The sequence below is a fragment of the Halorubrum aidingense JCM 13560 genome (assembly GCF_000336995.1).
GTDB lineage: Archaea > Halobacteriota > Halobacteria > Halobacteriales > Haloferacaceae > Halorubrum > Halorubrum aidingense.
The window spans coordinates 1-110,230 of the sequence record NZ_AOJI01000019.1 but is presented as its reverse complement, the minus strand read 5'-3'; the positions used below and the strand labels follow the sequence as shown (position 1 = coordinate 110,230).

Here is a 110,230-nt window from a genome sequence, read left to right as displayed (position 1 = left end):
CGTCGTGACGGGTCCGGACGACCTGCCCGAGATCGAATCGCTCGTCGCCGACGTCCGGGACCGATTGGCCGACCCGTCCCGCCTCTCTGACGACCGGGTCCTGCTCATGCCGGAGGGCCAGACCCGCGAGCGGCTCGCCGAGACGCGCCGCGTCGTCGCCGATCTCGCGCTCGAACACGGCTATCGGTACACGCCTCGGCTCCACGTCGACCTGTGGAACGACGCGCCCGAGACCTGACCGCTTGCTCTCCCGATAGCCACCGCAACCGCCGTCACAACCATCGCCCCAATACCCACTCATCACACCTATCCATGACCGAAGACACCGACACCGACGCACGACCCGACACCGACGCACGACCCGCCACCGAAACTGACGCCGAGAACGACTCCGAGACCCCCGCCGACACGCGGGCGACCGAGAAGCGGGCCGTCGTCCTCGTCTCCGGCGGGATGGACAGCGCGACGACCGCCTACGAGGCCGCCGCCCGCGGCTACGACCTCTACTTTTTACACACCTCCTACGGGCAGAACACGGAGACGAAAGAGTACGAGTGCGCCCGTGCGCTCGCCGAGCGGGACGACCTCCCCGTCCGCGACTTCCTCCACATCGAGACGGACCACCTGAAACGCGTCGGCGCCTCCTCGCTCACCGACGACGCGATGGACGTGGCCGACGCCGACCTCGACGGCGACGAGATCCCGACCTCGTACGTGCCGTTCCGCAACGCGAACCTGCTGTCGATGGCCGTCTCGTACGCCGAGGCGAACGAGTGCGACGCCGTCTTCGTCGGCGCCCACTCCGAGGACTACTCCGGGTACCCCGACTGCCGCCCCGAGTTCTTCGAGGCGTTCGAGCGCATGGTCGACGCGGGGACGAAACCCGAGACGGCGATCGCGATCGAGGTGCCGTACGTCGAGGACGCGAAGACCGACATCGTCGAGCGCGGGCTCGAACTGTCGGTCCCCTACGAGGAGACGTGGTCGTGCTACCGCGACGACGCGCCCGCCTGCGGCACCTGCGACGCCTGCGCCTTCCGGCTGGAGGCGTTCCGGAACGTCGGCGAGCGCGACCCGATCCCGTACGCGGAGCGCCCGACGTTCTCGTGATCGGCCCGGATAGATTCGCCCGGTGAGGCGCGCGTTTAAGCCGTTCGCCGTCCAATAGACCGATCATGACAGACGAAATCCATCTCTCGCGAGTCGAAGACGAGTTCAAAGGGCGCGACTACCCGACCGACCGCGACGAGCTCGTCGACGCGTGTTCGGGGACGACCGTGCTGTTCGCCGACGGCGACGCCGACCTCGGCGAACTCATCGCCGATATCGAACAGGAGCGCTTCGAGAGCGCGGAGGACGCCTTCGTCGCGCTCCAGAACGTGCTCCCGATCGAGGCGCTCGGCGAGCCGGGGCAGTCCGACGGCGACGCCTGATCGGGGAGTCAGACGGCGACGCCTGACCCGGCGATCCGCGGTTCCGTCGCACCCCGCGTCACCCGTCCGCACGCCACGGAGCGTCTCGCATCGCTTTTTACCGCTGGTCTCGCAGTGAGGGTAATGAGTTACCGGATCGGTCTCGTCGGCAAGCCCTCCGTGGGCAAGTCGACCTTCTTCAACGCCGCGACCATGAACGACGTGCCGGAGGGCGCGTACCCGTTCACCACGATCGACCCGACCGTCGGCGAGGCGTACGTCCGCGTCGACTGCGCCGCCCCCGAGTTCGACGAGACCTGCACGCCGAGCGTCGGCGTCTGCCGCGAGGGAACCCGCTTCGTCCCGATCAAGCTCGTCGACGTCGCCGGGCTGGTCCCGGGCGCCCACGAGGGGCGCGGGCTCGGCAACCAGTTCCTCACCGACCTCAACGAGACCGACGTGTTGATCCACGTCGTCGACTTCTCCGGGAAGACCGACATCGAGGGCGAGGCCACCGAGGGCCACGACCCCCGCGAGGACATCGACTTCTTAGAGGAGGAGCTCGACGAGTGGTACCTCGACGTGCTCGGCAAGGGGTTAGAGAAGTTCGAGACGCGCTACCACGGCGCCGACGCCGCCATCGAGGAGGAGCTCGCCGAGCAGATGTCCGCGTTCGGCATCGACAAGGACCGGATGAAACAGGTGATCCTCGCGGAGGGGCTCGAACTCGACCCCGACACGTGGGACGACGAGGACAGGGCCGACCTCGCCGTGGAGATCCGGAAGCGGACGAAGCCGATGGTCGTCGCCGCCAACAAGATGGACACCCTCGAGGCGCAGGCGAACTGGGAAGAGATCACGACCGATCCGGAGTACGAACACCTCTCGTTCGTCCCCGCGAGCGCTCACGCCGAGAAGGCGCTCAAGAACGCGGACGAGGCGGGCGTCGTTGACTACACGCCGGGCGACGCCGACTTCGAAATCGTCGGCGACGTCTCCGACGAGCAGGAGGCCGGCCTCGATCAGATCGGGGAGTTCGTCGCCGAGTACGACGGGACGGGCGTGCAGGGCGCACTCGAGTCGGCCGTCTTCGACGTGCTCGGCTGTATCGCCGTCTTCCCCGGCTCCGCGAACGGGAGCAAAGACGAGAAGGGCGTCTTCCGCGACTGCTTCCTCCTCCCCGAGGATTCGACCACCGAGGACTTCGCGTTCCACATCCACTCGGACATCGGCGAGGGGCTCCTCCACGGCACCGACTGCCGGAGCGGGCGGCAGGTCGGCACCGACCACGAGCTGTCCCACCGCGACGTGATCGAGCTGATCTCGACGAAGCAGGCGGCGCCTTAGTCGCGGTCGCTGCTCTCGTCGCCCCCGCCGCTGTCGGGCCGGTCCGGCAGATCGTCGACTCCGACTCGCTCGATCAGCTCCGAGGTCGGCCGGCCCGTCTGGTCCCAGCCGCGAACCGCGTAATACCGGTCGAGCAGGTCCTCGAAGGCGTCCGGATCGACGCCGTCTCCGCTGTCAGCCCCGCTGTTAGCTCCGCTGTCACCCCCGCTGTCAGCCCCGCTGTCGCCCCCGCCGGCCCCCGCGATCGCCGGCGGCAGCGCGTCGTCGTCGCGGTCGAACCCCTCGCGGACGTTGTACAGTCGAACGAGGGTCCACACCCGCTCGCCGAGGGGTTCGAGTTCGTCGGTCGTGTGACCGTACCCGCGAGCCGCGAGCCACTCGGCGACGACCGCCGGGTCGAACACGGCGTCGAGGAAGTCGTCGGCGACGAGACACCACAGCGCCGCGCGCCGGTCCTGTTCGCTCGCGACCGCGGCGGCGATCTCGTCCGGGTCGCGACTCTCGGGGGCCAGCGCGTCGACCTCGACCGGCCGGGCGCGCCGGTGACAGCCGCCGCGATCGCTGGTGGCGTACGCGAGCGCCATCGAGGCCGCGCCGCGAGGGTCGTACGAGGAGAGCTCCATCCCCTTCACCGTCGGGATCAGGTCGGCGCCGCCGAACCGCTCTGCGGCCGCCGCGACGCCCTCCGCGAGCGCGTCGCCGAGCGGGGTCGATCTGGCGGCGATCTCCTCGATCAGCGCGCGCGCGGCCACCTCGTCGCCGAACGCGATCTCGCGATCGATCACCCCTTCGTCGCCCGCGCGGACCGCCCACGCGACCGCGTTGCCCGCGGAGATAACGTCCATCCCGAGCCGATCGCAGACGCCGCCGAGCGCCGCGACGGCGTCGAAGTCGTCGATCCCGAGCCCCGCGCCCAAGACGATCGGAGTCGCCCCCCGGGGGACGCTGCCGCCCTCGCCGACGCTCCCTCTCTCGTCGACGGTTTCGGTGTCGTCGCTCGTGTCGTCGCTCGTGTCGTCGCTCGTGTCATCACTCGTGTCGTCGGCGTCGTCCTCGGTATCGTCGCCCGCTTCACCTCCCGGAACGCGGAACCCGCCCGGAACCGGATCGCCGGGGCGCTCGCGGCCGGAGGCGCGTTCGGTCGCCGTCTCGATCCCGATCTCGTCGGCGCCGTCGAACCGGCTCGACTGCCAGCCGCGGGTCGGTAACACGCCGGCCTCGTTCGCGAAGTCGACCGTTTCGAGGGTGTCGCCCGCGGCGAGCCAGCGCCCCGCGTCGCTGTCGGCGAACGCGTCGGCGTCGCGCTCGCGGAGGGCGTCGAGCCCCGCGGCGGGGTCGGGGGGCGGGTCGCGGGCGATGACCGCCTTCAGGCGCTTCGTCCCCATCACCGCGCCCGCGCCGCCCCGCCCGGCGTGGTGGTCGCCGCCGTCGGACGCGATCGTCGCGTACTTGACCGCCCGTTCGCCCGCCGGGCCGATACAGGCGACGGCGGCGTCTGGGAACTCGGCGTCCGTCTCCGCCGCGTCGAGGCCGGCGAGGTCCGCCGCCGGCTCGATCGCCGCCTCGCCGTCCGACAGCGAGAGTGTGACCCGCTCGTCGGCCGCGCCCGTCACGAGGACGCCGAGGTGGGGGCCGAGCGAGGCGGCGAGGCGGGCCGGGAACGTCCCGCCGCCGTACGAGTCGAGGAAGGTGCCGGTGAGCGGCGACTTCGTGATCGCCGCGTATCGCTGCTCACCGGGAGTGTAGCCGGTGAGCGGACCGGTCATAAACGCGAGTACGTTTTCCGGAGATTCCGGATCGATCCTGCGACCCGCCTCGTAGAGGTAGCGAGCGCCGAGCCCCTTTCCGCCGACGTACTTCGCGAGCCACGACGCGGGGACCGGATCGCTCTCGATCCGGCGGGTCGAGAGGTCGACGCGGAGGATCCGGTCCGGAGGGTCCATCACCGGCCGTAGTCCCCCGAGCCGAATGAATCCCCGGGTGGCTCTGGGCCCGTCTCCGGCCGGAACCGGCGGGAAGCGGCTGCCGGGACCGACGCGCTTTCGGCGCCGGGGCGCGATCGTTCTCCCCAGTATGACCATCGCCACCGCGCTCGGCGCGACCGAGGGAACCACTTGTCTCGTCGGCGCCGGCGGGAAGAAGACGACCCTGTACGCGCTCGCCGGGCGGCTCGACCGCGCGGTCCTGACCGCGACGGTTCGGATCCCGATCTTCGACCGCGAGGTCGCATCGGTGCGCGTGACCGAGGACCCCGTCGCGGCGCTCCGCGGGGACGACGCGCCCGCCGGTGATGCGTCCGCCAGCGGTGCGCCCGCGACCGACGCGTTCCCCCTCGGGCTGGTGCCGGGCCGCGACCGCGACGACCGATACCGAGGGTACGATCCCGAGACGGTCGACGCACTCGCGGCCGCCCACGACGGTCCGGTCCTCGTGAAAGCCGACGGGGCGCGGACGCGCCTTTTAAAGGCCCCGAACGACCGAGAGCCGCAGATCCCGTCGGGCGCGGACACCGTGGTTCCGGTGGCGAGCGTCGGCGCGGTCGGGGAGCCGCTGTCCGCGGAGACGGTGCACCGGCCCGAGCGCGTCGCGGCGCTCGTCGACGCCGACCTCGGCGACGAGATCACGCCGGAGCTGATCGGTCGAGTCCTCGCTCACGAGCGCGGCGGTTTAAAAGGTATCCCGCCGGGCGCCACGCCGGTCCCGCTCCTGAACGCGGTCGACGACGACGCCGACGAGGCGGTCGCGAGAGAGATCTCGGCCGTCGTCCACGAACACGCGGACGTACCGCGGGTCGTCCTCGCGCGGATGATCGACGAGACGGTCGTCGACGTCGTGGCGTGAGACGGTCGTCGACGTCGTGGCGTGACCGCGGCCGCGCACCACTTATAAGACCGCTCGTCACCCATCGAAAGCCATGGAACGTACCGTAACGGTGGTGCCGGAGGCGGGCCTGCACGCGAGACCGGCCTCGAAGCTGGTGCAGACGGTGAACCGATTCGACGCGGACGTGTCGATCGGGCGGGCGGACGACGGCGACGAGGGGTTAGTTCGCGCCGACAGCATGCTCTCCGTGAGCGGGCTGAACGTCGGCCACGGCGAGTCGGTCCGCGTCGTCGCCGAGGGGGACGAGGCGGAAGCCGCGCTCGACGCGGTCTGTGACCTGCTCTCGACGGCGGTCGAGCAAAACGAGGCCGACGGCGGTGAGGCGGAGTGAGGACACTCGAGGGGATCGGGAGCACCCCGCTGTCCGGGATCGGGACCGCGCGCTGGCACCGACCGGACGCCGACCTGACGCTGCCTGACTCATCCGACCCGTCCGACTCGTCCGCGGTCGACCCCGATGCGGAGCGGGAACGCTTCGAGCGCGCCCGCGACGAGGCCCGCGAGGCGATTCGGCAGGCGCGCGACCGCGCCGCCGAACGCGTTGGCGAGGAAGAGGCGGCCGTGTTCGAGGCGCACGAGGGGTTCCTCGACGATCCCGGACTCGTCGATGATATCGAGGCATCCATCGCCGACGGCACCCCGGCCGAACGCGCCGTCGACGATCGGTTCGCGGAGGCGATCGCGCAGTTCGAGGCGATGGACGGTCGGATGGCCGAGCGCGCGGACGACCTGCGTGACGTTCGCGACCGCGTGCTGCGCGCCCTCCTAGGCGCCGAGGCCGCCGACCTCGGCGATCTTCCCGACGGGACCGTCCTGCTCGCGGAGCGACTCACGCCGAGCGACACCGCCGAACTCGACCCGGACGCCGTCGCGGGGATCGCGACGGTCACCGGCGGGCGGACCGCCCACGCGGCGATCATCGCGCGCTCGCTGTCGATCCCGGCGGTCGTCGGCGTCGGCGAATCGCTCCGCGAGGTCGCCGAGGGCGCCGAGGTCCTCATCGACGGCGACGGCGGCCGGGTCGTCGTCGACCCCGACGCGGCACAGCGGGCGGCGGTCGGGGGCGCGTCGGCGCCGGTGGTGGACGAGCACGTCTCGACCGCGGACGGGCGGGCGATCGAGGTCGCCGCGAACGTCGGAAGCGAGGCGGAGTTGGCCCCCGCGGCCGACCGCGGCGCGGACGGGATCGGCCTGTTCCGGACGGAGTTCCTCTTTTACGACCGCGAGTCGCCCCCGACCGAAGACGAGCAGTACGAGGCGTTTTCGGCGGCGCTCGAGGCGTTCCCGGCCGACCGCGTCGTCGTCCGAACGCTCGACATCGGCGGGGACAAACCCGTCCCGTATCTCGATCTGCCGACCGAGTCGAACCCGTTCCTCGGGAGCCGCGGGATCCGGCTGTCGCTCGACGAACACGCCGACCTGTTCGAGACGCAGATTCGGGCGCTGTTGCGCGCGGCGGCCCGCGAGGACGGCGACGACCTCGCGGTCATGTTCCCGCTGGTCTCGCGGATCGAGGAGGTGGAAGCGGCGCTCGCGGTCGTCGACTCCGTCGCAAGCGACCTCACCAAAGCGGGGATCGACCACGCGATACCCGAGCTGGGCGCGATGATCGAGACGCCGGCCGCGGTCTTCCTCGCCGACCGACTCGCCGCGCGGCTCGACTTCCTCAGTATCGGCACGAACGACCTGACTCAGTACGTGATGGCCGCCGACCGCGAGAACGACGCCGTCGCCGACTACCACGACCCGCTGCACCCGGCGGTGTTGCGCGCGATCGATCGCACGACGACCGCCGCCGAGGGGACCGACGCGTGGGTCGGAATGTGCGGCGAGATGGCAGGCGACCCGGCGCTCACGGCCCTCCTCGTCGGACTCGGGCTCGACGAACTCAGCATGAGCGCGGTGACCGTGCCGGCGGTCAAAGAACGAGTGGCGGCGATCGACGCCGAAGCGGCGACCGACCTCGCCGCCGAGGCGCTCGCCTGCGAGACGCGAGCCGAGGTGCGCGAACTGCTCGACGCGTAAGCCGTTCTCCGTCGAGCGCTGCGCTCCGGCGAAAGCGCGCTCCCCGCCGCTACAGCTTCTCGATGTCGCGGGCGGCCTCGGCCTGTTCGCGGACCGAGTCGAGCGTCGCCGACGGGTCGGTGGCCGCGACGGCGGCGTTGACGGCGCCTTCGAGCACCGGCGCGTCCGCGATGACCGCCTCGACCTCGCTCAGTTCGATGGCGACGTCGGCGTTCATCACGGCGCTGCCGAGGTCGACGAGGACCACGACCCCGTCGCCGTCGGCGGCGGCGTCGATGGCGTCCTCGATCGCGTCGGGGACGGTGCCGATCCCGCCGCTCCCGTCGCCCCCGACCGCCTCGATGCGGGTGTCGCCGGCCATCTCCGCGGCGATCTCGACGATGCCCTCGGCGGCCCGCTCGCTGTGCGAGACGACGACGAGTCCGACCATCAGTCGTCCTCCGGATCCGATGCGGTCGCCTCCGCGGGTTCTGCTTCCTCGTCTCCTTCCGCGTCGTCCGGTATCGTCGGCGAGGTCGCGTCGACGTCGGGCACCTCGGCGTCGAGCCGGTCGGCGGCCACCGACAGCAGCTCTTCGAGGATGTACAGCGTGCTCGTCGCGCCGGGATCCTGGTGGCCGACCGACCGCCACCCCAAGTAGGAGGCGCGGCCCTTGCGGGCGCGGATGGGGACGGTGAACGCGACGCCGCGGTCGGCGGCGTCGACCGCCTTCGCGAGCGCCTCCAGCGGCGGGAGCTCGTCGGTCTCGATCGACTTTTTGAACGTGTGGACCGCGGGGGTCAGCGCGTCGACCATCGTCTGATCGCCGAGGCGAGCGTCGCCGCGGTCCTCGACTTTCTGTAAGTAGGTCTCGGCGAACGCCACCGCGCTCTCGGCGTCGATCCCGTCGTCGAGCTCGGCGCTCGCGAACACGAGCGACCCGCCGAACAGCGGCCCCGAGGCGCCGCCCACCTTCGACATGAGCGTCTTGCCGACCGTCTTGCCGACCGTCTGCGGGTCGGGGTCGTCGAGGTCGCGCGCCGCCTCGGCCGCGGCGGCCCACCCGCGGGCCATGTTACCGCCGTGGTCGGCGTCGCCGATGGCCGAGTCGAGTTCGGTCAGGTGATCGCGCTCGCGTTCGATCCGCTCGGCGACCGCCTCCACCGCCGCGACGACGGCGGCGCCGTCTCCGTCCGGTTCGTCCCCGCTCATTGCGAGAGCGCGGGGGTGTCGGCCGACGCGCCGAGCAGCTCTTTCAGTTCGTCGTCGACGGCACAGACGGTGATCGACGCGCCAGCCATGTCCAGCGAGGTCATGTAGTCGCCGACCCACGCGTCCCACGTCTCCAGATCGTGCTCGCCGAGCAGTTCCTGGAGCCGGCGGTTGACGACGAACAGCTCCATCTGGGGGGTCCCGCCCATCCCGTTGACGATCGTGAGGACCTCCTGGCCGGGGTCGAGGTCGAGGTCGTCGAGGACGGCCTCGGTCAGCTCTTCGGTCACCGCGTCGGCGCTCATGGTGTCCGTGCGCTCGGTTCCGGGCTCCCCGTGGATCCCGATGCCGAGCTCGATCTCGTCGTCGCCCAGATCGAAGGTGGGCTCGCCCTTCTCGGGGGTGACACACGAGGTGAGCGCCATCCCCATCGTGCCGACGTTGTCGATCACCTTCTCGGCGACGCGTTTGACCTCCGAGAGGTCGCCGCCCGCCGCGGCCTTCGCGCCGGCGGCCTTGTGGACGAGGATCGTCCCGCAGACGCCGCGCCGACCGGAGGTGTACAGCGAGTCCTCGACGGCCACGTCGTCGTCGACGACGACGCTGTCGACCTCGACGCCCTCCATCTCGGCGAGTTCGATGGCGGTCTCGAAGTTCATCACGTCGCCCTCGTAGTTTTTGATGATCGCGAGGACGCCGTCGCCCGCGTCGCAGGCCTCGATGAGCGCCTCGAACTCGTCGGCGGTCGGCGAGGAGAACACGCCGCCGGCGGCCGCCCCGTCGAGCATCCCGTCGCCGATGTAGCCCGCGTGGGTCGGCTCGTGGCCGCTGCCGCCGCCCGTGACGAGGGCTACTTTCCCCTTCACCGGCGCGTCGTCGCGCACCAGTACCTGCGTGTCGGGGAGTCGGCGCAGCCGGTCGGGATACGCCGCGAGCATCCCGTCCAGCATCTCGTCGACGACGTCGTCCGGGTCGTTGATCAGTTTCTTCATAATCGTCGATATTGACACTCCCTGTTCCATTAAAGATAGTGGCCCCGAGAATTCGGTGGTGATCGGGTTCGGTCCGCTGTTCACGGTCGGGATCACGAGGCCGACCGACGGCCGGACACCGCTAGGGAGTGGTCGAGACCGTTCGCCTTCGCACGGCCGCCGATCCGTGACGCACCGTCACGCGGGACCGTGGCGCACGTTCTGCGAATCTCGAAGCGGGCGCCCCAGACGATCCGCACGGACGTGAACACGGGCGTTGGCGCCCGAGCCGAGGGATTCAAGAGACTGCCGGCCCCCTTCTCCGACGATGCGTCAGGACCACCTCATCACCGCGACGCAACTGTCGCGGGACGACATCGAGGCGGTGCTCGACCGGGCCCGGGCGGTTGCCGACGACCCCGCCGCCTACGCGGACCGGCACGCCGGGACGGTGCTCGCGCTCTGCTTTTTCGAGCCGAGCACCCGAACCCGGATGAGCTTCGACAGCGCGGCCAAGCGCCTCGGCATCGACACCATCGACATGGGGGACGTCGACTCCTCGTCGGTGTCGAAAGGGGAGTCGCTCTCCGACACCGTCCGCGTCATCGAGGGGTACGCGGACGCGCTCGTCCTCCGCCATCCGAGCGAGGGCGCCGCGACGCTCGCCGCGGAGAACGTCTCCGTGCCGGTCGTCAACGCCGGCGACGGGGCGGGACAACACCCCTCTCAGACGCTCCTCGATCTTCACACCATCCGCGAGAACCACGGGCTCGACGACCTCACCGTCGGGATCATGGGCGATCTGAAGTACGGTCGCACGGTCCACTCGCTGGCGTCGGCGCTGACGAACTTCGACGTCAACCAGCACTTCATCAGCCCGCCGTCGCTGCGGCTCCCGCGCTCGGTCCGGTTCGACCTTCACGAGACCGGCGCGCAGGTGCGCGAACACGAGGATCTGGACGACGTCATCGAGGACCTGGACGTGCTGTACGTCACCCGGATCCAGAAGGAACGGTTCCCGGACGAGAACGAGTACCACCGCGTCGCCGGCGAGTACCGGATCGACGCCGACACCCTGGAGGCCGCCCCCGATCACCTCTCCGTGATGCACCCGCTTCCCCGCGTCGACGAGATCGCGCCCGACGTGGACAAGACTGACCACGCCCGGTATTTCGAGCAGGCGCACAACGGGATCCCGGTGCGGATGGCGCTGCTCGACACGCTGTTGGAGAACGCGGACCCGGACGCCGACGAAGGGATCGAGGTGGACCGATGAGCGACCACGAACTGCGCGTCTCGAAGATCCGCAACGGCACCGTCATCGACCACGTCGAGGGCGGGCAGGCGCTCAACGTCCTCGCCATCCTCGGTATCGACGGCTCCGAGGGGCTCGGCGTCTCCGTCGGAATGAACGTCCCCTCCGACCGGCTCGGTCGCAAGGACATCGTGAAGGTGGAAGACCGCGAGCTGTCGCAGTCCGAGGTCGACGTGCTCTCGCTCATCGCCCCCGAGGCGTCGATCAACATCATCCGCGAGTTCGAGGTCGTCGAGAAGAGCCGCGTCACCCGCCCGGACAGCGTGACCGGCGTGCTCTCGTGTCCGAACCGCAACTGCATCACGAACACCGAGGAGCCGGTCGAGACCCGGTTCGAAGTCGTCGCCGACGGCGTCCGATGTGACTACTGCTCGACGATTCTCCGGGCCGACATCGCCGATCACATCGACGTGTGAGGCGGTCCCGACCGAGAGCGATCGCCCGAACGCTCCGGTAGGTTTTAGCGCCCGCCGCTCGTTGTGTCATCCATGAGCAAGAAAGCGAAGCTCGTCCTCGTCCTGTCGTTGGTTGCGCTCGCGTACTTCCTGTTCGCCGGCGACAAGGAGCCGGTCGAAGTCGAGTAACGGAACCGCAGCGCGCGCCGTCGCCGTCGCACAGTACCCAACTACACCGTCCACTCGGACTACTCCGTCCACCTGATCACCTCCCGCGGGCGGATGCCCGCCGTTTTTACCCGTCAGTCACGTAGCCGGGGCCATGTACGGGGTCGTCACGCGCAACGCCGACGAGGTCGAGATGGAGCCGTTCGATCTCGGCTGCTACGAGGTCAAAGACGTCACGGGGCGGGCGGCCGCGCCGCTGCCGAACGCCGTGAACATGGTGTCGTGTTTCGGCGATAACGCCGCGGCGAGCGAGAACCCCGACCTCGTCCCCGTCGACGAGCGCGGGGAACTGGCGACCCGCGACCGCGACTACTTCGACTGGGCGTACATCTGCCCGACCCACCCCGAGTACCGCGAGGGCCTCCTCGAGATCATCGCGGACTGCGCCGCGGAGAACGGCGACGTACGCCTCGACGACGTGGGGTTCCCGCGCGAGGGGTTCTGTCACTGCGACCGCTGTGAGCGGCTGTTCGCCGAGAGCGACCGCGACGACTTCGCGGACTGGCGCGCCGACGTGATCACGTCGTTCGTCGCCGACGCGGCCGATCGGATCCCCGGACGCGTGCTGCTCACGCTGTACCCCGATCCGTACCCGGGTCACCTGTACGCGCGGAGCGGCCTCGACCTCGACCGGCTCGCCGACCTCGTCGACGAGTTCGTCGTCCCGCTGTACGACCTGGACTACGGCACGACCTACTGGCTCGAAACGATCGCCCGCGGGTTCCGCTCGCGGCTCGGCGGCGATTACGACGTCCACGGCGCCCCGCCGGAGACGCCGTTCTCGCTGGAGCTGTACGCGGTCGACGTCGGCGTCGACGAGCTGATCCACGCGATCGAAGTGGCGGAGACGTACGCGAAAGACGTGTTCTTCGGCTACGACGCCAACAACGCGGCCGCCGCGCTCCGCCGGAAGGACGCCGACTCGCGCGACGGCGAGGTCCATCGACCCGAGTAGACCGCTTTCGGAGAATCGGCGGGCACATGCCGGTGGCGCGGGTCGAGCCGCCGTCCGCGTAAGCGAGGGGTTATATACCGCCGCGGCTGACGCCTACTCGACCGGCCGCCGGTGTGTGACACGCCGATCGTCTCGCGTTTACGCGGGGCGGTCGCCTTTCAACGTCCACACCGTAGCGGCGGTCGCCCTACAGTTCTGAGCCGACGGCTCGTCGAGTGCGCTCGAAGGTGATAGCGGCCGAACAGCGAATCGCCCGATCAGTGGACTCGCCGATCAGTGGACCGTTCGGTCGTCGCTCGTGTCGATGTCCTCGATCGGGTCGGCGTTGCCGAAGTCGGGGGTCGGACCGTCGCCCGGGGCCGCCCACTCGACCGCGTTGCGGAGCACCTGGCGCACGTCGTCGTCGTAGTAGACGGGATACGTCTCGTGGCCCGGGCGGAAGTAGAACACCTTGCCGTTGCCGCGTCGGTAACAGCAGCCGGAGCGGAACGTCTCGCCGCCGGCGAACCAGGAGTTGAACACGAGCGTGTCGGGCGCCGGAATGTCGAAGCGCTCGCCGTACATCTCCGCTTCGTCGAGTTCGATGTACTCGCCGAGGCCGTCGGCGATCGGGTGGCTCGGCTCGACGACCCAGAGCCGCTCCGTCTCGGCCGCCTCGCGCCACTTGAGCGAGCAACTGGTGCCCATGAGCTTCTTGAAGATCTTCGAGTAGTGGCCCGAGTGGAGCACCAAGAGACCCATCCCGTCGAGGACGCGCTCGTGGACGCGGTCGACGACCTCGTCGCGCACCTCGTCGTGGGCGGCGTGGCCCCACCACGTGAGCACGTCGGTGTCGGCTAAGACCTCCTCTGTGAGCCCGTGGTCCGGTCCCTCGTCGAGCGTCGCGGTCCGTACCTCGTGGCCCGCTTCCTCGAGGATTTCCGCGAGGACCGCGTGGATGCCGTCCGGGTAGAGGTCGGCGACGACGTCGCTCTCGCGCTCGTGGCGATACTCGTTCCAGACCGTGACGCGTACCATACGTCCGCTCGCCCCCGGACCGACTTGTACGATCGTATCTGGATCGGACCCGGGACGCGAGTTCGAACGGCCGCGACGCGGTATATAAACCGGACGCGGTGTGGGCGTCTATTTATAAACAAATGGCGGGGGCGCGCACCTCCTCGCACCCGTTTTAAACGGGTGCGAGGAGCGCGCGAGGGAGTCGGCTCGGCGTTTATAAACGCCGAGCCGACGAGGCTGGGGAGGTTTGAGGTGCGGTGCGGAGACGACCGAAGCGATCGGAAGCCGTCGTTGGTGCGGCGTTGACGCTGTGCACTGCGCCGGCAACGATTTATAAGTAGTACCGACAACGGCTCCTGCGAGAACGCCGACGCCTACCCCGAAAACTCCGACTCGCTCACGCGCACGATCAGGGTCTCGTCGACGTCGCGGAGGTCGTACTCGGGCGTCTCGCCCTGTCTCCGGCGGACGTACAGGGGCTCGACGGGCTCGCCGTCGACGAGCCCGAACACCTTCAGCCGCTGGTCGGTCTCCTCGGGCGGAACCGCGCCGTCGCGCACCTCGCGCGCGAGGTCGCGCGAGAGCCACTCGTCGGGCGACACCGACGGCTCGCGGACTAACGCCTCGTCGACGAAGCGCACGAGGTACCAGTTGAGGTCGTTCAACAGCGACACCGCCGCGCCGAGGCTCACGGTGTCGACGGCGACGCTGTTCGCGAACGGTTCCTCGATGTCGTAGGTCGCGAGCGCGTCCCGCGCCGTCTCGCGTGACAGTAGCTCGTACGTGAGGTTCACGTCCGGATCGCCGAGGAGACACACCCGCGTCACACGTTCTCGGAGTCGCCGGCGCTTCAAATCGGTTGTGGTCGGTCGGGCCGATCGCCACGCGCGCCGTCAGTCGTCGGTCGCGGTCGGTCGCGGTCGGTCGCGGCTCAGAACGTCGAGACGTCGCCGTCGATGACGCTCCGGGTCACGTCGGTGACGTTCGCGAGCTCCTCGTCGACGATCGCGTGGACCTCTGCTTCGATGTCGCCGAGCGCGACGCCCTCCTCGGTCACCAACTGCGCGTCGGCGACGTGCGGCTCGTCGATCGGTCGACCGATCTGCGAGAGCAGCCGGACCTGCAGGTCGCGGATCCCGTCGACCTCGTCGGTGACGGACTCCGCGATCCGAGTCGACAGCAGGTTGTAGATCTTCCCGATGTGGTTGACGGGGTTCTTCCCGGAGGTCGCCTCCATGGACATCGGACGGTTGGGCGTGATGAGCCCGTTCGCGCGGTTTCCGCGCCCGACGGAGCCGTCGTCGCCCTGCTCTGCCGAGGTCCCGGTGACGGTGAGGTATATCGACCCCTCGTCGTAGTCGTCGGCGGTGTTGACGTCGACGTTGACCTCGCGGTCGGTGTGGTCCTCGGCGAGCCCGGTGACGAACTCGCGAACGTCGTCGACCGCCTCGTCGTAGTCGTCGAGATCGTCGATGTGGGCGTCGACCATCGCGGCCGCGACCGTGATGTCGATCCGGTCGCCCTCGCGTTTGCCCATGATCTTCACGTCGGGGCCGAGTTCGGGGTGGTCCGCGTAGTAGGTCGTGTTGAGCGCGTGCTCGGCCTCGTGAACGATCGTCTCGGTCTCCGTTAGCGGCGCGTGGCCGACCCCGAAGGAGGTGTCGTTCGCCATCGGTACCTGCTGAGTCTCCTCGCCGAAGACGTCTTGGAGGTCGCCCGAGCCCTCGCCGAGTTTCACGTCGACGATGACGTCCGTGCCGTACTCGAGCTCCGGGATGGCCTCCGCGAGGTAGTCGCGGGCCGCCGCCAGCGCGGTCGAATCGACCGGCAGCTGCTCGCCCTCGTACTCCTTCGTCGCGCGCCCGACGATGAGCACGTAGATCGGTTCGACGACCTCGCCGCCGCCGTAGGCGGGCGCGGCGCGGCCGGCGACGAGCTGCGTCTCGTCGGTGTTGTAGTGGAGCACTTTCCCGACGCGGTCCAAATAGAGCTGCGAGAGCGCCCGCGAAACCGACTCGGCGATACCGTCGCAGATCGAGTCAGGGTGTCCGATACCCTTTCGCTCGACGATCTCGACCTCCTGGTCCTCGACCGCCTGCCGGTCGAGGCGGCTGACCTGAATGTTCCGGTCCATTGTATTCCGGTACTCCGTCGCCGACGGTATAACTTGCGGAAACCTCCCGACCGTCGCTAATGTTCTATAGTTATTCTTTGGCAGGTGTTGCGCCTATTTCACGGCCGCGTAGGCGTCCGCCATCACGTCGAGCGCCTCGCGGAGTTCCGCCTCGTCGGTCGCGTACGAGATGCGGGCGTGCCCGCGGCCGTGTTCGCCGAACGCCTCTCCCGGAACCACGATCACTCCGCGGTCGAGGCACTCGTCGACGAACCCGTCCGGCACTCGCGGCATCGCGTAGAAGGCGCCCTGCGGCGTCGGGCAGTCGATGCCGATCTCCGCGAAGCCGTCGAGGAGGAGGTCGCGCCGGCGCTCGAAAGAGGCCGTCATCTCGTCGACGACGTCTCGGTCCCCGCGAAGCGCCGCCTCCGCGGCGTACTGCGCCGGCGCCGAGGCGCACGCCTGCGCGTACTGGTGCACGCGCACCATCCGGTCGACGCGCTCGCTGGCGCCGTACACCCAGCCGAGCCGCCAGCCGGTCATCGAGAAGAGCTTGGAGGCGGAGTTGACGACGACGACGTTGTCGGTCTCCGCGAACTCGATCGGCGAGCGGTGCTCGCCCTCGAAGACGGTGTACTCGTACACCTCGTCGGAGATGCAGAGCACGTCGTGCTCGTCGGCGATCCGGGCGAACTCGCGAACGTCCGCCTCGGAGGAGACCGCGCCGGTCGGATTCCCGGGCGAGTTGACGACGAACGCCGCGGTGTCGTCGGTGATCGCCGCCTCGATCGCGGCGGGGTCGATGGTGAGGTCGTCGCGCAGCGGGACCGGCACCGGCTCGCCGCCGGCCAGTTTCGTCAGCGCGTCGTACGAGACGAAGCCGGGATCGGGGATGAGCACCTCTTCGCCCTCGTTCACGTGCGCCTCCATCGCGATGTGCAGCGCCTCGCTCCCGCCCGCGGTGGCGATCACGTCGTCGGGGTCGAGGTCGATCCCCTGATCGACCCGGTGTTTCTCGGCGATCGCCTCCCGCAGCGAGCGGATGCCCTTGTTCTCGGTGTAGGCGTCCACCAGCCCGTCTTCGATCGCGTCGACGGCGGCTCGTCGCGCGTGCTCGGGCGTCGGGAAGTCGGGCTGTCCGAGCCCGAGGTTGATCGCGTCGTCGCCGGCCGCCTCGAACACCTCGCGGATCCCGCTGATAGAGATCCGCTCGACCCTGTCGGAGAAGTTCGGCATATCCGATGGGGCGCGCCGCCGGGAGTTAGTTCTTGTCACGTCGCTCCCGCCGTCACCGCGTCCGCTTTCGCTCCCACACCGGGCGTCGCTCTCCGCCCCCCGGCCCGCGTCTGAGCGTGCCGTCCTCGGTGACCGGGAGCGCGAACCGGCCCCGAAGAACGCTGAGCACCTCTTCCGGGCGCGCCCGGAGCAGCGCGTCGTCGACCGCGCGCAGTCGGAACTGCGGGCGACCCGGTCCCATCGGCACCTTGATCGACTCGATCAGCTCGCGATCGACGAGCGCCCGGCGGTCGGCCGTGAGCTCTTGTCCGGGCGCAATTCCGACGTCGGGACCGGTCTCGCCCCCGTCGATGTCGGTGTCGCCGTCGCTCTCCCCCCCGCGCTCGCTCTCCCCCTCGACCCATCGTCGGAGGTCCCAAAACAGGTGGTCGTGGCGGGCCGCCAGCGCGACGAGAAGCGTCTGGTCGGTGACGGTTCCGGTCCGACCGACCTCGCCGTACGAAAGCGCGTCGAGGACCGCCGCCACGTCGTCGGCGAATCGCTCGTCGAGCACGTCGCTCGCGGCGGCGAGCAGCCGGCTGCGGGCGGGCATGTCGACGGTCGCGGGGCGCGCCCGATCGAACCGGGCCGCCGCCGTCCGGGCCGCGGCGGTGGCGGCGGTCGACCCCGTCTCGGTCACCAGCGCGCGGTTTCCGGTCGGTCCCGCGACCGCATCGACCCGATCGGGCGTCGCGAACAGGATCCGCTGTGCCGTTCGGTCGTCGTCCGCGACGCTCTCGGCGCCCTCGCCGCCGTCCGGGTGGACTCGGAGTTCGAGCGCGTCGGTCGCGACCGCTTCGGCGACGGCCGTGCCGAGCGCGAACGCCCGCCCGAGCACGTCGACGACGCCCGGTCGGCAGGCGATCCGCCACGGCTCCCCCGTCGAGCGCTCGCGCGCGGCGAGGATCGGCGGGAGCAGCGACAGCGGGACGCCGACGGCGACGAGACCGGACCGACCGGCGAGGGCGGACTCGACGGCGTCGGCGAGGGCGGGGTCCACCGCCGCGAGCGCCGCGGCGACCTCGCTGGCCGGCTCGTCGTCGTCTTCGCACTCGCCGGAGTCGCCGCCGTCGCGACGGTCGTCGCTCGCGACGGTGTCGTCATCGCCGACGGGCTGCGGTGCGTCGGCCGATCGCCCCGGCGGTACCATACGCACCGTGGCGACGGGAACGAAAAGAACGTTGCGGCGGTCGCGTCGCGCCGGCGCGGCTCAGGGCGCCCGCGCGAACACCAAGTAGCCGGTGTGGCCGACGCCCGCGGTCGAGGGGCGCGACCCGCGGTCGGAGTAGTCCATCTCTCGCTGGATCGTCTCGAAGGTATCGACACCCTCGAACCCGGCCTCGCGAGCGGCCATGACGGCCTCGCGGGTCCCCTCGACGAACGGCGAATAGACGGCGAGGTAGCCGCCGGAGACGAGGAGCTCGGGCGCGCGTGCGACGATGTCTGGAGCGTCGCCCGTATCGAGGGTAAGCACGTCGAACGGTTCCGCGTCGTCCGCGAGCGCGTCGAGTTCCTCGGAGAGGTCGCCGGTGCGGACCTCGACGCGGTCGGCGACGCCGGCGGTCTCCATGTTTCTGCGCGCGACGTCGGCGAACTCGGGGTCGACCTCGTATGTCGTCACCTCGGCGCCGGCCCGGCCGAGGTACGCGGAGAGGATCCCGGTCCCGGTGCCGGCGTCGAGCACGCGGTCGCCGCCGGAGACGCCGGTGTGGCCCATCACGAGCCCCACGTCGCGGGGCATCATCGGGGCGCCGGTGCGTTCGAGGTGGTTGAACAGATCGGGGCCGCGGAGCTCGCGGACCTCGAAGACGGTGCCGAGGTGCGTCTCGATCTCGTCGCCGCCCGCGACGTCGTCGGGGATCTCGAGCACGCCGAGGTCGGTGCCGAACTCCTCGCCCGGCTCCAAGAGGTACTCCCGGTCCCCGTGAACCAGCAGGTACGCGGCGTCGGTCACTCCAGATCCGCGATGGCGGCCGCGAGGTCGCCGTCGGCGTCCTCAAGGGCCTCGCGAGCCGTCGACTTCGGGACGCCCGCGCGCTCGGCGACGAGCGCCACGTCCTCGTCGGGGATCTCGGCGTCGTCGTCCGCGCCGGCATCGTCGATCGCCGCCTCTGCATCGCCCTCGACTGCCGAGGGGCTCTCGGCGGCGCCGGCGTCGTCGACCTCCGTCGGCGAGCCGACGATCTGGTAGGTCTCCTGGCCCTGCGCGTCCATCTTGGTGACCTGCGCGCCGTCGAAGACGAGGTCGCCGTCGGCCGTCTCGATGACGACTCGCTCGGCGTCGAGCTCCTCGACGTCGATCCCCATCTGTTTCATCATCTGTTTCATCTTCCGCGGGTTCATGCCGCCTCCTCCGAACATATCCGCGAATTCGGTCTGACGGGACAAAAAGGGTGACGACACGGGTCGACCGGAGGACCGGCGGAACATCGGGGCACACGGGACGACGGTATCGGGGATCCAGTCCGGCGAACGGGGGGTCGATCCGGCGAACGGGGCCGCGACGGCGGGGTTCATACCCGCGGCGGCCGAGGCGTCCGTATGTACCTCGCCGATCAGACGTGGCCCGAACTCGGAGCGCGACTGGCGGACGCGTCCGTCGCCGTCGTCCCGCTCGGCTCCACGGAGCAGCACGGCCCGCACCTCCCGCTCGCGACCGATCACCTCATCGCCGAGGCGCTCGCGACCGCGGCCGCCGAGGAGACCGGCGTCGTCCGCACGCCGACGGTCACCGTCGGCGTCAGCCCGCACCACCGGCAGTTCCCGGGGACGATGTGGGTCGACCCGCCGGAGTTCCGCGACTACGTCGAGAGCTTCACGCGGAACCTCGCGTACCACGGGATCGACCGCGTCGTCTACGTGAACGCCCACGGCGGTAACGTCTCGCACCTCCGTGAGGTCGGGCGCCGGCTCCACGAGGACGGGACGAGCTACGCGATCGAGTGGATGTGGGACGAGTCGATCCCGGACCTCGTCGACGACCTGTTCGCGCGCAACGGCCCCCACGCGGGCCCCAAAGAGACCGCGATGATCACGCATATCGCGCCCGATCTCGTCCGGACCGACCGACTGGAGGACGCCCGGGACGGGGGGCTCGTCGACCTCGAAGCGTCCGACGCGACGGTCCACGGCGCCCGCACCTACTACGACGCCATCGACAACTCCGCGAACGGCGCCTTCGGGGACCCGACCGACGTGACTCCCGAAAAGGCCGCGGAGCTGTTCGAGGCGGCGGCGGACCAACTGGTGCAGCTGGTGGAGTGGCTCGACGCCCGCGAGCGCGAGGAACTGCTGCCGAAAGGGCGGGTCGCGTAGGCGGCACCGTCGAAGCCGGGGATCGCGCAGACGAAAAGCGGGTTACGGCACCGCCCTCCTACAGGATCGGCGCGAGCGCCGCGTCAAGCTCCCGACGGCGGCCGTCGAGGATCCCGAACCGCTCGCCGCGGCGGCGTTCGAGCCACCGGAGCAACCGGGCGGCCCAGTCGAGTTTCCGCGCTTTCATCGGGTTCACGTCGGGGTAGTCGAAGTCCCACCCGAGGAAGGTGAGCCGCCCGGCCCCGACGTGGTCCGCGAGGAACGCGGCGCGGTCGCCGTCGGTGAACCCGCCCGGGTTCTGGACCGGCCCCGACGGGGCCGCCTGTGTCGTCGCCAGCGTCCACTCGGCGTCGAACCGGGGGAGCCACTCCCGGACCGCGGGGACGTTGTCGCCGTGGGCGTGCGCCGCGACCGGGACGCCCTCGCGGGTCAGCGCGGCGGCCGTCTCGGGGTTCTTGTCGAGGTCGGTCACCATGCAGTCGACGCCGACCCCGCGGTCGCGGAGGACGTCGGCGGCCGTGGAGGCGGCGACGACGACGTCGGCCTCGCGAGCGACGGCGACCTCGTCGGCGAGCGACGGGGCCGCCCCGGCGATCGCGACCGTCCGCCCGCGCCAGTCATCGAGGCGATCGAGGTCGAACGGGGTCGCGAACTCGACGGCGACGTCGCGCGCGTGCTCGTCGGCGTCCCGCCCGAACCCGAAGTCTGCGAGGATGGCCTCGTAGACGGGTTCGAAGGTCTCGAAGTTCACGCGCCGGTCGCCTCCGGCGACAGGCGGTCGCAGTGCGGCGACGAGGGAGAGGGCAGTGCTGAACGGCGCCGCCGCTGGCGGGACGGAATATGGTATGGGCCGGAGTAGCACAGAGTACCCCTACCCGCGTGCCCCTCCGGCGTCCAGTCGAACGGTTGTCTATACGAGGGCATAAACTTTCTCTTAGATAGAGCCCGCATCGATCGCGTCTAAAGCGGCGTCGAGCGCCGGTGAGACGCCTGTCGCCTCCGATTTCGACGCTTCGATCGCTCGGGGCGTGCCGACGAGAAGTCCCCGTCGGCCCGTCTCGGGGCTCGTCCGCCCGTCGTCGGTCCCGCCGTCGGTGACCGAGGCGGACGTCGCGGTCGCGCCGGGGCTCTCGGCGAGGACGAACGCCGCGTTTCCGGCCGCTCCCGGGCCGGAGCGCGCGCCGGAGTGCGGACCGGGGCTCGTGGTTGCCGCCCGGAGCGCGCCGACGGCCTCGTCGGAGAGCCCGCCGAGTTCGTAGGTGCGGACGACCGCGTCGCCGGCGACGGTTCGGTCGGCTCGGAGCCGGTCGAGGTGGCGCTCGGCCTCCCGCACGGTCGTCACGTCGAGCTCCTCGACGGAGACGTCGCCGGTCGCGCCCGTCCGCGTCCGATCGCGAGCGAACTCGGCGCCGACGAGGGCCGCGTCGCGGGTCTCGGCCACGTCGTGGGTGCGGACCACGTGGGCGCCGCGCTCGACCGCCATCGAGGTGGCCGCGAGCGAGACGGGCAGCGCCTCGGCCGTGCTCCGGCCGGCGAGGGTCTTGAGGAAGCTCTTGCGGTTGATCGAGACGAGGAGGGGGCGGCCGTACCCGCGGAACTCTCGGAGGCGGTGGAACGTCTCGCGGTCGTCGGCGTGGGTCTTCGCCTCCGACCAGCCGCCGAACGCCGGGTCGAGGATCGTCTTATCGGTGAAGCCGTTCAGCGAGAGGGCCTCGTAGATGTCGTCGACGTCTTCGATCGCCCCCGGGCGTTCAAGGTCCGGCGGGGAGGCCATCTTCGAGACGGCGGCGTCGTGTTCGCGGCAGACGCGCGGCATCTCGGGATCGGCGAACCCGCAGATGTCGTTGACCATGTCGAACCCGCGCGAGAGCGCGGCGTCGGCGACCTCGTGATAGCGGGTCTCGATCGACCAGACGGCGTCGCCCGAGGTCGATTCGAGGGTCTCGATCGCGGTGTCGAGCCGGTCCAGCTCCTGGTCGGCCGAGAGCACGTCGAGGTCCTTGTTGGCCGATTCGAGGCCGACGTCGACGATGTCGGCGCCCTCGCCGATTAGCTCCGTGTCCACGTACTCGGCGGCCTCGCCCGGGTCGTCGTACACGCTCGGGTCGTACGGCGACTCCGAAGAGACGTTGAGAACCCCCATGATCCGGGGCGGGTGGTCGTCGCCGATCCCGAGTCCCGCGGCGTCCACATTTCGCATATCATCACCACGGGCGCGAGCGACATAAACGGGCCGAGTGAGTGGTGCCGACGAATGACACGGACGGGGACCGCCGATGGATCGGACGGACGAGAGGCGACCGGCGACGGGTCGTCGATCGGTCCGCGCTCGCGGCGAGACGTGTCAGCGTGAGACATGACGGCAGTCGTCGGGCACGCGTTAAGCCCGTCCGGCACGGACGTGATGGATGAACACGAAAACAGAAGACCGATTGCTCGGACTCACGGTAGCCGCCCTCGCCGCGACGATAGGCGGCGAGCTACTCGGGAGTCAACTCCTTATCACGGTCGGCGTGGCCGGGTTCGCCGTCGCGCTCGTCGCGCTGTTCGCAGTCATGACCGCCGTGCTCGCACTGAGCGTCGCTCGATCGCCGGAGCTGAACGCTCCCGACCCGACGGCTACCGACAGAGTTCGCTAACCGGCGTCAACGCTCGAACGCCAGCACATCTCCGACTGCGACGCTGTTGCGGTCGGTCCATTTATACGGAACTTCCAGCACGTACCGGCCCGATCCGGGGTATCGTTGCTCGCTCCCGTTCTCGTTCGGCCCCGGTTCCGGCGCGTTGTGGATCCGGGTGATCCTCCCCTCCGCGTCGGCGTAGACGATGTCGATCCCGAAGTCCATCTCGCGCATGACGAAGGTGACGTCCTCTCGCTCAGCCGAAAAGACGAACAGCATCCCGGCGTCCTCGGGGAGGGTGCTCGCGTCGCTGAGACCGAGATAGCGCTTGTCACCCGTGTCCGCGATCGCGGCGTTGACTGTCCCGAGGCGGTCGCCGTCGGCCGTTTGAACCTCGACAGTTGTCGTGTCGTAGTCCGCGTAGGACCCCGAGGGCCAGTCGGGTGTAGAGTCGGCGTCGGATCCCGATTCGGAGCCGGACTCCGATCCTGCCTCAGACCCCGAGTCAGACTCCGATCCCGAATCAGTGGCCCCGCCGTCGACGAGCCCCTCGCCCGTACAGCCGGCGAGACCGCCGAGCGAGCCGACACCGACCGCCGCGAGGAGACGACGCCGTCGCATTGCGAGCCGGTACGATCCGCTCGCGTATATGCGTCGCGGCGGCCGCGACGAGGGGCCGATTCCCCGCGAACGGGCCGTTCGTTCCTCGAAGGACGCGTTTTTATCCGCCCCTCGTCTACCGTGACGCATGGCGAAAGTGAGCGTCGGCCTCCGCGGATGGCGGTTCGACGAAGACGAGATATTCACGGACGACGGCGAGTTGAAGCCCCTCGACGAGATCCCCGAGGAGCCCCGCGAGCGACTCGTCAGGCTCGTCGGCCTCGTCGAGGAGCCCTGTGACGTCTGTTACCTCGACCACGGCGAAGCGGAGGTCCACCGGTGTAACCAGGCGCAGATCGTGTACGGCGAGCCCAACGGCGAAGTGCTGTTGTGCCCGGAACACGAACCGGACCTCATCTATTGGTACCGCGAGGCGGGCGGCAGCGAGTACGCCGGCGACGTCGAGTTCGGCGACCGCTTCCACGAGTGGGTCGCCGCCGGCAACGCGGCCCCGGACGGGTACGGCTCCGTCGAGCACGTCGAGGAGGACCCCGAGGGACTCCCCGACCTGCCGGACCAACAGGAGATCCAAGAGCGCGTCGAGGCGAACTTCGAGGGCGACCGGATCGACATCCTCGAACTCGCCGGCGTGAAGGACGGCGACGGCGATGGAGACGGGGGCGAGGGCGACGACAAACTGACCGAGGAGGACCTCGCCGACTCCGGTGTCGATCTGGGTACGGACTACCCGTCAAACCGATGAGCGGCGCAGACCCCGGCACGGAGCCGAATGAGGATAGTGCGGGCGAGCCGTCTGCCCGCCGCAAGCCCGTCGTCGTCGTCGTCGAGCCGGAAACGCCCGGCAACGTCGGCACCATCGCCCGGGCGATGAAGAACTTCGGGCTCACCGACCTCAAGCTGGTGAACCCGCCGGAGCTCCGCGAGGACGGCGAGGCGTACGGCTTCGCCGGTCACGCTCGCGAGGACGTGCTCCCGAACGCCGACGAGGTGACCTTCGAGGAGATCGTCGAGAACTACCACACCGTCGGCACCACCGCGATCACCGGCGAGGACGACCAGAGCCACGAGCGGTTCCCGTTCAAGACGCCCGCGGAGCTTCGGGCGTCGCTGAAGACGGTCGACGCGCCGACGGCCATCGTCTTCGGCCGAGAGGGGCGCGGGCTCAACAACGAGGAGCTCTCGCAGCTAGACGAGGTGTGTTCGATTCCGGCGGACGACGACTACCCCGTGCTCAACCTCGGACAGGCCGCGACGGTACTCCTCTACGAGCTTCGCGAGCTGACCGTCGACGAGACGCAGCTGCCCGACACCGAAGTCGTCCGGGCGGCCGAGCCCGACATCGAGCGTTTCCACGAGTACTTCGGCGACTTCCTCGCGTCGACGGGCCAGCGCGAGCACCACCGCGAGAAGAACGCCCTGCTGATGCGTCGGCTGCTCGGCCGCGCGCACCCGACCGAACGCGAGATCCACTCGCTTTTGGGCACGTTCCGCAAGGCGACCACGAAGCTCGAACACGCCGACCACCTCGCCGCGAAGTACGACGAGCCGGTGTACCCGCGAGAGTGACCCGGATGGACGGGACGCTCTTCGACGACGACCTGTGGGCCGGCGTGCGCGACGTGTCGCCGCTCATGCTCGGCATCGTGCCGTTCGCGCTCGTCGCGGGCATCGCCGCCGTGGACGCGGGCCTCACGCTCGCCGAGGCGGTGGGGATGTCCGTGATCGTGTTCGCGGGCGCCTCCCAACTCGCCGCGCTCGATCTGCTCGGAGCGAACGCGCCGCTCGCGGTCGTGATCGGCACGGCCGCGGTCATCAACCTCCGAATGGTGATGTACTCGGCGTCGATCGCCCCGCACTTCGCTCGATACGCCCGCGAGACGCGGGCGGCGCTCGCGTACTTCCTCACCGATCAGGCGTACGCCCTGTCGGTCGCGGAGTTCGCCGAGAACGAGTCGCGGACGCGCTGGCGCTACTACCTCGGCGCGGCGGCGTCGCTGTGGGCCGTCTGGCAGGTCGGCACGGTCGTCGGCGTCGTGGTCGGTGCGGGCGTCCCCGACGCGTGGGGGCTCACGTTCGCGGTGCCGCTCGTCTTCCTCGCGCTTCTGGTCCCCGCGATGAAGGACCGACCGACCACCGTCGCGGGAGTTGCGGGCGGTGCGATCGCGGTCCTCGCCGCCGGACTCCCGCTTAACCTCGGGCTGCTCGCGGGGGCGATCGTCGGTATCCTCGCGGGGCTCATCGCGGAGGCGATCGACCGATGACCGGCGCGCTCGCCATCGGAGGCTCCGCACGGGTGTGGGCCGCCATCGTCGCTATCGGCCTCGCGACGTACGGGTTCCGGCTCTCCTTCATCCACCTGTTCGGCCGGATCGACGAGGTGCCCGAGTCGGTGAAACGACCGCTGCGGTTCGTCCCGCCCGCCGTGCTCGCGGCGCTCGTGCTCCCCGATCTGGTGACGATACGCCCGTCCGTCGTCGCGACGCTCGCCGACGAGCGGCTCATCGCGGGCGTGGTCGCCGGCGCGGTCGCGTGGCGCACCGAGAACGTGTTCGCGACGATCTCCGTCGGGATGGTCACGCTGTGGCTGTTCCGGTTCGTCGTGTTCGCGTGACGCCCCGAACGAACAGAGCCGAACCGCCGGGAGACGGCGTGGCCGGCTCAGGCGAACCGGTCCGGGCTGCGTGAGACGAGGACGAAGACGGCGACCGCGCAGATCCCGGCGAACGCGAGGGCGCGCTCGGCGGTGACGACCCCGCGGGCCGGCGGCACGGCGTACGAGACCGCGGCGGCGGCGAGCAGTGCGAACCCGATCGCCGACCCGCCGAGCAGGGCGGGCCGCGCGTCGGGATCACCCCAGAACCGGGCCCACGTCGCGACCGCCATCGCCACCCCGGCGAGGACGCCGATCGGGAGCGCGACGATCGCCGAGAAGGCGATCCGAGCGGCCAACAGCCCCGTGAGCACGGCGCTGACGAGGAGAAACGTGGTCAGCGCAGTCCCGACCGTGGCGACGAGGCGTCCGTTCATACGGAGGCCGTCGGCGGGCTGTCACTTAAAAATGGAGCGCGTCGCGTTCGGCACTCGTTATCGATCGCGCTCGGTCGCTCGCTCCGACGAACGCGCGCTCGCGTTCGCCGGCAGCTCTAGGTCGGCCTCGCGTTCGCGGGCGTCAGCGATCCGCTGGGCGGCGTCGGCGAGCGAGTCGAGCGCGGCGAACAGCCGGTACGAGACGTACGGCCCCGCGGAAAGCACGGTGACGACCCAGACGCCGAACAGGATCCGGCCGACGATCAACAGCGAGTAGACGAACGTGAGGAGGCTCACGGCCGCGAGGACGGCACCGATCGGTGTGCGGAGGGCTTCGCCGGGCGAAAGCGGGTCGTGCGCCATGACCCGCGCTACCGGCGCAGGACACTTAAAAATAAACGCGAGTCGTCAGTCGGGGAGGCTCTCAGTCGTCGGCCGGGGCCGCGGAGTCGCCGGCGGAGACGCCGGTTCCGGGGCCGATGTCGATGCCGAGCGCCTCGAGCTTCTCGTCGGGGACGACGCCGTCGACCCAGTCGCGGGTCTCGTAGTACTCGGCTTTCATCTCGTCGAGTTCGACCAGTTCACCCTCGCTGGCGCCCGTGCCGGGGATGGCGTCCGGGTGCCCCTGGATGAAGCGGTTCGGCAGCGTGTCGTCCGCGCCGTCGAAGCCGGCGAGGTTGTTGAAGTAGCGTTCGAGGTTGTACACCCGCTCGCCGGCCTCGAACAGCTCGTCCTCGCTGACGTCGCGACCGGTCATGCCGTTGTACTGGAGCACGTACTCCTCGATCCCCTCCGCGAAGGCGCTGAACTTGCAGATGTCGAAGGAGTCGGAGACGGCGTGTAAGTCCTGGAAGGTGGCGGTGAGTTCGCCTTTGCCCTCCCACTCGTACGGATCGACTTTCTCCGGAATGCCGAGGATCTCGGCGGCCGGCGTGTAGCCGCGCAGGTGGCAGGCGCCGCGGTTGGAGGTCGCGTACGCGATCCCCATCCCCTTCATGCAGCGGGGGTCGTAGGCGGCCATCGTCTGGCCTTTCACCGAGAGCTTGTTGCCGTGCGCGTCCTTCGCGTCGGCGACGCGCTCGGGGCCCTCCGCGAGGAGGTCGCCCAGATCGGAAGAGCGGTGACCGATCTCGTCGAGGAGATCGATCATCGTCTCGGAGTCGCCCCAGTCGAGGTGGCCGACGCCGTCGAGTTTGCCCTCCTCGCTCATCTCCATCGCCATCGCCATCATGTTGCCGGACTCGATGGTGTCGATGCCGAGGTCGTTACAGCGGTCGAGCATGACCGCGATCTCGTCGCGGTCGTCGTGCCCGGAGTTCGGACCGAGCGCCCACGCGGACTCGTACTCGTACGACTCCATGCGGACGTTCATGTCCTCGCCTTTGTGGGTGACGTTCACCTCGACCTCCTTCTTACACGCGACCGGACAGGAGTGACACGTCGGCTCGTCGACGAGGATGTTCTCGCGGACGTTCTCGCCGGAGACGCGCTCGGCCTGCACGTCGACGCCGTCGGCCTCGCTGTACGCCTCCGTCGAGGTGTGCTGTGCGTTCTTCGTCGGCAGCCCGTCCATCTCCTCGGTCGCGTTCATCAGGACGTTGGTGCCGTACATCGAGAGCCCGCCCTCGTTGGGCGCGGTCACGTCGGACTCGCGGATGACCTCCATCGCCTGCTGGTAGCCCTCCTGGAACGTCTCGGGGTCCGCCGGTTTCGGCATGTCGGTGCCGCTTTTCACGACGACCGCCTTGACGTTCTTCGAGCCCATCACGGCGCCCGTGCCGCCGCGGCCGGACGCGCGGTCGTCCTCGTTCATCACGCAGGCGTAGCGGACGCCGTTCTCGCCGCCCTGCCCGATCGCCATCACGGAGAGGTTCTTGCCGACCGACCCCTCGACTTCCTCGCCGAGGGCGTCGATCGTGTCGTGGACGCCCTGTCCCCAGAGGTGGGAGGCGTCGCGTACTTCGACCTCGCCGTCCTCGACGAGGAGGTAGACGGGGTCGTCGCTCGCGCCGTCGAGCAAGATGCCGTCGAGCCCGGCCCACTTGAGCCGCGCGCCGGACCAGCCGCCGTGGTGCGAGTCGGTGACCGTCCCCGTCAGCGGGGACTTCGTCACCAGCGCGATGCGGCCGCTCATCACGGTCTGGGTCCCGGTGAGGGGACCCGTCATGAACGCGAGCCGGTTGTCCGGACCCAGCGGGTCGACGTCGGGGCCGGCGTCGAAGACGTACTTCACGCCGAGCCCGCGCGCGCCGATGTACTTCTCCGCGTCCTCGTCGTCGATCCCTTGGTAGTTGACCGCTCCGTCCCCGAGATCGACCTGTGCAACTCGGTCTCTGTAGCCGCCCATTTCAGTCATGTAATGCTCGTTCATTATAGACGGACCACAGCGTGTTAGTTGTTCACCTCTCGACGAAACCGATAGGAGTTACGTCGTCCGGCAACATCCGCCACCGCGGTTTATATACAAACGGCCGCTGAAAGCGGGAGAAATCGAGGGACGACAAGGCGTCTTGCGAACGCGTCCGTCTGTAGTGGCGCCGGCGTGGGAGCGAGCGGTTTCGGCGCACCCCTGTCGCGATTCGACGCATCCAGTGACGAACCCACCGGGAAGTGCGCGTCGGGCACAGGTCGGACGGAGTCGGACGGGTAAGCCGAGTGGGGGAAGACGGCACGATTTAATCGCTCGGGCGGCGACCGGCGTATCGTGACGGACTCCGAGGAGTCGAACGAGGCGGCGAGGCGGCGGCGACGGCGCGACGCCTTCGCGTTCGGACTCGTCGTACTGAGCGCGTCGGTCGTGCCCGTTCCGGGGACGGCCGGCGGGACCGGCGGCACCGCGTTCCCGTTCGGCGTCGGCCTCACCGACCCGTTCCATCTCGTCGGCTACGCGGTCCTCGCCGCGCTCGTCGTCCGCGCGAGGGGCCACCGACGGCGCGGCCGGGCCGTCGCCGTCGTTGTGGCGGTCGCCGTCGCGGTCGCGGTCGGTTTCGGAGTCGAACTCGTGCAGGCACCGATTCCGTGGCGCTCGTTCGCGTGGCGGGACGCCGCGATTAACGCCGCGGGGGCAGTGGTCGGGGGCGTCGCCGCGGTCGCCGCGGTCGCCGCGGTCGCCCGCCAGTCGGCTCGCTAACCCCGATTGCGACCGAGCGGGGTGATCCCGCGGCGACGGGTCCGCGATGACGACACGGCTTTACGCGCTCGCCCGCTCCCTCCGGTAATGAGCACGCCGAGCCCCGACGCGTACGAGCAGGGGCGCGGGATGGACGCGCACAACGCCGTGATGCGCGACATCCGCGCCGAGCGCTCGGAGACGTACGACCCGACACAGCCCACCCGCGTGTGGATCGACGAGGACAACACCCCCGACGGCGTCGTGAACTCCCTCACGATCATCTTGAACACCGGCGGGTGCCGCTGGGCCCGCGCCGGCGGCTGCACGATGTGCGGCTACGTCGCGGAGTCGGTCGAGGGCGGGAGCGTCGCCCACGAGGACCTGATGAGCCAGATCGAGGTCTGTCTCGACCACGAGCGCGAGGAGGCCGACGCCCCCGCCGAACTGATCAAGATCTACACCTCCGGCTCGTTCCTCGACGAGCGCGAGGTCCCCGCGGAGACCCGGCGGGCCATCGCCGAGACGTTTGCGGACCGCGACCGGATCGTCGTCGAGTCGCTGCCGGACTTCGTCGACCGCGAGAAGATCGCCGACTTCGCCGACCACGGCATCGCGACCGACGTGGCGGTCGGGTTGGAGACCGCGACCGACCGCGTCCGCCACGACTGCGTGAACAAGTACTTCGATTTCGCGGACTTCGAGGACGCCTGCGCCGAGGCCGCCGCCGCGGACGGCGAGTTCGACGCGGACGTGGGGATCAAGGCGTACCTCCTGTTGAAGCCGCCCTTCCTCGCGGAGCCCGAGGCCGCCGCGGACATGATCGACTCGATCCGTCGGTGCGCCGCCGTCGAGGGCTGTCACACCGTCTCCATGAACCCGACGAACGTCCAGCGCTACACGATGGTCGACGAGCTGTTCTTCCGCGGCGGATACCGGCCGCCGTGGCTCTGGTCGGTCGCGCACATCCTCGAAGAGACCGCCGACGCCGACGCCATCGTCGTCTCCGACCCGGTCGGGCACGGGTCGGACCGCGGCGCGCACAACTGCGGCGAGTGCGACGACCGCGTCCAGACCGCGATCAAGGACTTCGACAAACGACAGGACCCGAGCGTCTTCGAGCAGGTCTCCTGCGAGTGCGAGGCGACGTGGGAGCACGTGATGGCCGCCGAGACGAGCTATAACATGCCGCTCGCGCGGTAGGTCCGCGTTCGCGCGATCGGTCGGAGTCATCCCTCGTGTGAGCGTCCCACACCGTATTTTTCCCGAACGATCAGGCCGAACAAGACCCATATACGTCGAGCTACTGGGGAGAGACATGAACGCAGTCGCCAGCGGTCCCCGGTCGTCGCGTCGGAAGTCGGTCCTCTTCTGTGCGGAGTGCAGCTTCGAAAACCCCGTCTCGGAGGGGTGGCTCGTCGTCAGCGACGGGAGCGAGCGGACGATCGTCTGTCCCGAGTGCGGCCACGTCGCCGACCACCGGACGGCGCGATCGGCGCCGAAGCCGAAACGCGCGGACTGAGCCGCCGGATCGTGCAGAGTCGGGCCGCGAGTGCGGTCGAGATCAGCGTCCCTCGGGCGCCAGTGCCGCCAACACCGGAATTTCTTCCAGCTTCGAGTCGTCGAGCGCGTCCCAGTCGATACCGGCCGGGCGCGGGTAGGGCGTCTCGGTTTCGATCGTCCGCTCGGGAGTGACGACCAAATCCAGCGGCACGTCGTGCGGGTCGGGGTCGGGGAGGTCGACCGCCGATCGCGGGTCGCGGTCGGCAGCGACGACCGCCGACTCCGGACCGTCGAGGACGGAGAGCTCGTGGACCGTGGTCGCGACGGTCGTCTCGTCGTCGACGGGCTTCGCCCGACTGTCACCGGGCGAAGCCCGGTTGCCCGAGGGACTCTGTCCCTCGCTGCTAGAGGCGCTTTGCGCCTCTCTGTCGACGGCGCCGAGTTCGCTGAGCACGCCCCACTCCAAGTCGCTGTATCCCTCGCCCTTCCCGATCCGGGCGCCGTCGGTCGTGACGCCCACGGAACCGGCGACCACGAGGTCGACGCGGGGGACGGCTTCGGGCGCGACCGGCGTGCCGTGCGTCGAGATGCCGGAGACGGTCGTGGCGTCGGCGACGGTGGGCGCGTCGCCGTTGTCGCCGTTGTCGCCGCTGTCGACCCCGCCGTCTCCAGCGTCTCCCCCGTCGGCGAGGTCGGCCGGGTCGATCCGGAGGAACGGATCCGGGTCGCGGAGTCGCGGTTGGGCGACGTAGATCGTCTTGCCCTCGCGCAGCGCGGCCCGGCGCACCGGGAGCTGCGGGGCGTCGGGGTTGCACTTGAGGGTGTCCGCGGCGGCCCACGCGTCGGTGTCGGTCAGCCGCTCGCACGCGGCGTCGGCGCCGGCGAAGTTCGGAATCCGCCCGTGTGGCGGGAAGGGAAACCTGGCCTCACCGCTCGCCTCGAACGCGTCCCAGACGGCCTCTCTGACGGCCTGTTTGTCCATGCATAGAGTGGGGACGCGACGACCGTTAACCGTCGGGATCGGACCGGGAGCCCCGACCCGGCAGTATCTATCGGTGCGTTTATGTATCAGATTTGTGTGAGTACCGCCATGCTCGAAGACGGACTCTCGTATCCGGTTCGCGGCGATTGGATCGGACGAATTATCATCGGCGGCGTACTGGGATTCCTCTCGCTGCTCGTCATCCCGGCGTTCGTCATCGTCGGGTACCTCGTTCGCGTGCTCGAACGGACCATCGCCGGCGACGAGGTGCCGCCGGAGTTCGACGACTGGGGCGACCTGCTGATGACCGGGGTCGTCGGCACCGTGATCACGATCGCGTACACCATCGTTCCCGTCATCGTGTACGCGGTCCTCGTCGCGGTCGTGCTCGGGACCGGCGGCGCGCTCGGCGGCGACGCGGGCGCGCTCATCGGCGTGGTCGGCGCCCTGCTCGCGCTGGCGTTCATCCCGATCCTCTTTCTGATCTACTACGCGGTGCCCGCGGCGCTGGCGGCGTACGCCGCCCGCGGCGAGCTGGGGGCCGCCTTCGACGTGGGGCTGCTGAAGCCCACGCTGCTGTCCACCGAGTACCTCGTCGCCGTGCTGATGCCCATCGTCGTCGCAGTGATCACGTGGGTCGTGGCCGGAGTGCTCACGGCGACGGTCGTCGGCATCGTGCTGGTCCCGTTCGTCCAGTTCTACGGGCAGGTCGCCGTCTTCCGGATGTTCGGCACCGCCTTCGCGAGCGTGAACGACCGGATCGATGCCGGGTCGGCCGGCGGCGCCGGCGGTGCCGTCGACGACGACATCGGCTCGGCGATCTGATCCGGTACCCGGGAAGCGACGATACCGACGCGGCGGTCGCTACGACGTTATTTTTCAGATCGGTCGGTCGTCCACGTCTGCGTGGTGTAAGGCGATTAGCCGTCCACGTCCGGGTACAAGAGAAGCCGCTTGACAGCGGCACGGAGATTCTCGCCGGCAACTGCCGTCGCGGCCGGCCACACGCTCAGGTCGACCGCTCAGGTCGACCGCTCAGACCGACCGACCGCGCAGGCCGATCGATCGCTCAGTCGTCGTCGCTGATCGACCGGCTTCCGGCTCGAACCGAGCGGGTCGCCGCCACGCCCTTCCGGTTCGCGTCGAACTCGGAGAGCACGTACACCAGCCCGACGAGCGTCAGCACGCCGATCGGGAGCAGCACCAGCGGCGTGATCCGGGTGGCGCCCCACACCGTCAGCAGCGTGGCGGCCACGACCAGCACCGTCGTGGCGTAGTACATCTGGGTGCGGACGTGGTCGATGTGGTCGGACCCGGTGAACGTCGACGAGAGGATCGTCGTGTCGGAGATGGGCGAGCAGTGGTCCCCGAAGATGGCGCCGCTGAACACGGTCCCGATCGCGACCGGGAGCAGTTCCGGCGTGCCGCCGCCGACGCTCCACGCCAGCGGGACCGCGATCGGCGTGACGATCGCCATCGTCCCCCAGGAGGTGCCCGTCGAGAACGCGATGAACGCGGACGCCAGCAGCACGACGACCGGGAGCAGCGTCGGCGTCACGATGTTCTCCGCGATGTTCGTGACGAAGATCCCCGTGCCGAGCGCGGTGGTGACGGTGCCGATCGTCCACGCCATCACGAGGATCGTGAGCGCGGTCAGCATCATTCCGAAGCCGTCGATCACGGTCTCCATCGCCTCGTCGAGGTTGGCGATCCCGCTCGCGACGCCCATGGTGAGCGCGACGGCGACCATCATGAACGTCCCCCACAGGAGCGCGTCGACGAACGCGGCGTTGCCGGCGATCTCGAACGGCCCCGCGCCGGCCTCCGACGCGTTGATTCCGGTGTAGAAACCGCCGCCGACCACGGTCACCATCAGGGCGAGGGTCGGGACCACGAAGTACCGGAGCTGCGGCGTGTCGGTGAGCACCTCTCCGAGACTGTCTTCTGCGCTCTGCATCGGAATCGCCCCGTCCCGCAGGACTTTCCCCTCCGTCGCCGAGCGGTGCTCGGCGTCGAGCATCTCGCCGAAGTCCCGCCTGGAGAAGACGATGATCCCGACCATCGCGACCGCGAACAGGCAGTACATGTTGAACGGGATGCTCTGTAAGAACAGCCCGAACGCGCTGGGGACCCCGGCGCTCCCGGCGGAGATGCCCGCGGCCTCGTATCCCTCCTGGATCATGCTCAGTTGATACGCGACCCAACTCGAGATGCCGAACGTCGCGACGGGCGCGGCCGTCGAGTCGATCATGTACGCGAGTTTCTCCCGAGAGATGTTCACCTCGTCAGAGATCTCCCGCATCGTGGTGCCGACGATCGCCGTGTTCGAGTAGTCGTCGAAGAACCAGATCATGCCGAATATCCACGTCGCCACGCCGACCTTCCGTTGGGTGTTGAGTTTGGAGGTCACCGCGTTCGCGAGGGCGTTCGCCCCGCCGAGCCGCCAGATGAGCGCGACGCCGGCCCCGAGGAACAACACGATCAGCATGATCTTCGCGTTGAACGTGCTCGCGCCGATCGAGTCCACGAGCCAGCTCAGCGTCTGTGGCACGCCGTGGTTCGCCGTGAATATCACGGCGCCGGACCAGATCCCCAAGAACAGCGAGAGGACCGGTTTCCGCGTCACCATCGCGAGAACGATCGCCAGAAGCGGCGGAACCAAGGAGAGGGCACCGAACGTCTCGGCACCCGTCATGCGCCTACCCTCGAGCGATCTGGGGCGGACGACGGAGACGAGCGACCCTCGACGGACGATCGCGACCCTCGTCGCACGCGTTTTGGAGCGTCGACACGGGTCTTCGTCGGTTTCATCGGACCGATACGGCGGTTACGAGCCCTCGTCGGGAAAACCATGTTACGATGACTCACACTGAGTCGGGATATATAAAGGTGACGGTGATTTCATAATTCAGACCACTCATTTTCGAAATATACGATCTCCGTTTGACGGAGCGACCGGTCCCCACCCGCGCGCCGTCGGGAAGGCGTCCGGTATCGACGACGCGCCTTTTAAACCGCTGAGTCGCCCACGGTTTGGTATGTTCGAAGACCGGCCGGATCGCGACGCCGAAGTCGTCCTCGTGGGGCGCTCGAACGTCGGCAAGTCCACGCTGATGCGCGAGCTGACGGGACACGACTTCTCGACGGGCGGCAAGCCGGGCGTCACCCGGCAGCCGAACCACTTCGACTGGGCCAGCGAGGACTTCATGTTCACCGACCTGCCCGGCTTCGGGTTCATGTCCGGCGTCGAAGCGGAGCACCGCGAGGCGATCAAGACGAACATCGTCCACTACTTGGAGGAGAACGCCGAGCACATCCTGGCGGGCGTCGTCGTGATGGACGGGAAGGCCGCCGTCGACATCATCGACCGGCACGCCGAGCGCGGGAACCTCCCGCACGACGTGGAGATGTTCGGCTTCCTCGAGGACGTCGGCGTCGAGCCGATCGTCGCCGTCAACAAGACCGACAAGATCGACGACCTCGACGAGCGGCTCGACGAGATCTGTGACCGTCTGGGCCTGTACCCGCCGTGGCAGCAGTGGTCCGACCGGGTGGCGCCGATCTGCGCGAAACGCGGCGATATCGAGGCGCTAGAGGAGTGTCTGCGGACGCGGTTCCACGAGCACAACCGCGACGACCTGTTGAAGTTCGTCTCGTAGGCGGTCGAGGTTTCGCGGTCGACGTTTTGCGATCGAGGTTTCGCGGGCGTCGTTTCCGGCGGTGTTGCGGTGTTTCGGTGCTGTGGTGCTACGGTGTTGCGGTGCTACGGTGCTCGTTCGGGAAGGGACGGCCGTTCATTTATAAGTGGTCGCCATCGGATCGATGGAGGAGCCCTTCGGAGTCTCACCGATCGCACCGCGACCGCACCGTAACCGCACCGCGACTGCATCGCGACCGCACCGTAACCGCACCTCACGCCTCCCCAGCCTCCTCGGAGCGGCGCTTGTAAGCGCCGCTCCGAGTCCCTCGCGCTCGGTTCGCGCCGCGTTGCGGCGCTCACCGGCGCGCCACCGCGCAGTTGCTTATAAACGGTCGCCGCCGCCGGCCGCTCGATGTCGTTCGGCCTCAGAACTCGAAGCCGACGGCGTCGCGGTCGGGCCGAAGCGGGCTCGTCGGATACGGCGGCGACGCGTCGGGGTCGTTGAACGGCCGCGGAGCGATATCGTTGGGGCCGTCGGGATAAAACAGCGCGGCGAGCGTCTGGATCGCGGTCCGGCCGCTGGCGAGTTCGAACTGCCCGCCGCCGTACAGCTGAATGCCGTTGTCCTGACAGTACGCGATCGTCTCGAACAGCGATTCGAGCGTGCCGAACCGCGACGGCTTGATGTTGCACCACCCGGGCTCGACCGGGAGCGATTCGAGGCTCTCGACGCTGTCTATCGGGTAGTCGAAGGAGAGCCGGTCGGCCTGCGGCTCGACGAGTGGCTGCGTTTCGGGAGTGAACGCGGCGTCCTCGACGACGGCCGTCGGGAACGCGGCGAACACGTCGCGGTACAGTTCGGGGTCCGCCTCGACGTCGACGTCGGTCCCCTCGTACCACCCTTTCAGGTCGAGGATCCGCACGGCGTCGGTCTCTCGGAGGGTCACGAACGCCTCCTCGGGCCAGTCCGGCGTGGGGTCGAGCTTGAACTCTAAGTCGTCGTCGAGCGCGAGCAGCTCCTTGACGCGGTCGGTGCTCGGCGGCTCCCCGAGTCGCGTCGAGACGACGAACCGAACCGGGTCCGGTTCGATCCCCAGACACTCGCCGAGCGACTCCTCTCGCTGTCGGAGCGCCAGATCGAGCGCCGCGCTCTCGACGGCCCAGCGCCGGTAGTTACGGAACGTCTCCCGTGTCGGGGGCTTCGCGGCGAACAGGTCGACGTCGTCGAGGTGCGCCGACAGCTCGGCGATCGTCCACTCGCCCTCCAGATCGATCGGGTCCGTGCCCGCGAGCGCGTCGTGGTCGGCGGTCTCGTAGGTCACGTCTTCGCCGCGGCCGGTGACGCCGTCGCCGGCGAGGCGAAACTCGGTGCTCGTCCGCTCGAATCCGCTGGTCGTCGCGCCCGTGTACCGGCGCCGGCCCACGGACTCGACGGTGACGGTTAGATCCGCGATCCGCTCGTACGCGCTCATACGTCCCCGACACGCCCGGAGGACTTAAATAGTGGACCGCGATCAGGCGGGGTGACCGTCGCCGTCGCTGTCACCGTCGCCGTCCACGTCCTCTCCGTCGCCGAGCCGGAGTCGGAGCGTCGCGACGCGCGTGGCGAGCGCCCAGAACAGCGGGATCACGGTGAGCGTGACCGCGCCGGCGGCGGCGACCTGCAACACGGTCGTCGTGAACCACGGGTCCGAATCGAGATACGGCAGCGAGGTGTGGGTCACGTCGCCGATCACGGGGACGAAGTAGTCCATCAGGAGATCGACCGTGTACCACGCGGTCGCGACCGCGACCGCCTTCACCGGGAAGTCCGTGATCCGGTAGAGGACGAACGCCTGCACGACCATCCCGAGGTGGCTCACCAACAGGAACGCGTACATCGCGGGCCCCGAATTGGCGAGGAACTGCGGGTAAAACACCACGAGGACGTACGGCGTCCACAGCCCGAGTTTGACGTTCCCGAAGAAGGCGAGCGCGGTGAGCCAGTCGCGCTGCGCGCCGACCGCCCACGCCGCGAGCGCGAGCGCGATGAGCAGCGTCGCTCCCGGGCTGTCGGGGACGAACGCCCACATCTCGACCGGAATCTCGCGGAACTGGAACCGGTAGTACCAGAAGCCGAACGCGGTGCCGAGGAGGTTGATCGCGACGATGACCCACACGAACCGGAAGGCGACGTCTTCGAGCGACTTCGGCAGCGGTGCGAGCCACCGCGGCAGCGATTCGCGCTCGGGAGGCTCGCGACCGAGCGCGCCGACGATATCCATACGCTCGGCTGGGACCGGCGCGTCAAAGCGGTGGCGGTCGCGGATCGGTGCGGTCGCGGGTGCGGTGCGGACGCGGATCGGTTCGGTCGCGGATCGCGCGGGCGCAGCGCGGGTGCGGACGCAGATCGGGCGCCCCGTCGGACGGCCGGGACGAAAAGGGCTATGCGTCCCCAGCGGGAAGGCAGTGGTATGCGCCCGCGAACGCTGCTCGCGCTGCTCCTCGTCGTCCCCCTCGTGGACGCGCTGTTTCTGATCGTCGTCGCGACGCGACTGGGGTGGGCGATCACGGTCGCGCTGGTCGTGTTGACCGCCGTGCTCGGGATGCTCCTCCTCCGCGCCGAGGGGCGCGCGACGCTCGCGCGGGTCCAGCGCAAACTGGCCCGCGGCGAGCCGCCGACCGACGAACTGCTCGACGGCGGCCTGCTGATCGCCGCCGGCGCGTTCCTGCTCACGCCGGGACTCGTGACCGACGCGGTCGGCTTCCTGCTCGCGCTCCCCCTCTCTCGGGTCCCGATCCGGATGGCCGTTAAAAAGTACATCGTGGTGCCGTACATCGACAGCGAGACCGGCGGCTTCGCCAGCGGAAACGTCTACATCGGCGGGTTCCCCGGCGACGGTGCCGGTGACGGAACTGCCGGCGGCTTCACGTTCGGCGGCGGCGCGGACTTCCCCGGTGGCGGTGGGGGCGGTGGGGGCGGCGTCGGCGGTGACGGTGTCAGCGCTGGCGGCAGCGTCGGCGGCGACGCCCGCGACGACGACCGCTTCGACGACGAGGACCGCGCGGACGACGTCGTCGACGTCGACTTCACGGTCGAAGACGAGGACGAGGAGCCCGGACGAACCGATTGACGGCTCGGCGGCGACGCGATCTACCGTCGAAACCGGGGGACGGCAGGGGACTCGCGAAAGGAAACCCTTAAAATCCTACCCACGCAACGACTGAATGCGCTTACCTGGGCCAATAGCTCAGTCAGGTTGAGCGCTCGGCTGATAACCGGGAGGTCCACGGTTCAAATCCGTGTTGGCCCACCTACTCCACCGGCCTTCATTGGCCGGGGGAAATTGGTGGGCTGGGACTCCCCAGCCACCCAATTTCGGTCCTAATCACCCTGAGAGAAATGTCTATTCGCGCTTTAGTTCAACCACAACTCTCGCGCACCAGCACGCTATAACGCGAATAGGTTAGGCGTTGCTCATGGCCTGTAGGAATGGTGCGCCGATTAGCATTCCACCGATAACCAGTAGTAACGCGAACATCATTGGGTTGGAAGTCGCAAAATCAATCCAGCCCGGGGTGAGTCCTTCTTTGAGGTTCCCATTCATAATCGTCATCGCTGACGAGTAGGCTAATAGTACAGCAAGAATCGCGAATCCTGCTTTAATGTAATTTAGAGGGTTTATCATACCAGATTGTATGATACTAATAATGATATTTCTTTGACATGTTATGTGTTGTCAAGACGGTCCTGACGTTGCTCTGTTTTCTTCTGCTCTCCACGCTGGTTGTAGTGTCTTTCATGCACGTCCAAACTCACAGTCATCCGGTCGCTAACAACCTTCTCCGGCACGTCTACCGACAAGTGATGAGTGATTGATCCTCGACGTATCGCGTGTAGACTCACACTCGATGGGAGGTACTTGCCTTGTTATTCTCCAACGGTTCACAGGAGGCTATCTCGGGGTCATGAGGGCAGTTACCTTGTATTTACAAGAACGTATGACACAGTAGATAATTCTCGGAATGTGGATTTAGTGGGATGACTTCTCCGGCTAGAGAATAATGAGCTTCGTCCTTCATCGTCCAAACCCTCCTCGCGGCTATATGCCTCTCAGCTACCCGTCCTCATCGGACGGCGGTCGCTTCGAGAGCCGATCGAACCGGTCCTGCGCCTCTGCAGCGCGATTCGCCGTCGACTCGGGGTAGTACGACGCGGCCTCGATGCTCCTGTCACCGATCGTCACGGAGAGGACGGCGTCGGCGTGGCGCGCGTCGGGAGGGAGTCGTGTCGCCTCGATCACCGCGTTCCCGACCTCCTCGTCGTCGCGTTCGAAGAACACGGTCGCGAGCCCGTCTTCGACGTTGTCGACGACCGCGGTGTACGTGCCGTCCGGAAGTTCGATATCGCTCATTCGTAGGTCACCTCGAGGACACGTTCCCCGTCACCGTTCGAGACCATTACTGTGTCGCCGTCGTTGTTCCAGACCGGCGAGCTCGACCCCCAGTACAGTTCGGTGTCGGTGTCCGTTCCGCTTCCGGTTCGAACCGTCACCGTCGCGCCCGCGTCGAGCGTGAACCCGCTGGGAATCTCGTAGCTCCGGCCCGCCTCGTCTTCGACCGTCCACCCGCCCATCTCGATCGGGTCGTCGCCCGTATTTTCGAAGACGACGTACTCGTCGTTGAGATTCTCGCGGTCGTCACCCGCGGCGTCCGCGTTGATCGCGGCGACCTCCAGCGCCGCGCCCGGATCGGTCGACGATGTCTCGTTCTCCCCGGTGGTGCCGTCGGTGTCGTCGACGGTGTCGTCGGTGTCGTCATCGGTCTCGTCGGTCTCGTCGGTCTCGTCGCCGTCACTCCCGGCCTCACCGTCGATCGGATCGCCGCCGAGTCGGGCGCGCTCGACGACGTCACCGCTCGTGCCCGGCGCGACCGGCTCACCGTCGCGGAGCGCGAGCGGGTCGGTGGGCGCGTCGCGTTGCGTCTGCACGGAGACGCCGCTTCCGTCGCTCACGAGCACGATGTCGCCGTGCGTCGCGGTCCAGTACGTCGGGAGCGACCGATCCGCCAGTCGCTGGAGGACCTCGTCGTGCGGGTGCCCGTACTGCGAGTCGTACGCGCTCGAAATGACGACCGCCCGCGGCCGCACCGCGTCGATGAACGGCTCGCTCGACGAGCTCGAAGACCCGTGATGGCCGGCCTTCAGCACGGTCGACTGCAGCTCCGTGCCGTACGCGTCGATCAGGTACTCCTCTTGATCGTCCTCGGCGTCGCCGGAGAGCAGGAAGCTCGTCTCTCCGTGCGTGAGCTTGAGGACGATGCTGTTCTCGTTTCGCGCCTCGTTTTCGAGGTACGGCTCCGGCGGCCCGAGCACGTCGACGTCGACGTCGCCGAACGAGATCGCGTCGCCCTCGCGCGTCTCGTACAGCGTCACGTCGTGTGCCTCGACGGCGTCGAGGTACTCGGCGTAGGTCTGCGTGCTCGCGGCGATCCCGGGATCGTAGACCGCGCCGATCCCGTCCGCTTCGGTCTCGTAGTACTCGATGAGCGCCGCGTTGCCCCCGATGTGATCGGCGTCGTTGTGCGAGGTGACGAGATGGTCGATCCGGGTGACGTCGTGCCGCTGGAGATACCGTAACACGTACTCGCCGTCGTCGTTGTAGTGACCCGTGTCGACGAGCATCGTCTCTCCCTCCGGACCGACGACGAGCGTACTGACCGATTGCCCGACGTTGATGTAGTGGACCTCGACGGTGCCGTTCGCCGTTTCGACCGTCGATTCGGTACTCGCGTCCCCATTCGCGCCCGTGTCCGTCGAAACCTGACCGCCGGGTACGGCGCCGGCACACCCCGCGAGGAGGATGATCACCACGAGGAGGAGGACTCGTGGCCCGCCCCCGGATAATTTCATGTGACGTCAATATCTCACACGAGCAAAGAAGTACGGGATCGGTAACGCCCCTCGCGAAGTAGGCTCGGCGTCGGCGGGGCATCCGGCGGGCGGCTCGAATCGGGGTGAGACTGATGTGCTCGCGGGGTGAATCGCCGGGCATGAGTCCGCTTTCCGTCGCGGCCGTCGACGCGATCCGCCCGCGAGTCCTCCTCGCCCCGCTCGGCGTCTGGGTGCTTATGGCCGTCGTCGCCGTCGCGAACGGCGGCTTTCGCGAAGTCGTCCTTATCCCCCGCGTGGGCGAGTACCCCGGACACGTAGCGAGCACGGCGCTGTTGGTCGCGGCGATTCTGGGGATCTCGTTCGCGTTCTTCCGCCGGATGCCGACCGAGTACGCGACCGCGGAACTGGTCGTTATCGGCGTCGGCTGGACCCTCCTCACGGTCGGGTTTGAGTTCCTCGTCGGCGCCGTCGAGGGAACGCCCCCGTCGGTGACGATCGGCCAGTACGACGTGCTGGCCGGACAGGTGTGGATCGCCGTCCCGCTGGCGCTGCTGCTGTCGCCGCTGCTGTTCGGACGGTGAGTGGACTCGACCGATGGGACGCCCCCTCGACACGCTCTCCGGGTCGACCGACCCGCGCCGATCGACCCGCTGACGGGCTCCGGATCGGCCTCGCCCGCATTTATAAGCGGATCCGGCTCGAACGTCCGCGCATGACCGAGAACGATCCGGCCGACCTCCTGCCGAATGACCGCGTGAAGCAGGCGGCGCTCGACGGCGACGTGACGCAGCTCCACCGCGGGAACCGGTACGGAGAACCGGGCGACACCTTCGAGATCGACGGCGTCGCCTTCGAGCTGACCGACGTCACCGAGCGCACCCTCGGCGACATGACCGACGCCGACGCGCGACGGGAGGGATCGCCGTCGCTTGACGCGTACAAAGAGCGGATGGTCCACGCCCACGGCGGGAGCTTCGAGTGGGACGACGACGCCGACGTGGTGCGACACCGGTTCGAGCGCGTCGAATAGGAAGATCGGGGCGGCTAGGACGGCCAAGACGGCCAAGACGGCCAAGACGGCTAGCACCGCCAGTCGACGTGTCACCGTCTCCGACAGTATCCCATCATTTATACTGTATAATCGTGGATACAGGTAGCATGGCAACAAGTGACGGTGCAGGCGTCATCGAACGTCTCGGATTCAGAATCTCACAGGTCGTCGAACGGTGGATGCCGAGCCCGTTCGTCTTCGCCATCCTGCTGACGTATCTCGTCTACGGGGCCGGACTCGTGGCCACGGATTCGGGTCCCGTAGAACTGTTAGAGTTCTGGTACGGCGGCTTCTGGGCGTTCCTCGGGTTCTCGATGCAAATGGTGTTAATCCTGATGACGGGGTTCGTCATCGCGTACCATCCTCGGATCAACGCGATCCTCCAGCGACTCGCCGAGATCCCCAACTCCGGCGCGCAGGCCGCCGCGTTCGTCGGGTTCATCTCGATGTCGCTGGCGTGGGTTCACTGGGGGTTCAGCCTGATCATGGGCGCTATCTTCGCCCGCGAAATGGGAAAAGTCGCTCACCGGAAGGGCATCGACGTTCACTATCCGCTGCTCGCGGTCGCCGGATACATGGGGCTCGGTCTGACGTGGCACTGGGGAATCTCCGGGTCGGCCCCGCTCCAGTTGACCGACGCGAACAACATCGGTGAGGGGACCGGATTCGAGTTCCTCGCGTCCACCGTGCCGGCCGCCGAGACCATCTTCCACCCGTACGCGCTCACGCTCACCGCCCTCTCCATCGTCTTCGCGAGCGCCGTGCTGTACGTCCTCGCCCCCTCCGGGGACCGCGCGAAGGGGATCACGCACTACGTCGACGAGGCGGAACTGTTCGAGACGGCAAGTGATGGCGGCACCGACGCCGCCGACGCGGCCGACCCGGTCGACGAGCCGCCGGCCGACGTCGCCGACGTTCCCGCCGAGCGCATGAACAACAGTCGACTCCTCGGTGGACTGATCGCCCTCTCGGGGGTCGCCATCCTCGGCTTTCAGTTCCTCGGACAGGGGCTCGGCGCGTTCACGCTGAACGCCGTCAACTTCGGGTTCCTCTTCGCCGGCCTGCTGATCTACCAGCGCCCGGCGTACTACCGCGACCGGTTCAACGACGCGGCCGGCGCCGCGGCCGGAATCGTCCTCCTCTTCCCCTTCTTCGCGGGGATCCAGGGGATCATGGCCAGCTCCGGGCTCGCGCTGCTGCTCGCCGAGACGCTGCTCGACGTCTCGACGGCGGCGACGTACCCCGTGATTGCGTGGATCGTCGGCGCCGTCGCGAACCTGTTCGTCCCCTCCGGCGGCGGCGAGTGGCTCGTCATCGGTCCGTCGGTGCTCCAGGCCGCGGAGGGGCTCGGCGTCCCCTACGGGCAGGCCACCATCGCGTACGCGGTGGGCGACGCGCACACCAACCTGCTGAACCCGTTCTGGGCGCTGCCGCTGCTGGCGATCACGAACGTCAAAGCGCGCGAGATGTTCGGCTACGCGATCGCGATGCTGATCGCGTTAATCCCGTTCCTCGCGATCGCGCTGTACGCGGTGCCGTACTGAGCGGTTAGGCACCGTTTTCGGCTTCAGTGGGACGGTTCGCATCGGATACCGTTGGGATTTTACCTTTTTTTGGAAATCTTCGTGTATGCCCTCCAACGACTACGACGCGTCGGTTCCCGGACTACTGCTCGTTATCGTGTTCCAACTCGGGGTCTGTATCCTGCTGCTCTCCCAGATCGCGGACGCCGTCCGCGAGCAGGGGACGCTGTTGGGACTGGCCGGGTACCTGATCGGCGGGTTGGTCATCGCCGGAGCGTTGGTGACTCTGTTCGAGGGTCCAGAATAGGGACATCTCGCCGACCGCGACGTATCGCGCCGCGTCGCGGGATCGGACGAGTCGAAGCGTCAGTCGTCGTCCGCGGCCGCGCCGTCGCCGCTCTCCGCGGCGGTCGCCGCGTCGTCCTCGATGCTCGGCGGGTACTTCCCGCGGTCGAGTTTTAGATCGGACTGCGGCCGCGCCATGCAGGTGAGCGCGTAGTTCTCCGCCTCTTCGTCGGTGAGCCCGCGGGCCGCCGGCTGGGTCACCTCGCCCTCGACGATCTCGGCGGAGCAGGCGAGACACATCCCGACGCGGCAGGAGTACTCCTGGGCGATCCCCTCCTCGATGCAGGGCTGGAGGATCGTCTCCGTGTCGGCCACCTCGATCGTCTCGCCGGTGCCGACGAACTCGACGGTGTACTCGGTCATAGAGCGGAGTACCCGCCGACTCCTCAAAAAGGGTTCCCCTCGATCGCGTCGCCGTCGCGGGGACGGAAGCGGGTGGGGGAGTGTCGATCGGTTCGGTTCGCGTGGATCCCGATTTTTAATAAATGGCGCGCGAACCCGAGTCCATCGATGGTCCTCGTTCCCTCCCTCGCGCAGCTACCGACGTATCGACTCTGGGGCGTTACCGTCGCCCGCGACGAGCTGTTCCTGCTGGCGGCGCTTCTCGCCCTCTGGGCGACCCTCGGCAGGTGGATTTACAACGACGCGGAGGACCGGAACAGCGGGTGGGCGTGGCAGTGGGGATTCGGGACTCCGCTGACGGTAATCGCCGGCCTGGAGGTGATGCTGTTGGTTGTCGTGATTTATCTGCTGCTTCGGGATTCGGACTGATCGCGGTGCGTCTCGTTTATAACCGGTAGATTGTGGATCGGCGGCGCGCGCCACGGTGTCTCGATAGACTCACCGTGTCGTTACTCTCTCCCCACACTCTCCCGTCCATCGCAACGACTAATCCCCCGCCGGACGCTTCCCGAGGTATGAGCGAGAAGGCCACCGCGCGAGCCCACCCGATCCAGGGGCTCGTCAAGTACCACGGGATGCGCGACGAGCAACTGCGGCTGCCGTACCACGACAGCATCAGCCTCTGTACTGCCCCGACGGCGACAACGACCACCGTTGAGTGGCAGCCGGACGCGAGCGAGGACGTGTACGTCATCGGCGACGAGGAAGTGGGCGGCCGAGCCGCGGAGCGCATCGACATGGTGGTCGAGCACGTCCGCGAACTGGCCGGCGTCGACGCCGCCGTCCGACTGGAGAGCGAGAACTCCTTCCCGTCGAACATCGGCTTCGGCTCCTCGTCGTCCGGGTTCGCGGCCGCCGCGCTCGCGCTCACCGAGGCCGCCGGCCTCGATCTGACGCTCCCCGAGGTCTCCACCGTCGCCCGCCGCGGCTCCTCCTCGGCCGCCCGCGCCGTCACGGGCGCGTACTCGCGACTCGACGCCGGGCTCAACGACGAGGACTGCCGCTCGCACCGCCTCGACGTCGGCGTGGGCGACGACGGCTTCGACCCCGAAGCGGACCTCCGGATCGTCGCCGCGCACGTTCCCGCGTATAAAGAGACGGAGGAGGCGCACCGCGAGGCCGCTGAGAGCCACATGATGCAGGCCCGGACCGCCCACGTGCAGGACCAGCTCGTCGAGATGACCGACGCGCTGCGCGAGGGCGACTTCGACCGGATCTTCGGGACCGCCGAGCACGACTCGCTCTCGCTGACGGCCACCACCATGACCGGCCCAGCCGGGTGGGTGTACTGGCAGCCCGAGACGATCGAGGTGTTCAACGCGGTCCGCGAGCTGCAGGAGGACGGCGTCCCCGTCTACTTCTCGACGGACACCGGCGCCTCGGTGTACGTCAACACGCCCGCCGACCACGCCGAGGAAGTCGAGAGCAGAATCGCCGAAATCGGCATCGACACCGATATCTGGGAGGTCGGCGGCCCGGCGCACCTGCTGGACGAGAGCGAGGCGCTCTTTTAAATAGAAACCGTGGTGCGGTGGCGCGCACCTGCGAGCGCCCATCGGGCGCGAGCAGAGTGCGCGAGGGACGCCGCGAACGCCCGTAGGGTGTGAGCGGCGAGGCTGGGGAGGTGTGAGGCTGCGATGCTGTACAGTAGGGTGGGACTCAAAGGGGCAGTCGCGAGGGCGACGGAGGCGACGTAAGCACCGCAAGGAGCGAGTGTAACGAGCGACTGAGGAGCGCAGCGAGCGTGCGTCGCCCTCGCGGCTGGGGCTTTGGAGGGGTTCACCGCCGGTCCGTAATTAACAGTTCCTGATTGAGGGGCTGTGGTTTCGGACTTGATCGCCCTCAGAGCAATAGCGGATCCTTCGACATCTTCCAATTATTCCTCCGGGTCCTCGCCGCGTGCCCGCTTGTACATCGCTAACGCCGCCTCGCGCCGCTCCGAGTGGTCGACGATCGGCGCGGGGTACTCCGGTGCGGCGTTCGCGCGCTGGGTGGGCGACAGTTCGTGCCACTCGTGGATGAGGTCGGCGTCGAGCCCCCGCAGCTCGGGGACGTGTTCTTTGATATACTCCGCGTCGGGGTCGTAGCGCTCGCCCTGCGTCATCGGGTTGAAGATGCGGAAGTAGGGTTGCGCGTCGGTCCCCGTGGAGGCCGCCCACTGCCACCCGCCGTTGTCGTTGGCGGTGTCGTGGTCGGCCAACGTCTCCCGGAAGTACTCGTACCCCTGCCGCCAGTCGGCGAGGAGATCCTTCGTGAGGAAGGAGGCGACGATCATCCGCACGCGGTTGTGCATGAACGCCTCCGCGCGAAGCTGTCGCATCCCGGCGTCGACGATCGGGTACCCGGTCTCGCCGCGCTTCCACGCCGCGATCTCCTCGGGGTCGTCGCGCCACTCGATCCCCGCCTCGTACGCCTTGTAGTTCTCGGTCACCACCTCGGGATTGTGGTACAACACCTGCGTGTAGAACTCCCGCCACGCGAGCTGTTGCTGGTACTCCGCGACGCTCTCGGCGTGCTCTGCGGGCCGATCGTCCGACTCGGCCGCGGCCATCGCGCGCTCGGTCGCCTCGTACACCTCCCGAACGCCGATCTCGCCGTACTTTAAAAATGCCGACAGCCGGGAGGTCGCCTCGCGCGCCGGATAGTCGCGCGCCGCGTCGTACGCGAACACCGCCTCCGAGAGGAACGCGCCGAGCCGGTCGCGAGCCGCCTCGGTCCCCGCCGGTCCGATCTCGGCGTCGGGCTCCGCGAAGCCCAACTCCGTGAGCGCGGGCAGCTCACCGACGGCGACGCGGTCGGTCGCGACGCCGCCGTCGGAGCGACTACCCTCAGCGAGGCTACCGTCACCGGCTCCGATCGCCCCCGCCAGCACGTCGGCGTCGACGAGGGCGTCCCCGCCGGGCGTCGGTGCCGGCGAGTCGGTCTCGCGGTCGGTCCACTTCTTCCAGTAGTAGCTGTACACCGAGTACGGGTCGCCGGCGTTCGTCCGGATCGACCCCGGCGTGTGCAACACCGCGTCGTGGTGCGCCTCGCGGTCGACCCCGGCGTCGTTGAGTGCGGTCCGAACGCCGGCGTCGCGCTCCCGCGCGAGCCCCGAGTAGTCGCGGTTCCAGACGACGCGGTCGGCGTCGAGGGCGTCGGCCAGTTCGGGGAGCACGGTCTCGGGGTCGCCGCGGGCGACGAGGAGGTCGCTGCCGCGGTCGCGGTAGTCGTCTCGCAGCGCCGCGACCCCGTCGAGCAGCCGACGGACCCGCACGTCGCTGGCGTGCGCGAGCACGTTGTCGTCGAAGACGAACACGGGTACGACCCCGCCGTCCGCTCGCTCGGCGGCGGCCGCGAGCCCGACGTTGTCTGCCGTTCGCAGGTCCCGCCGGTGCCAGAACAGCTCCATGCGATCCGCACGGGCGCGACTACTGTGAAAGCACCGACGGCGGGCGCTGCCGACACCGGGGCGGGGACGGCAGCGGAGCTTACAGCTCCGGTCGTCCGGGGACGGACACCCGATCGAGGAGGAAGTATCCGACCACGAGCGCGAGCACGAGCACGGCGATGGAGAGCGCCGCGAGCAGGGTCTCTTCGCCCGTGCCGTAGTCCTCCAACCGGAAGCTGATCGCGCGGCGCGCGATGGCGATGATGGACGCGCTGACGACGATCCGGAGCACGGGCTCGCCCTTGGCGTACGCCAGCAGCGTCCGATGCACCTCGACGATGATCAGCAGCAAGAGCACGCTGTCGAGGAGCCCGACGACCTCGTTGGGGTCGGTGAACGCGCCGGCCACGAGCAGCCTGTACAGCGAGAGGAACAGGTCGAACACGCCGATGAGGAACAACAAGAGCAGGAAGTACGCGGCCCCGAGGACGAGCCACTCCATCGCCCGCGCGGCCGGGCCCGCCGCGTCGTCCAGGGTGAACGCCATGCAGCCACCTCGCCCGGTGACGGCAAACCGCTTGTGCCTACCCTGTCCGGGTCAACGCCCGCAGCAGGTGAACCGCCGGTGCCTTCGCGAGCGGCTCGTTGGCGTTCCCGCAGTGGGGCGACTGCACGCAGGCCGGACAGCCCCCCGCGCAGTCGCAGCCGTCGATGAGCCGCGCGGTTCGCTTCAGCAGTTCCTCGATCCGGTCGTGGCCCCGGCGCGTGAGCCCGACCCCGCCGGGGTAGCCGTCGTAGACGAACACCGCGGGGGCGTCGGTGTGCGGGTGATAGGGCGTCGAGATGCCGCCCACGTCGGCGCGGTCACAGAGGAGGTGAAACGGGAACAGCGAGATGATTCCGTGTTCGGCCGCGTGGATCCCGCCGTTGAACGCGTGCTCGCCGCCGGCCCCGGAGTCGGCGTCTTCGGAGTTGGCGTCTTCGGAGTCGGCGTCTTCGGCTGCGCCCGCCGCGTCGTCTCCAGCCGCGTCGTCGCCCGCTCGCTCGCGCCCGCCGATCGCGCGCATCTCGGACTCGATATCGGCGGGAACCGGGAAGTACAGCGCCTTCGTCCGGAGCGTCGTCTCCGGCAGGTCGAGCGTCGACTCGCCGAGCGACTCGCCGGTCGCGGCGTCCTTCCGGACGAACCCCGTGATCTGCTCGGTGACGGTGACGTCGGCGAATCGGACCGGAACGTCGGGACGCGCGGAAAGCTCTCGCGCCGCGAGGTCCTCGTTCACGACGATGTCCTTCTCCGAGAGCGTCCGCGTGTAGTAGTCGGCCCACGAGGACTGCAGCTCGGCGACGTCGCGGTCGAGATCGAGGTCGGTCACCTCGTAGGTGCGTCCCTGCTGGTGGTAGATCGCGCCGGGGTGGGCGTCGCGGAGCGCGTCGGCGAACCCGAGCGACGCGACCGTCTCGCCGCGCGACGAGTCGATCAGGTCGATCTCGCGGTCGTCCGCGGTGCGGAGATTCACGGCCTGCTGCGGGCTCGCCGAGCCGGCGTGGACCCACCGGATCCCCGAGGCGGTGTCTCGCCGGTCGAGGACGCCTTCGGCGGTCAAGTCGCCGACGATCCCGGGGAACGTCTCATCGAAATACGTCTCGTCGGCGGGCGAGAGCCAGCGCTCGTCGGCCGCGCAGGCGACATGTCGCGGGAGCAGCTCGTCGTTCGCGGGGTCGCAGATCGCGTCCTCCGGCGGCGCCTCGAAGAAGTCGGCGGGGTTGTTCATGAGGTACTGGTCGAGCTGGTCTTCGCCGCCGACCATCACGACGAGCGCGGGGTCGTCGCCGCGGCCCGCGCGACCCGCGCGCTGGTACGCCGACATCCGCGTCCCGGGGTAGCCGTCCAGGATCACGGCGTCGAGCCCGCCGACGTCGACGCCGAGTTCGAGCGCGCTCGTCGACCAGACGCCGCGGAGGTCGCCGGCGTGCAGCGCGGATTCGATCTCGCGTCGGCGGTCGTCCTTGAGCGCGGCCTGGTAGGCGCCGACCGCCCCTGCCAACTCGCGCTCGCCCCGCTCCCGGAGGTCGCTCGCGCTGTCGGTCGCGTACTGCTCCGCGGTCTGTCGCGCTCGCGTGAACGCCAGCGTCTGCGCGCCCGCGGCCACGAGGTCGACGAAGAGCCGCTTGCTTTCGGTGTGGCTCGACTTCCGGCGCCCGCTCCCGCGTTCCTGCCAGTCGTCGTCGTACTCCGGCGGGTTCCACAACACCCAGTCGCGCGGTCCACGCCCGGAGGCGTCCTCGTCGACGAGCGCGATGCCGTCGGGGTCTCGGCCGGTCACCGCCGCGACGTGGTCGACGGGGTTGTTGATCGTCGCCGAACAGCAGACGAATCGCGGGGTCGAGCCGAACCGCTCGCAGGTCCGCGCGAGCCGGCGCAGCGTCATGGCGACCTGCGAGCCGAACACGCCGCGGTAGCTGTGGACCTCGTCGATCACGACGTACTCGAGCGAGGAGAAGAACCACTCCCAGAGTCGCCCCGCGTGCGGCAACAGCGCGTAGTGCAGCATGTCCGGGTTCGACAGCAACACCGTCGGCTCGCGGTCCCGCACGTCCCGTTTCTCCGATCGCGAGAGCCGGCCGGTGTACGACGCGACGGAGACGCGGCTTCCGAACCCTAATCCACGGGCGAGCTCCGAGAGCGACTCCTCCTGGTCGGCGATGAGCGCGTTCTGCGGGCCGAGGTAGAGGGTTCGTCCGCCGTGGTCCATCGCCGCCTCGAAGGCGGGGACCGCGTACGCGAGCGACTTCCCGCTCGCGGTCTCGGTCGCGAGCACGACGTCGTCGCCGCCGCGAACCGCTTCGATCGCCGCGGCCTGATGACGGTAGAGTCGGTCGATCCCTCGCTTCGAGAGCGCGTCGGCCATCCGGGGAGCGAGGTCGATATCGGCGTAGACGGGCTCGCGGGCCGGGAGGCGACGGTGCTCCGCGATCTGCCCCTCGTAGAACGGTCGGTCTCGCAGCCACTCGATGGCGTCCTCCACGATGGCTACTCGTGGGGGCGCCGACGCCTAATCGTTGCGGTCACGTGAACCGTCGCCTCGCCGCGATCCCCTCGCGTCCGATCAGTCGCCGGCTGGGGCCGCGATCTCCCCGGAATCGTCGGGTGTCGACTCGTCCGCCGCCGGTTCGTCCGCCGCCGGCTCTGACGGTCCGTTTCGGACCACCGGTGGCCACCGGACCGCCGTGGCGATCGGGTCGTCGAGCGAGAGCGCCATCCGGAGGTCGCCCTCGCGGTCGACGAGTTCGAAGCCGACCGTTCGGTACACGCTCCGAGCCACGCGGTTGCTGCTCGTGACGTACAGTTCGAGCCCCTCGCGGTCGGCGGCGGCGGCGTCGGCGATCACGTGCCGGCAGAGCTCCGTCCCCACGCCGCGCCCCTGCATGTCGGGGTGGACGAAGACGGCGAGTTCGGGCTGTGACGCGTCCGTCGGCGTGTACATCGCGTGCCCGTACAGCTCGCCGTCGCGCTCGGCGACGACGTCGCTGCCGTCCGTCAGCATCGTCTCGATCCAGTCGGCGCGGCGACGCCGATCGACCGGCGGGAGCCCCTGCGCGCGGTCTCCGGCGTCGAACCCCTCGTACATCTCGGCCAGCGGCGCCGCGTCCTCCGGGAGGGCCGGACGGAGCGTCCAGCGCGCGCCCTCCTTGTCGACGAACCGCGGACAGCGCGCCGGGCAGTGAACCGTCCCCTCGCACTCGCTCCCGTCCCACCCGTCGCAGGCGACGCCCGTGGTATCGGTGCTCATGGCTGTTCGTTCGTCGCCCGACGGGTTATATCGTGTCAGCTGCTCCCACGCTGTGGGAACGGCGAGCGCGGCTCGGGGCGGTCAGTTCACTTCTCGCCGATCGCGGGGTCGCTCTTCGGCTTGCTCTCCGGCTTGCTCGCCTTCGGGAGCGAAATGCAGACGACGTTCCCGCGCGGGTGATTCTCCTCGAAGGTGAGTTCGCCGCCGAGCGACTCGACGCACCACTGTATCACCCACAGGCCGACCCCCGTGCCGTGAAACGTGCTGCTGGTTTCCACGTCGGCTCTGAGCACCTCGATCTCCGTTTCCGGTATCGGCGGCCCGTTGTCGGCGATCCGGACTACGCCGTGACCCTCCTCGCCGCCGTTTTCGACCGATACCGTCACCGACGGGGTCTCTCGATCGTTGTGCTCGACCGCGTTTCGAATGGCGTGTTCGATCGCGTAGTGGATCCCCTTATCCGCGATGACCCAGGCGGCCCTCGGCGCGGTCACCGAGAAGGTCGCGTTCGGATACGTCTCGCGCGCCTCGCCGACGAGCGAGCGACCGACCGCCCGGAGGTCGGTCGGCGAGCGCTCCGTCGCGCTGGGTTCGGCGATCTCCTCGATCTGTTTCACCGAATCGCTCAGCCCGCCCACCTCGGTCGTGATGTCGAGGATCGTCTCGATCTCCCGTTCGAGCGCCTCGTCTTCGACCGCCTGTCTCACCCTGTCGGCGTACCCCATGAGCACGTTCGTTTTGTTTCGCAGGTTGTGGCGGATGATCCGGCTGAGCAGGCGCAGGCGGCGCTCGCGAGCGCGGTACTCGGTCACGTCATGCACCTCGGAGATGACGCACCGCTTTCCGTCTATCTGGGTGGCACTGAGGTGAATGCGGACCCATCGCAGCTCTTCGTTCGATCGCTCGATCTGCCAATCGAAGGTCTGCGGCTCGCCGTCCGCGGCGCGCTGGATCAGTTGAATCGCCGCGTCTTGCGAGAATCTCGTCGACGGGGCCGTGTAGTCACCGATGCCCATCGTTCGAAGCTCGTCCGCCGAGTACCCGTACAGCTCCTCCAAACGAGCGTTGGCGTCGAGAATCTCGTTCGCGGTCGGGTCGTGGAGATTGATACCGACATCGAGGTCGTCGAATATTCCCGGGAGTCGGGTGTCGGCAGACTCTCGCATGTCATCTCACTCGCGATCTCAAATAAATACTGTTCCGATTCAAGCCGAATTAACTGTGTCTAGAATTAACTACTATTTAATTACACACTTTTATATTTATTTATATTCATGTGTACTCATTCACAGCTACGTCTCTTATTCGCCGCTCGCCGTCGACAGCCGGTCAGACGGAAGCCCCTCGGGGCTGACCTCGGGGAAGGGTCACTCTCGAATCAACACGATCCCGTCGCGGAACACGGAGTGGTTCGGGACCACGTGCTCTTCGCCGTCGGCCTCGATGCGAGTGACGAACATGTCGACCTCCTGGACGATCCCGCGCTCGCCGGCGACGCGCACCTCGTCGCCGATCTCGTACGGCTGACGCAACAGGAGGAAGACGCCGGCCGCGGCGGACGCGACGAGGTCCTTCGTCGCCAACGCGGCGAACACCACGACGGCGAACGCGTACGCCGCCAGCAGCACCACGAGCGCGAGCGTCTGCACGCCGACCTGTCCCAGCGCGATGAGCGCGGCGACGTACACCACGCTGTACTTCACGAGCGGCGGCAGCACGCCGAGTTCGGGGAGCTTGACGCCGCGGAGGCGCTCGGCGACGAGCAGCTCCGTCTTGTCGCCGACGACGACCCCGACGATCAGGACGAGCACGGCGACGAACAGCCGCGGGAGGAACGCGCCGAGGTTCGCCCAGAACTGTTCGAGGTACCGCACGTCGGCGACCGTGAGCACGACGATGAGGGTGACGGCGACGATGAAGTAGCTGGACAGCTTCGCGAGGATGCGAACCGTCGAGGTGTCGAACTCCCGGGCGGTTCGCTCGAAGGCGGTCCCCTCGATCACGTCGGGGACGCCCGCTCGCGTCAGCAGCCGCCGGTTGATCGCGCCCACGACGTACGCCGCGAGCAGCCCGAAGACGAGCACGATCAGGGCGAGCCAGATCCGCTCGGGGACGCGGGCGGCGAGCCTCGTGAGTTCGGTCGCGACCGCTGGAATCATCGGTATCAGTACTCCTCCGGATCGATCTCCAAGACGAGCTTCCCCGATTTGAACGCCCGAACGAGCCCGTCCGACTCGGAGAGCACGATCGCCGTCGCGTTCGTGTCCCGGGTGATGGCGGCGCCGGACATGTGTCGCGCGCCGAGCCCCTTCGGGATGTCGACGCCCTCCGCGCCGGGTTCGAGGTAGCGGTACGCGGAGACGATCTTCCCGGAGTCGGAGATGACGAACGCGCCGTCGAGCCGCGAGAACTCCTTGAGCATCACGTTCACGATGGGGTCGCCGACGTGGACGTGCGACTTCTCGAAGGGGTTGTACGACAGCGGGCGGGACTTGTTCATCACCTTCCCGGCGTCGCCGACGACGAACAGCGCGCCGACCGGTTTCCCCTTCTGTCCCTTCTGTCCGAGTTCGATGGCGACCTCGAAGACGTCGCGGATCACGCTCGGCTCGGCCCGCGAGTTGACGAAGAGGTCGTAGATCCCGGTGTGAACCGTCTCGTCGACGCCCACCCGGACCACCGCGTCCGACCCGTCGCCGAAGACGTTGGTGAGGCAGACGACCTCGTCGCCCTCGTCGACGAGGTCGGCGTCCATCGCGCCCTCGATACCGAACCGAATGCGGTCCGTGACGTTGTCGAACGGAAGGGGGAGTTCGACGAACGGCTCCGCCGCGAGGTCGTTGTCGGGCGCGACGACGACGATCTCGGTGTCGCCGTCCGCGACCCGGTCGTACATCGATCGCGTCGGAGAGAACAGCAGCACGGCGTCCGCGTCCGCGACGAGGTCGGACAGGTACTCGGTGAGCGAGGCCATTGTCCGTACTGACTCTCGGACGCCGTATAGTCGTTGTGTCGCCGTCATACGACCGTCTGACTCCGCGGTGTCATCGACGTGTGGTATTTATATACAATCCACTCATCCGACCGCCCGATATTTCCGCGAATTCGGGCGCGTAAGGGGTTAGTAGGCGGGTTGACGGTCACCTACGCCGACTCGTCGGTGCCCTCCTCGGCGATGGTGCTGCCGCCGCGGTCCGAGTAGTTCTTCCGGCCGATCGCCTCGTCACTGACCATCCCGATGATGCTCTGACGCACGTCGTCGGCGGATTCGTAGGTCACCTCGCCTTGGGATCCTAACACCGTCCGGAGCGTCGCGGTATCGTCACCCAGCCCCAGCTCACGGTCGCCGTACCGCTCCAGTAGGGTCTCCAGATCCATCGGGTACTCCTCGTCCTCGAGGTCGTCCGCGAGCGGGCCGAACTCTACACCCTGTTCGCGATCGTCTCCTTGGTTTGTTGTCATTATTGTATCGTCGTGCCGAAGCCATTTACTCTCTGTGCCGGCCCCTGCCGGGTGGGCAGACGCGTCCGTACAGGCGGTCTCAGCCCGAACTGCGGGCGCTCACAGATACGCATCGTCCCACTCGTCGGCCAGGTGCGTGTTGCCGCAGTCCCCGCATTCGAGCCGCTCCAGCCCGTCGATGGAGACGTTCGTGCTCCCGCACTGCGAACAGAAGTACCCGTACGCCTCCTCCTCGTCGTCCGCGACGTACACGGTGAAGAACGGGGCCTCGCTGCCGGGAACGCTCTCGTCGCGGTCGACGGGCCGGTCACCCCCGTCGACGGCGACCGACTCCGGGACCGTGACGGTCGGCTCGGTCGACGTCTCCGTCGATTGGCCTTCCGTGAACACGGTGACCGCGAACTCCTCTCCGCCGATCAGGAGGTGGTCGTGACCGCCCTGTTTGAGGCCGAACCCTTCGAGGAACTCGCCGCCCTCGACGGCCTCGTCGAGGATACGCGCCGCGAGCGGCTTCTCGGCGTACCGTTCGCGGACGCGTTCGAGCAGCGCCGTGGCGACGCCCTCTCCCCGTGCCGCCGGATCCACGTGGAGCCACCGGATCGTCGCTTCCGCTCCGACGTCGACGGTGACGAACCCGCGGACGGTTTCCGCGCCGTCGACCGCCGCTTCGACGACGAGCACCGCCGTGTCCGCGTCGTCGAGCAGACCGGTCAGCGACGCGTCGTCGAACTCCGCTTCGAGTATCATCTCGATCTGGTCCGGACTGAGCGAGTACGACGACTGCAGCGAGTCGCGCGCGATCGCTCTGATCTGTTCTCGGTCGTTCGACTCCGCGGGGCGAACGTTCATGATAGGTGGTGAATTTCGAAGTGTCATACGGTTCCATCGTCGTACGGCAACGCATCGAGTCTCACGCTGAAAAGGAGGGTTCAGCGGGAGACTGTCCGGAAATCCCGGTGGGCGGCGTTACCTGTGCAGGCTGCCCTCGTCGTCAGAGACGGTCTCGATGCCCCGGAGTGCCGGTAGCGATCTCCGTCGGCTGCCGTCGGTGCGACCTCGTCTTGCACGGTGATCCGACGAACGACGCTTCCGAGACTAACCGTTCTGCTTGCTTCTGCTAGGCGTATAAGCGAACGTGGGGTCCCCGGACCGCGGCCGCCCGCCCAAGTCAGGGCGAGTCCGGTTCGAACCGGACTGCTCACGGGACGAGTCCGCCGAGAAGCGCTTGCGAACGCAAGCCCGAGTCTATTATTCGCCGATTCCGTAGGTTTATTGTGATGACATTGACACCTGGCCGACAGACGCTACAGCGACTGGGAATCGCATCGACCCTGCTAGACGCCGCCGTGGCGTTCGCCCGCCGGGACACCCGGACGGGGGTCCTCCTGCTCGGTGCGGCCGTCGTGTCGAACTGGGTACCGGGACTGGGCGTGGCCGCCTCCCTCCTCACCCGACTCTACCGGAGGCTCAGATGAGATCGACGGCCGATCCCCGCGGTGTCGACCGTCTCGAGCCGATCGCGCGCCGCTTCGGGGAGGAGGCGGAATGGTGACCCGTCGCCTCCCCCGAACCGGACGGCTACCGAGGAGGGGTCGGGCGTGAGCGAGAACGCGGAGCCGGGCCTGGACGACGAGCCCATCGCTCCCGGCGAGGCGGTATACGACGAGGACGGGCGAGTCGTCGGGCAGGTCAGCGAGTACACCGCCGACGGGTTCGAAGTCGTGACCACGGAGAGCGGCTCGACGGGTGAGGACGATGCGGAGACCATCCCGGGACAGGAGTTCGGCGAGGGGTACCTCATGTGGCGCTGTTCGGAGTGCGGCGAGATGGGCGAACTCGAGGACGGGATACCGGACTCGTGTCCGGAGTGCGGCGCGCCGGAGGAGGCGCTCGCCGCGATCGAAGAGGACTGACGGCAGCGCGACACGCCCGGTGTCGGTGACTTCCCGCGCGACTTTTACCCACAGAAGCCGATCCGTCGAACGACAATGGCGACCAGCGCGGCCCTCTGGGGCTACCGCGACGAGTTCGGCGACGCCTTCGGGCGGACCTATTTCCGGCGGTTCGGGCCGGGGGTGGCATCCAGCGTCGGGATCGGCACCTACCTCGGCGAGCCGACCGCCGCCGTCGACGACGCCTCCCGCGAGGCGATCGGGCTCGCGCTTCGCTCGGGCGTGAACCACGTCGACACCGCGGTCAACTACCGAGCCGGACGCGCCGAGCGCGTGGTCGGCGAGGCGGTTCGCGATTCCCCCATCGACCGCGAGGCGATCGTCGTGGCGACGAAGGGCGGGTTCCTCCCGTTCGACGGCGACCGTCCCGACGACCCCGCCGCCTACGTCCGGGAGCGATTCCTCGACACCGGAATCGTCGCCCGCGAGGACCTGGCGAACGGCGCACACGCCATCGCGCCCGGATATCTGGAGTGGTCGCTCGACCGCTCGCTGGAGCGGCTCGGGCTCGACGCCATCGACTGCTACTACGTCCACAACCCGGAGACGCAGCTCGCGGTCCGGCCGGCGGCCGCGGTGTACGACCAGTTGGAGGCCGCCTTCGAGGTCCTCGAACGCCGGCGGGTGGCCGGGGACATCGGCGGCTACGGGGTCGCGACGTGGCACGCCTTCCGCGTCGCCGAGGACGACGATCGATACCTCTCGCTCGCGGAGATCCTCGCGCGGGCCGAGGCCGCCGGCAAGGCGGTCGGTCCCGACGACGACCACGGGTTCGACGCCATCCAACTCCCGTTCAACGTCGCGATGGCGGACGCGTTCACGCGGTCGAATCAGCGCCCGCCGTCGGCCCCACAGGACGACTCGCGGGTCTCGACGCTGGAGTTCGCCCACGAGGCGGGGCTCTCCGTGGTAACGAGCGCGAGCATCGGACAGGGCGACCTCGCCGTCGACGGCGCGATCCCCGCCGACGTCGACGCGACGCTCGCCGGCGAGACGCCGGCCCAGCGGGCGATCAACTTCGCGCGGAGCGCGCCGGGGGTCACCGCCTCGCTCGTCGGTTCGACCGACCTCGATCACGTCCGCGAGAACGTCGCCGCCGGGACGTTCGACCCGCTGGGGGCGTCGGCGTTCGATTCGGTGTTCGAGTGACGGCGACGGTGCGAGAGGAAAAACCGGAGAACGGGAGAAGACGGAAGCGGAGAGCGCGCGGTGGCGGACGGGGACGCGGAACTAGCAGTCGATCGATCAGCGCAGTTCTTTATACCGCGTCTCGCACTCCGGGCAGACGCGGACCGCGAACACCTCGTCGGGGTCGTTCTGCTTTTTAAGCACCTTCTCGCAGTCGGCGCAGTTCAGCCGCTCGTAGGTGTCTTTGAACAGGTCGCCGTCCCGGAGCCCCTTGCGCGTCGATTTCATGTGTCGGGGTTGATCGCGTGCGGGTATAAAAACCCCGTACGACGCCGGTCAGACGCTCGGGGAGGGCGCGGTGGAGGTCGGGGCGCCGGGAGTCGAAGCCACGGCGGTCGCGCGACGGTTTCGCAACGCTTGTCTCCCGGCTCCGAGTAATTCGGCCGTGTCACGGAACCGGCTGTTCGGATCGTTGTGCGCCCTCGTCTTCCTCGTCAACTTCGCGCGCGTCGTCTTCGCGCCGCTTATCGGGCAGTTCATCGGCGAGTTCTCGATCGGCGAGGGGACCGCCGGACTCATCGTCACGCTCGCGTGGCTCGGATCGGCCGCGCCGCGGCTCCCCGCCGGCTGGGCGCTCACGCGGTTCTCCCGCCAGCGCGTGATCCTCGTCTCCGGTGCGATGCTGACCGCGGGCGCACTCGGCGTCGCGCTCGCGCCCGGCGTGCCGACGCTGATGGCCGCCGCGTTCGCGGTCGGCTTGGCGTCCGGCGTCTACTTCGTCGCCGCGAACCCGTTCATCGCGGAGCTGTTCCCGACCCGAGTCGGCCGCGTGATGGGCGTCCACGGCATGGCGAGCCAGCTGGCCGCCGTCGCCGCCGCCCCCGTCGTCACGGTCGCGCTGTGGTACGACTGGCGGATCGCCTTCTACGGGCTCGCCGCCGCGGCGGCCGCGACCACGGTCGTCTTCGTCCTCTTGGCTCGCCGGACCGAGCTTCCGGGCGCCGGCGCCGCCGACACCGACTTCGTCGCGGGCGCGCTCTCGGAGTGGAAGCTCATCCTCGCGGGCGTCGTCCTGATGGGCCTCACGAGCTTCGTCTGGCAGGGGCTGTTCAACTTCTACGAGCTGTACATGGTCGATAAGGGGCTCGCGCGGTCGACCGCCCGGAACCTGCTGACGGTGATCTTCGCCGCCGGCGTCCCCGCGTTCCTCGTCTCGGGCGACCTCGCCGACCGGCTCCCGCACATCCCCTACATCCTCGGGATCGTGTCGACGTTCATCGCGAGCGTCGTCCTCGTCGTCGTCTCCTCCGGGCTCGTCGCCGTCGTCCTCGCGAGCGTCGCGGTCGGCTTCACCATCCACATGCTGTTTCCCGCGGGCGACACCTACCTGCTGGCGTCGCTGCCTGACGACTCCCGCGCGTCGGCGTACGCGGTGTTCTCGGCCGGGATGATGACGACGCAGGCGGCCGGCTCGTGGGTCGTCGGCGAGGCGATCGAGGCGGGCGCGAGCTACGACGCCGTCTTCCTCGTGCTCGCGGCCGGCCTCGGACTGATCGTCGTCGCGTACGCGGTCCTCGAACGACTGGGTCGCGTGCCGGGCGGCGCGGCCGGCGCGACCGGCGCGGCCTGACACGGACCGATTCCTCCTCCCGATCGGGACCGGCACGGACCACGGGTATCGCACCTATTTAGGGCGTCCCGCCCGTGTAACGAACAAATGGAGTACGTCCAAGAACGCGTGACGACGCTGCACGCGTTAACCGACCATCGGCCGGACGCCCCCACCGGTCGGGCGGCGGTCGTGGTGCCGATGACGGAGCGCGAGTACGGCACGCTCGCGGCCGAGCGCGTCCTGACCGCGCTCGAGACGGTCGGTCCCGCTCGCGTGATCGTTCCCCTCCGCGCGTCGGCCGAGCGCGTCGGCCCCTTCGTCCGGTGGCTCGACGGCTTCGAACTCGACGTCGAAACGCTGTGGTGCGGCGGCCCGCGGCTCGCGGACCTGCTCGACGAACGAGGGCTCAACGGCGGCCGCGGGAAGGGGCGAGACGTGTGGCTCGGGCTCGGCCGGGCGCTGGACGAGGAGTTCGTCGTCGTCCACGACGCCGACACGAAAACGTACTCGCCGGCGTTCGTGAACCGACTGCTGTTCCCGCTCGCGCACGGTCACTCGTTCTCGAAGGGCTACTACGCGCGCGTCGAGGACGGCGCCCTGTACGGCCGGCTGTTCCGGCTGTTCTTCCGGCCGCTGGTCCGAGCCCTCGGCGACGCGACGGACACTCGTGAGGCCGGGATCCTCGAGTACCTCGACGCGTTCCGATACGCGCTCGCCGGGGAGTTCGCGGCGACGACCGACCTCGTCTCGCGGCTCCGCGTCCAGCGCGGCTGGGGACTGGAGGTGGGAACGCTCGGGGAGACGTTCGCGCACGCCGGCTTCGACGGGAGCGCGCAGGTCGACCTCGGCCGGTACGAACACGACCACCGCTCCGTCGGCGGCCCGACCGGCCTCGCGGACATGAGCCGGGCGGTCGGCGCAGCGACGCTGCGCGTGGTCGAGGAGGGAGGCGTCGACGTCGACTACGACGCGCTCGCGGCCCGCTACCGCGAGGCGGCCGACGGGCTGCTACGCGGCTACGAGACGGACGCCGCGTTCAACGGCTTGGAGTACGACCGCGACGCCGAGCGCGCGCAGGTGGCGACGTACGCCGACGCCCTCGGCGAGCCGGGACCGGACACCCGCCTGCCGGCGTGGCGGAACGCGCCGGTGACGCCCGAGGAGGTCGCTGCGGCGGTGCGGGCGGACGTCGCAGCGGCGGCGGGCGACGCGGCGGCGAGTGATGCGTTGGCGGGCGACACAGTGAGCGACGACACGGCGTCACCGGCGAGCAGCGGCGCCGCGCGCACGAACGGCCATCATCCCGACATGGCGCTGGACGGCGACGGCGTCGGGGATGCCGACCCCGGCTCCGGGTCCGGGTCCGATTCCGCGTCCGGCTCCGCGCCGGAGGGTGAGTGACCGATGGCCGACGGCACACCCAGCGTGGCGGCGCGTGACGACCTCGCCGGCGTGGTCGACCTGTTCGACTGGCTCACCCGCGCGGAGCTGTCGCGGGCGCTCTCGGAGCTCGCGTTCAAACAGCGCGCGGAGGCCGACGCCGACGCCATCGCCGCCGCGATCGACGTGGCGGTCGCGGAGTACGCGCTGGTGCCGGCGCCGCCCGCGGCGCTCTCGGGCGCGGGTTCGGACGCGGATGTGGACGCAGGTGTAGACGCGGCAGACGTGGCCGACCCGGCGGCGGGGATCGATCGGGACGACGTCGCGCTCGCGGTCGGCCCCGCCGCGTTCCCGTCGCTCCCGGCCGGCGCGGAGGACCTCCCACACATCCTCGACGTGCCCGAGCGCGACGTGGACCGGTCGGCGCTGTCCGCGGCCGTGCTGGATCGGCTGTCCGCGGACGCGGTCGCGGCGATCAACGAGAGCGACGCCGAGCGGTTGGCGGACCTCGCGGACGTGACCTACGACATCGAGGCGTGGGCGCCCGTCGACGCCGCGGAGATCCGCGAGCGGATCGTGGCCGAGCTAGGGTAACCCGGTCTAGACCTCTTCCATGCCGTCGCGGATGTCGTCCGGCGGCACGTCCATGTCGTGTGCTTCGTCGGCGTGTTCCCGCACGTGATTGACGAGTTCCTCGTCGTCGTCCGACCGAATCTGGAACGCGCAGGCGCTACAGGTGAATTGATGTGTCATTCCGACTCCTTGTTCCAGCCACGACAGTATTGTTAGTTGCCTAATAAATAACGCTATTTTATGCTTTACCGGCTCCATTGTCACTTGATGACAAGAGACACAATCGTAGCATCCGGCACGGTGGGGGACCAATACGAATGTCGCGACTGCCTCGCGCGACTCCGTACCACAGAGAACCTCGCGTTATGTCCCGACTGCGGCGGCGAACTGGAGAACATCTCCAAACCCCGCGAGTAGCGGGACGCGTTCGTTTTTCGTCCGTCTTTTCCCGTCTTCTTCCGGCACAACCGGTCAACTCCCGCGGCGACCGCTCTCGATCGCTTATAACTGTCCGAGTCGAGTCGACCGGGCGGTGTCCCCGGGGCGGCTCACGCGCTCGCTTCGATGTCGGCGAGCCGCTGTGCCAGGAACTCGGCGATGGAGACGGGTTCCTCCTCGACGAACCGGGCGACCTCCTCGCCGTCGGCGGTCTCGACGACGACGGTGGGGATCAGATCGATGCCGTACGCCTCGACCTGCGGCCCCTCCTTACCGTCGGGCCCCTTCGTGACGGCGAACGCCTCAATCCGGTCGTCGGGGACGCCGGCGGCGGCGAGCGCCGCTCCGAACTCGGGAAGCTGTCGCTGACAGTCGCCACACCAGTCACCGCCCCACACCTTGAACCGGTAGTCGTCGGCCGCGAGCGCGGCGATCACCGACTCGTCGAAGTCGTCCGCGTCCACGTCGGCCGCGGGAGTGAGCGTCTCGAGTGTCATACCCGCCGTACGCCACCGACGCTTGTAAGCGACGCGCCGATGGCAACGCGCGCCAGTATCGCGGTCGGCCTCGCGGTCGGCACCTCCCGGTCCGAACCCGCGTCGGTTGCCGCGGTCCGTCGGGCATTTGAGTGCCGGTCCCGTCGGTCCGCGTAATGCAAGACGACGTACTGGACGGGTTGGGCTCGCCGCTCGTGCGGGTCGACTCCCCGCCGGAGACGACGGTCGCGGCCAAGGTCGAGTCGCGGAACCCCGGCGGCTCCGCGAAGGACCGCCCGGCGCTGTACATGGTCGAGGCGGCCGAGGCGGCCGGCGATCTCGAACCCGGCGACGGGATCGTCGAGCCCACCTCGGGCAACACCGGCATCGGCCTCGCCATGGTCGGCGCGGTCAAGGGGTACGACGTGCGGCTCGTCATGCCGGACGGCAAGTCGGTCGAGCGCCGCCGGCTCATGCGCGCGTACGGCGCCACCGTCGAACTCGTCGACGGGGACATCTCCGCGGCCAAATCGCGGGCCGACGAGCTCGAACGCGACGAGGGGATGGTTCAACTCCGTCAGTTCGACAACCCGGCGAACCCCCGGTCCCACTACGAGACGACCGGCGCGGAGGTGTGCGATCAGGTCGGCGACCGCACCGTCGACGCGTTCGTCGCGGGCGTCGGCACCGGCGGCACCCTCACCGGGATCGGTCGCCGGCTCCGCGAGGCGTTCCCCGACGTTCGGATCGACGCGGTCGAGCCCGCGACGAACGCGGTGCTCTCCGGCGGCGAGCCGGGCGTCGACGCGTTTCAGGGGATGGGTCCCGGCTTCGTCTCGCCGAACCTCGACACCAGCCTCATCGACGCGGTCCACACGGTCGAACTCGAGGACGCGGAGGCCGAGTGCCGCCGCCTCGCGCGCGAGGAGGGGCTCCTCGTCGGCCAGTCGTCCGGCGCGTCCAACCTCGCGGCGAAGGAGGTCGCCGCCGACCTCCGAGCGTCGGGCGCGTTCTCCGGGGCGGAGCCGCTCGTCGTCACCGTGTTCTGGGACAGCGGCGAGCGGTACCTCACGGCGGGGACGTTCGACGAGTGAGCGGGGCCACCCGAACGTTGAGTACGGTCCGGCCCCCAGATCGATCGTGAATACGCACGCCGAACCGAGCGGAGACGGTCCCGGGACCGACTCCGACTCGACCGTCCCGGCCCGGCGGTTCGACGGGCCCTGGCTCCGCGTGCTCGCGACCGCCGCGACCGCCTGGACGCTCCTCTACGCGCTCGACTGGTTCCTCTTGGAGGCCGGCACTCCCGCCGGTGCCGCCGTCGGGTTCGCGCACGGCTACCTCCTCGCGCCGCTGGCGACGGCCGGAATCCTCCTCGACGCGCTCTCGCTCGCGGAGCGCGGCGTCACCGACCTCGGCCTTTTCAAGTGGCTCTACGCGCTCGTCGCGCTGGCCGCCCCGCCGATCGCGATCGTCTACTACGCGCACCGCGAGTGGCTGCGGCCGGGCGACCCGGACCTGCTGGGTGGGCTCCGATGACGGCCTCGCCGACCGGCTCCGTCACCGGCTCCGTCGTCGCGGTCTTCGTCGCGCCTGAGAGCGGCGCCCCGCCCGAGTCGCAGCCCGCCGTCAGCGTCCACCCGGACGGCATCGAGGGCGACCGCTACCGGCTCGGCGAGGGCCACTTCCAGCTCGACGCCTGCGCGGTCACTCTCGTCGCGGCCGAGGCCCTCGACGCCGTTCGCGACGAGACCGGTATCGACGTCTCAGACGGCAGGCACCGCCGGAACGTCGTGATCGAGGGGTTCGGACCCGGGATGGACGACCTGCTGGACGCGACCGTCGCGGTCGGCGACGCGCTCCTCCGCCCGACTCGGCGGCGACCGCCCTGCGCGCACGTCGAGGCGGTGGCGGGCGAGGACGGACTGGCCTCGGCCCTGCGAACCCGCGGCGGGCTCTGCTGTGACGTGATCGCGCCCGGCTCGGTCGCCGTCGGCGACGCGGTCGCGATCGAAGAGCCGGACCCGCGGACCGCGGGCGCCGCGCTCGCCGACCGACTGCGAGAGCGGTCCGACGACGTCGACTGACGGCGCGTGACCGCGGTATCCGACCGCGGACGCCACGACGGCCGGAACCGAAAGCATTGACTCCGTCTCGGGCCGATCCCTCGACAGTGTTCCTCGGATGAGTTGGGGGTACCGGCACACGGTACTGTCGCTGTGTATGCTCGCGTTTCTGGTGACGTACTTCGCGCGGCTGGCGATCAGTCCCGTCGTCCCGCTGATCGTCGCGGACTTCGCGGTCTCGAACACCGCAATCGGGGTCGCGCTCTCCGGGATGTGGCTGGCGTACGGCGCCGCCCAGTTCCCGAGCGGGGTGCTCGCGGACCGCTTCGGCGAGCGCCGCGTGATCCTCGTCGCCGTCGGCGGGACCTCCGTGATGAGCGTGCTGCTCGCGCTCGCACCGGTGTTCCCCGTCTTCGTGCTGGCGGCGGTGCTGTTGGGGCTCGTCGCGGGGCTCCACTACGCGGTGGCGACGACGCTGCTCTCGCGGACCTTCGACGACCTCGGCACCGCGGTCGGGCTCCACTCCGTCGGCGGCCCCCTCGCCGGATTGATCGCGCCGATCGCCGCCGCGTGGGTCGGGGTCCGGTACGGCTGGCGGCCGGCTGTGGCGCTCGCCGCGCTCGTCGGGCTTCCGGTGTTCGCGCTGTTCGCGTGGCGCGTCCGCCCGACGACCCCCCGTCGTCCCGACCAACCGATGCGCGAGCGGTTCCGGCTCGCGCCGCTCCTCGAACTGCTCTCGCGACCGAGCGTCCTCCTCCCGCTGTTCGTCGCGATGGTCGGCACGTACGTCGTCCAGGGGATGATGTCGTTTCTCCCGACGTTCCTCGTCGACTTCCGGGAGTACTCGACGGGCTTCGCCGCCGGGGTGTTCTCGGCGTTCTTCGTCGTTCGCGCGGTCGCGCAGATCGGCCTCGGTCGCCTCTCGGACCGATTGGACCGCGACGTCGCCATCGGCGGGGCGATGCTCGCGGGCTCGCTCGGCGTCGCCGCGTTCGTCCTCGCGCCGGGGCTCGCCGGCCTCGCCGTCGGCGTGGCGCTGGCCGGCACCGGGTCGAGCTTTTTTTCGGCCATCGATCCGCGGTTCATGGACGCGCTCGGCGACGCGGAGCGCGGGGCCGGCTTCGGGCTCGTCCGGACCGTCTACACCGTGATCGGCTCCGCCGGCTCCGTCGGCGTCGGCCTCGTAGCCGACCTGTTCGGCTGGGGCGTCTCGTTCGCGGTCCTGTCGGCGCTGTTCGCCGTCACCTTCGCCGTCCTCCTCGCTAACCGGGCGCTCGGGACGGGGTATTGAGAAACCGACCGCGGCCCTACTCGTCCGGGAGCGTTGTCCCACGCCCGATGGCTGCTGCACTCCGCGTCCGACGGGCGGTGATCGACGGTGTACTCGCACTGAGCGGTCGCCGCGTCGAGCGAGAGCCGGTGGCGAAGCGCGCGTCTCCCTCGTGGTATGTTATACGTGATCGCGCCTCGCATCGAGTCGGGAGTAAAAGGGTGCGTCGCGACGGAGGCTGCGTCACTCAGTCCGAATCGTCGCCAGCGACCGATACGGTTATATTTGGTATATGTGTTCACTGACCATGTCAACAGATACCGTTAGCCCGATCCACTTCACCGTCGAGTGGGGCGGCAGCCGGATCGGCTGCACGAGGGTGTCAGGCCTCGAGATCGCTTACGACGACGTCGCCTACCGCGAGGGATCGGCCTCCGAGTACGGCGACCGCAAGCTTCCCGGGCGGCCGCGGTACGCGAATCTCGTGTTGGAGCGCGGGGTGGTCCCCGGCGATAACGAGTTCTTCGCGTGGCTGAACACGATCCGACTCGGTTCGGTCGAGCGTCGGGACGTCAGCGTCTCGCTGCTCGACGAGAACCACGACCCCGCCGTGGTCTGGAAGGTGAAGAACGCGTGGCCGGTTCGGCTCGCGGGGCCGACGCTCGACGCGCGCGGCACCGGCGTCGCGACGGAGACGCTCGAACTCGCACACGAGGGGTACGCGGTCGAATCGGTCGACGGCGACCGGAAGTGACGGACGGTGTGGTCACGCATCGTCCGCCGCCTGCTGTTCGGCGCTCCCGACGTCGTCGTCTCGCTCGACGCCGAGCGGCGGCTGTTGGTGCTCGTCGTCGAGAACGTCGGCTCTCGGGCCGCCCACGACGTCGCCGTCTCGCTCGACCCCCCGTGGGACGAGGTGGCGGCCGACGTCGACCCCGACGCGGCGACCCCGTTCGCGCCGATCGGCGTCGTCCCGCCGGGAGGCCGGTTCCGAACCGTGCTCGCACCCCTCGACGGCTACGACGGCCCGCGGACGTTCGAGTCGCGCGTCAGGTTTCGCGACGACCGCGGCCGCACCGCGGAAGCCCGCGCGGTACAGACTCCGGAGGCGTTTCGGCGGCTTCGCGAGCCGCCGCCGCGAGAGCCGCTCACTAGTCAGCGCGAATAGACACAGTACCGGTTCGACTTCGGCTTACGCCTCGTCAAACACCGATAGGCTCGCTCCGCTTGCCTATCGAGTTCGATTTCGCTTCGCTCAATCGAACAACGTCTCGCCGTCGACCATATGCTCCTCGACGGCGTCCATGTCGAGCGTGAGGCCGAGACCGGGCTTCTCGGGCACCTCGATGTACCCGTCCTCGATGACGTCCTCCTCGACGAGGTCCTCCCACCAGCCGAGCTCGTAGGAGTGGTACTCGATCGCGAGCGAGTTCGGGATCGCGGCGCCGACGTGCGTCGCCGCCATCGTCGCGATCGGCGAGGCGACGTTGTGCATCGCGACCGGGACGTAGTACTGGTTCGCGACGTCCGCGATCTTGCGGGTCTCGCGCATCCCGCCGACCTTCGGCAGGTCGGGCGCGACGATGTCGACCGCCTGGTTCTCGATGAGTCGGCGCAGCTCGGTGACGCGGTAGCGGTTCTCGCCGACCGCGATCGGCGTGACCGTGTTCTTCGTGACCTCCTCTTGGACTTCGAGGTTCTCCGGCGGCACGGGGTCTTCGAGCCACCACACGTCGTACTCCTCGAGAGCGTCCGCGAGCCGCTGCGCGGAGCCGCCCGAGAACGTCCAGTGGCAGTCGAACGCCACGTCGGCCTTGTCTTTCACGCGCTCGGTGACCTGCTCGACGATCTCCGCTTTGTGGCGGATCTCGCCGGGGCGCAGGTGCCGGTTCGCGCGGTCCTTCTCTAACCCCGACGGGACGTCGAGGTCGAACTTCAGCGCGTCGTAGCCGAGTTCGTCGACGACGCGCTCGGCCTCGTCGGCGCACGCCTCGGGGTCGGCCTCCTCCTCGGTGTGGCAGTCGCAGTAGACGCGCATCTTGTCGCGGTACTTGCCGCCGAGCAGCTGGTAGGCGGGCACGTCGAGGATCTTGCCGGCGAGGTCGTGGAGGGCCACCTCGATCCCGGAGATCGCGGTGACGGTGACGCCCTCGACGGAGCCCTCGCCGGACATCTTCTGGATGAGGTGCTCGTACAGCCGGTCGATGTCGAGCGGGTTCTCGCCGACGACGAACGGTTTCATCCGCTCGATCAGCTCCGGCACGCCGGCGCCCCAGTACGCCTCGCCGGTACCGACGACGCCCGCGTCGGTGTACACGCGGACGAGCGTCCACGGGAAGTTCCCGTCGACCATCGTGGTCTGCACGTCGGTGATCTCGACGTCGCGGCCGCCGCCGCGCGATCCCGTGACATCCATCGTCTCCGCGGAGAGTTCCCGCATCGTGTACTCCGCGTTCGGATCGTGGAGCGACTCGTAATTTCGACTCATGGCCGCCAATTACTTCGGAACAGGGTAAATGTTTATGTTCAACCGTGAGCCCCGGGTCTGCTCTGTCTCACCGAGCTCTGCGTCGGTGAGGTGACCGCCGCACGACCGGTCGACGCGGGCGCTCGGAACAGGGACCTTTTCATGAGCGTGCTCGCTATAGCACCCATGGTTGAGATTACGGATTCGCTTGCGTGTCTATTCACCGGAGAGATCGAGGAGCGCGACGGCGACCACGTCGTCACGATCCCCGCCTCGGAACTCGAACACGGCACCGTCGCCCCGAACGACACCTACCGCGTCGCGCTCATCCACCGAGACGACGGGACGGACCGCGACGCGGCGCCGACCGACGCCGCCCCCGACGCGACCGCCGGAAACGGCGCGCAACCGGCCGCGGCCGTGGCAGACCAGTCCAGTTCCGGCCCGGACCCGGTCGGTCCACCGGTCTCCGAGGGCGACGTGCGAGACGTCACGATCGAGACGCTCGGCGACAAGGGCGACGGGATCGCCAAGATCGAGCGCGGCTACGTCGTCATCGTGCCCGACTCCCGGCCGGGCGACGAGCCGACCGTCGAGATCACGAGCGTCCGCGAGAACGTCTCGTTCGCGAACGTCATCGACGAGTAGCGACCCGATACGCCTCGATTCTCACGCTTTTTTATTCGGTTCGAGCCCCGGTGTCGCCGCCGCTCAACACCGCCTCGGGCGACTCGCTCCGCGAGAACAGCCGCCGGAGGTTCGACGACGAGAAAAAGGAGGTCGGCCGGTCCATGTGGACGCCGATCTCGCCGGACAGCGCCCGTAACCCGACCCGCTGGACCGGCTCCGGCAGCGAGTAACAGGCGCGGATCGCGTGGCCGAGCCGTATCTCCCGGCCGATCGCGTCGCGCCACGCCGACTCGTAGTCGGCGAGGGTGGTCGGGTCCGTCGGGTCGATCGTCGCCGCCGCCGCGTCCGCCGCGGTCATCCCGTACAGGATCCCGCCGCCGGTGAACGGCTTCGTCTGCGCGGCGGCGTCGCCGATCAGGAACGCCCGCTTCGTCGTGACTCGGTCGGGCGGGCCGACGGGAATCGCGCCCGAGCAGAACCGGTCGGTCGTCACGTCGTACGCGTCGGTGAGGCGGTCGAACAGCGCCGACACGTCGTCTCCCGGCGGCGCGGCCAGCCCGTACTCGACGCCGGCGTCGCCGCGCGGGATCCGCCACGCGAAGAACCGAGGGGCGGTGAGATGGACGTCGACGAGGTCGCCGTCGTCGGGCGCGTCGTCGAACGCGAGCACGCCGTGGAGCAGTTCGTCGGGCTCGGAGAGTCCCAGCGAGCGCCTGACCCGCGAGGTCGGGCCGTCGCAGCCGGCGACCATGCGCCCTTCGAAGCGCACGGTGCCGCTGCCGTCCGATCCGCCGTCAGGTTGGTCGCCGGATTCGCCTCCGGCCTCGCCCGAGTCGGGGGCGACGCTCGCTTCGATGACGACGCGATCGGCTCGCTCGTCGACGCCGACGACCGTGTGTCCCTCTCGGACGTCGGCGCCGGCGTCGCGAGCCGCGTCCGCGAGCGTCCGATCGAGTCCGACGCGGTCGATCACGTTCGACACCGGCTCTCGCTTATAAAACGGGTAGTCGGTCGACCCCGGGCCACCGACGTGGAACCGGGCGCCGTACACGCGGTTCTGGAGGAGCCGCTCGCGGGCCTCCTCATCGACGAACTGCCAGATGTCGTCGGAGACGTGCCCCGAACACGCCAGCGGCTCGCCGACGGTCCCCTTCTCTACTAGGAGAACGTCCCGACCGGCCTCGGCCGCCCGGCGCGCGAACCGCGAGCCCGCCGGCCCCGCTCCGACGACGACGAAGTCGTACATATTCGACCTCAGCGGCGCGCGCTATATAAGTAGTCGCCGGCTGTCGGCCCCTTCACTCACCGTCGGTGAGCCACGCGAGCGCCTCGTCGAGGTCGGTCCGCGGCGGCGAGCAGGCGAACCCCTCACAGACGTAGGCGGTCGGCTCGCCGTCGAGGGCGTCGCGGTCGGCCCAGATCGGCGGCGCCTCGTCGAGCCCGAGGTCGTCGAGCCACGCCGCCAGCCCGGCGTCCGTCGGGGGTCGCGGGGCGACGAGCGCGCCCGGGAGGTACCGCTCCCCGAGCGTCTCGCGCCACGCGGCCGGGACCTCGTCGGCCGCGATCGTGACCTCGACCCCGCCCGTCTCGACGTGCTCGGCCGCCCGGACCAGCGAGACGTGCTCCAGCGGGCTCGCTCGGATGCGGTCGGCGTGCGTCGTCACGACCGCCTCGGCGATCTCGCGGAACTCGCGATCGGTCCGGAAGCCGTCGAGCAGCGCGAGCGTCTCCGCCGCGACGCCGAGGCTCGACGGCGTCGACCGGTCGGTGAACTCCTGTGGCCGCGCGAACAGGGTGTCGTCGTCACTCGCGTCGGGGTCTCGGGTGAAGTAGATCGTCCCGTCCGCCGCCTCGTAGAACGCGTCGACCAGCGACTCGGCGAGATCCAGGGCGAACCCGAGCGGTTCCGGGTCGCCAGTCGCGGCGTACACGTCGAGCGCGCCGCGCGCGAGGAAGGCGTAGTCATCGAGGTACCCCGGGCCGCGGACGTCGCCGTCGAGCCACCGACGCGCGAGTTCGCCGGTATCCTCGTCGTACAGCCGATCGCGGCAGAACGCGAGCGCGTCGCTCGCGATCGCGGCGTACGAGTCGCCGAGCACGTCGCCCGCTCGCGCGAACGCCGATATCGCCCGGCCGTTCCACGACGCGAGCACCTTTTCGTCGCGCGCCGGTCGCGGTCGGGTCTCCCGCGCCTCGAAGAGCGCGACGCGGGCGTCGGTCAGGATCTCGCGAACCTCGTCGGCGGGGCGGTCGTACTCGTCGGCGAGTTCCTCGATCGACGCCGCGACCGTCGGCACGGTCGTGCCGCGTTCGAAGTTCCCGCCCGACCGGATGCCGAACCGGGCCTTCGCGAGCGACGACGCCGGCTCGTCGAGGACGGCGTCGACCTCCTCGGGGGTCCAGACGTAGTACGCGCCCTCGACGGCGGGCGCGTCGCCCTCGCCGTCCCCACCCTCGTCGTTCCCGCGGCCGCCGCCCCGACCCGCTGGCGGTCGGCTCCGTGCGTCGAGCGTGCTGAAGAAGCCGCCGTCCGCGTGTCGGAGTTCGCGGTCGAGGAAGCCGAGCGACTCGCTCGCGACGCGGGCGTACGACGGGTCACCGGTGAGCCGGTAGCCGTCGAGGTAGACCATCGGTAGCTCCGCGTTGTCGTACAGCATCTTCTCGAAGTGCGGGATCGTCCACTGTCGGTCGACGGCGTACCGGTGGAACCCGCCGCCGATCTGGTCGTACACCCCGCCCCGGGCCATCCCGTCGAGCGTCCCCGTCGCCGCGGTCAGGGCGGCGCTCCGACCGCTTCGGGCGGCCGCGCGCATGAGCAGGTCGATCCGCCCCGGCATGGGGAACTTCGCGCCGCCGCTCCCGAATCCGCCGTACTCGTCGTCGTACCCGCGGATCGCGGCGGCCGCGGCCTCCTCGAGGAGGTCGGATCCGGAGGGGCCCGTGTCGTCCGCGTCGTCCGCGTCGCCCGGTTCCGGCACCGACTCCAGCTCGTCGCGGGCGCTCGTCGTCCACTGTTCGGCGCGCCGCTTCATCTCCTCGCGCTGCTCCGGGTCGGCCCACGAGTCGGCGATGCGCTCACAGAGGTCGCGGAACCCCGGCTGGTTCCGACGCGGCTCGGGCGGGAAGTACGTCCCGACGTAGAACGGCTTCCCCTCGGGCGTACACCACGCCGAGAGCGGCCAGCCGCCCCCGCCGGTGACGAGTTGGCAGACGGTCATGAACGTGCTGTCGACGTCGGGGCGCTCCTCGCGATCGACCTTGACCGGGACGAACTGGTCGTTGAGCACCGCCGCGATCGAGTCGTCCTCGAAGCTCTCTTCGGCCATCACGTGACACCAGTGACACGAGGAGTAGCCGATGGAGACGAAGACGGGCACGTCGTGCTCGCGGGCGCGCTCGAAGGCGTCCTCGCCCCAGGGCTGCCAGTGCACCGGGTTGTCGGCGTGCTGTTGGAGGTACGGACTCGCCTCTCCGTCGAGGCGGTTCCGGTCGGTCGGCTGTGACATGCGCCCGATTCGTCCCGGCGCGGCAAAAACCCGTCACACGACCGTCGCTCCGCGGTGGCCGCCGGTTATTTATCCACTATTGTGTATATCTCACCGTTAGTAGAGAGTAACCTTTACACTACCATGCGGACATCCGTCGCACATGACGGAGACCGTACTCCTCGTCGGCGGCGGCGGACGCGAGCACGCGATCGCCCGCGCGGTCGCCGACGACTGCGCGCTGTACGCCTGTGCGAGCAACCGCAACCCGGGTATTCGCCGACTCGCGGACGGGTTCGAAACGATCGCGGAGACGGACGCCGAGGCGATCGCGGCGTACGCGACCGAGGTCGGCGCGGACCTCGCGGTTATCGGTCCGGAGTCGGCGCTGGCGGCGGGGGTCGCCGACGCGCTCGACGACGCCGGCGTCTACGCCTTCGGACCGCGGGCCGAGGAGGCGCGGCTGGAGACCGACAAGGCGTATCAGCGCCGGTTCATGGACGAGGAATCGATCCCCGGCTGTCCGGACTTCGCGGTGTTCGACGACACCGAGGCCGCCTGCGCGTACATCGACGAGTACGACGGCGACCTCGCGGTGAAGCCGGCCGGGCTCACCGGCGGCAAGGGCGTGAAGGTGATCGGCGATCAGGTGACCGCCGAGGAGGCGAAGGCGTACCTCCGCGACGCCGAGTACGACCGCGTCGTGCTCGAAGAGCGGCTCGTCGGCGAGGAGTTCACGATCCAGGCGTTCGTCGCGGACGGCGAGCTCCGGACGACGCCGGCGGTCCAAGACCACAAACGCGCCTACGAGGGCGACGAGGGGCCGAACACGGGCGGGATGGGCTCGTACACCGACACCGGACTCTCGCTGCCGTTCATGGTCGATGGGGACTACGACGCCGCCGTCGAGGTGCTCGACGCGGTCGTCGACGCCCTGCCCGAGTACAAGGGCGTTCTCTACGGGCAGTTCATGCTCACGGACGCGGGGCCGAAGGTCGTCGAGTTCAACGCTCGCTTCGGTGACCCGGAGGCGATGAACACGCTGCCGGTGCTCGACACGCCCTTCATCGACGTGTTGACCGCCGCCCGCGACGGCGAACCGCTCCCGTCCCTCGACTTCTCGGGGGAGGCCACCGTCTGTAAGTACGCCGTGCCCGACGGCTACCCGGTCGACCCCGACGCGGGCGCGCGGATCGCGGTCGACGAGGAGAGCGTCGGCGACGCGCTCCTGTTCTACGCGAGCGTCGACGAGCGCGACGACGGGCTGTACACGACGACCTCGCGCTCGTTCGCCGTCGTCGGCCGCGGCGCGTCGATCGCCGACGCGGAGGCCGAGGCCGAGGACGCGCTGGCGGCCGCCGGCGACCGCGTCCGGATCCGTCACGACATCGGGACCGCGGCCCTCGTCCAGCGGCGGATCGACCACATGAACGACCTGCGACGCTAATCGGGTTGCGACGCTGATTGGATCGCGACGCTGTTCGGGTCGCGGTAGAGTTCCGCCGGAGACGGGTTGAAAGGGATCGGGGCCGAATAACGGGTATGCCCATGAAAGCGGACGGCGAGGCGGACCTCCACGAGATCGATCGCTTCGACCGCGGAGTCGGCTGGATCGCGTATCCCGACGAGAAGATGCAGCGGGCGAGCCACGCAATCGCGGTTCCGAACGAGGAGACCGACACGGACGACGTCTGGGTGATCGACCCCGTCGATGCCCCGGGGCTCGACGACCTGCTCGAGGAATTCGGCACGGTCGCCGGCGTCGTCGTCGGACTCGACCGGCACAAACGCGACAGCGCCGCGATCGCGACCCGCCACGACGTCCCCGTCTACGTCCCCGAGTGGATGTCCGGCGTCGCCGACGAACTCGACGCCGAGGTCGAGCGCTTCGGGTCCCGGCTGGCGGACACCGGCTTCGAGGCGTTCCGCATCCGCGACTCATCGGTGCCGCCGTGGCAGGAGGTCGGCCTCTTCGACGGCGAGACGCTCATCGTCCCCGAGTCGCTCGGATCGGCGTCGTACTTCCGCGGTGACCGCGAGCGCCTCGGCGTCCACCCGATGCTCCGCTTGACGCCGCCGACCGAGGCGCTCTCCGGGCTGAACCCCGAGCGCATCCTCGTCGGACACGGAGTCGGCGTGCTCGACAACGCCGCGGTCGCCCTCGAGGACGCGCTCTCCGGTTCCCGCCGAAAGGCCCCCGGGCTGTACGCCAAGACCCTCCGGTCGGCGCTCGGGATCTGACCCGTGCGCCTAAGCCGCCACCGCCGGCGAGCCGCCCCGCAGACGCCGCCAACGCCCCGCCAGTGAATCGCTCTACAGACGCCCCACCGACGTGCCCGCGCCCGTCAACGAGCCACCAGCCGTGATCCACATCACTCGCGACCTGCTGACGGTCCTGCTCGACGATGCCGCCGAGCGCGATCCGGAGGAGTCGAACTACCGGCTCTCGGCGACGCGCGCCGGCGAGTTCGATGCGGACCTCGGGATCGACCCCGAGACGCCCGTGTTGACGCACTTCACGCTCCCCGACGTCGGCGGATCGGTGAACGCGGTGTTCGGCGTCGACCTCGGAACCCCGGCCGGCCACGGCGGTGCCCGCTTCCTCTCGCACTCGGACGGCTTTCTCGGGGTCTCAAAGACGGACGACCTCGCCGCAGTCGTGATCGTCGCCGTGCCGCCGTACGACGAGGACGCGGTCGCCGCGTTCGACCGCGCGGGCACCGGGATCGAACTCGCCGTGCTCGACGCGGTCCCGCCCGAAGAGTCGGTTCCGGAGTGACCGGCTGCGAGCAGGGGTTTAAAGCGTCCCGAGGGAGTAGCAGGCGCCGATGGCAGCACGTCCACCCGGCGGCGGCGGATCCTCGGAGCCCGAGGCGATAGAGTTCGGTATCGCCGTGCTCGACGCGCGTATCGGGGAGGCCGACGTGTCGTTTCCCGCGACCGAGGCGGAGCTCCTCGACGCGCTCGGCGACGAAGAGATCCCGTACGACGCGAAGGGGCGGACGATAGCGCTCTCGACCGCGCTCGAACAGATCCCGCAGACGACGTTCGACAACGAGACGGAACTGCTCGACGCGCTCTATCCGGTGTTCGACCGCGAGCGGCAACAGGGCGGCGGGTTCCTGACAAGTCTGCGCGACGCGCTCCCGTTTTAATACGATTCTCGCTGCGAGGTCGCTTACTGCGCGGACTGCCCGGCCTCGGCCTCCTGTTCGTCGGTCCCGGTGTCCAACCGCTCGATGATGTCGTTGACCAAGACGACGTCGCCGACGGCGCGGACCCAGCGGTACGGGAGGATGACGCCGGTGTTGCGCTCGACGCGGCCGGCGAACAGCTCGTGGTTGAGTTCGGCGAGCGCCAACCCGGTCACGGCCCGTGCGTCCAGATCGAGGCGGACGTCCTCGATCTCGCCGACGAAGACCCCGTTGTTCGAGTACACCTCACGACCGACCAGCGACGTGATCTCCTGCGGAACTGCGTTCATATGCGATACGGTCACGAGCGCGCCTAATAAGCGTTCGTTGTCGAACGACGCCCGTCAGACGAAAGCCCCCCGACGAGTCACTCCCGCGGCGCGATCAGCTCGATCGGGTGCATCGGCGCGGACCCGAGCAGCGCGTCCAGCTGTTCGGTACAGGAGGTGCCGGCGGCGACGACGGTGCGGTCCGTCTCGCCGAACTGCTCGCGGAGGGGTTCGCCGACGTCCATGCTCAGCTCGTAGTAGTCCGTCTTGTAGCCGAACGAACCCGCCATGCCGCAACACTCGGTGTCGGAGACGCGCACGTCGTAGCCGAGCCGCTCCATCACGGCGGTCGCGTGCTCGCCGACGCCGATCGTGCGGGCCTGACAGTGCGGGTGGTAGGCGATCCGCGTCCCCGAGGCCACCGGCCCGGTCCCCGCGGCCGGCGCCCGCAGTCCAGCGGGATCGCCGCCGTTCTCCAACAGGCCGAAGACGTACTCCATCACGTCGTAGCTGGCGTCGGCGAGCCGCGCGGCCGAGCGCTCGGGGAGGAACTTCTCGTACTCGCTTCGGAACATCGCGAGGTCGCTCGGCTCGATCACGACCACGTCGCGGCCGGCGTCGACGTGGGGCGCGAGTCCGCCGTACGCGTCTTCGGCGGCCGCCTTCGCCGTCGAGACCATCCCCTGTGACAGCGGCGGGCGGCCGCTCCCCGGGAGGTCCGGAATCCGGACGTGCACGCCGAGCGCCTCCAGCGCTCGCACCGCTGCCTTCCCGCGGTCGACGTCGGCGTAGTTCGTCGCCGTGTCGGGGTACAGCACCGCCTCTCGCGTCGCGTCCGCGGGCGAGACCGCGGCGCCGCCGCGCGCCTCGAACCAGTCGACGAGCGGCTCGCTCGCGAAGCCCGGGAGCTCCCGGCGGCGGTCGATACCGGCGACGCGCTCGGCGACCGCCCGGAGCGGGCCGACGTTCGCGAGCCGATTCGCGACCGGGGCGGTCCGACTTCCCCACTTCGCGAGCGTCTCGTAGTTACCGACGAGCCGGGTCGACAGGTCGAGCCCGGCAGGCTCCTCGTCGGGGACCAGCTCTTCGAACAGCCAGTCGGTCTGCCCGGGGTCGACGTCGCCGCGGTTGACCCGATCGCGGACGACGGTGTTGATCCAGGGGATGTCGATCTCGACCGGACACGCCGGGACGCAGCGCGAACAGCCCGTACACAGGTCGTTGAACTCGGCGGCGACGTCGAGCCCCTCGATGCCGGCCTCCCAGCCGGTCGCGATGCCGCCGGAGTACGTCTCGCCGCCGAACGCGTGGCCCCCGACGCTCTGGAAGTTGCCGCAGGCGTTCGAGCAGGCCGAACACCGGATGCAGTACAGCGTCTCTTTCAGCTCCTCGTCTTCTCGCATCGCCAGACGACCGTTGTCGATGAGAACGAGGTGGAAGTCGCGGTCGTCGCCCGAGCCGTCGGCGAGGGGGTCCGCGTCGCGCTCGAAGTCCGGCACCGGCGAGTCCACGGGCGGGGTCAGCGTCGAGATGTAGGAGGTCACGTCCTGACCGGTCCCGGAGCGACCGATCAGCTCGACGAACGGGGCGAAGTCCTCGACGGTCGGGACGAGCTTCTCGACGCCGGCGACCGCGACGTGGGTGTCCGTCGCGGTCACCGTCTTCCGCGCGTTGCCCTCGCTCGTGACCAACAGCATGGTGCCGGAGTCGGCCGCGATGAAGTTCGCGCCGGTCATTCCCACGTCGGCGTCCTCGACCAACTCGCCGAGCCGCTCGCGGGCGAACATCGTCAGCTCCTCGGCGGTCTCCGGCGGGTCATCGGGGTCGAACCGCTCCGCGAACAGCTCCGCGATCGCCTCCCGGGACTTGTGGATGGCGGGCGCGACGATGTGGGAGGGCGCCTCGTCCGCGAGCTGGAGCACCCACTCGCCGAGGTCCGTCTCGACCACCTCCACGCCCTCGGCCTCGAGGGCCTCGTTCACCTCGATCTCCTCGGAGGTCATCGACTTGGATTTGATCAGCCGGTCCGCGTCGCGCTCCTCGGCGGCCAGTTCGGTGACGTATCGGTTCGCGTCCGCGGCGTCGTCGGCGAGGTAGACGGTGCCGCCGTTGGCCTCGACCGTCTCCGTCACCCGCTCGATGAGCTCCGGGAGCCGGGCGATCGCGTCCTCTTTGATATCGCGCGCCTCGCTTTTCAGCGCCTCGTAGTCGTCGAGGCGCCCCGTCGACTCGTAGCGCCCCTCGTTGAAGCCGCGGGTGTTCTCGGCGACGGCGTCGCCCTCGGTCGCCATCAGCTCGCGGATCCGGTCGGCCTTCCCGGTCCGATCGGTGTTCTCCGTCCGGCCGGTCGCCTCGGCGTCGCTACTCATCGTCGGTCGCCTCCGATCCGGCCGTGGCGTCTCCGTCTGTCTCCCTGTCTCTTCCGTCGGCATCCCGGTCGTCTCGCAGTAACACCACGTGGACCTCTTTCGGCCCGTGCGCGCCGTGAACGAGCCCGCCCATGTCGGCGGTGGCGCTCGGGCCGGTCGCGAAGACGACGTCGACCGACTCGTCGCGGGCGCGCGGACCGAGCCACGCGAACGCGTCGGGCATGTCGGGGACCAAGTCGGCCTCGCGGAGGACGACGACGTGGCGGTCGACGAAGAGACTCACCGGCTCCGTGCCGGCGCGGTCGGCCTCGATGGCGACGCTGCCGTACTCGGCGATCCCGAGCGAGGCGCCCGTGACGCCGGTGTGGGCCGCGCGCAGGTCGGCGGTCGTCGGGTCGGTGTCGACGCGGTCGGGCAGCGACGCGGCCGGCTCCGACTCGTCGTCCTCGCGCGCGAGCGAAACTCCGACGGCCGGGTCGCCCGCGGCGTCGGCCACCAGTTCCGCGCACGCCCGCGCTGGGCCCTCGCTGACGGTGACACCGAGGGAATCGAGCCGACGCTTGAACGTCGATCGGTCGGCGAGTGACATACCGAATCATCCGAGGGGACGTATATGGGTGTTATGCCGATCGTCCGTGACCGTCGATCCGGCGAAGCGAGCGCTGCGCGTCGGCCTCGATCAGTCCGGCACCCTCGCCGAGGTCACGAGCTTTTTGACGGTTCGACCGTGAGGGATTCACATGGCAACTAACACGCCGGACCCGGATCCGCTGGACGGGGGGAATTTCGATTACACCGGGGGCGAGATCGATCGGCCGGATCTGGTCGACGCGCTCGACCGGCGGGTCGACGGCGACGTGCGGTTCGACGACTACTCGAAACGGCTGTACGCGACCGACGCCTCGGCGTACGAGGTGACGCCGATCGGGGTCGTGCTCCCGGAGTCGACGGCCGACGTCGCGGCGGTTCACGAGTACTGCTTCGCGGAGGGGATCCCCGTGCTTCCGCGAGGCGGCGGCACGTCGCTCGCCGGCCAGACGGTCAACGAGGCGGTCGTGCTCGACCTGTCCGCGTCGATGGACGCGGTGATCGAGACGGACCCCGACGCGCGCACCGCGCGGGCGCAGGCCGGCGCGTACGTCGGCGACCTCAACGCCGCGGTCGAGCCGCACGGGCTGAAGTTCGCGCCCGACCCGGCGTGGCGCGACAAGTCTGCGATCGGCGGGGCGATCGGCAACAACTCCACCGGTTCGCACTCGCTGAAGTACGGGAAGACCGACCACTACGTCGAGGAGCTGGAGGTCGTGCTCGCCGACGGCACCGTCGAGACGTTCGGCGAGGTCGCCGTCGACGACCTGCGCGAGTCCGCGGACCCCGACGCCGAGGAACTCATCCCCCGGATCCACGCCGAGATCGTTCGGATCCTCGACGAGGAGGCCGACGCGATCGACGACCGGTTCCCGGAGATGAAGCGGAACGTCTCCGGCTACAACCTCGACCGCCTGCTCGCCGAGTACCGCGGCGAGTACGGCGAGGCCGGCGTCGTCAACCTCGGCAGGCTCATGGCGGGCAGCGAAGGGACGCTGGCGACGGTCACCGAGGCGACCGTCTCGCTCGTGGAGATCCCCGAGACGAAGGCGGTCGCGCTGCTCACCTACGACGACCTCCTCGACGCGATGGAGGACGTGGCGCCGATCCTCGAACACGACCCCGCCGCCGTCGAGGTGATGGACGACGTCCTCCTCGGGCTCGCGGCCGACACCCCCGAGTTCGAAGAAGTCGTCGGGATGCTCCCCGAGGGGACCGACTCCGTCCTGCTCGTCGAGTTCTACGCCGACAGCGACGACGAGGGGCGACAGAAGGTCGCGGACCTGATTGCGGACCGCGTGGGCGAGCGCTCGGCCGCCGACGGCGTTGGCGCCGCTGGCACCGACGCCGTCGTCCCCGAGACCGAGGCCGATCCGAGCGAGGGGGCGGCCGAGGTCACGAGTCAGCCGCGCCGCGCCGTCGACGCGATGGAAGCGCACGACCCCGCGGAGCGCGACCGCTTCTGGAAGATGCGCAAGTCGGGGCTGCCGATCCTGCTGTCGCGCACCACCGACGAGAAGCACATCTCCTTCATCGAGGACTGCGCCATCCCGCCCGAGCACCTCCCCGAGTACACCCGCGAGTTCCAGGAGATCCTGGCGGACAACGACACGTTCGCCACCTTCTACGCGCACGCCGGTCCGGGGGTGCTCCACATCCGCCCGCTGATAAACACGAAGGAGGTGGCGGACGTGGACGCGATGGTCGACATCGCCGACCGCGTCACCGACGCCGTCGTGCGACTCGGAGGGAGCGTCTCCGGCGAGCACGGCGACGGGCGGGCGCGGACCCAGTGGAACCGCAAGCTGTACGGCGACGACCTCTGGGAGGCCTTCCGCGACCTCAAGACCGCGTTCGATCCCGACTGGCTGTTGAACCCGGGGAACGTCTGCGGCGACTTCGACATGCGCGAGAACCTCCGGTTCGACGCCGACTACGAGTACGACCCCGGCTTCGACCCCGCGATGGAGTGGGCCGTCGACAACGGGATGCAGGGGATGGTCGAACTCTGTCACGGCTGCGGCGGCTGTCGCGGTCCGCAGGAGACCACCGGCGGCGTGATGTGTCCCACCTACCGCGCCTCCGAAGAGGAGATACAGGCGACGCGAGGCCGCGCGAACATGTTGCGTGGCGCCATCTCGGGCGAGCTCCCGGACGACCCCACCGACGACGAGTTCGTCACCGAGGTGATGGACCTGTGCGTCGGCTGTAAGGGCTGTAAGAAGGACTGCCCCAGCGGCGTCGACATGGCGAAGCTGAAAGCGGAGGTCGAACACGCCCACCACGAGGAGCACGGGATCGACCTCCGGACGCGGCTGCTCGGGAACTTCGAGCGGCTCGCCCCGCTCGGGTCGGCGCTCGCGCCTCTCTCGAACCTGCCCGGCAAGATACCGGGCGCGGGGCTCGTCATGGAGAAGGCGCTCGGAATCGCGAGCGAGCGAGACCTCCCCGCGTTCCGCTCGGAGAGCCTCACCGACTGGTTCGAGGCGCGCGGCGGCGCCGCGGTCCCCGAAGCGGAGGCCGACCGGCGCGTCCTCCTGTTCCCCGACGTGTACACGACGTACACGAACCCCGGCGCGGGGAAGGCCGCGGTGCGCGTGTTGGAGGCCGCGAACTGCCACGTGCGGATCCCGGACGTGGACGGCAGCGGTCGCCCGGCGCACTCGAAGGGGATGCTCGACGCGTCGCGGGCGACCGCGACGGACACGGTCGAGACGCTCGTGCCCGACGTCGAGGACGGCTGGGAGGTCGTCGTCGTCGAGCCGTCCGACGCCGTCATGCTGCAGACGGACTACCACGACCTCCTCGACGGCGACGCGAGCGACGTGCCCGACGCGGACGTGGCGGCCGTCTCGGCGAACACCTACGGGGTCATGGAGTACGTCGACGCCCACCGGCTCGACGAGGCGCTCGCGTTCGACGCGCCCACCGAGTCGCTCACCTATCACGGTCACTGCCACCAGAAGGCGACGAAGAAGGACCACCACGCGGTCGGCGTGCTCCGCCGGGCCGGCTACGGGGTCGACCCGCTCGACTCGTCGTGTTGCGGGATGGCGGGCTCGTTCGGCTACGAGGCCGAGCACTACTCGATGAGCAAGGCGATCGGTCGGATCCTCTTCGATCAGGTCGACGCGAGCGACGGCGACGAGGTCGTGGCGCCCGGCGCCTCCTGTCGGAGCCAGTTGAAAGAGCGCGACGGCGGCGCCCCGGAGCCGCCCCACCCGGTGGAGAAGCTGGCGGCGGCGTTGGCGTAGGCGACGTTGGGGGGGCGGGGCTCGCGTATGCGACCCGAAAATCGATTCAGCCGTCGCCGCCGTCGTCCGTGACTCGGTCCCGCTCGCGTTCTCGCCGGCGGTCCAACGTCCGTTTGAGTCCCTTCCCGGGACCGCCCTCGATCGGCCAGCCCTTCGTGCGCCACTGCGGCGGTTCGGGGGCGAACGACGGGCAGGCGCCGGCGCACTCTCTCGCGGTCGGCCGTTTCGTTTTCGCGGCGCAGTACGGCACCACCGCTCGGCCGTCGCGGCGGAGTTCGAAGTGCCGACAGTCCGGGCGCATCGTCTCGTGGAAGGAGCGCCATCCCTTCCCGTAGGCGCGCTCGGCGATCTCCAGTCGCCGCGTCTCGGTCTCGGCGTCCCGAGCGCCGCGGCCCGCGGGCGAGAGGTCGCTCGGGTGCCACGCAACGTCCGCCGCGTCGCCGTCGACGCCCGCCGAGAAGTCGGTCGCGAGGATGCCGGCCTCGACGGGCATCGCTCGCAGGAGAGCGGGCTCGACGCGCTCGCCCGTGGTCTCGGTCGCCAGCCACGCCTCGTCGGCGAGGGCGGTCTCGACGTCGTGTTCGAGCTGGTCGGCGAGCGCGGCGGCGGCGGACCGGTCGAGGTCGGGTTTGTTCTCGATCGCGACGATCCGCTCCACCCAGTCCGGGTAGGGGCGCTTCCGACGGAGCTGGATCCGGTTGTTCCGGCGTCGCTTCTCGATCAGGTCGCGGCCCGCGGCGCGGTGGACCGCCTGCCGGACGTAGCGCCACGGGTACCCGGGGTGAGGGAGCGCGTCGCGGTACCACGCCCAATCGGCGGGCGCGTGGCGGACGACGTGAAGGAGGTCCGAGTCGATGGTCCGCTCGCCGAACGCGCGGCGGGCCGCGAACGCCGCCGGGTCGACCTCGATCACGACGGTGTCCCAGCGGCGCTCCTGCGTCCCCAACTGGCGGGAGACGATCGCGGGACGAGCGCCGTCGCTCGGGTGCCACGACAGCTCGGCGTACCGGCAGACGAGGAGCTCGTAGCCGAACTCGGCGTCCGGAGTCACGACTGCGATAGCGGGGGGTTCCTTAAAAACGAACCGCCGGTCGGCGGTGACTAGTTAGATGTAATCGCCGCTCTCCTCGTCTTTCCGCTCGTCGAGGTACTCGTGGGCGTCCTCCAAGATGTCTCGCGGCCCGTTCTGGGTGATCGTGTTGAGCGCCTGTTCGTAGTCGCGCCACTGCAGGTCGCGGTGTTCGTTCGAGATCTCCGCGCTCGCTTCGAACGAGCGGGCGATAAACAGGTGCACCGTCTTGTGGATGGTGTTGCCGTTCGCCTCGAACACGTAGTCGTACTCCTTCCGGAAGCCGTCGATCAGCCGGAAATCCTCGATTCCGGCTTCCTCTGACACCTCCCTGATCGCCGTCTGCTGGAGCTCCTCGTCCCCCTCGACCCCGCCTTTGGGGAACTCCCAGTCCCCCGGCCGGCTCTTCAGGAGTAAGTACTCCCGTTCGCCGCGGGTGTCGCGGAAGAGGATGGCTCCAGCGCTGGTCGCTTCGACCGTCATTAGCGTCAGGTAAGCAAGCGCCCCTAAAGAGGGTGTCGGAGTCGCCAACGCACCGGCCGTTTCAGCCCTCATCGACCGATCTACGCGGCGCTGACCGCTCGAACCGGAGGATATATACGGGTTGATTCGTCCGACGATCGCCGCGATCTCGCTGTAGATGCGTTTTTAGCCTTCGGGCCACCATCAACGCACAACCCCCAGCAATGACCTTCGTCACCAAACTCTCCTTCGCGTCCGGCGACCGCGACGTGCTCGCCGAGACCGTTCAGGAGCTCAAAACGACCCTCGAACGGAAGGGCGCGGAGTGTAAGGGCCCGCACGCCACGCCGGCCGAGACCGTTCGCGTCCCGCTTTATAAACAGCTCCGCGCCGGCGACGAGTTCTCGCCGTGGAGCTACTCGGTTTATAAGCGATCGATGGAGATTCACGGCGCCGACGACATCGCCCGCGAGGTCGTCGGCCGCGACTTCCCCGACTCGATCCACGTCGAGGTCGAAGTCGACCAGAAGAAGCCGCTCGGCCACCGACGCGACTGAGCGGTCTCCTCACCCGGTCGCTCGTCTGCCCCGCCTGCCCGCTCCGATCTCCCCGACGTCCCCGACCGACCGCCCCCCGTTCGCCGTCACGCGATCGTTTAAGCACCCCCGCGGCCACCCTCGCGTATGAGCGTTCTCACCAACGACGCGTACCGCGAGTTCCGCCGCGATCTCCACCGCCACCCCGAGCCCGCGTGGTGCGAGTTCTACACGACGGCCCGGATCGTCGAAGAGCTCCGCGAGCGCGACCTGACCGAGCTCCACGTCGGCCGCGACGCGCTGTCGACCGACGACCGGCTGAACGTCCCGGACGACGACGAACTCGCCGAGTGGGAGCGACAGGCGCGCGACGACGGCGCCGACCCGGACATCGTCGATGACCTCTCCGGCGGCTACACCGGCTGCGTCGCCGTCGTCGAGCGCGGCGACGGCCCCGTGGTCGGGCTTCGGGTCGACATCGACGCGCTCCCGATCCTCGAGGCCGAGGCGGACGACCACGTCCCCGCGGCCGAGGGGTTCCGCTCGGAGCGCGAAGGGTTCATGCACGCCTGCGGTCACGACGTGCACGCGACCATCGGGCTCGGCGTCCTCGACGCGGTGCTCGACTCCGAGTTCGACGGCACGCTCAAGGTGTTCTTCCAGCCCGGCGAAGAGCAGGTCGCCGGCGGCAAGCCCATGGCCGAGTCCGGTCACCTCGACGACGTCGAGTACCTCTACGCGGTCCACATCGGTCTCGACCACCCGTCCGGTGAGGTCGTCTGCGGCGTCGAGGGATTCCTCGCGGTGCGCCACTTCCTCGCGGAGTTCGCGGGCGAACCCGCCCACGCCGGCGCGCGGCCCGAGCAGGGCCGGAACACGGTGCAGGCGATGGCGGCCGCGGTACAGAACCTCTACGCGATCCCGCGGCACGCGGACGGCCCCACGCGCGTGAACGCCGGGCTCGTCGGCGGCGGCACTGCGACGAACATCATCCCCGAGGAGTCGTACATCGAGGGTGAGGTGCGCGGGGCGACGACCGAGTTGGCGGACTACATGTCCGACCACGCGGACCGGGTCCTCGGGTCCGCCGCCGAGATGCACGACTGCGAGGTCGACGTGTCGACGCTGGGCGAGGCGCCGAGCGCGACGAGCGACGCCGCGCTCGCCGACGTCATCGGCGAGGTCGCCGGCGGCGTCGACGGCGTCACGAACATCGTCGAAAGCGACGACCTCGGCGGCTCCGAGGACGCGACCTTCCTGATGCAGGCCGTGCAGGACAACGGCGGGCTGGCCTGCTACGTCGGCGTGGGCACCGATCACCCCGGCGGACACCACACCCGCACCTTCGACGTGGTCGAAGACGACGTCGCGGTCGGGATCGACGTGCTCGCCGGCGCGATCCGCCGGGTCGCGGAGACGCGACCGTAGACGCCGCTCGGCGGCCGGTCGCCGGCAGCGATCCTCGGCCGCCTTCGACACCGACACGTCAATTTTGGAGAGAGATTGGTGTCTCTACGGTGTCATTTTGTCCCGATTTCGGGCGCTCTTTGGAAATCGTTCATGTCTCAGTGGCGGTGACTGTCAGTCTCAATGGCAGATCACAGACGGCGAACGCTGCTCAAGACGGCCGGTGGTGTCATGATCGTCGGGACCCTCGCAGGCTGTGCCGGTAACGGCGACGAGGAACCGAACGAGAGCTCCGACGACGGGAGTATGGGTGACGACGGATCGAACGGGAACGAAACGAACGGAGACGGGATGGGCGACGGCGAGACCGACGAGAACGAGACGGAGGACAACGAGAGCGACGACGAGTCGGAACCCGCAGCGGAGGCCTCGCTCCGCGTCGCCCACCTCTCGCCGGACGCGCCGAACGTCGACGTGTACGTGGACGGCGACGCGGTGCTCGAAGACGTTCCCTTCCGCACCGTCAGCGACTACCTCGAACTACCCACGGGGGATTACCCCGTCGAAATCACGGCCGCCGGCGACGCGGAGACGGTCGTGTTCGACGAGGAGCTGACCGTCCCCGAGGGCGATTTCACGGCCGCCGCCATCGGCGAACTCGCCGAGGAGAACCAGCCCTTCGCCGTGGAGGTGTACGAAGACGACCTCTCCGACCCCGGAGAGGACGCTCGGGTTCGGCTCATTCACGCCGCGCCCGACGCGCCGAACGTCGACGTCACCGTCGACGGCGAGCCCCTCTTCGAGGACGTCGCGTTCGGCGCCACCGGGACCGTCGAGGTTCCCGCCGACGACTACACGCTGGAGGTCCGACCCGCCACGTCGGAGGTCGACGGTGAGGTGGTCGCCACCTTCGACGTCTCTCCCGAGGCCGGGACCGTGTACACCGCGTTCGCGGTCGGCTACCTCGAACCCGACGCCGCGCCCGCAGACGAGTCGTTCGACCTCGAAGTGGTCGAAGACGGGCCGTAAGCTGACGCAGTCGGTCAGCCCCCCTTACCGCTCTCGGCGGTAGGTTTAGGCGCCGCGCGCCCCACACGTTTCGTATGGAGGCCGTCCTCTGGTACGTGCTCACCGGAACCCGCGGCGGCCCCAACCGCGTCCGTATTCTCAGGGCGATCGACGAGCGTCCCAGGAACGCGAACAAGCTAGCGGAGCATCTCGATCTCGACTACACGACGGTCCGCCACCACCTCGACGTGCTCCGCGAGCACGACGTCGTAAAGCGGACCGGTGACGGCTACGGGACGGTGTACTATCCCACGGAAGGGGTGCGACAGCACTGGGACCTCGTCGAAGAAATCGCGGAGGGACTACCAGTATGAACACGACACGAACGGGGACAACCGGGGACAGGCGGGGGACACGCGAGACGACGATCCGACGAAGCGGTCGGAGGCGGCCGTCGGCGGGCGGTCTCGTCAGGTGCGAGCGAGGGACGGCATGCAGTGGATAGACGTCGCCCGCGTCAGCGTCGGGCTGAACGCCGCGATGCTGTTCGGGCTCACCTGGGTGTGGGCCCGGAACTACCTCGTGTTCCGGACGAAACACGCGGTGGGGCTCGCGGTGTTCGGCGGCCTGCTGCTCGTTCAGAACGGGCTCTCGCTGTACGTCTACCTCTTTCACCCGGTGTTGGCCGGCTGGTTCGCGACCGAAATGCCGTCGCCGGCGTGGCGTGCGCTCATCGTCGTCCACGCCCTCCAGACGGTCGCGCTCGCGTTCCTGCTGTGGGTGACGTGGGACTGACCGCGGCTCTCGACGTCTCCGTCGCTCCGCTCGTCGGTGCTCGACGGGGCGACAGACGCAGTCGACGTCGTTGAACTTCTTAGCGGGTGGTGCATTCCCGATCCATGTCGATCAGGAGGGCCGCGGGATGATCGACCACGGGAGTGGGTGTATCGATCCGGCGGCGCGATTCTTTATAAGTGAGCGATGGTGTTGCTGTCGGTTGTGTATAAACCGTTACTGACGCGGTGATACCTTCCAAAACCCCAACCGCACCGCACAGCACCACAGCCTCACGCCTCCCCAGCCTCGTCACCGGCGCTATGCGCCAGCGACTCCCTCGCGCTCGGGTTCGCACCGCTTCGCGGTGCTCACCGGAGCGCGCCACCGCCGCATTCATTTATAAATGATCGTCGCCGCCGTCTCGGTTATTTATAAACCCGGTCGGCGTCGGCGGTCTACAACACCCACTCTCGCACTCGATCGAGACGCAGGGTTCAGCGAATCGCTGTTTCGTGTGGGAAAGTGGCCGAAGAATTGCTGTTCAACAGCGCCGCGCAGTCGGGTCAGTACTTCGCGTCCGCACCGGTCGTCTCGTAGATCCGATCCATGATCGCGTCGCGTTCGCCGGTCCAGTTGGCCATCGCGGCGGGGCTCGTCGGATACGACTCGTAGTGCGCGAGGAGTTCGTCCGCGAGCGTCTTCGTCTGGTAGAAGTTCCGGATCGTCCCCCAGTAGCCGAAGCTCTTGACCGCCGCCTTCAGCTTCAGCCCGAAGGACATCGACGTCGACCCCTCGTAGAGCGCCTCTGCAAGCTTCTCGCCGGGGAGCGCGGCCAGCAGCCCCATCAGGTCGTCGACGTCGACCGCGGTCGAAAGGACGTTGTACACGTCGAGCCCGGCGTAGCGGCCGCCGAAGTGGTCCATGACCCGGGTGTTGTACCGCCAGAGGTTCTCCTCGGTGACGTCGCCGTCGCTGATCGCCTTCACGGCCTGCTCGCCGGCGTACTTGCCCGCGTACGCCGCGCCGGCGATCCCGCCGCCGGTGGTGGGGTTGACGTGACCCGCGGCGTCGCCGACCGCCATGTAGCCCGGCGCGACCGCCGAGTCGTAGGGGCGGCGAGTCGGGAGCGCGGCGCCGAGCTTGTCGCGGACCTCCGCGCCCTCGAACTCGGGGCGGTCCCGGAGGTCGCGTTTCAGCGCCTCGACGAGCTGCATCGGCTTCTCGTTCATCTGGAAGCCGAGGCCGGCGTTGATCTCCGTGCTCGTCCGCGGGAAGTACCAGAGGTACCCCGCGGCGCGGTCGGTCGCCTTGAACACGAGCGCGTCGTCCCACTCGACCGGCTCGGGCACCTCGACGATCTCGCGGTAGGCCGAACAGAACTGCGAGTAGCGGACGTTCGTGTCGAAAGTCGTCCCCTCGAAGTCGGCTTTGTCCTGCAGGAGCGACAGCGATCCGGCGCCGTCGATGACGACGTCGCCCTCGTAGGTGACCGGCCGGCCGTCCCGTTTGGCCCGGAGCCCGGTGACGCGCCCGCTCTCGGTCTGGATCACGTCGTTGATGACCGTGTCGTAGTGGAAGTCGACGCCGGCGTCCTCGGCGCCGGCGATGATCCGGCGGCCGTACTCCCAGCGGTCGATGACGGCGAGCTCGCCCGGAACGGGGATCTCCAAGACGGTGTCTTCCTGCGGGATCTCGAAGCGCCCGTGGTCGACGCCGGTGTTGGTGAACGCCGGCTCCAGCCGCTCTTTCGGGATCGCCTCGGGGAAGGTGTCGGCGCCCTTCAGCGCGTCCCCACAGGCGATATGGCCCGCCTCCTCGGCGTCCTTTCGCTCGACGATGACGACGTCGAGCCCCTCGTTCGCGATCGTCGCGGCGGCGTAACAGCCGGCGGTGCCGGCGCCCGCCACGACGACGTCGTACTCGTCGATGCTCATTACCGTGAGGTGTGACCCCGGGTGCAAAACTCTTTACTCCCGATTGGGTCGGACCGGTAGGGACAAAAGTGGGGGACTCGCCGACGGTCGGCGGTCGGCCGCGCTACTCTTCGGTCTCGTAGTGGTCCCCGGCGGCGGAGGGGATCCGCGTCCGGCCGACGAACGCGAGCACGATGATGACGACGACGTACGGAATCGTCTCGACGAGCGAACTCGGAATGCCGTACCCGAGCTGCTGGAGGCGAGTCTGGAGCGCGTCGAGCGACGCGAACAGCGTCCCCGCGCCCAGCGCGCCGAGCGGGTTGTAGTTGCCGAACAGGTAGACGACGATGGCGATGAAGCCTTTCCCCTGCACCATCGTCTCGCCGGAGCCGCCGAACCGGCCGACGCCGAGCGCGAGCAGGCTGCCGCCCGCGCCGGCGAAGACGCCGGACAGAATCACGCCGGCGTGACGGATCTTCGAGACGGAGACGCCGACGGTATCGAGCGCGCGCGGGTTCTCCCCGGCCGCCTTCAGGTGGGTCCCGAACGCGGTGTGATCGAGGGTCCACCAGGCGACGACGGTGCCGACCGCCACGAGCGCCGCCGAGTACTGCCACCCGATGTTACCGACGCCCGGCGTGTTGACGGAGCCGAAAAAGACCGTCGAGAGGAACGGCGCGAGCCCCAACGCGATGAGCCACACGGCGAGCCCGGCGATGATCTGGTCGGCCTTGTACTCGATACAGACGACGCCGAAGACGAACGCGAGCAGCACGCTCGCGAGCACGCCGGCGAAGAAGCCGACGAACTGGGCGTTTCCGCCCGTGAGAATCCCGGCGTCGCCGAGCACGTACGCGACGTAGATCGACGTGAACGCCGAGATGATGAGCAGCCCTTCCAGTCCGATGTTGATGACGCCGGACTTCTCGGCGAAGATGCCGCCGAGCGCCGCCAGCACGATGGGCGCGGAGATACGGGCGGTCGCGGCGACCATCCCGCCGGTGAACACGGCCCCCGAGAGGTCGCCGGCGACGCTCTCCGGGAACAGCGCCCCGAACAGCGCGAGCAGCGCGAGCGAGCCGAACGTCATCACCACGACGTTGCGCACGTAGCCGTCGCCGAGGAACCGGTCGACGACCGGAATTTCGACGGCGGAAAGCGGATTACGCACTCGCCTCACCTCCGTCGTCGACGGCGGCGGTCCCACCGACGCCGTCACCGTCCTTTCCATCGCCGCCGCGCGTGGCTTCCGGCTCGTCCGGAACGAGTCGCTTTCCGATCAGCCGGAAGAACTCGGGCATGGCGACGAAGAGGATGATCAGTCCGCGCAACACGCCGACGAGTTCGGGCGGCACGTCCGTCTGGAAGCCCACCTGCAACGCGCCGCCTTTCAAGACGCCGAACAGCGCCGCGGCGGGAAGCACCCCGAGCGGGTTGTTCCCGGCGAGGATCGAGACGGTGATGCCGTCGAAGCCGAGGTCGGGGATCGATTCGACCCACCGCCCCTCCGACATCAGCACCCAGATGCTGCCGCCGATCCCGCCGAGCGCGCCGGAGAGCGTCATGGCGCGGACGGTGGTGAGCTTCGCGTTCACGCCGCTGTACTCGGCCGCGAGCGGTTGGATGCCGCTGACGCGGAGGTCGTACCCGAGCGACGTGTGCTCCAAGAACAGGTAGAGTCCCACCAGCGAGACGAGCCCGATCAGCAGCGCCGCCTCGGCGAAGTCGCCGGTGGGCGGGAACAGCCACGGACCGATCTGCGCGTACTCGGGGACGTCCGCGGTCGCGACGACGGAACTCCCCTCGGCGCGGAACACTTCCAACACGAGCACGTAGGCGACGTTCGCGGCGATGAAGTTCAACATGATCGTCGTGATAACCTCGTTGGCGTCCGCGTACGCTTTCAGCGCGCCGGGGATCGCTCCCCAGAGACCGCCGCCGACCGCGCCGGCGAGGACGCCGATCGCGATGAGTATCACGCCGCCGACCCGGTTCGCGGGGAACAGCGGTGCGAGCGCGACGACGACCAGCGCCGTCAGCAGCGCGCCGACGACGAGCTGCCCCTGCGTCCCGATGTTGAACAGACCGGCGCGGAACGCGACCGCGACGGAGAGCCCGGTGAACACGAGCAGCGTCGTCTCGCTCATCGTGAGCGCGAACGCGTTGTTGAACGGCGACCACCCGGGCATGAAGCCGAGCCACGGGAGCGTGATCGGGAGCCATTCGGGGTTGAGTATCCCCGGCTCCCACACGTAAAACGGTCCTCCGAGCGCGCCGTTGAACAGCACGAAGAACACCTCGAAGGGGTCGTAACAGAATCCAAGTCCGGTGATCGGCATCGTCCACGCCGCGGTGCTGCACTCGGCGACTCGCCCGGAGCCGAGCACGATGAAGAACCCGACGAGCACGGACAGCCCGAGCGCCGCGAACGCGATCAGGACGCGATCGATTCCGGAAATTCCGGCGAAGCGACGAAGCAGGGACTCGATGCGGGCCCGGACCGCGCCGGGGCGGCTTCGGCTCACGCCGACACCTCCTCGTCGGCGGCCGTCTCTGTCGGCCTCCCGTCGTCACCGACGCCGACGTGGTCGACGGTGTCGTCGTCCAGCGTCTCGCCGGCCATCAGCAGCCCGAGCTGCTCTTCGGTGACGGTCGTGGGGTCGACGACGCCGGTGAACTCGCCGTCGTGCATCACGGCCAGCCGGTCCGAGAGCGCCTGTACCTCGTCGAGCTTCGAGGAGACGAGCAGCACCGCCTTCCCCTCGGAGCGCAGCTCGGTGAGCCGGTCGTGGATGAACTCGGTCGACCCGATGTCGACGCCCCGCGTCGGGTGCGTCGCGACGACGAGATCGGGGTCGCGCTCGAACTCCCGCCCGACGATGAACTTCTGTTGGTTCCCGCCCGAGAAGGACTCCGCCGTCGCGTCGCGGTCCGGCGGTCGAACGTCGTACTGTTTGATCACCGACTCGGCGTGGGACGCAGCCCGGTCCCAATCGAGCCGCGGCCCGTCGGTGAACTCGTCGTCGTGCTGGCTGCCGAGCACCGCGTTCTGCGTCAGGTCGTACTCCATGACGAGCCCGCGCGCCTGTCGGTCCTCGGGGATGTACGCCATCCCGCGGTCGATGCGCTCGCGCCGGCTCACGTCGTCGAGGTCCTCGCCGTGAAACGAGACGGTCCCCGCGGTCGGCGTCCGCAACCCGGTGATCGACTCGATGAGCTGCGACTGTCCGTTGCCGTCGACGCCGGCGATGCCGAACACCTCGCCCTCGCGGACCTGCGCGGAGACGCCCGAAACCACTTCGACGCCCCGGTCGTCTTCGGCGACCAGTCCCTCGACGTCCAAGACGACGTCTCCCGGCGGCTCGGTCGCCGCACTCCGCTCCATCAGCACCTCGCGGCCGACCATCATCTCTGCGAGCTGCTCGCTAGTCACGTCGTCGGTGTCGACCGTCCCGACGTTCTTCCCGTTGCGGAGGACCGTAATCTCGTCGGCCGCGTGGGTCGCCTCGCTCAGCTTGTGCGAGATGAAGATGATCGTCTTTCCTTGATCGGTGAGCTCCTCGAACACGTCGTATAAGTCCTCGACCTCCTGCGGCGTGAGTACCGCCGTGGGCTCGTCGAGAATGAGAATATCGGCGCCCCGATACAGCGCCTTGAGGATCTCCACGCGCTGTTGAACGCCGACGGAGACGTCCTCGACGCGGGCGTCGGGGTCGACGTCGAAACCGTACCGGGCGCTCAGTTCGCGGACCGCCTCGCGGGCCGCGTCCTCGTCGACGCGGAGGCCGTACCACTCGGTCGGTTCGTTACCGAGCACGACGTTCTCCCAGATCCGCATCGGCTCGACCAGCATGAAGTGCTGATGAATCATGCCGACGCCGGCGTTGATGGCGTCGCGCGGCGAGTCGAACGACCGGGGCTCGCCGTCGATGACGACCCGCCCTTCCGTCGGACGATACAACCCGTACAACACGTTCATAAGCGTTGTTTTCCCGGCGCCGTTCTCACCCAGCAGGGCGTGAACGCTCCCGCGCTCGACCGCGAGGTCGACGTCGTCGTTGGCGACGACCCCCGGGAACCGCTTGGTGATTCCGTCTAAGTGCACCGCGGGGTTCATCTATCCGTTCCTCTCTGTGGCGCGTTCAAAAGTACGTTGGGTTCGCGATCGGGCCCGCGAGTTGTTGTATCGTTCATATGTCGGAGGGACGGCTACAGCGGGAGGGGCACGGCGCGTCTCAGGCGCGACTCCCGAGACGGGACCTGCAGATCAGACGTCGTCGGGGTCGGTGGGGACGTCGATGTTCCCGGCGATGATCTCGTCGCGGACCGAGTCGACCTCGTCTTTGACTTCCTGGGGGATGTCGTCGCCGATCGCGTTGCCGTAGACGCAGGAGACGCCCTCCTCTTCGAGACCGAGGAGGACCTGCGAGCCGCCCTCGAACTCGCCGTTCACGACGTTCTCGACCGACTCGTACACCGCCCTGTCGACGCGTTTCACCATCGACGCGAGGATGACGTCGTCGAAGTCGTCCTCGGTGAGCGACTGGTCGGAGTCGACGCCGATCGCGAACCGACCCTCGTCCTGTGCGGCCTGGAACACGCCGACCCCGCTCCCGCCGGCCGCGTGGTAGATGATGTCCACGTCGCTTCCGATCATCGACAGCGCCGCCTCCTGCCCGCCGCTCGGGTCGGTGAAGTCGCCGACGTAGCTCGTGCTGACCTCCACGTCCTCGCTCACGTACGCGGCGCCCGCCTCGTAGCCCGCCTGGAACTTGCGGATGAGCGGGGCGTCGACGCCGCCGACGAAGCCGATCCGAGACGCGTCGGTGTTGGTCTCTCCCGCGCCGGCACTGAACGACTGCTGGGTGAGCAGCGCGGCGAGCGCGCCGGTCAGGAACGAGCCCTCTTCCTCGCTGAACTGGTAGCTGGCGACGTTCGGCTCGTCGAGCTGGTCGTCGACCAGCAGGAAGTTCTGCTCGGGGAAATCGGGGGCGGTCTCGGTGAGCGCGTCGAGCTGCGCGAAGCCGATGGACGCGACGAGGTCGTAGTCGGGGTCGGTCGACTCGGCGTACAGCCGCTGGAACTGCGAGAACTCGCCGGCGTCGGCGGGCTGGGACTCGTCGTAGGAGACGTCGAAGTCCTCGGCCGCGTCGATGATACCGCGCTGTGCCGCGTCGTTGAACGACTCGTCGCCGAGGCCGCCGAGCGCGTACACCATCCCGACGTTGTATCCGTCGTCGGAGCTGCCGGACCCATCGGATCCGTCGTCGGAGCTACCGTCGTCGGAACTGCCGTCGTCGGAGCTACCGTCGTCGGAGCTACCGTCGTCGGAACTGCCCTCAGGGCCGCCAGTGCAACCCGCGAGTCCCGCGATACCGGTGATGCCGGCCGCTTGAATGAAGCGACGGCGGTCGAAGTCGGATGCCATAACGTTCCGAGGAGCGCGGCTCTGGGGCATAAAATCGTCGGTATCGCGCGTTTCGCTCGATGGTCCCCGCGTCAGGGCAGTCGACTCGGTATCGAGGACTCACGACCGTCGCGGTCGATTGATAAATAGTCACGCGGTCGTACAGCCACGCGGTCACACAGTCACGCGGTCGTACAGCCACGCGGTCACACAGTCACGCGGTCGTACAGCCACGCGGTCACACAGTCACGCAGTCACGCGGCTTCCGCGACCGCGTCCTCGACGATCCCCGCGACGTCGCCGACCAGCGCGTCGACGTCGTCGCTCTCGGCGTACACCCGGACGTACGGCTCGGTCCCGGAGGGACGCACCAGCGTCCACGACGCGTCCGCGAACTCGAGGCGGACGCCGTGGTCGGTGTCGACGGTCGCGTCCGAGAACGCCTCCGGGAGGGTCGTCGCCAACCGATCCATCACGTCCGCCTTGTCCTCGTCGGGGCAGTCGACGCTGACCTTCCGGTAGGGTCGCTCGGTGATCGGCTCGCGAAGCGACTCGAGCCCGACGTCCGCCACCAGCCGCGCGATCACGGCCGCGGAGACGACGCCGTCGATCCAGCCGCCGAAGGCGACGTGGATGTGCTTCCACGGCTCCGCGGCGAAGACGACGCTCGTGTCGGTGGTCTCGTCCGCCGCGGCGTCCGCCCGCACCGCCGCGATCCCCTCGTGGAGCGCGCCGAGTCGCACGCGCTCGACGCGACCGCCCGCCTCGCGGACGCGCTCGTCGATCCGACCGGAGGCGTTCGGGGTCGTCACGACGACCGGATCGTCGGCGTCGCTCTCGCGGGTGTACCGCTCGGCGAGGATCGCGAGCACGGTGTCCTCGTGGACGACCTCGCCGTCGGCGTCGACGATCACGATCCGGTCGGCGTCCCCGTCGTGGCCGATGGCGAAGGCGAACCCCTCGCTGTCCCCGTCGGCGCCCGGCCGCCCCGGCTCGGCGACGCCCTCGTTGGCGTCGGCGACGAACGCGCGGAGGTCCCGTAGCGTCTCCGGGGTCGGTTTGCTCCCGCGGCCGGGGAAGTGCCCGTCGACGTTCCCGTTGAGCGTGACGACCTCGGCGCCGAGCCGCCGGAGCACGGTCGGGGTCGCCGGCGCCGACATCCCGTTCCCGCAGTCGACCGCGATCCGGAGCCCGTCGAGGTCGGCGCCGAACCGCGCCGCGTACGCCGCCACGTCGTCGAGGTAGCCGCCGAGGGTGTCGACGCGCTCCGTGGTCGTCCACTCGTCCCACCCCGCCGCCGGCTGCTCGGCGGCGACCCGCTCCTCGACGGCGCGTTCGGCCTCGCGGTCGAACTCGCTGCCGTCGCGGAACAGTTTGATCCCGTTGTCGGCCGGTGGGTTGTGCGAGGCCGTGAGCATCACGCCGTACCGTCCCTGCGAGGCGTGCGCGAGCGCCGGTGTGGGGAGCTGTCCGGCCCGGCACACCCGCACGCCGCCGGACGCGAGACCGGCCTCCATCGCGGCCGCGAGCGCCGCCCCGCTGACGCGCCCGTCGCGGGCGAGTACGATCTCGGGTTCGCGCGCCGCGCCCCCCTCGCGTGTCCCGTCCGATTCGGTCGCCCGCATTTCCGCCGCGACGGCCCGCCCGACGGCGAGCGCCAGCTCCGGGGTGACCCGCTCCTCGACGCTGCCGCGGATCCCCGCGGTTCCGAACAAGTCCATACCCGTGGAGTCGCCGGCGAGTCGTTAGAAGCCGTCGGTTGCGGGCGGGGGCGAGGGACCGCGCCGTCGCTCGCGGACCGGGGAACGCGGGGTCGCTCGCGGGCCGATTTACGGGCCGACACGGGACGAGTCCCCGGCCGCGACGATTAAGAGCGCGGCGCCCGCATCGTCCCATCATGACCGACGAGACCCGCGCACACGTGTTCGTCTCCGGGCGCGTCCAGGGCGTCTACTACCGCGCGACGACCCGCGACACGGCACGCGAAAAGGGCGTCGACGGATGGGTTCGCAACCTCGACGACGGGCGCGTCGAGGCCGTCTTCGAGGGACCGGAAGCGACCGTCAGAGAGATGGTCGACTGGTGTGAGACCGGCAGCCGGGCGGCCGAGGTCGACGCCGTCGACGTCGAGTACGAGGAGTCGGAAGGACTGGACGGGTTCGAGGTACGGTGGTAGGTGCGGTCGGTCCCGGTTCTCTGCGACCGAATCAGGGCGCAACCGAGTAGAGCGCGACCGAGTCAGGTCGTGATCGGGTCGTCCGGCGGGTCCCGCACGTCGAGTTCCTCCAGCGCGCGTAACACGACGATCGCCTCCACCACGTCGCGCTCCTCGGTGTAGGGGTCGTCGACCGCGTCCAGCGTCGCCTCGGCCTCCGTTTCGAGCCGGGCCTCCAGTTCCGTCTGGTCCGTCTCCGCTTTCGTCGCCGACAGCAGCGCCTCGTGGTCCTCGCGGAGGTCGAGCGAGACGTGCGCCGCGTTACACCGCGAGAGGGGGTGCGTGTCCATCTCGATCGCGAGGTCGCTCACGAGGTCCCAGTCGTCGGCGCAGAACCGCAGCGTCACCGTCCCGACCACGTCGCGCCACGATATCGGGTCGCCGTTCTGCATGAGGGTGATCGCCCGCGGCGGCACGGCTATTCGGGTGTGGGTGTCGTCGCGGCCGCACAGACAACACGGGGTGTTCTTCAGTCCGGCGTACACGCCGAGTGGTACGGGTCGGAGGGGGGTGTCGCTTTCGGTGGGACCGGTCAGTTATCGCACTCAGCGAGCCACTCGTGGGCCCACGCGTCGATCTCCTCGAAGACGGGCGCGAGCGACTCGCCCTTGTCGGTGAGGCTGTAGTACGTCGCCACCGGCGAGTCCTCCTCCAGCCGGCGGTCGACGAAGCCGGTCTCTTGGAGGTCGTCGAGCACGCGCGAGAGCGTCCGGGCGTTCGCGTCGGTCTCGCGTTTGAGTTCGTTGAACCGCAGTTCGCCGTTCAACAGCTCGTGGAGGACGACGAGCCGCCACCGCGAGCCGATCTGTTCGAGCGAGTCGACGACGGGGCACGGCGTCTCCGGGGCCGAGACCGCGGCGTCGGCCGTTTCGTCTTGCGCCGCTGCGTCCGTTTCGGACTCTGAATCGGTCGGTGCCGCCGGATCCGTCTCGGCGAGTTCTTGCGAGGACATCGATGTTACCTGCTTACCCTTTTGTCCGGGAACCGATATATAGGTTACGTCCGTACATGTGGTTACACGATGTTAGCTGAATTCACGACGCTACCGCTACAGTTCGACACTCCCCTCGCGGACGAGCTCTTCCTGATCGGCCGGATCCTGTTCGGGGCCACGCTCGCGTTCACGGGGCTGAACCACTTCATGAGCGTCGACGAGATGGCCGGCTACGCGGAGTTCAAGGGCCTCCCCGCGCCGCGCTTCTCGGTGATCGCGTCCGGACTCGTGCTCGCGCTCGGCGGGCTCGGCGTCGTCGTCGGCGCCTATCCCGTGATCGCGGCCGGCGGCCTCGCCGTCTTCCTGCTCGTCTCCGCCGTGACGATGCACGACTTCTGGTCGATGGACGACCCGGAGGACCAGCAGAACGAGATGACGAGCTTCCTCAAGAACGTCTACGGCGCGGGCGCGGCGATCGCGCTGCTCGCCGTCGGCGGCACCGCGTGGCCGTACGCGCTGAACGTCGGGCTGTTCTGATCGGAGCGTCTCGGTCGCGCGTGCCGCGGTGAGCCGGCGGTCGATCCGCCTTTTATTGAACCTGGCGCCTGCTCTGCGCTCGCCAGTACCACTAACTGTGTCCGCGTCGACCGTCCAGACACCACGATGACCGACGCGCCACCGACCACCGGCCTCCACCACGTGACGAACATCTGTACCGACATGGACGAGACCGTCGCCTTCTACGAGGACGCGCTCGGTTGGTACACGGTCAAACGGACGCAGAACTACGACGACCCGGGGACGCCTCACTACTACTTCTCGTCCACGCCGACGGGCGAGCCCGGGACCACCGTCACCTACTTCGAGTACCCTGGCACGCAGGGCGCGCCGGGGCCGGGCGCGAGCCACCACTTCGCGTTCGGCGTCGACGACGAGGAGACGCTCCGCGAGTGGCAAGCGCACCTCCGCGAACACGACGTCCGCGTCTCCGAGATCAAAGACCGAACGTACTTCAAGAGCATCTACTTCAGCGACCCCGACGGGCTCGTCTTCGAACTGGCGACGGGCGGCCCGGGATTCACTCACGACGAGGAGGAGCCCGGCAGCGAGAAGATCGACCCGTTCGAGCGCGGCTACGAGGCCTGAACCCCTCACCGATCGGCCGTCGCTATTCGTCGGTTCTCCGTTGCTATTCGTCGGTCGTCCGTCGCTATTCGTCGGTCATCCGTCGCCACTCGTCCGTAGTCTCGTGTTCTCGTTCGACCAGCGCCGCGAACCGATCGAGCGCGCGCCGACACACGGGGACGTAGGCGGCCGCGACGATCGGCACCTCGACGACGACCCGACAGCGGTCCGGATCGCCGGCGTAGCGGTCGACGCGATGGCCGGTCGCCGGGATCCCCGCGACCCGCCAGTCCCACCGGCGGTCGGTGGCGCCGGTCACCCGAAAGGAGACCCACGCCCCGCCGACGCGGACCCGACCGGTGGTGCCCGTCTCGACGAAGCGGTCGTCGCTGGCGACGGCGTCGATGGCGGGGCTCCACTCGGGCCACGCGCGGGTGTCGCGCAGCGCCGCCGCGGCGACGGCCGGCGCGACCGCGACGTCGCGGCCGACCGCCAAGGTCGTTCCCTCGCGGACGACGCTACCCGCCCCGCCGCCGCTCCGAGCGCAGAATTCCCGACGATCGTTGGATTGTGAGCGCGTGAGTGACCGATAATTCACGGTCCGATCAACGCGCTCCCGCCGGATAAGCCGAAGTATATTAATACCTTATATGGTACAATGAGTCATTATCTCATTCCACGAAGGGTTAATACAGGGGTCGGCGCAACCCCGGAGCAAGATGGCAAGCGATCGCGACACCATGAAAGACGTCTCGCACACTGCACCGAACGACACATCCGTGAAAGCGGTCTGGCAACGAGGGCGAGGACGCCCCGTCGAGGAAGAAGAAGAAGAGGAATAGCGCCACCGCTCCGGTTCGTCTTTTTAAACGGTTCCGACCGCCGCCAGTTACACCGCTCCGTCGTCGCCGTCAGTACCGTCGGTCTCGTTCGACTCTTCCGGCGGCGCCCGCCCGAGCATCGCGCGGAGCGACGACAGCGCCTGTCGCCGGTCGGCGCCCTTTGACAGCGGGATCCCGGCGAACGACGCCGCCGGGTGCGTGGTCTCCGGACCGAGGTGGTCCATGTGGGCCGAGAGCCACGTGAACACCGCGACGAACGCCGTGAGCACGGCGAACGACGCCCACGACTCGACGGCCGTCAGGTTCGCGGCACCCACGACCACGCCCGCGATCACGTAGACGAAGGCGACGAAGATGAGCAGCACCGTCGCCGTCGCGAGCAGGTCGTTGACGGCGGTGACGCGGGCGTTGTAGTCGATCCACTCGGCGTAGCTCCGGAGCAGCCGCTCGTCGAACCCGGGATCGGCGCCGTCGTCGGTGTCCGCGGTCGCCGACTCGGTCCGTTCGCTCGCGATCACCGCGTCGATCGCCCTGATGTCTAGCCCGCCGCGGAGGTCCGAGGCGGTGTAGGTGACCGCGGCCAGCCCGGTCGACGCGAGCAGGAGGAGTCCGCCGACGACGGTGAACGGGTTGAGAAAGACGGCGAGGTCCAACTCCGTCTGAACGACGATGGAGCCGCCGGTGACGACGATCCCGATGAGAAGCAGGTTCGCTTTGAGGATCTCGATCGCCTTGTTGTCGATCTCGCGGAGTCGCTCGACTTGATAGTCGAACGTCGTCCGGAGCTCCTCGCGGGCCGTCGCGGCGACGGCGGGATCGATGGTCGCCTCCTCGACCGTCCGTTCGCCGTCGGCCGCCTGCCCGCCGCCGGTCGGTCGGTCGCCCTCGTCGCCGTCGGGGGCGCGGTCCGCCGGCGAGGCGTCCGCGGCCTCGGACGGCTCCCCTCGATCGCTCATGTGACATGGGTTCTCGAAGCGACGCCGTAAGGCTACCGTCGTCGTCGCCGACGAACGCCCGTTCGGCACGCCCGGCACGCGAGGACCTCCGGACGACGGTCGTTCTCGCTCGACAATCGTTCTCGCTCGACGGCCGCCACTGTCGGTCCGAGCCATTTTAAAACTCTCTCGCGACGTTCGGGTGTGAACGAATCGCACCCAGAGCCGGAGCCGTTCCGGTACGACGGCGTCGTCGGCCCGGGAGAGAAACGCCACCTTCGGTACGAGATCGGCGAGACGTACCTCGGAGACCCGATCGAGATGCCGGTGACGGTCATCAACGGTGAGGGCGGTGGCCCGACCGTGTTCCTCTCCGCGGGGATCCACGGCGACGAACTGAACGGCGTCAAGGTCGTCCAAGAGGTCGCCGACCGCTATTCGCCCGCTGACCTCCACGGGACGCTCGTCTGTCTCCACGTCTGTAACGTGCCCGCGTACGAGGCGCAGCGGCGCGACACGCCGATCTACGACCAGGACATGAACCGGTCGTTCCCGGGGAAGGAGCGCTCGAACACGACCGAGCGGATGGCGAACCGGATCTACCGGCGGTTCGTCTCGCAGTGCGACCTCGGACTCGACTTCCACACCTCGACGCGGAACCGAACGACGATCTACCACGCCCGCGCCGACCTCGACGACCCCGACGTCCGGCGGCTCGCCCGGGCGTTCGCGACGAACGTCGTGCTGTACGGCGCGGGCGATCAGGGCTCGCTCCGGTCGACGGCGACCGCGGACGGGATCCCGACGGTGACCGTCGAGATGGGACGCGCCCATCGGTTTCAGCCGGTGCTCGTCGAGAAGGCGCTGGAGGGCGTCGAGAGCGTGCTCGCGGAGTACGAACTCACCCCCGGCGAGGCGGTCCACTGGCCCGGCTGGTTTCAGTCCACCTCCGCCGACAGCACGAAGCGCTGGCTCCGGGCCGACACCGGCGGGCTCGTCGAGATGGAGTGGGGACCGTACCCGCTCGTCTACGAGGACGAGACGATCTGCACGATCACGAACCACTTCAAGACGGAGGAGCACACGGTCGCCGCCCCGTTCGACGGGCTGATCCTCGGCTCGCTGGAGAACCCCGTCGCCGCGCCGGGCCATCCGCTGTGTCACATCGTCCAACTCGACGGGGAGACGCGCCGAGAGATCGAACGCGAGATCACCGCCGGCGAGTTCGACGGGTACCGCGCCCACGGCGACGCCTGGGCCGACGACTGACGGCCGAACCGACCGCGCGGGACCCCGTCCCGCGTTCTCGCCGCTGATAGCCGCGGGGGTGAGTTTAACCCGGCACCGGGTCGATCGCGAACCATGATCGAGGTGGCGGGGTTACGGAAGACGTACGGCGACTTCGCGGCCGTCGTCGACAGCAGTTTCTCCGTCGACGAGGGGGAGGTGTTCGGGATCGTCGGCCCGAACGGCGCCGGCAAGACGACGACGCTGAAGGTGCTCGCCGGCCTCGTCGACCCCACCGACGGCGACGTCGAGGTCGCCGGCTTCCGCTCCGACGACCCGGAGATGCGCCGCCGACTGGGGTTTCTCCCCGAGGAGTCGCCGCTCTACGAGGAGATGACGCCGCGGTCGTACCTGCGGTTTTTCGCGGACCTGTACGACGTGCCCGGCGACGTCGCCGACGAACGGATCGCGGCCGCGCTCGACCGGCTCGAACTCGACCACCGCGAGCGGCGGCTCGGTGACATGTCGAAGGGAATGAAACGCAAGGTCGCGATCGCCCGGTCGCTGGTCAACGACCCGGACGTCCTCGTGTACGACGAGCCGGCCTCCGGGCTCGACCCGGTGACGACGAACTCCGTGCTGGCGTTCACCCGCGAGCTTCGCGCGACGGGCAAAACGGTGGTCTTCTCCGCGCACAACCTCTACCACGTCGAGTCCGTCTGCGACCGCGTCGTGGTGATGAACGAGGGGCGGATCGTCGCCCGCGGGAGCGTCGACGGGATCCGCGAGCGACACGGCGAGACGACCTACCACGTGTACACCGACGTGGCGCCGTCGCGGGTCGACCAACCGACCGGCCCGCTGAGCGACGTCGACGCCACCACCGAGGCGGTCGGCGACCGCTTCCGGACGACCGTTCCGGACATGGACGCAGTCGAGGCCGTCCGAGAGGCCGTCGCCGCGGCCGGCGGAGAGGTCGTCGACATTCGCACCCGCGAGCCGAGCCTCGAAGACGTGTTCTTGGACATCGTCGGCCGACCGATGCCGGGCCGGTACGCGGGTGACGCCGCGGCGGAGGGGCCCGAGTGATCGACCGCCTCCGGAGGATCCTCCGGGTCGCCCGCTGGGAGACCGCCCGCGCGGGCGGCGGGGTCGACCGACGCACCCTGCTCGCGGCGCTCGCGCTGCTCTCCGTCGCCGGGGTCGTGCTCGGTGGCGGGCTCGCGGCGGGCGTCGTCGGGATCGACGTCGACCGCGACGTGTACCGCGTCGGCGTCGACCCCGGCTCGCCGTACGCGGACGCGGTCGAGGCCGAGCCCTCCCTGACGCCGGTTTCGGCCGACCGCGCGACGCTGGGCGAGACCGCGGACCTCGTCGTCCTCGACGCCGAGCGCGGCGGCGCCGACCGCGAGGTGGCGGTGATCGCGAGCGACACCCGGAAAGGCGAGGCCGCGGCCGCCGAGTTCCGCGCGGCCGTCGAGGCGCACAACGAACGCCTGATGGCGACGGAGGAGAACGCGACCGCCGCGTTCCCGGTCACGGTCAGCCTGCGATACGCGAGTCGGACGACCCCGCTCGACGACGGCGCGACGCTCGGCGGGGCCGACGGGGGCGGGGGCGGTGGCGGATCGAGCGGCGGAAGCGACGGGGACGAGGCCACCGGTGACGGAAGCGGCGAAGGGGGCGACACCGGCGACACCGGCGGCACCGGGACGAGAGATAGCACCGGCACCGGCGACAGCGCCGGACAGGAGGACTCCGGGCTGGCGGTCCCGTCTATCGGCGGCGGGGCCTTCGGCGCCGGTACGGTCGGCACGCCCGGAGCGATCGCGCCCCCGTTCCCGTTCGCCTCGCTGCTGCTCGCGTTCGCCTTCCTCGTTCCGATGAACTTCCTGATCCAGGCGTACGGCTCCTCGGTCCTCGACGAGCGGACGAACCGACGGGGAGAGCCGCTCCTCGTCACGCCGCTGTCGCCCGCCGAGATCGTCGCGGGGAAGACGCTGCCGTACGTCGCGGCGGCGGTCCTCGTCACCGCGGCGATCGCGGTCGCCGTCGGGGGTGGGGTCCTCTCGGTGGTCGCCGTGCTGCCGATCGCGGCGACGTTCCTCGCGGCGACGTTCGTCGGCGCGATGTTCGCGCGGTCGTTCAAGGAGCTCACCTTCGTCACGGTCGGCGTGAGCGTCTTCCTCACGACGTACGCGTTCGTCCCCGCGATCTTCACGAACGTCACGCCGGTCGCGCTGGTGTCGCCGCTGACGCTCGTCGTCTTCGACCTCCAGGACGAGGCGGTCTCGCTCGGCGAGGCGCTCTTTTCGACGACGCCGATGGCGCTCGGCGCCGCGCTCCTGTACGGGCTCGGGATCGGCGTCTACCGCGAGGAGGACCTGTTCACCCAGAAGCCGGTCGCGCGGAAGTTCCTCGACGCGCTCGCGGTGCGGCTCTCGGCGGTCGAACCCGACTCTCTCGGGGCGATCGCCTCCCGCGACCGCCTCCGACCGCTCGCGTCGGTCGCGCTGCTCACCGCCTGTACGATCCCGTTCGTGTTCGTCGCGGAGCTGCTCGCGGTCGCGGTGCTGTTCGCGCTCCCGGTGACGGTGTCGATCCCCGTGCTGCTCGTGGTCATCGCGTTCATCGAGGAGCTCGCCAAGAGCGTGCACCTCTACGCCGGCTTCGAGCGGGGCGTCTTCGCCCGGACCGATCGAGTCGCCGTCGCGGTCGGACTCGCCTCCGGCGCCGGCTTCTTCCTCGCGGAGAAGGCCACCGCGGTCGTGCAGGCCGTGGGGCTCACGGAGCTGTACGTGGGCCGCGCCGCGTTCGGGAGCGTCGCCGGGGTGGAGGGGCTCCCGGTGGGGGTGTTGGTGGCGCTGCTTTTCGCGCCCCTCCTCTTACACGGAGTCGCGACGACCGTGGCCGCGATGGGCGCGAGTCGGGGTCGGACGCGCTACGCGCTGGCGCTGGCGCTGGCGGCGCTGATCCACGCCGCGTACAACTTCGCGGTGGTGAGCGTCCATGGGTAGCGCGGACAGTCGGTTGACGATCGCCGGGCGAGAGCTGGCGGGGCTGCGCGCGGAGAAGACGATCCTGCTCGCGGTCGCGATCCAGCTGTTCATCGCCGCGTTCTCGTCGTTCCTGGTCGTGGGGCTCGTCTCGATGTACGACCCCGGCGCGCTCGACGGCGCGGAGGTCGAAGTCGCGGCCGCGGGCGATGCCGTGACCGATCTCGAACGCGCGGCCGACGAGGTGTCCGGCGCCTCGGTCACGCGATACGAGAACGCCGGCGCGGCGCGGCTCGCCTTCGAGCGCAACGCCGCCGACGCGGTGGTGATCGCGACCCGAGACGACGGCGGCGGGGTCGACGTGCACGTCACGGCCCCCGACACGACCGTCGAGACGACGGTGATCGTCGTCCAACTGCGCGACCTCCTCCGGACCTACGAGGTGAACGAGCGCGCGCAACGGGCCGAGTTCCTGACGGAATCGCCGCTGCCGCTGCCGGACCGCACCGGGTCGAGCCCGTACTTCACGTTCACGTACACCGTGTTGATCCCGGTGCTCGTCTTCCTGCCCGTGTTCATCTCGGGGTCGCTCGTCGTCGACTCGATCACGGAGGAGATAGATCGGGGGACGCTCGAACTGCTCCGGGTCGCGCCCGTCACGCTCGGCGAGATCGTCGACGGCAAGGCGCTCGCCGCGGTCTCGATCGCGCCCGGACAGGCCCTGCTGTGGCTACTGTTGCTCAGGGCGAACGGGACGCCGGTCGCCAACGTCCCCGCAATTCTCGTCCTCATGACCGCGCTGACGACGCTCGTCGTCGCGCTCGCGGTCGCCATCTCGGCGCTCGCGCCCGACCGGCGGGCCGCCCAGTTCCTCTACTCGATCGGGGTGCTCGTCCTGTTCGGCGGCGCCACCGCGATGGCCGGCGGCCCGGCGAACGCGGTCGCGCGTCTCGCGATCGACAGCGCAGACGCGGCGACCACCGCGCTCGTCGTCGCGTACGTCGCGATCGCCGCGGTCGCGTACGTCGGCGTCCGGCGACTCGTCGCGGAGAACGGGTTCGAGGGGTGAGGCCCGCCCCCGTCGGCGAGCCAGTCGTCGATCCCCGCCGACGATCACCGAAACCGACGATCACCGAAACCGACCGCCGATCCCCCGAAGCCGCTGCGCGGTCGGCAGGCTCCAGCCGTACGCGACCGCGAGCAGTCGGGTGCCGACCGTCACCGCCGCACAGACCGCGGCGGCGATACCACCGGGAGCGCCCGCGAGACCCGCGAGCCAGTAGGCGCTCCCGCCCAACACCGCACAGCTCGCGTAGAAGTCGTCGAAGAGGATGAACGGTGCCCGGTCGAGGAGGATGTCCGCGAAGGCACCGCCGCCGACGGCGTTGATCGTCGCGATGGCGACGACGCCGACCGCCGAGACGCCGGCGTCGGTCGCGACGATGGCGCCCGTGGTCGCGAACGCGGCGAGGCCGACGGCGTCGGCGACGAGCGTGAGCGGGTGGGTGTCGGGCGCCGCGAGGACGACCCGCAACGCGATCGCCAGCCCGACGCCGATCAGGCCGAGCGCGATCTCAATCGGCGACAGGAGGACGAGCGGGACCCGGTTCACGAGCAGGTCCCGCGTCACCCCGCCCGCGAACGCCATCGCCAGCCCCACGACGGCGACGCCGAACACGTCGAACTCCTCGCGTATCGCCTTCGTCGATCCGACCAGCGCGAACGCGACCAGTCCGACGGTGTTCATCACGGCGAACGGGTCGCCGAACAGCGCTGCGAGAGGGCCTTGCGTCACTGGTCGCGAATACGCGTATCCACCTCTTGAGGGTGGGTGATCTCCCTCGCAAGCGCGCGGCTCGCCGCGCCCACGCTCGACTCGATCAGAACTCAGAACGCGCCCAGACTCGACTGTAACTCCCGTTCGGGCACCTCGTCGGTGAGCTCGTAGCCGACCAGATCGCGGGCGTCGACGGCGTACGTCGATCCGCCACGATCGAGCACCAGCACCCGGCCCTTCCAGCCGCGAACCGTTCCGGCCGCCATCGTCTCTGCGACCGGGCGCTCGTCGAGGTCGAGCCCGTAGTCGAACGCGAACCGCTCGATCGGATCGAACCGATCCAGCAGCGCCTCCCACGCCGGCGCGTCGACTCTGCGGCCGAAGCCGTCGAGTTTCGTCGGGACGCGTACCCGGTCGACGAGGTCGCCGCCGGCGGCCAGTTCGGCCTCGATCCGCCGGGCGACCCGCCCGTCCGGCACGGTCCGGATGTGCGCCGCGCGGTCCGCGCCCTGCTCGCGGAGCCGCGTCTCCAGCCGCCACAGCCGCGTCACGCCGACTTTCAACACGTCGGGGGCGAAGGCGGCGAGGTAGATCGCGTGCTCCTCGTGGCAATCCATCTCGTCTTTCAGACAGGTCCCCGTACACCGCGCGCACACCCAGACGCTCCCGTGAGCGTCGCAGTAGGGCGCGTCGGCGGCGTCGCAGGCGATGTGATCGCCGTCGTGGACCGTTCCCGCACAGCGGCGGTCGCCGAGTCCGAAGGCGAGCTCCGCGCCGGCCCCGGCGTCGACGAACTCGACCGCGCCGCCGCTGGCGACGTAGAGTCCCTCGCCGGATTCGTAGCCCACGACCTGCACGCGATCCCGTAGGGGTAGCGGCGACTTATGCGCTCCGTCGGCGGGTTCGCCGCGGTTTTTAAGCCGTCTCGCGTGCGACTCGGACGCATGATCGACGCGACCCTCGCGACCGCCGAGCGCGAGGCCGGGTTCGACCTCGCGCTCGCCGTCACGAACGGGGGTGACGAACCGGTCACGCTCCGGTTTCGGACCGGTCAGCGCGCCGACTTCGCCGCCTACGAAGTGGGTGATGACGCCGTCGGCGAAGCGAGCGACGACGGCGACGAAATGAGCGGCGCCGGTGACGCGGCCGTCCCCGAGACGGACCCCGTCTGGCGACACGGCGCGGGCCGGCTGTTCACCCAAGCGCTCGACAGCGAGACGCTGGCCCCCGGTGAATCGGCGACCTACGAGGGGACGTGGCGCGACCCGCCGCCCGGGGTCTATCTGATCGTCGGCACGCTGACGGCCGAGGAGTCGGAGGCGACCGCGACGGCGACCCTCGCGATCGAGTGAGTCGTTAGCTGTGGGTCGGTAGTGTGAGTCGACGGCGCCGTCGGTGGCGCGTCTCGCTCGACCTACTCCGGGGCGCCGTGAACCGCTCGTTCGACCGCCGCTTCGAGTCGCTCTCGCGTCCGGTGGCTCGCCTCGGCGTCGGTCCGCACCTCGATCAGGTGCGACCCGTCGGCGTCGCGAGCGCGCGCGTACGCCGCCTCGATATCCTCGGCGATCGCGTCGGGCGTTCGGCCCTCGTCGCCCGGTCCTCCGGTCTCTTCCGGTCGCGCGTCGGTCCGGGCGTCGATCCGGGCGTACGCCAGCCCGTGCAGGTCCGACATCGGCTCGAACTCGATGCCGTGCGGCGTTTTGAAGGACGTCGTGAACTCCGGCTCGAACGACTCGATCGGGAGCGCGTGGAAGATCCCGCCGCCGTCGTTGTTTATCAACACGACCGTCACGTCGACGCCGCAGCGGTCGATCGCGAGCAGCCCGTTCGTGTCGTGGTACAGCGCCAGGTCGCCGACGACGAGCGTGAGGTCGTCGGTCGTCGCGGAGCCGGCCCCGAGCGCGCTGGAGACGATGCCGTCGATCCCGGAGACGCCGCGGTTGCCGAGCGCCGTGACGCTCGTCGTCGTCGGGCCGACGAACCGGTCGAGGTCGCGGACCGGCATCGAGTTGGAGACGAACAGCGTCGCCGGGTCCGGGAGCGCGTCGGCGACCGCGCGGAGGGCGTTGCCCTCGTGGAACGGCGCGGGATCGGACGAGTCGGCAAGCGCGTCGGCCTCGCGGCGGTGGATTCCCCGAGCGACCCGCTCGGCGTCCTCCCACTGCGCGCGCCAGTCCGGAGCGCCCCCGCCGCCGGCGACGAGTCGGGAGAGGCGAGCGCAGAGGCGGCTCGGCTCGGCCACGACGAGGTCGGTCGCGGCGAACTCCGCCTCGCGCCACCGGCCCGTCGGGTCGACCTGGTACTGGTCGGCGCCCGTCCCGGCGAGGTACTTCCGCAGGTTCTTCGAGGTCGGCGACGCGCCGAGTCGGAGGACGACGTCCGGATCGTCCCACTCGAGCGCCGAGCCGGACTCTCCATCGACCTCGCCGCCCGCCTCCCCGTCACCAGCGACCTCGCCCGAGAGATACGCGTCGTACGCCCCGAGAACGGGGGCGACGCGCGTGTGGCCGCCGTAGCGAACGCCGGAGAGCGGGTCCGCGACGACGGGGAAGCCCGTCGCGTGCGACAGCGCCGTGATCGCCTCGGCGTCGAGCCCGGGCGGGTCCGCGGGACCGGCGACGATCAGCCCGCGGTCCGCCCCCGACAGCTCGTTCGCGAGCAGCCGGAGCCTGTCTCTTATACACATCTCTGAGCGGGCTGGCA

At 69.2% G+C, this 110,230-nt stretch carries 118 protein-coding genes, 1 tRNA gene and 1 pseudogene (1 of these 120 cut by a window edge); 62 read left to right on the top strand and 58 right to left on the bottom strand.

The window, feature by feature from the left end; translation table 11 throughout:
- The 4 genes from C461_RS06515 to C461_RS06500 all read left to right on the top strand — a co-directional run.
- On the top strand, positions 1-238 hold the end of the coding sequence (locus tag C461_RS06515; RefSeq protein ID WP_007999710.1) for a 7-carboxy-7-deazaguanine synthase QueE. 620 nt of this gene lie to the left of the window's left edge; 238 of the gene's 858 nt are visible here — the last part of the coding sequence; its start codon lies beyond the left edge, outside the window; the stop codon is at positions 236-238.
- 74 nt (positions 239-312) lie between these two features.
- On the top strand, positions 313-1,110 hold the full coding sequence (queC, locus tag C461_RS06510; RefSeq protein WP_007999709.1) for a 7-cyano-7-deazaguanine synthase QueC: 798 nt from the start codon (positions 313-315) through the stop codon (positions 1,108-1,110).
- 65 nt (positions 1,111-1,175) lie between these two features.
- A complete protein-coding gene (locus tag C461_RS06505) occupies positions 1,176-1,433 on the top strand; it encodes a DUF5789 family protein (protein ID WP_007999707.1) in 258 nt (85 codons plus the stop codon).
- 123 nt (positions 1,434-1,556) lie between these two features.
- Entirely contained in the window at positions 1,557-2,759 is a 1,203-nt protein-coding gene (locus C461_RS06500) for a redox-regulated ATPase YchF (protein ID WP_007999706.1), read from the top strand.
- On the opposite strand, the gene C461_RS06495 is transcribed toward C461_RS06500, so the two are convergent.
- Positions 2,756-4,702: an aldehyde ferredoxin oxidoreductase family protein gene (locus tag C461_RS06495; RefSeq protein ID WP_007999705.1), complete on the bottom strand. Its 1,947-nt coding sequence runs from the start codon at positions 4,700-4,702 to the stop codon at positions 2,756-2,758. The two genes, C461_RS06500 and C461_RS06495, sit on opposite strands and share 4 nt — an antisense overlap.
- Before the next feature lie 130 nt (positions 4,703-4,832).
- On the opposite strand from C461_RS06495, the gene yqeC reads away from it, so the two are divergent.
- From yqeC to ptsP, 3 genes are all read left to right on the top strand, one after another.
- On the top strand, positions 4,833-5,600 hold the full coding sequence (gene yqeC, locus C461_RS06490; protein ID WP_007999704.1) for a selenium cofactor biosynthesis protein YqeC: 768 nt from the start codon (positions 4,833-4,835) through the stop codon (positions 5,598-5,600).
- Between the two features lie 73 nt (positions 5,601-5,673).
- Complete coding sequence (locus tag C461_RS06485) at positions 5,674-5,973, top strand: HPr family phosphocarrier protein (protein WP_007999703.1); 300 nt, start codon at positions 5,674-5,676, stop codon at positions 5,971-5,973.
- On the top strand, positions 5,970-7,667 hold the full coding sequence (ptsP, locus tag C461_RS06480; RefSeq protein WP_007999702.1) for a phosphoenolpyruvate--protein phosphotransferase: 1,698 nt from the start codon (positions 5,970-5,972) through the stop codon (positions 7,665-7,667). The genes C461_RS06485 and ptsP overlap by 4 nt, the downstream gene beginning before the upstream one ends.
- Before the next feature lie 49 nt (positions 7,668-7,716).
- Here the strand turns inward: ptsP and dhaM are convergent, their stop codons facing one another.
- The 3 genes from dhaM to dhaK are packed head-to-tail and all read right to left on the bottom strand — an operon-like array spanning position 7,717 to position 9,850.
- Entirely contained in the window at positions 7,717-8,097 is a 381-nt protein-coding gene (dhaM, locus tag C461_RS06475) for a dihydroxyacetone kinase phosphoryl donor subunit DhaM (RefSeq protein WP_007999701.1), read from the bottom strand.
- Positions 8,097-8,858: a dihydroxyacetone kinase subunit DhaL gene (gene dhaL / locus C461_RS06470; RefSeq protein ID WP_007999699.1), complete on the bottom strand. Its 762-nt coding sequence runs from the start codon at positions 8,856-8,858 to the stop codon at positions 8,097-8,099. The genes dhaM and dhaL overlap by 1 nt, the downstream gene beginning before the upstream one ends.
- A complete protein-coding gene (gene dhaK, locus C461_RS06465; protein WP_007999698.1) occupies positions 8,855-9,850 on the bottom strand; it encodes a dihydroxyacetone kinase subunit DhaK in 996 nt (331 codons plus the stop codon). Before dhaK ends, dhaL begins: the two co-directional genes overlap by 4 nt.
- Before the next feature lie 307 nt (positions 9,851-10,157).
- Between dhaK and pyrB the strand changes: the two genes are divergently transcribed.
- From pyrB to C461_RS06450, 3 genes are all read left to right on the top strand, one after another.
- Positions 10,158-11,105 carry an aspartate carbamoyltransferase gene (gene pyrB, locus C461_RS06460; RefSeq protein WP_007999697.1) on the top strand — a complete coding sequence of 316 codons (948 nt, stop codon included), beginning with the start codon at positions 10,158-10,160 and terminating at the stop codon, positions 11,103-11,105.
- On the top strand, positions 11,102-11,560 hold the full coding sequence (pyrI, locus tag C461_RS06455; protein ID WP_007999696.1) for an aspartate carbamoyltransferase regulatory subunit: 459 nt from the start codon (positions 11,102-11,104) through the stop codon (positions 11,558-11,560). The genes pyrB and pyrI overlap by 4 nt, the downstream gene beginning before the upstream one ends.
- Before the next feature lie 301 nt (positions 11,561-11,861).
- Positions 11,862-12,722, top strand: coding sequence for a hypothetical protein (locus C461_RS06450; protein ID WP_007999694.1), 861 nt, complete (start codon positions 11,862-11,864; stop codon positions 12,720-12,722).
- A gap of 273 nt (positions 12,723-12,995) precedes the next feature.
- Here the strand turns inward: C461_RS06450 and C461_RS06445 are convergent, their stop codons facing one another.
- The 7 genes from C461_RS06445 to C461_RS06415 form a co-directional block, all read right to left on the bottom strand.
- Positions 12,996-13,739 (bottom strand): ThuA domain-containing protein, encoded by a 744-nt coding sequence (locus C461_RS06445; protein ID WP_007999693.1) that lies wholly within the window; start codon positions 13,737-13,739, stop codon positions 12,996-12,998.
- Positions 13,740-14,095: 356 nt separating this feature from the next.
- Positions 14,096-14,548, bottom strand: a complete 453-nt coding sequence (locus C461_RS06440) for a DUF5804 family protein (protein WP_049906398.1) — start codon at positions 14,546-14,548, stop codon at positions 14,096-14,098.
- A 104-nt stretch (positions 14,549-14,652) separates the two neighbouring features.
- The gene (locus tag C461_RS06435; protein WP_007999690.1) at positions 14,653-15,855 is read right to left on the bottom strand and encodes a methionine adenosyltransferase; all 1,203 of its coding nucleotides are present in this window, start codon (positions 15,853-15,855) and stop codon (positions 14,653-14,655) included.
- Between the two features lie 93 nt (positions 15,856-15,948).
- Positions 15,949-17,070, bottom strand: coding sequence for a pyridoxal phosphate-dependent aminotransferase (locus tag C461_RS06430; protein ID WP_007999688.1), 1,122 nt, complete (start codon positions 17,068-17,070; stop codon positions 15,949-15,951).
- A gap of 52 nt (positions 17,071-17,122) precedes the next feature.
- A complete protein-coding gene (locus tag C461_RS06425; protein ID WP_007999686.1) occupies positions 17,123-18,259 on the bottom strand; it encodes a transcriptional regulator TbsP domain-containing protein in 1,137 nt (378 codons plus the stop codon).
- Between the two features lie 60 nt (positions 18,260-18,319).
- Entirely contained in the window at positions 18,320-19,063 is a 744-nt protein-coding gene (locus C461_RS06420) for a tRNA (adenine-N1)-methyltransferase (RefSeq protein ID WP_007999684.1), read from the bottom strand.
- Positions 19,060-19,470 carry a nascent polypeptide-associated complex protein gene (locus C461_RS06415; protein ID WP_049906397.1) on the bottom strand — a complete coding sequence of 137 codons (411 nt, stop codon included), beginning with the start codon at positions 19,468-19,470 and terminating at the stop codon, positions 19,060-19,062. The genes C461_RS06420 and C461_RS06415 overlap by 4 nt, the downstream gene beginning before the upstream one ends.
- A 180-nt stretch (positions 19,471-19,650) precedes the next feature.
- Between C461_RS06415 and C461_RS06410 the strand changes: the two genes are divergently transcribed.
- Positions 19,651-20,424 carry a creatininase family protein gene (locus C461_RS06410; protein WP_007999680.1) on the top strand — a complete coding sequence of 258 codons (774 nt, stop codon included), beginning with the start codon at positions 19,651-19,653 and terminating at the stop codon, positions 20,422-20,424.
- A gap of 58 nt (positions 20,425-20,482) precedes the next feature.
- On the opposite strand, the gene C461_RS06405 is transcribed toward C461_RS06410, so the two are convergent.
- Together C461_RS06405 and C461_RS06400 are read right to left on the bottom strand one after the other, a co-directional pair.
- The gene (locus C461_RS06405) at positions 20,483-21,175 is read right to left on the bottom strand and encodes a 6-hydroxymethylpterin diphosphokinase MptE-like protein (RefSeq protein ID WP_007999678.1); all 693 of its coding nucleotides are present in this window, start codon (positions 21,173-21,175) and stop codon (positions 20,483-20,485) included.
- Between the two features lie 183 nt (positions 21,176-21,358).
- Positions 21,359-22,624, bottom strand: coding sequence for a dihydropteroate synthase (locus tag C461_RS06400; protein ID WP_049906396.1), 1,266 nt, complete (start codon positions 22,622-22,624; stop codon positions 21,359-21,361).
- Between the two features lie 208 nt (positions 22,625-22,832).
- On the opposite strand from C461_RS06400, the gene C461_RS06395 reads away from it, so the two are divergent.
- The gene (locus tag C461_RS06395; RefSeq protein ID WP_007999674.1) at positions 22,833-23,063 is read left to right on the top strand and encodes a hypothetical protein; all 231 of its coding nucleotides are present in this window, start codon (positions 22,833-22,835) and stop codon (positions 23,061-23,063) included.
- A gap of 6 nt (positions 23,064-23,069) precedes the next feature.
- Here the strand turns inward: C461_RS06395 and C461_RS06390 are convergent, their stop codons facing one another.
- Positions 23,070-23,666 (bottom strand): DUF192 domain-containing protein, encoded by a 597-nt coding sequence (locus tag C461_RS06390; protein WP_007999673.1) that lies wholly within the window; start codon positions 23,664-23,666, stop codon positions 23,070-23,072.
- A 127-nt stretch (positions 23,667-23,793) separates the two neighbouring features.
- On the opposite strand from C461_RS06390, the gene C461_RS06385 reads away from it, so the two are divergent.
- From C461_RS06385 to C461_RS06370, 4 genes are read left to right on the top strand one after another with little or no spacing between them, the layout of a single operon-like run.
- Positions 23,794-24,408: a hypothetical protein gene (locus C461_RS06385; protein WP_007999672.1), complete on the top strand. Its 615-nt coding sequence runs from the start codon at positions 23,794-23,796 to the stop codon at positions 24,406-24,408.
- Positions 24,405-25,232: an RNA methyltransferase gene (locus C461_RS06380; protein ID WP_007999671.1), complete on the top strand. Its 828-nt coding sequence runs from the start codon at positions 24,405-24,407 to the stop codon at positions 25,230-25,232. Before C461_RS06385 ends, C461_RS06380 begins: the two co-directional genes overlap by 4 nt.
- 5 nt (positions 25,233-25,237) lie before the next feature.
- Complete coding sequence (locus tag C461_RS06375) at positions 25,238-25,927, top strand: AzlC family ABC transporter permease (protein ID WP_049906392.1); 690 nt, start codon at positions 25,238-25,240, stop codon at positions 25,925-25,927.
- Positions 25,924-26,277, top strand: a complete 354-nt coding sequence (locus C461_RS06370) for an AzlD domain-containing protein (protein ID WP_007999669.1) — start codon at positions 25,924-25,926, stop codon at positions 26,275-26,277. Before C461_RS06375 ends, C461_RS06370 begins: the two co-directional genes overlap by 4 nt.
- 47 nt (positions 26,278-26,324) lie before the next feature.
- On the opposite strand, the gene C461_RS06365 is transcribed toward C461_RS06370, so the two are convergent.
- The 3 genes from C461_RS06365 to C461_RS06355 all read right to left on the bottom strand — a co-directional run bounded on the left by C461_RS06365 (position 26,325) and on the right by C461_RS06355 (position 29,049).
- The gene (locus tag C461_RS06365; RefSeq protein ID WP_007999668.1) at positions 26,325-26,693 is read right to left on the bottom strand and encodes a hypothetical protein; all 369 of its coding nucleotides are present in this window, start codon (positions 26,691-26,693) and stop codon (positions 26,325-26,327) included.
- 57 nt (positions 26,694-26,750) lie between these two features.
- Positions 26,751-27,056 carry a hypothetical protein gene (locus tag C461_RS06360; protein ID WP_007999667.1) on the bottom strand — a complete coding sequence of 102 codons (306 nt, stop codon included), beginning with the start codon at positions 27,054-27,056 and terminating at the stop codon, positions 26,751-26,753.
- A 61-nt stretch (positions 27,057-27,117) separates the two neighbouring features.
- Positions 27,118-29,049, bottom strand: coding sequence for an aldehyde ferredoxin oxidoreductase family protein (locus C461_RS06355; protein WP_007999665.1), 1,932 nt, complete (start codon positions 29,047-29,049; stop codon positions 27,118-27,120).
- Between the two features lie 348 nt (positions 29,050-29,397).
- On the opposite strand from C461_RS06355, the gene C461_RS06350 reads away from it, so the two are divergent.
- The 3 genes from C461_RS06350 to C461_RS06340 all read left to right on the top strand — a co-directional run bounded on the left by C461_RS06350 (position 29,398) and on the right by C461_RS06340 (position 31,324).
- On the top strand, positions 29,398-29,823 hold the full coding sequence (locus C461_RS06350) for a VanZ family protein (protein ID WP_007999663.1): 426 nt from the start codon (positions 29,398-29,400) through the stop codon (positions 29,821-29,823).
- Between the two features lie 87 nt (positions 29,824-29,910).
- Positions 29,911-31,005 carry an archaeosine biosynthesis radical SAM protein RaSEA gene (locus C461_RS06345; RefSeq protein WP_007999661.1) on the top strand — a complete coding sequence of 365 codons (1,095 nt, stop codon included), beginning with the start codon at positions 29,911-29,913 and terminating at the stop codon, positions 31,003-31,005.
- Positions 31,006-31,120: 115 nt separating this feature from the next.
- Positions 31,121-31,324, top strand: coding sequence for a hypothetical protein (locus tag C461_RS06340; protein ID WP_007999659.1), 204 nt, complete (start codon positions 31,121-31,123; stop codon positions 31,322-31,324).
- A gap of 42 nt (positions 31,325-31,366) precedes the next feature.
- Here the strand turns inward: C461_RS06340 and C461_RS06335 are convergent, their stop codons facing one another.
- Positions 31,367-32,287: a 5-formyltetrahydrofolate cyclo-ligase gene (locus C461_RS06335; protein WP_007999657.1), complete on the bottom strand. Its 921-nt coding sequence runs from the start codon at positions 32,285-32,287 to the stop codon at positions 31,367-31,369.
- 108 nt (positions 32,288-32,395) lie between these two features.
- On the opposite strand from C461_RS06335, the gene C461_RS06330 reads away from it, so the two are divergent.
- Positions 32,396-33,112, top strand: coding sequence for a DUF4013 domain-containing protein (locus tag C461_RS06330; protein ID WP_007999656.1), 717 nt, complete (start codon positions 32,396-32,398; stop codon positions 33,110-33,112).
- A 244-nt stretch (positions 33,113-33,356) separates the two neighbouring features.
- Here the strand turns inward: C461_RS06330 and C461_RS06325 are convergent, their stop codons facing one another.
- Positions 33,357-34,982: a Na+/H+ antiporter NhaC family protein gene (locus tag C461_RS06325; RefSeq protein ID WP_007999654.1), complete on the bottom strand. Its 1,626-nt coding sequence runs from the start codon at positions 34,980-34,982 to the stop codon at positions 33,357-33,359.
- Positions 34,983-35,325: 343 nt separating this feature from the next.
- Between C461_RS06325 and engB the strand changes: the two genes are divergently transcribed.
- A complete protein-coding gene (gene engB, locus C461_RS06320; RefSeq protein ID WP_007999651.1) occupies positions 35,326-35,946 on the top strand; it encodes a GTP-binding protein EngB in 621 nt (206 codons plus the stop codon).
- A gap of 406 nt (positions 35,947-36,352) precedes the next feature.
- Here engB and C461_RS06315 read toward each other — a convergent pair whose 3' ends face one another.
- Complete coding sequence (locus C461_RS06315; RefSeq protein WP_007999649.1) at positions 36,353-37,399, bottom strand: hypothetical protein; 1,047 nt, start codon at positions 37,397-37,399, stop codon at positions 36,353-36,355.
- A gap of 42 nt (positions 37,400-37,441) precedes the next feature.
- On the bottom strand, positions 37,442-38,191 hold the full coding sequence (locus C461_RS06310) for a DUF1405 domain-containing protein (protein WP_007999647.1): 750 nt from the start codon (positions 38,189-38,191) through the stop codon (positions 37,442-37,444).
- 189 nt (positions 38,192-38,380) lie between these two features.
- Here C461_RS06310 and C461_RS06305 point away from each other — a divergent pair, with 189 nt between their 5' ends.
- Positions 38,381-39,040 (top strand): FxsA family protein, encoded by a 660-nt coding sequence (locus C461_RS06305; protein ID WP_007999645.1) that lies wholly within the window; start codon positions 38,381-38,383, stop codon positions 39,038-39,040.
- A gap of 106 nt (positions 39,041-39,146) precedes the next feature.
- Positions 39,147-39,220, top strand: a tRNA-Ile gene (locus tag C461_RS06300).
- 153 nt (positions 39,221-39,373) lie between these two features.
- On the opposite strand, the gene C461_RS15470 is transcribed toward C461_RS06300, so the two are convergent.
- The 3 genes from C461_RS15470 to C461_RS06290 all read right to left on the bottom strand — a co-directional run bounded on the left by C461_RS15470 (position 39,374) and on the right by C461_RS06290 (position 41,817).
- On the bottom strand, positions 39,374-39,595 hold the full coding sequence (locus C461_RS15470) for a hypothetical protein (RefSeq protein ID WP_152418359.1): 222 nt from the start codon (positions 39,593-39,595) through the stop codon (positions 39,374-39,376).
- 429 nt (positions 39,596-40,024) lie between these two features.
- Positions 40,025-40,321: a DUF3006 family protein gene (locus C461_RS06295; protein WP_007999643.1), complete on the bottom strand. Its 297-nt coding sequence runs from the start codon at positions 40,319-40,321 to the stop codon at positions 40,025-40,027.
- On the bottom strand, positions 40,318-41,817 hold the full coding sequence (locus tag C461_RS06290; RefSeq protein ID WP_193365804.1) for a lamin tail domain-containing protein: 1,500 nt from the start codon (positions 41,815-41,817) through the stop codon (positions 40,318-40,320). Before C461_RS06290 ends, C461_RS06295 begins: the two co-directional genes overlap by 4 nt.
- 140 nt (positions 41,818-41,957) lie before the next feature.
- Here C461_RS06290 and C461_RS06285 point away from each other — a divergent pair, with 140 nt between their 5' ends.
- From C461_RS06285 to C461_RS06270, 4 genes are all read left to right on the top strand, one after another.
- Complete coding sequence (locus tag C461_RS06285) at positions 41,958-42,380, top strand: hypothetical protein (RefSeq protein ID WP_007999638.1); 423 nt, start codon at positions 41,958-41,960, stop codon at positions 42,378-42,380.
- Positions 42,381-42,511: 131 nt separating this feature from the next.
- On the top strand, positions 42,512-42,829 hold the full coding sequence (locus tag C461_RS06280) for an ASCH domain-containing protein (protein ID WP_007999636.1): 318 nt from the start codon (positions 42,512-42,514) through the stop codon (positions 42,827-42,829).
- Positions 42,830-42,957: 128 nt separating this feature from the next.
- Positions 42,958-44,394 carry a short-chain fatty acid transporter gene (locus tag C461_RS06275; protein WP_049906391.1) on the top strand — a complete coding sequence of 479 codons (1,437 nt, stop codon included), beginning with the start codon at positions 42,958-42,960 and terminating at the stop codon, positions 44,392-44,394.
- Between the two features lie 85 nt (positions 44,395-44,479).
- Positions 44,480-44,680 (top strand): hypothetical protein, encoded by a 201-nt coding sequence (locus C461_RS06270; RefSeq protein WP_007999633.1) that lies wholly within the window; start codon positions 44,480-44,482, stop codon positions 44,678-44,680.
- Positions 44,681-44,739: 59 nt separating this feature from the next.
- Here C461_RS06270 and C461_RS06265 read toward each other — a convergent pair whose 3' ends face one another.
- On the bottom strand, positions 44,740-45,081 hold the full coding sequence (locus C461_RS06265) for a 2Fe-2S iron-sulfur cluster-binding protein (RefSeq protein ID WP_007999632.1): 342 nt from the start codon (positions 45,079-45,081) through the stop codon (positions 44,740-44,742).
- A 147-nt stretch (positions 45,082-45,228) separates the two neighbouring features.
- Here C461_RS06265 and C461_RS06260 point away from each other — a divergent pair, with 147 nt between their 5' ends.
- Both C461_RS06260 and mvaD read left to right on the top strand, forming a co-directional pair.
- On the top strand, positions 45,229-45,489 hold the full coding sequence (locus tag C461_RS06260) for a hypothetical protein (protein ID WP_007999631.1): 261 nt from the start codon (positions 45,229-45,231) through the stop codon (positions 45,487-45,489).
- A gap of 146 nt (positions 45,490-45,635) precedes the next feature.
- Positions 45,636-46,634 (top strand): phosphomevalonate decarboxylase MvaD, encoded by a 999-nt coding sequence (mvaD, locus tag C461_RS06255; RefSeq protein WP_007999630.1) that lies wholly within the window; start codon positions 45,636-45,638, stop codon positions 46,632-46,634.
- 362 nt (positions 46,635-46,996) lie between these two features.
- Here mvaD and C461_RS06250 read toward each other — a convergent pair whose 3' ends face one another.
- The 9 genes from C461_RS06250 to C461_RS06210 all read right to left on the bottom strand — a co-directional run bounded on the left by C461_RS06250 (position 46,997) and on the right by C461_RS06210 (position 56,592).
- Positions 46,997-48,511 carry a cryptochrome/photolyase family protein gene (locus C461_RS06250; RefSeq protein ID WP_007999629.1) on the bottom strand — a complete coding sequence of 505 codons (1,515 nt, stop codon included), beginning with the start codon at positions 48,509-48,511 and terminating at the stop codon, positions 46,997-46,999.
- A 79-nt stretch (positions 48,512-48,590) separates the two neighbouring features.
- A complete protein-coding gene (locus tag C461_RS06245) occupies positions 48,591-49,037 on the bottom strand; it encodes a phosphate-starvation-inducible PsiE family protein (protein WP_007999628.1) in 447 nt (148 codons plus the stop codon).
- A gap of 37 nt (positions 49,038-49,074) precedes the next feature.
- Complete coding sequence (locus C461_RS06240) at positions 49,075-51,516, bottom strand: DEAD/DEAH box helicase (RefSeq protein WP_007999627.1); 2,442 nt, start codon at positions 51,514-51,516, stop codon at positions 49,075-49,077.
- 81 nt (positions 51,517-51,597) lie between these two features.
- Positions 51,598-52,281, bottom strand: a complete 684-nt coding sequence (locus tag C461_RS06235; RefSeq protein WP_007999626.1) for a GNAT family N-acetyltransferase — start codon at positions 52,279-52,281, stop codon at positions 51,598-51,600.
- A gap of 86 nt (positions 52,282-52,367) precedes the next feature.
- Positions 52,368-53,447, bottom strand: a complete 1,080-nt coding sequence (locus C461_RS06230) for a PAS domain-containing sensor histidine kinase (RefSeq protein WP_007999625.1) — start codon at positions 53,445-53,447, stop codon at positions 52,368-52,370.
- A gap of 201 nt (positions 53,448-53,648) precedes the next feature.
- Complete coding sequence (locus C461_RS06225; RefSeq protein WP_007999624.1) at positions 53,649-54,440, bottom strand: mechanosensitive ion channel domain-containing protein; 792 nt, start codon at positions 54,438-54,440, stop codon at positions 53,649-53,651.
- A gap of 5 nt (positions 54,441-54,445) precedes the next feature.
- Entirely contained in the window at positions 54,446-55,255 is an 810-nt protein-coding gene (gene dacZ, locus C461_RS06220) for a diadenylate cyclase DacZ (RefSeq protein WP_007999622.1), read from the bottom strand.
- Between the two features lie 170 nt (positions 55,256-55,425).
- Positions 55,426-55,743: a DUF5789 family protein gene (locus C461_RS06215; RefSeq protein WP_007999621.1), complete on the bottom strand. Its 318-nt coding sequence runs from the start codon at positions 55,741-55,743 to the stop codon at positions 55,426-55,428.
- Between the two features lie 99 nt (positions 55,744-55,842).
- Positions 55,843-56,592 (bottom strand): GNAT family N-acetyltransferase, encoded by a 750-nt coding sequence (locus C461_RS06210; protein WP_007999619.1) that lies wholly within the window; start codon positions 56,590-56,592, stop codon positions 55,843-55,845.
- Positions 56,593-57,020: 428 nt separating this feature from the next.
- Here C461_RS06210 and C461_RS06205 point away from each other — a divergent pair, with 428 nt between their 5' ends.
- From C461_RS06205 to C461_RS06195, 3 genes are all read left to right on the top strand, one after another.
- Positions 57,021-57,218: a hypothetical protein gene (locus tag C461_RS06205; RefSeq protein ID WP_007999616.1), complete on the top strand. Its 198-nt coding sequence runs from the start codon at positions 57,021-57,023 to the stop codon at positions 57,216-57,218.
- A 123-nt stretch (positions 57,219-57,341) separates the two neighbouring features.
- Complete coding sequence (locus C461_RS06200) at positions 57,342-57,656, top strand: DUF7130 family rubredoxin-like protein (protein ID WP_007999614.1); 315 nt, start codon at positions 57,342-57,344, stop codon at positions 57,654-57,656.
- A gap of 75 nt (positions 57,657-57,731) precedes the next feature.
- Complete coding sequence (locus C461_RS06195; RefSeq protein WP_007999613.1) at positions 57,732-58,844, top strand: aldo/keto reductase; 1,113 nt, start codon at positions 57,732-57,734, stop codon at positions 58,842-58,844.
- Positions 58,845-58,940: 96 nt separating this feature from the next.
- Here C461_RS06195 and C461_RS15810 read toward each other — a convergent pair whose 3' ends face one another.
- Positions 58,941-59,111: an HVO_0758 family zinc finger protein gene (locus C461_RS15810; protein WP_007999611.1), complete on the bottom strand. Its 171-nt coding sequence runs from the start codon at positions 59,109-59,111 to the stop codon at positions 58,941-58,943.
- 157 nt (positions 59,112-59,268) lie between these two features.
- Between C461_RS15810 and C461_RS06190 the strand changes: the two genes are divergently transcribed.
- From C461_RS06190 to C461_RS06180, 3 genes are all read left to right on the top strand, one after another.
- Positions 59,269-60,453, top strand: coding sequence for an MFS transporter (locus C461_RS06190; RefSeq protein WP_007999609.1), 1,185 nt, complete (start codon positions 59,269-59,271; stop codon positions 60,451-60,453).
- An 87-nt stretch (positions 60,454-60,540) separates the two neighbouring features.
- On the top strand, positions 60,541-61,836 hold the full coding sequence (locus C461_RS06185) for a hypothetical protein (protein ID WP_007999607.1): 1,296 nt from the start codon (positions 60,541-60,543) through the stop codon (positions 61,834-61,836).
- A 3-nt stretch (positions 61,837-61,839) separates the two neighbouring features.
- A complete protein-coding gene (locus tag C461_RS06180) occupies positions 61,840-62,409 on the top strand; it encodes a DUF7109 family protein (RefSeq protein WP_049906384.1) in 570 nt (189 codons plus the stop codon).
- A 6-nt stretch (positions 62,410-62,415) separates the two neighbouring features.
- On the opposite strand, the gene C461_RS15085 is transcribed toward C461_RS06180, so the two are convergent.
- The gene (locus C461_RS15085; RefSeq protein WP_007999604.1) at positions 62,416-62,568 is read right to left on the bottom strand and encodes a DUF1059 domain-containing protein; all 153 of its coding nucleotides are present in this window, start codon (positions 62,566-62,568) and stop codon (positions 62,416-62,418) included.
- Positions 62,569-62,628: 60 nt separating this feature from the next.
- Between C461_RS15085 and C461_RS15465 the strand changes: the two genes are divergently transcribed.
- On the top strand, positions 62,629-62,805 hold the full coding sequence (locus tag C461_RS15465; protein WP_321163299.1) for a rubrerythrin-like domain-containing protein: 177 nt from the start codon (positions 62,629-62,631) through the stop codon (positions 62,803-62,805).
- 131 nt (positions 62,806-62,936) lie between these two features.
- On the opposite strand, the gene C461_RS06175 is transcribed toward C461_RS15465, so the two are convergent.
- Positions 62,937-63,323 (bottom strand): TlpA family protein disulfide reductase, encoded by a 387-nt coding sequence (locus C461_RS06175; protein ID WP_007999602.1) that lies wholly within the window; start codon positions 63,321-63,323, stop codon positions 62,937-62,939.
- A 155-nt stretch (positions 63,324-63,478) separates the two neighbouring features.
- Between C461_RS06175 and C461_RS06170 the strand changes: the two genes are divergently transcribed.
- From C461_RS06170 to C461_RS06145, 6 genes are all read left to right on the top strand, one after another.
- Positions 63,479-64,396 carry a PLP-dependent cysteine synthase family protein gene (locus C461_RS06170; protein ID WP_007999601.1) on the top strand — a complete coding sequence of 306 codons (918 nt, stop codon included), beginning with the start codon at positions 63,479-63,481 and terminating at the stop codon, positions 64,394-64,396.
- Positions 64,397-64,442: 46 nt separating this feature from the next.
- Complete coding sequence (locus C461_RS06165; protein WP_007999599.1) at positions 64,443-64,841, top strand: hypothetical protein; 399 nt, start codon at positions 64,443-64,445, stop codon at positions 64,839-64,841.
- On the top strand, positions 64,838-65,389 hold the full coding sequence (locus tag C461_RS06160; protein WP_007999597.1) for an MOSC domain-containing protein: 552 nt from the start codon (positions 64,838-64,840) through the stop codon (positions 65,387-65,389). Before C461_RS06165 ends, C461_RS06160 begins: the two co-directional genes overlap by 4 nt.
- Before the next feature lie 97 nt (positions 65,390-65,486).
- A complete protein-coding gene (locus C461_RS06155) occupies positions 65,487-66,659 on the top strand; it encodes an MFS transporter (protein ID WP_049906383.1) in 1,173 nt (390 codons plus the stop codon).
- Between the two features lie 286 nt (positions 66,660-66,945).
- The gene (locus C461_RS06150; protein WP_049906382.1) at positions 66,946-67,392 is read left to right on the top strand and encodes a phage tail protein; all 447 of its coding nucleotides are present in this window, start codon (positions 66,946-66,948) and stop codon (positions 67,390-67,392) included.
- Between the two features lie 6 nt (positions 67,393-67,398).
- Positions 67,399-67,806, top strand: coding sequence for a hypothetical protein (locus tag C461_RS06145; RefSeq protein WP_007999591.1), 408 nt, complete (start codon positions 67,399-67,401; stop codon positions 67,804-67,806).
- An 87-nt stretch (positions 67,807-67,893) separates the two neighbouring features.
- Here the strand turns inward: C461_RS06145 and C461_RS06140 are convergent, their stop codons facing one another.
- Positions 67,894-69,126: a mandelate racemase/muconate lactonizing enzyme family protein gene (locus tag C461_RS06140; RefSeq protein WP_007999589.1), complete on the bottom strand. Its 1,233-nt coding sequence runs from the start codon at positions 69,124-69,126 to the stop codon at positions 67,894-67,896.
- 165 nt (positions 69,127-69,291) lie between these two features.
- Here C461_RS06140 and C461_RS06135 point away from each other — a divergent pair, with 165 nt between their 5' ends.
- Positions 69,292-69,753, top strand: a complete 462-nt coding sequence (locus C461_RS06135) for a TRAM domain-containing protein (RefSeq protein WP_007999588.1) — start codon at positions 69,292-69,294, stop codon at positions 69,751-69,753.
- 31 nt (positions 69,754-69,784) lie between these two features.
- On the opposite strand, the gene C461_RS06130 is transcribed toward C461_RS06135, so the two are convergent.
- Together C461_RS06130 and C461_RS06125 are read right to left on the bottom strand one after the other, a co-directional pair.
- On the bottom strand, positions 69,785-70,981 hold the full coding sequence (locus C461_RS06130) for a geranylgeranyl reductase family protein (RefSeq protein ID WP_007999586.1): 1,197 nt from the start codon (positions 70,979-70,981) through the stop codon (positions 69,785-69,787).
- Positions 70,982-71,033: 52 nt separating this feature from the next.
- Positions 71,034-73,241, bottom strand: coding sequence for a thioredoxin domain-containing protein (locus C461_RS06125; protein ID WP_007999584.1), 2,208 nt, complete (start codon positions 73,239-73,241; stop codon positions 71,034-71,036).
- A gap of 142 nt (positions 73,242-73,383) precedes the next feature.
- Here C461_RS06125 and purD point away from each other — a divergent pair, with 142 nt between their 5' ends.
- The 4 genes from purD (at position 73,384) to C461_RS06105 (ending at position 76,375) form a co-directional block, all read left to right on the top strand.
- Positions 73,384-74,667 (top strand): phosphoribosylamine--glycine ligase, encoded by a 1,284-nt coding sequence (purD, locus tag C461_RS06120; protein ID WP_007999582.1) that lies wholly within the window; start codon positions 73,384-73,386, stop codon positions 74,665-74,667.
- Between the two features lie 101 nt (positions 74,668-74,768).
- Positions 74,769-75,461 (top strand): hypothetical protein, encoded by a 693-nt coding sequence (locus C461_RS06115; RefSeq protein ID WP_007999580.1) that lies wholly within the window; start codon positions 74,769-74,771, stop codon positions 75,459-75,461.
- A 121-nt stretch (positions 75,462-75,582) separates the two neighbouring features.
- Positions 75,583-75,999: a hypothetical protein gene (locus C461_RS06110; protein ID WP_007999579.1), complete on the top strand. Its 417-nt coding sequence runs from the start codon at positions 75,583-75,585 to the stop codon at positions 75,997-75,999.
- Positions 76,000-76,048: 49 nt separating this feature from the next.
- Entirely contained in the window at positions 76,049-76,375 is a 327-nt protein-coding gene (locus tag C461_RS06105; RefSeq protein WP_007999576.1) for a DUF5789 family protein, read from the top strand.
- A 23-nt stretch (positions 76,376-76,398) separates the two neighbouring features.
- Here C461_RS06105 and C461_RS06100 read toward each other — a convergent pair whose 3' ends face one another.
- From C461_RS06100 to C461_RS06090, 3 genes are all read right to left on the bottom strand, one after another.
- A complete protein-coding gene (locus C461_RS06100) occupies positions 76,399-76,704 on the bottom strand; it encodes a PRC-barrel domain-containing protein (RefSeq protein ID WP_007999574.1) in 306 nt (101 codons plus the stop codon).
- Between the two features lie 77 nt (positions 76,705-76,781).
- On the bottom strand, positions 76,782-79,052 hold the full coding sequence (locus C461_RS06095) for an LUD domain-containing protein (protein ID WP_007999572.1): 2,271 nt from the start codon (positions 79,050-79,052) through the stop codon (positions 76,782-76,784).
- A complete protein-coding gene (locus C461_RS06090; RefSeq protein WP_007999570.1) occupies positions 79,045-79,641 on the bottom strand; it encodes an LUD domain-containing protein in 597 nt (198 codons plus the stop codon). The genes C461_RS06095 and C461_RS06090 overlap by 8 nt, the downstream gene beginning before the upstream one ends.
- Before the next feature lie 151 nt (positions 79,642-79,792).
- Between C461_RS06090 and C461_RS06085 the strand changes: the two genes are divergently transcribed.
- Complete coding sequence (locus C461_RS06085; protein WP_007999569.1) at positions 79,793-82,894, top strand: FAD-binding and (Fe-S)-binding domain-containing protein; 3,102 nt, start codon at positions 79,793-79,795, stop codon at positions 82,892-82,894.
- Between the two features lie 46 nt (positions 82,895-82,940).
- Here the strand turns inward: C461_RS06085 and C461_RS06080 are convergent, their stop codons facing one another.
- Both C461_RS06080 and C461_RS06075 read right to left on the bottom strand, forming a co-directional pair.
- A complete protein-coding gene (locus C461_RS06080) occupies positions 82,941-83,945 on the bottom strand; it encodes a DUF5787 family protein (RefSeq protein WP_007999568.1) in 1,005 nt (334 codons plus the stop codon).
- 54 nt (positions 83,946-83,999) lie between these two features.
- A complete protein-coding gene (locus C461_RS06075; RefSeq protein ID WP_007999567.1) occupies positions 84,000-84,446 on the bottom strand; it encodes a bis(5'-nucleosyl)-tetraphosphatase in 447 nt (148 codons plus the stop codon).
- A gap of 203 nt (positions 84,447-84,649) precedes the next feature.
- On the opposite strand from C461_RS06075, the gene C461_RS06070 reads away from it, so the two are divergent.
- The 5 genes from C461_RS06070 to C461_RS06050 all read left to right on the top strand — a co-directional run bounded on the left by C461_RS06070 (position 84,650) and on the right by C461_RS06050 (position 88,171).
- Positions 84,650-84,982: an uS10/mL48 family ribosomal protein gene (locus tag C461_RS06070; protein WP_007999564.1), complete on the top strand. Its 333-nt coding sequence runs from the start codon at positions 84,650-84,652 to the stop codon at positions 84,980-84,982.
- 126 nt (positions 84,983-85,108) lie between these two features.
- Positions 85,109-86,389 carry an amidohydrolase gene (locus C461_RS06065; RefSeq protein WP_007999563.1) on the top strand — a complete coding sequence of 427 codons (1,281 nt, stop codon included), beginning with the start codon at positions 85,109-85,111 and terminating at the stop codon, positions 86,387-86,389.
- A 162-nt stretch (positions 86,390-86,551) separates the two neighbouring features.
- Positions 86,552-87,397, top strand: coding sequence for a DUF4397 domain-containing protein (locus C461_RS06060; protein ID WP_049906380.1), 846 nt, complete (start codon positions 86,552-86,554; stop codon positions 87,395-87,397).
- Between the two features lie 74 nt (positions 87,398-87,471).
- On the top strand, positions 87,472-87,750 hold the full coding sequence (locus tag C461_RS06055; protein ID WP_007999561.1) for a winged helix-turn-helix domain-containing protein: 279 nt from the start codon (positions 87,472-87,474) through the stop codon (positions 87,748-87,750).
- Positions 87,751-87,868: 118 nt separating this feature from the next.
- On the top strand, positions 87,869-88,171 hold the full coding sequence (locus C461_RS06050) for a hypothetical protein (RefSeq protein ID WP_007999560.1): 303 nt from the start codon (positions 87,869-87,871) through the stop codon (positions 88,169-88,171).
- 545 nt (positions 88,172-88,716) lie between these two features.
- On the opposite strand, the gene C461_RS06045 is transcribed toward C461_RS06050, so the two are convergent.
- From C461_RS06045 to C461_RS06020, 6 genes are all read right to left on the bottom strand, one after another.
- Positions 88,717-90,087 carry a geranylgeranyl reductase family protein gene (locus tag C461_RS06045; protein WP_007999559.1) on the bottom strand — a complete coding sequence of 457 codons (1,371 nt, stop codon included), beginning with the start codon at positions 90,085-90,087 and terminating at the stop codon, positions 88,717-88,719.
- A gap of 103 nt (positions 90,088-90,190) precedes the next feature.
- Positions 90,191-91,240, bottom strand: coding sequence for an ABC transporter permease (locus C461_RS06040; protein ID WP_007999558.1), 1,050 nt, complete (start codon positions 91,238-91,240; stop codon positions 90,191-90,193).
- Positions 91,233-92,594, bottom strand: coding sequence for an ABC transporter permease (locus C461_RS06035; protein WP_007999557.1), 1,362 nt, complete (start codon positions 92,592-92,594; stop codon positions 91,233-91,235). Before C461_RS06035 ends, C461_RS06040 begins: the two co-directional genes overlap by 8 nt.
- On the bottom strand, positions 92,591-94,186 hold the full coding sequence (locus C461_RS06030; protein ID WP_007999556.1) for an ABC transporter ATP-binding protein: 1,596 nt from the start codon (positions 94,184-94,186) through the stop codon (positions 92,591-92,593). Before C461_RS06030 ends, C461_RS06035 begins: the two co-directional genes overlap by 4 nt.
- A 150-nt stretch (positions 94,187-94,336) precedes the next feature.
- Positions 94,337-95,497: a BMP family lipoprotein gene (locus C461_RS06025; protein WP_007999555.1), complete on the bottom strand. Its 1,161-nt coding sequence runs from the start codon at positions 95,495-95,497 to the stop codon at positions 94,337-94,339.
- Between the two features lie 233 nt (positions 95,498-95,730).
- Positions 95,731-97,197 carry a phosphoglucomutase/phosphomannomutase alpha/beta/alpha domain I gene (locus tag C461_RS06020; RefSeq protein WP_007999553.1) on the bottom strand — a complete coding sequence of 489 codons (1,467 nt, stop codon included), beginning with the start codon at positions 97,195-97,197 and terminating at the stop codon, positions 95,731-95,733.
- A 176-nt stretch (positions 97,198-97,373) separates the two neighbouring features.
- Between C461_RS06020 and C461_RS06015 the strand changes: the two genes are divergently transcribed.
- Positions 97,374-97,652, top strand: coding sequence for an acylphosphatase (locus C461_RS06015; RefSeq protein ID WP_007999551.1), 279 nt, complete (start codon positions 97,374-97,376; stop codon positions 97,650-97,652).
- 62 nt (positions 97,653-97,714) lie between these two features.
- Here C461_RS06015 and C461_RS06010 read toward each other — a convergent pair whose 3' ends face one another.
- Together C461_RS06010 and C461_RS06005 are read right to left on the bottom strand one after the other, a co-directional pair.
- On the bottom strand, positions 97,715-98,176 hold the full coding sequence (locus C461_RS06010; protein WP_049906379.1) for a hypothetical protein: 462 nt from the start codon (positions 98,174-98,176) through the stop codon (positions 97,715-97,717).
- 47 nt (positions 98,177-98,223) lie between these two features.
- Complete coding sequence (locus C461_RS06005; RefSeq protein ID WP_007999547.1) at positions 98,224-98,643, bottom strand: winged helix-turn-helix transcriptional regulator; 420 nt, start codon at positions 98,641-98,643, stop codon at positions 98,224-98,226.
- Positions 98,644-98,712: 69 nt separating this feature from the next.
- Here C461_RS06005 and C461_RS06000 point away from each other — a divergent pair, with 69 nt between their 5' ends.
- Both C461_RS06000 and C461_RS05995 read left to right on the top strand, forming a co-directional pair.
- Positions 98,713-99,162: a DoxX family protein gene (locus C461_RS06000; RefSeq protein WP_007999545.1), complete on the top strand. Its 450-nt coding sequence runs from the start codon at positions 98,713-98,715 to the stop codon at positions 99,160-99,162.
- 126 nt (positions 99,163-99,288) lie between these two features.
- Positions 99,289-99,771 (top strand): VOC family protein, encoded by a 483-nt coding sequence (locus C461_RS05995; protein WP_007999543.1) that lies wholly within the window; start codon positions 99,289-99,291, stop codon positions 99,769-99,771.
- A gap of 64 nt (positions 99,772-99,835) precedes the next feature.
- On the opposite strand, the gene C461_RS05990 is transcribed toward C461_RS05995, so the two are convergent.
- Positions 99,836-100,246 carry an SRPBCC family protein gene (locus tag C461_RS05990; RefSeq protein ID WP_007999541.1) on the bottom strand — a complete coding sequence of 137 codons (411 nt, stop codon included), beginning with the start codon at positions 100,244-100,246 and terminating at the stop codon, positions 99,836-99,838.
- A gap of 223 nt (positions 100,247-100,469) precedes the next feature.
- Between C461_RS05990 and C461_RS16170 the strand changes: the two genes are divergently transcribed.
- Positions 100,470-100,592 carry a hypothetical protein gene (locus C461_RS16170; protein WP_275039109.1) on the top strand — a complete coding sequence of 41 codons (123 nt, stop codon included), beginning with the start codon at positions 100,470-100,472 and terminating at the stop codon, positions 100,590-100,592.
- A 47-nt stretch (positions 100,593-100,639) separates the two neighbouring features.
- Here the strand turns inward: C461_RS16170 and C461_RS05985 are convergent, their stop codons facing one another.
- Complete coding sequence (locus C461_RS05985) at positions 100,640-101,548, bottom strand: hypothetical protein (RefSeq protein WP_007999537.1); 909 nt, start codon at positions 101,546-101,548, stop codon at positions 100,640-100,642.
- A gap of 183 nt (positions 101,549-101,731) precedes the next feature.
- On the opposite strand from C461_RS05985, the gene C461_RS05980 reads away from it, so the two are divergent.
- The 4 genes from C461_RS05980 to C461_RS05965 all read left to right on the top strand — a co-directional run bounded on the left by C461_RS05980 (position 101,732) and on the right by C461_RS05965 (position 106,819).
- Positions 101,732-102,796 carry a succinylglutamate desuccinylase/aspartoacylase family protein gene (locus C461_RS05980; RefSeq protein WP_007999536.1) on the top strand — a complete coding sequence of 355 codons (1,065 nt, stop codon included), beginning with the start codon at positions 101,732-101,734 and terminating at the stop codon, positions 102,794-102,796.
- Positions 102,797-102,889: 93 nt separating this feature from the next.
- A complete protein-coding gene (locus C461_RS05975) occupies positions 102,890-103,843 on the top strand; it encodes an ABC transporter ATP-binding protein (protein WP_007999534.1) in 954 nt (317 codons plus the stop codon).
- On the top strand, positions 103,840-105,771 hold the full coding sequence (locus tag C461_RS05970) for an ABC transporter permease (protein WP_007999532.1): 1,932 nt from the start codon (positions 103,840-103,842) through the stop codon (positions 105,769-105,771). The genes C461_RS05975 and C461_RS05970 overlap by 4 nt, the downstream gene beginning before the upstream one ends.
- Entirely contained in the window at positions 105,764-106,819 is a 1,056-nt protein-coding gene (locus C461_RS05965; protein ID WP_007999530.1) for an ABC transporter permease, read from the top strand. The genes C461_RS05970 and C461_RS05965 overlap by 8 nt, the downstream gene beginning before the upstream one ends.
- A 60-nt stretch (positions 106,820-106,879) precedes the next feature.
- On the opposite strand, the gene C461_RS05960 is transcribed toward C461_RS05965, so the two are convergent.
- Complete coding sequence (locus tag C461_RS05960) at positions 106,880-107,545, bottom strand: trimeric intracellular cation channel family protein (RefSeq protein WP_007999528.1); 666 nt, start codon at positions 107,543-107,545, stop codon at positions 106,880-106,882.
- A 92-nt stretch (positions 107,546-107,637) separates the two neighbouring features.
- Complete coding sequence (locus C461_RS05955; protein WP_007999526.1) at positions 107,638-108,384, bottom strand: DUF2797 domain-containing protein; 747 nt, start codon at positions 108,382-108,384, stop codon at positions 107,638-107,640.
- Positions 108,385-108,471: 87 nt separating this feature from the next.
- Between C461_RS05955 and C461_RS05950 the strand changes: the two genes are divergently transcribed.
- Complete coding sequence (locus C461_RS05950; protein WP_049906378.1) at positions 108,472-108,879, top strand: BsuPI-related putative proteinase inhibitor; 408 nt, start codon at positions 108,472-108,474, stop codon at positions 108,877-108,879.
- A 62-nt stretch (positions 108,880-108,941) separates the two neighbouring features.
- On the opposite strand, the pseudogene C461_RS05945 reads toward C461_RS05950, so the two are convergent.
- Positions 108,942-110,230: pseudogene (locus tag C461_RS05945) on the bottom strand (2-succinyl-5-enolpyruvyl-6-hydroxy-3-cyclohexene-1-carboxylic-acid synthase); the annotation flags it as partial.

Bases quoted from the DNA above. Each gene is read 5' to 3' on its own strand.
- C461_RS06090 (WP_007999570.1), bottom strand. From the start codon at position 79,641: ATGTCACTCGCCGACCGATCGACGTTCAAGCGTCGGCTCGATTCCCTC.
- C461_RS06270 (WP_007999633.1), top strand. From the start codon at position 44,480: ATGCCCTCCAACGACTACGACGCGTCGGTTCCCGGACTACTGCTCGTT.
- C461_RS06050 (WP_007999560.1), top strand. From the start codon at position 87,869: ATGCAGTGGATAGACGTCGCCCGCGTCAGCGTCGGGCTGAACGCCGCG.
- C461_RS06425 (WP_007999686.1), bottom strand. From the start codon at position 18,259: ATGGTACCGCCGGGGCGATCGGCCGACGCACCGCAGCCCGTCGGCGAT.
- C461_RS06205 (WP_007999616.1), top strand. From the start codon at position 57,021: ATGACATTGACACCTGGCCGACAGACGCTACAGCGACTGGGAATCGCA.
- C461_RS06380 (WP_007999671.1), top strand. From the start codon at position 24,405: ATGAGCGGCGCAGACCCCGGCACGGAGCCGAATGAGGATAGTGCGGGC.
- C461_RS06390 (WP_007999673.1), bottom strand. From the start codon at position 23,666: ATGCGACGGCGTCGTCTCCTCGCGGCGGTCGGTGTCGGCTCGCTCGGC.
- C461_RS06100 (WP_007999574.1), bottom strand. From the start codon at position 76,704: ATGAACGCAGTTCCGCAGGAGATCACGTCGCTGGTCGGTCGTGAGGTG.
- C461_RS16170 (WP_275039109.1), top strand. From the start codon at position 100,470: ATGGCAAGCGATCGCGACACCATGAAAGACGTCTCGCACACTGCACCG.
- C461_RS06015 (WP_007999551.1), top strand. From the start codon at position 97,374: ATGACCGACGAGACCCGCGCACACGTGTTCGTCTCCGGGCGCGTCCAG.
- C461_RS06135 (WP_007999588.1), top strand. From the start codon at position 69,292: ATGGTTGAGATTACGGATTCGCTTGCGTGTCTATTCACCGGAGAGATC.
- C461_RS06505 (WP_007999707.1), top strand. From the start codon at position 1,176: ATGACAGACGAAATCCATCTCTCGCGAGTCGAAGACGAGTTCAAAGGG.
- C461_RS15085 (WP_007999604.1), bottom strand. From the start codon at position 62,568: ATGACACATCAATTCACCTGTAGCGCCTGCGCGTTCCAGATTCGGTCG.
- C461_RS06315 (WP_007999649.1), bottom strand. From the start codon at position 37,399: ATGAGCGCGTACGAGCGGATCGCGGATCTAACCGTCACCGTCGAGTCC.
- C461_RS06175 (WP_007999602.1), bottom strand. From the start codon at position 63,323: ATGACACTCGAGACGCTCACTCCCGCGGCCGACGTGGACGCGGACGAC.
- C461_RS05985 (WP_007999537.1), bottom strand. From the start codon at position 101,548: ATGAGCGATCGAGGGGAGCCGTCCGAGGCCGCGGACGCCTCGCCGGCG.
- dhaK (WP_007999698.1), bottom strand. From the start codon at position 9,850: ATGAAGAAACTGATCAACGACCCGGACGACGTCGTCGACGAGATGCTG.
- yqeC (WP_007999704.1), top strand. From the start codon at position 4,833: ATGACCATCGCCACCGCGCTCGGCGCGACCGAGGGAACCACTTGTCTC.
- C461_RS15465 (WP_321163299.1), top strand. From the start codon at position 62,629: ATGCTTTACCGGCTCCATTGTCACTTGATGACAAGAGACACAATCGTA.
- C461_RS06115 (WP_007999580.1), top strand. From the start codon at position 74,769: ATGAAAGCGGACGGCGAGGCGGACCTCCACGAGATCGATCGCTTCGAC.
- C461_RS06260 (WP_007999631.1), top strand. From the start codon at position 45,229: ATGGTCCTCGTTCCCTCCCTCGCGCAGCTACCGACGTATCGACTCTGG.
- C461_RS05965 (WP_007999530.1), top strand. From the start codon at position 105,764: ATGGGTAGCGCGGACAGTCGGTTGACGATCGCCGGGCGAGAGCTGGCG.
- C461_RS06045 (WP_007999559.1), bottom strand. From the start codon at position 90,087: ATGAGCATCGACGAGTACGACGTCGTCGTGGCGGGCGCCGGCACCGCC.
- C461_RS06335 (WP_007999657.1), bottom strand. From the start codon at position 32,287: ATGGACAAACAGGCCGTCAGAGAGGCCGTCTGGGACGCGTTCGAGGCG.
- C461_RS06485 (WP_007999703.1), top strand. From the start codon at position 5,674: ATGGAACGTACCGTAACGGTGGTGCCGGAGGCGGGCCTGCACGCGAGA.
- C461_RS06295 (WP_007999643.1), bottom strand. From the start codon at position 40,321: ATGAGCGATATCGAACTTCCGGACGGCACGTACACCGCGGTCGTCGAC.
- C461_RS06280 (WP_007999636.1), top strand. From the start codon at position 42,512: ATGACCGAGAACGATCCGGCCGACCTCCTGCCGAATGACCGCGTGAAG.
- C461_RS06340 (WP_007999659.1), top strand. From the start codon at position 31,121: ATGAACGCAGTCGCCAGCGGTCCCCGGTCGTCGCGTCGGAAGTCGGTC.
- C461_RS06435 (WP_007999690.1), bottom strand. From the start codon at position 15,855: ATGGACCGGAACATTCAGGTCAGCCGCCTCGACCGGCAGGCGGTCGAG.
- C461_RS06325 (WP_007999654.1), bottom strand. From the start codon at position 34,982: ATGACGGGTGCCGAGACGTTCGGTGCCCTCTCCTTGGTTCCGCCGCTT.
- queC (WP_007999709.1), top strand. From the start codon at position 313: ATGACCGAAGACACCGACACCGACGCACGACCCGACACCGACGCACGA.
- C461_RS05950 (WP_049906378.1), top strand. From the start codon at position 108,472: ATGATCGACGCGACCCTCGCGACCGCCGAGCGCGAGGCCGGGTTCGAC.
- C461_RS06155 (WP_049906383.1), top strand. From the start codon at position 65,487: ATGAGTTGGGGGTACCGGCACACGGTACTGTCGCTGTGTATGCTCGCG.
- C461_RS06365 (WP_007999668.1), bottom strand. From the start codon at position 26,693: ATGAACGGACGCCTCGTCGCCACGGTCGGGACTGCGCTGACCACGTTT.
- C461_RS06180 (WP_049906384.1), top strand. From the start codon at position 61,840: ATGGCCGACGGCACACCCAGCGTGGCGGCGCGTGACGACCTCGCCGGC.
- C461_RS06395 (WP_007999674.1), top strand. From the start codon at position 22,833: ATGAACACGAAAACAGAAGACCGATTGCTCGGACTCACGGTAGCCGCC.
- mvaD (WP_007999630.1), top strand. From the start codon at position 45,636: ATGAGCGAGAAGGCCACCGCGCGAGCCCACCCGATCCAGGGGCTCGTC.
- C461_RS06345 (WP_007999661.1), top strand. From the start codon at position 29,911: ATGAGCACGCCGAGCCCCGACGCGTACGAGCAGGGGCGCGGGATGGAC.
- C461_RS06000 (WP_007999545.1), top strand. From the start codon at position 98,713: ATGTTAGCTGAATTCACGACGCTACCGCTACAGTTCGACACTCCCCTC.
- C461_RS05995 (WP_007999543.1), top strand. From the start codon at position 99,289: ATGACCGACGCGCCACCGACCACCGGCCTCCACCACGTGACGAACATC.
- C461_RS06430 (WP_007999688.1), bottom strand. From the start codon at position 17,070: ATGCCGAACTTCTCCGACAGGGTCGAGCGGATCTCTATCAGCGGGATC.
- C461_RS06265 (WP_007999632.1), bottom strand. From the start codon at position 45,081: ATGACCGAGTACACCGTCGAGTTCGTCGGCACCGGCGAGACGATCGAG.
- C461_RS06250 (WP_007999629.1), bottom strand. From the start codon at position 48,511: ATGGAGCTGTTCTGGCACCGGCGGGACCTGCGAACGGCAGACAACGTC.
- C461_RS06370 (WP_007999669.1), top strand. From the start codon at position 25,924: ATGACCGGCGCGCTCGCCATCGGAGGCTCCGCACGGGTGTGGGCCGCC.
- C461_RS06210 (WP_007999619.1), bottom strand. From the start codon at position 56,592: ATGAACGTTCGCCCCGCGGAGTCGAACGACCGAGAACAGATCAGAGCG.
- C461_RS06360 (WP_007999667.1), bottom strand. From the start codon at position 27,056: ATGGCGCACGACCCGCTTTCGCCCGGCGAAGCCCTCCGCACACCGATC.
- C461_RS06310 (WP_007999647.1), bottom strand. From the start codon at position 38,191: ATGGATATCGTCGGCGCGCTCGGTCGCGAGCCTCCCGAGCGCGAATCG.
- C461_RS06245 (WP_007999628.1), bottom strand. From the start codon at position 49,037: ATGGCGTTCACCCTGGACGACGCGGCGGGCCCGGCCGCGCGGGCGATG.
- C461_RS06075 (WP_007999567.1), bottom strand. From the start codon at position 84,446: ATGACGGTCGAAGCGACCAGCGCTGGAGCCATCCTCTTCCGCGACACC.
- C461_RS06400 (WP_049906396.1), bottom strand. From the start codon at position 22,624: ATGCGAAATGTGGACGCCGCGGGACTCGGGATCGGCGACGACCACCCG.
- C461_RS06160 (WP_007999597.1), top strand. From the start codon at position 64,838: ATGACGGCCTCGCCGACCGGCTCCGTCACCGGCTCCGTCGTCGCGGTC.
- C461_RS06495 (WP_007999705.1), bottom strand. From the start codon at position 4,702: ATGGACCCTCCGGACCGGATCCTCCGCGTCGACCTCTCGACCCGCCGG.
- C461_RS06020 (WP_007999553.1), bottom strand. From the start codon at position 97,197: ATGGACTTGTTCGGAACCGCGGGGATCCGCGGCAGCGTCGAGGAGCGG.
- C461_RS06450 (WP_007999694.1), top strand. From the start codon at position 11,862: ATGTACGGGGTCGTCACGCGCAACGCCGACGAGGTCGAGATGGAGCCG.
- C461_RS06355 (WP_007999665.1), bottom strand. From the start codon at position 29,049: ATGACTGAAATGGGCGGCTACAGAGACCGAGTTGCACAGGTCGATCTC.
- C461_RS06065 (WP_007999563.1), top strand. From the start codon at position 85,109: ATGAGCGTTCTCACCAACGACGCGTACCGCGAGTTCCGCCGCGATCTC.
- C461_RS06385 (WP_007999672.1), top strand. From the start codon at position 23,794: ATGGCGAAAGTGAGCGTCGGCCTCCGCGGATGGCGGTTCGACGAAGAC.
- C461_RS06230 (WP_007999625.1), bottom strand. From the start codon at position 53,447: ATGCGAGAGTCTGCCGACACCCGACTCCCGGGAATATTCGACGACCTC.
- C461_RS06060 (WP_049906380.1), top strand. From the start codon at position 86,552: ATGGCAGATCACAGACGGCGAACGCTGCTCAAGACGGCCGGTGGTGTC.
- C461_RS15470 (WP_152418359.1), bottom strand. From the start codon at position 39,595: ATGATAAACCCTCTAAATTACATTAAAGCAGGATTCGCGATTCTTGCT.
- C461_RS06005 (WP_007999547.1), bottom strand. From the start codon at position 98,643: ATGTCCTCGCAAGAACTCGCCGAGACGGATCCGGCGGCACCGACCGAT.
- C461_RS06030 (WP_007999556.1), bottom strand. From the start codon at position 94,186: ATGAACCCCGCGGTGCACTTAGACGGAATCACCAAGCGGTTCCCGGGG.
- C461_RS06140 (WP_007999589.1), bottom strand. From the start codon at position 69,126: ATGAGTCGAAATTACGAGTCGCTCCACGATCCGAACGCGGAGTACACG.
- C461_RS06330 (WP_007999656.1), top strand. From the start codon at position 32,396: ATGCTCGAAGACGGACTCTCGTATCCGGTTCGCGGCGATTGGATCGGA.
- C461_RS06225 (WP_007999624.1), bottom strand. From the start codon at position 54,440: ATGATTCCAGCGGTCGCGACCGAACTCACGAGGCTCGCCGCCCGCGTC.
- C461_RS06185 (WP_007999607.1), top strand. From the start codon at position 60,541: ATGGAGTACGTCCAAGAACGCGTGACGACGCTGCACGCGTTAACCGAC.
- purD (WP_007999582.1), top strand. From the start codon at position 73,384: ATGACGGAGACCGTACTCCTCGTCGGCGGCGGCGGACGCGAGCACGCG.
- C461_RS06085 (WP_007999569.1), top strand. From the start codon at position 79,793: ATGGCAACTAACACGCCGGACCCGGATCCGCTGGACGGGGGGAATTTC.
- C461_RS06500 (WP_007999706.1), top strand. From the start codon at position 1,557: ATGAGTTACCGGATCGGTCTCGTCGGCAAGCCCTCCGTGGGCAAGTCG.
- dhaM (WP_007999701.1), bottom strand. From the start codon at position 8,097: ATGGTCGGACTCGTCGTCGTCTCGCACAGCGAGCGGGCCGCCGAGGGC.
- C461_RS06445 (WP_007999693.1), bottom strand. From the start codon at position 13,739: ATGGTACGCGTCACGGTCTGGAACGAGTATCGCCACGAGCGCGAGAGC.
- C461_RS06130 (WP_007999586.1), bottom strand. From the start codon at position 70,981: ATGTACGACTTCGTCGTCGTCGGAGCGGGGCCGGCGGGCTCGCGGTTC.
- C461_RS06235 (WP_007999626.1), bottom strand. From the start codon at position 52,281: ATGAGCACCGATACCACGGGCGTCGCCTGCGACGGGTGGGACGGGAGC.
- C461_RS06170 (WP_007999601.1), top strand. From the start codon at position 63,479: ATGCAAGACGACGTACTGGACGGGTTGGGCTCGCCGCTCGTGCGGGTC.
- C461_RS06290 (WP_193365804.1), bottom strand. From the start codon at position 41,817: ATGAAATTATCCGGGGGCGGGCCACGAGTCCTCCTCCTCGTGGTGATC.
- C461_RS06415 (WP_049906397.1), bottom strand. From the start codon at position 19,470: ATGTTCGGAGGAGGCGGCATGAACCCGCGGAAGATGAAACAGATGATG.
- C461_RS06150 (WP_049906382.1), top strand. From the start codon at position 66,946: ATGTCAACAGATACCGTTAGCCCGATCCACTTCACCGTCGAGTGGGGC.
- C461_RS06055 (WP_007999561.1), top strand. From the start codon at position 87,472: ATGGAGGCCGTCCTCTGGTACGTGCTCACCGGAACCCGCGGCGGCCCC.
- C461_RS06095 (WP_007999572.1), bottom strand. From the start codon at position 79,052: ATGAGTAGCGACGCCGAGGCGACCGGCCGGACGGAGAACACCGATCGG.
- C461_RS06105 (WP_007999576.1), top strand. From the start codon at position 76,049: ATGGCAGCACGTCCACCCGGCGGCGGCGGATCCTCGGAGCCCGAGGCG.
- pyrB (WP_007999697.1), top strand. From the start codon at position 10,158: ATGCGTCAGGACCACCTCATCACCGCGACGCAACTGTCGCGGGACGAC.
- C461_RS06305 (WP_007999645.1), top strand. From the start codon at position 38,381: ATGCGCCCGCGAACGCTGCTCGCGCTGCTCCTCGTCGTCCCCCTCGTG.
- C461_RS06215 (WP_007999621.1), bottom strand. From the start codon at position 55,743: ATGACAACAAACCAAGGAGACGATCGCGAACAGGGTGTAGAGTTCGGC.
- C461_RS06070 (WP_007999564.1), top strand. From the start codon at position 84,650: ATGACCTTCGTCACCAAACTCTCCTTCGCGTCCGGCGACCGCGACGTG.
- C461_RS06285 (WP_007999638.1), top strand. From the start codon at position 41,958: ATGAGTCCGCTTTCCGTCGCGGCCGTCGACGCGATCCGCCCGCGAGTC.
- C461_RS06195 (WP_007999613.1), top strand. From the start codon at position 57,732: ATGGCGACCAGCGCGGCCCTCTGGGGCTACCGCGACGAGTTCGGCGAC.
- C461_RS06410 (WP_007999680.1), top strand. From the start codon at position 19,651: ATGTACCTCGCCGATCAGACGTGGCCCGAACTCGGAGCGCGACTGGCG.
- engB (WP_007999651.1), top strand. From the start codon at position 35,326: ATGTTCGAAGACCGGCCGGATCGCGACGCCGAAGTCGTCCTCGTGGGG.
- C461_RS06275 (WP_049906391.1), top strand. From the start codon at position 42,958: ATGGCAACAAGTGACGGTGCAGGCGTCATCGAACGTCTCGGATTCAGA.
- C461_RS06025 (WP_007999555.1), bottom strand. From the start codon at position 95,497: ATGGCATCCGACTTCGACCGCCGTCGCTTCATTCAAGCGGCCGGCATC.
- pyrI (WP_007999696.1), top strand. From the start codon at position 11,102: ATGAGCGACCACGAACTGCGCGTCTCGAAGATCCGCAACGGCACCGTC.
- C461_RS15810 (WP_007999611.1), bottom strand. From the start codon at position 59,111: ATGAAATCGACGCGCAAGGGGCTCCGGGACGGCGACCTGTTCAAAGAC.
- C461_RS06125 (WP_007999584.1), bottom strand. From the start codon at position 73,241: ATGTCACAGCCGACCGACCGGAACCGCCTCGACGGAGAGGCGAGTCCG.
- C461_RS05975 (WP_007999534.1), top strand. From the start codon at position 102,890: ATGATCGAGGTGGCGGGGTTACGGAAGACGTACGGCGACTTCGCGGCC.
- dhaL (WP_007999699.1), bottom strand. From the start codon at position 8,858: ATGAGCGGGGACGAACCGGACGGAGACGGCGCCGCCGTCGTCGCGGCG.
- dacZ (WP_007999622.1), bottom strand. From the start codon at position 55,255: ATGGCCTCGCTCACCGAGTACCTGTCCGACCTCGTCGCGGACGCGGAC.
- C461_RS06375 (WP_049906392.1), top strand. From the start codon at position 25,238: ATGGACGGGACGCTCTTCGACGACGACCTGTGGGCCGGCGTGCGCGAC.